Origin of the sequence: Microbacterium sp. PRC9 (assembly GCF_031844125.1) — a bacterium.
Lineage (GTDB): Bacteria > Actinomycetota > Actinomycetes > Actinomycetales > Microbacteriaceae > Microbacterium.
The window spans coordinates 57,672-173,014 of record NZ_JAUZUR010000004.1; the positions used below are offsets into that span (position 1 = coordinate 57,672).

Below are 115,343 nucleotides of genomic sequence, written 5' to 3' on the forward strand. Positions count from 1 at the left end.
CCGGCCTCGCCGCGGTGACCCTCGACCCGGGTGGGCCTGCGGAGGTCGTCGTGCAGCCGGGCCTCAAGATCGAGGTGACCGGCGCGAGCATCACGGTCGCGGGCCAGTCGCTCGGCGCCGCCCGCGTGCTCGTCAGCCGCACCCCGACCGGCGAGGTCGCCTTCGCGGTGACCGACCTCACGCTGCAGCTCGGGACGTTCGTGAACGTCACCGCGGCGCACCACTGGTCGGGTGCCCTGGTTGTGACGCCGGGCGGTGTCGCTGCCGGCTTCTCAGGCAGCGTGACCGGGATCTTCTCGCTCCCCGCAGGTCTCACGCTCGGCGGCGACATCGAGTTCGCGATCAACACGTCGACCGCGGCGGTGCGCCGCACCGACCTGGGCATCGACGTCCCCGCCGGACCCTTCCTGCACTTCGCCGTCACCGGCGGCGTGCTGGGCGTCGCAGGCGGCCCGTCGTTCTCGGGGAACTTCCTCCTCAGCCGTACCGCGACCGGAGTCACGACCATCGCGTTCAGCGACGTCTCGGTCGCCCTGACGCCTGAAGGTGGCGATGGGCTCGAGATCGTCGACGGTCGCGGTGCGTTCCTGCTGACGACCGGCGGCATCGTCGGCACGTTCTCCGGCGCCATCGCGGCCGCGGCGGGCGGGCTCGAGGCGGAGGCCACCGTCGCTGTCCGGTACAACGGCACGACGCAGCCGCTCAACCAGACGATCGCGGTGGGCGGAGTGGACGTGCCGCTCGTCTTCGCGGCCGATGAGATCGCCGACGCCGGAGGCGCCTTCATCGCCCTGGCGGTATCGGGCTCGATCAAGCTCGGCGACTTCGTCGAGATCATCGGCAGCGTCGACTTCAGCGGCGCCGAGCTCGCCGTGTCCGACCTCACGGTGTTCGTCGGGCAAGGTCCTGGATTCGTCGAGGACGACGCACGCAACCCCTTCGCCGTCGGCCTCTACCTCACCGGCGTCAACGGCTTCGTCAAGGGCACCACCGGGAGCCGCGTCGTCGCGATCTCGGGAACGGTCGAGCTCGTGGGCATCCCGGGCGTCACCATCGCGGGCACGGCGTGGATCTCCTACAACGAGACCACCACCGAGCAGGTGCTCGGCACGGGCGACGATGCCGTCACGGTGGCGGAGGGCGCGGCGGGAGCGCCGCATCTGCTCGTGGTCGGCGACCTCACCCTCGCAGTCGCCGGGCAGGAGCTCACCGGCACGTTCGCCTTCGAGACGCTCGCCGGAGGCGGGCTGCGCGTGCGTTTCGGGGCCGACGCCCGCGACGGCGGATCGCCCCTCACCCTCAGCCTCGGAGACGGCGTCGCCATCGCCACCGTCGCCGCCGGGACGCTCGAACTCACACCGCAGGGCCTCGCGACGGTCCTGGTCGCGAACCTGACGCTCAACGCGGGCGACGAGGTCGACTTGACGGGCGACATCGGCCTGCAGCTCAACACCTCGACGGCGGCCCGCACCGTCGGCGGAGTGGTGCTGCCCGCGAGTTCGCTGCGCGTTCAGGTGGGCACCCTCGCGACGCCGGCGGCCCTCACCATCGCGGGCCAGACACTCTCCGGTGTCTTCGTCTTCTCGCAGGTGCGCGGGCCGGTGCTGCCGAGCGCTCCCCCGGGAACCCCGGCACCCAGCACCACCGTGATCATCGCTTCGGCGCTGACGCTGTCGCTCGGCACCGCCACTGCGGGGGTCCGGCTCACCGACGGCTCAGCCGTGTTCCTCATGCGGGACTCGGGGCTCGCCGGACGCGTCACCGGCACGGTCCGATTCCTCGTCCCCGGGGACGCCGTGCAGTTCAGCGGCACGTTCACCGTCGCTGTCAACTCCGGGCCCGGGGTAAACGAGAGCTTCCAGCTCGACGGAACCACCGTCGCACTCGACCTGCTTGCCGGCCCCTTCCTCCGCGTCGAGGGCGCCGATGTGGCGATCGTCGTCGCCGGGCAGCGACTCTCGGGCGACTTCACCTTCACCCAGTCCGGGAGCGGTCCGTCGGCGACCACGGTGATCACCATCGCGGACGCGACCGCCGGGTTCGGCGACGGCACCACGGACTTCGTGTCGCTCACCGGGGGCGAGGGCGAGTTCGTCCTCAGCGCCACCGGCGTCGCCGGGAGGGTGAGCGGAACCCTCGCGGTGACGCTTCCGGGGATCCTCGTGAGCGGGGACTTCGCGGTCGTGCTCGACACGACCGATCCGGCGGCGAGCTCGATCTCCGTGGCCGGTGAGAACATCACCATCGACATCGGCGGATTCCTGCTCACCGAGGGTGAGGTCGCCTTCTCGCAGCGCACCGTCGGCGGCGTCCGGATCGTCGACGTCTCGATCGCCGCGGTCGCCGATTTCGGAGCGCCGATCGGAGAGCTCTCGCTGGCGGGGGCTCTGCAGATCGGCGCCACCGGGCTCGCCGGAATCCTCGCCATCGAAGGTGCGAGCATCTCGCTCGGCGGCGGCGTCACCGTCTCGGCGTCCGCGCTGCGGTTCGAGATCAACCGGTCGGGCCAGGCTGTCGTGCTCGCCGATCCCACGCACACGCGACTGGAGGCCGGGCCGTACCTGCGGATCGCCGGCGAAGGCATCGCGGTCGTGATCGGCGACGTGACCCTCACCGCGAACCTGCTGTTCCAGCAGGCGACGTCGAGCGGCGGGGCGGCGCGCACCGTCATCGCCGTGGCCGGAGGCGCCGTCCAGCTGGGATCCGATGCGCCGATCCTCACGGGTGTCGAGGGGATCATCGTCCTGACGCCGGCGGGCATGGCGATGCGTCTGGGGGGAACCCTCGACCTCGGCGCGCTGCTGCCGTCCGGGGTGACGATCGCCGGCTCCTTCGCGCTGGCGATGAATCAGTCGGCCACCCCGGTCACGGAGTCCGTGACCGTCGGCGGACGCACGGTCGCGCTCAACCTGCCCGGCAACCTCGCCGTCCGCGTGAGCGGCACGGGCGTCGTCCTCGCGATCGCCGGCCAGTCGCTCACCGGCGACTTCGCGTTCGAACGCTCCGGGACGACGACCACGATCGTGCTCGTGAACGTCGGTCTGCGGATCGGTGACGGCGGGACGGACATCCTGATGCTCGCGGGCGGCACGGGCACGCTCGAGCTCGGGGCGACGGGAATGTTCGGCTTCGTGTCGGGCACCGTCGCGCTCACCGTGCCCGGCGTGGCCGCCTCCGCCGCGATGACGCTCTCGATCGACACCCGACCGGCAACCAAGGCCTTCGCCCTCTCGGTGAACGACCTCGCCCTCGACCTCGCCGGTCAAACCCTCACCGGTGACTTCACCTTCGAGCAGGCGGGCGTCGGCGCCTCCCGCGTCGTCAAGGTCACCGCATCCGACGTCCGGCTCTTCCTGGGCGACCCGAAGGGCGCCGGCGACGCCGATGACGTCGGGCTGCGCCTGACCGGAGGGACCGGTGCGTTCCTGCTGACCTCCGCCGGCATGGCGGTCGACGTCTCGGCGAATATCGACCTCGTCGGCCTCGACACCATCCCGTTCTCGCTCGGCACCGGGCTCGCGATCCGGCTGCAGATCAACACCGCGCCCACCGCCGTGAAGACGACGCTCGGCGCGCTGAGCCTCGACCTTCCGGCCGGCCGATTCGTGCGCGTCGAGGTGACCGGTGGGGTCACGGTGTTCGGCCAGTCGCTGTCGGGGACCTTCCTGTTCGAGCAGGTGCGTGGCGGCGGAGCCGACGGGCGCGCGGGCACGTCCGACGACGTGAACATCCTGCGCATCGCGGCGACGAATGTGGCGTTGTTCGTGGGCGACGACGGCGGAACCCCCGGCGACTCCCCTGCCGACGTCGCGGACGACATCGGCATGCGGCTCACGGGCGGCACGGCTCTCGTGCTCGTGACGAGCGCCGGCATCGGCGCGTCGATCACCGCGACGGCGTCGATCCGCCTCGGCCCTGGCCTCCAGGCCACCGCGACGGTAGGCGTGCAGATCAGCGACATGCGCCGGACCGTCGGCACCAAGATCGTCCCCGTCGCGGTGGACGAGGAGTTCGTGGTCGGGGGCCAGACGCTCACCCTCGAGCTTCCGGCCGGTCCGTACTTCAGGGTCGGGGTCACCGCGCTCACACTGACGATCGCCGGTCAGCAGCTCACGGCCGACATCTCGTTCGAGAAGTCCACGGCGATCGGCCCGGATGGCAGCGTGGGCACGCCCGACGACGTGACCACCCAGAAGATCCGCTTCGCCAACGTGTCGCTGCGCCTCGGGACGCCGGATCGCGACGTCGTCGTCGTGCGCGACGGCTCCGGCGCCTTCGACATCGTCGGCAAGAGCGGGCCGGTCGCCGGCGGCATCGCGGGGCGCATCCAGGCGACCGTGGAGCTGTTCATCCCCGGGGTGTCGTTCTCCGGAACGCTCGAGGTCCAGATCAACACCCTCGTCAACCCGTACCCGGTCGACGGCGCGACGATCGCGTCAGGGCTCAAGGTCGCGGGGCTCGACATCTCCCTCGAGGTGATGGGGCAGCGCCTCACGGGCGACTTCGCGTTCGCGAAGGAGACCCCGAGCGGCCGGATCACCCTGGCGCTGTCGGACGTGGTGCTGGAGCTCGGCGACGGCACCCGCACCTACGTGACCGCCACCATCTCCGCGGGGATCATCGAGGTGACCCGCGGCGGCATCGCCGGAGCGCTCGTCGCCGGGATCACGCTGAACCCCGCAGTGCTGCCCGGCGTCTCCGTCGACGCCGACATCATCGTGCAGGTCAACAACACACTGATCGACGCGAACCCGTCGCTCGAGGTCGGCGGATCGACGGTCGCGTTCTCCATCCCGAAGAACACGCTCCGCGTGCAGGTCGGCCTCGTCGGCGACCCGGCCGCGATCGGGATCCTCGGCCAGACGCTCAAGGGCGTCGCGGTCTTCGAGCAGACCAAGACCGCCGCCGGCGCCAAGATCGTGCGAATGGCCTTCACCGACGTCGAGCTCTTCCTCGGCGACCCGGGGACGGACCTCGCGTCGACCGCTGACGACGTCGGGGTTCGGCTGACGAACGGGCGCGGCGCGTTCATCATCACGCCCACGGGCATGGCGGGCGAGATCGCCGGCAGCGTCACCACCCCGGGACTGCCCCTCACGATCACCGCCGACCTCACGCTGCAGCTGAACACGCTCGTCACGAACGGCCAGGGGGTCGTCGTGAACGAGGTGTTCCAGTTCGCCGGCGTCTCGGTGGCGACGGTGGCCGACGGCAAGGCCGGCTCGGCCGAGGTGCAGCGCATCACCGTGTCGGCGCCCAGCGGCAGCTTCACGCTCGCGATCGACGCCGACAAGGACGGCGTGCTCGAGGCGAGCGAGATCAGTGCTCCGATCGCGGTCGGGGCCGCAGCATCCGTCGTCGATGCCGCGATCGAGGCGCTCCTCGACTCGGATGCCGCCACCGATCGGGTGACGGTCGCCCTCGCCGGCAACCAGTACACCGTCACCTGGAACGCGAACGGCAACCAAGCGGCCCTGCAGGCCAATGTCCGCGTGCTGCGGCTGCCCAAGGGGCCGTTCCTGCGCGTGGCCGCCGAGAACATCGAGATCGGCATCCAGAACGGCGCCGAGACCCTCACGATCACCGCGGACTTCGCCTTCGAGCGGATCGGCTCGGGCGTCAACCAGGTCAGCAAGATCGCGCTCGCGAACGTGACGCTCGATGCCGGCGAGGACACCGGCGACGACAACCCCGGCATCGTGGAGGGCTCCGGCTTCTTCGTCGTCTTCTCCCCCGGCGCCACGACGTCGACCAGCCCGGTCAGGACGACGACCACCGGAGGCATCGCGGGCATCATCACGGGCAAGGCCGCGGTCGCGGTGCCGGGCTTCTCGGCGTCGGCCTCGCTGGGGTTCACCGTCAACACCACGGGCGCCGAGGTGACGCAGTCGATCGTCGTGGGCGGCGAGACCCTCACGCTCGACGTGCCCGCGGCGCCCGTCTTCCAGTTCATCGTGCAGGACCTCGACTTCAGCTTCGGCGACGTGCTCGAGATCCGCGCGGGTCAGTTCGCGATCAGCGGCGATGCGTTCTCGGGATCGGGCCTCGAGATCTTCATCGGGTCGGGGCCGTCGAAGCTCGCGGGCGGCGGGCTCAACCCCGCCGCGGTCGGCGTGCTGATCCGCAACGCCTCCGTCGACTTCAAGCGCGACGTCACCGGGTGGGCGCTGCGCGCAACCGGCGAGCTCGCGCTGCTCGGGCTCGACGGGCTCAACATCGTCGGCACGGTGCAGTTCCAGGTGAACACCTCCGACGCCACCACGTTCACCTTCTCGAGCGCCACCGGGTCGGGCGCGAACGCCATCGCCGCGGGCTCCGTCGCGGCGGGTGCCTTCAGCTTCGCCGCGACCGGCATGGAGATCCGCGCGGGCGACACGGTGAGCCTGCGCGGCTCGCTCCGCATCAACCGTCAGATCGACGGAACCCTGGCGCTCGCGCTGTCCAACGCCTCGATCTTCGTGGGCTTCAGCGCCACGAGCGTCGCGAGCATGAGCGGCCTGGCGAGCTTCACGATCTCGCCGGTCAACGGCTTCCAGCTGGTGAACTTCAAGCTCACCGCGTTCTCCATGCTCTCGGCGATGCCGGTCGCGCAGACCGCCTGCGTCGCGGCGGATCCGCGGCCGATCTGCTCCCAGCCCGCTCCGGTGGTGACGGCGGATCTCGTCAACCCGGTCCGCGGCTCGGTGTTCAACGGATCGAGCATCACGACGCTGCGGGTGCGCTTCACGCCCTCGAGCGGCACGATCCTCGCGACCTCGGTCACCGACGTCGACCCCGAGTTCTCCATCAGCGTCGCCGGCGCCTCCGGCACCTGGACGCCCGGCACAGCGGTGGCGGTCGCCGGGATGCCGAACACCTGGGACTACGCGATCACCGGCCCCGCCCTGCCCGGCGCCGCGATCGTCACGATCACCTTCATCGACGGCAGCGTGACCGCGGGCGGCGCGTCGCTGGTCGGCGAACAGGAGCAGTTCTTCCGGCTGGCGCCCGTCGCGCCGGGCGGCGTATCAGCCCCGGTCGCGTCGATCGCCACGCCGGCGATCAGCCTCGCCCAGCTGAACGCGCAGGGCTACATCGACATCACGTTCACGAACCTGCCGAAGCCCGATGGGGCGGGCGGCACGCTGCCGGCAGACCCGATCAGCAAGGGACCGATCGAGAACGCGACGGTTGCGCCGTTCACGATCAGCGGCCTCGTCGGAGACCTTGAGATGACGGGGTCGCGCCCCACGATCGTCGGAGCGCCGCTCCTGATCGCCGGCGCCGCCGCGAGCTCGACCAGCGTCACCTACCGGTACTTCCTCAAGGACAAGAACCCGAACAACACGCTGGGCCTGTTCACCGGCACCGGCACGATCTCGATCGTGCTCGACCGCGACGCGATCGTGCAGTCCGGCGGACCGACGCAGGGCACGCAGAGCCTGTCGGTCACGGTGTCGCCCGCGGCGGCCGGTGAGATCACCACCGGCGGTCCGCTCGCGCTCGGTCCGCTGACGCTGCAGGGCCCGACGATCGGCCTCGGCGGCTTCGGGTTCGCCGACGGCAAGGTGCTCGTCTCGGTGATCGTGGGCGTCCAGCGGGCATCGCTCGCCTTCGGCGGCAACCCGACCACGGGTCAGCAGTCGGCGGCGCAGACGAGCTCCGGCGTCACGGTCGACCTCATCGGCATCCAGGGCTCGTTCGAGCTCGCCGTCGACGTGTTCGGGCTCCTCGGCGGCGACGTCGACATCCGCCTCACCGGCAAGTGGGGTCTGCAGGTCGCCGCGCTCGATGCGCAGATCCCCGGGGTCGCACGCCTCCAGGCGACGGGCATCAAGATCGGCTACGACCCGAAGGGCGCCATCGACCAGGAGATCGTCAAGATCAACACCGCCACCATCACGCTCCCGTCCTTCGGGATCACCGGGTCGCTGCGGCCCTACAACCCGGCCGCGTCCTCCAACATCAACGCCAACAACGACGTCGCACTCGGGGCGGGGCTCATCCCCGGCCTGACCGTCTACGGCAACGGCTTCCGGCTCGGCACGGCCGAGCTGGCCTACGGCATCGCCCCGACGACCGGCGGCACGCCGGATCCGGGCAATACGCTGGCGCCGACGGCGGCGGACCGGAAGATCACACTCGGCGGGATCCTCGAGCTCGACGACATCCGTGTCGGCGTCTCCGGCCTCGAGGTCCGCTTCCCGCCGGCCGGCGCGCCGAGCTCCGAGACCGCCGGGTTCACCGGCCAGATCTACATCGCGACCGGTGGCGCCAGACTCTTCCCCGGCCGCGCCTACGGCGCCACCCTGACAGACCGTCTGACGGCAGACGACCGCCGGCCGGACGGCTCGCCCGACGACGAGGCGTTCCGCATCGCGCTCACCTTCAGCGGCGGCAAGGTCGACGCGTTCCAGCTCACCGTCGACACCCTCGAGATCCGCCTCGGCACGTACGTGACCCTCACGGCCCGCGACTTCCGCCTCGACACCGGCGCCGAGGGCGCCGAGTACATGGTCCAGCTGCAGGCCGTCGGGGCGAAGGTCACGATCGGCTCGCTCGTGATCGCCGGCGAGGGCCGCAACTTCGCGATCACCGGTGACGGTTCCTTCAAGGCGCTGCCGGGCTTCGGAGTGTTCCTCTCGGTCGGCTCCGCGACCGGGGACTCCTTCAAATGGCCGGCGTTCCTCCCGGTGCGCATCGACGCGATCGGCATCCAGTGGGACGACGTCGAGAACCGCCCGGGCGACTTCGTGCTGATCCTTTCGGCCAGCGTGACCGGCATTCAGGGGCTGCAGGGCCTGCAGATCACCGGCGCCATCCAGGGCATCCGCATCCAGCCGTCGCTGCTGCTCGAAGGCAAATTCCCGATCATCGGCATCGACTCGATCGGCGTCACCGTCAAGGGCAAGATGTTCGGCGGCGAGGTGTCGGCAGGGCTGGTCGGCGGCATCCTGAAACTCGATTCAAACTACTCGATCATCGGCGTCTTCGACACGACGACGGCGGTGCATCAGCGTGTGTTCTACCTCGGCCTCGAGGGGACGATCTCGATCGCCGGCCTCGCCGGGTTCGGCCTGCGACTGGGCCTTTCCGAGCTCGGTCCGCTGCAGGTCTACATCACGGCCAACATCCCGGGCGGCATCATGCTGGTGCCGCAGATCGGCCTGGTGCTCAACGACTTCGCCGCCGGCGTCGAGTTCTTCAAGACGCTGCCGTCGATCGAGGATCCGTTCGCCCTGCGCTCGTCGGCCTTCCAGCTGCCGACCGTGCTCTCGGCCGCCGAGTGGCTGCTGTCGCTGCAGAACCAGGTCGCCCTGCAGGCCCGGACGATCTCGACGAACCCGGGCCAGAGCGGCTTCGCCGCCGCGTTCACGTCGCCGATGGTGATCACCGGGTCTGCCCGCATCTATTCGATCTTCACGTCGCAAGCGGTCTTCAACGGTCAGGTGATCGTCAAGATCTCGACCGACGGCAAGATCCTGATCATCGGCAAGCTGAACTTCGCGCAGGACAACATCTCCATCAGCGGCCGCCTCTACGCCGATCTGTCGAAGGTCGCCAACGGCGACGCCACAGTGCTCTTCCTCGCGGACTTCCCCGACCAGGTGCGCCTGCTGACCATCTACGGGAAGCTCAAGATGGGCTTCCGGGACTCGTCCGGCAACGAGGTGGCCTTCGACGTGGTCGAGGGTGCGGACCCGATCGCCACCGGCACACCGCCGGTGATCGATCTCGGAGGTCCGACGAGCGACGGCGGCACGATCGACGTCGGCGTCGTCAACGGGGCAGCCGGTTCGACGAAGTACCTCGACATCTCGTACAGGCCGGCCCCCGGTGCGAGCCTCGACCTCGCGAGCGTCCTGACCGACCAGGTGAAGTTCACCCTGACCCGGGGGTCCGACCCGCCGCGGGTGTTCACCTTCACCCGCCCTGTGCCGATCCTGGCGGTGACGACCGCGGGTGGCATGACGCTGGCCGAACTGCAGGTCGACAGCACGGGTGCCTTCTACATGGCCGACGGGGCACGCGTCGACGTCCTGACACGCGCCTCGCTCGCCGAGACCGAGGGAGTCGAGGCCGACGCCATCACCGACTCCCAGCTGCTCGCCGCGGCAGTGCGGATCAGCGGCACGACGCGCTTCCGCTACGCGATCGGCACGGACGACCTCGGCATGGGGCGCTGGGTGATCGACTTCGCGCAGGGCGCGGTCAAGAACGCCGACCTCACGACGGCCGCGGGGACGACGGCCGGCGCCCCGAGTGCCGCCACGCAGCTGTCCTTCACCGTGACCGGTGCGACCGCGGTCATCACGAACCCGACCCCGGGCGCCTCCGTCGACATCAACGTCGTGAACGGCCGAGCGTGGATCACGGTCACGTTCACCAAGCCGACGCTCTTCACCATCGACCAGGCGTCGATCACCGATCTCGCCGCCGAGTTCCAGCTGTCGGGCCCAGGCCTCGGCACGATCCAGCTCGACGGCACGCAGGCGCCGCAGCTCGTCGACACGACCACGACCACCCTGACGTACCGCTACTGGCTCACCGGCCGCTTCGCGACCACCGGCGCGGTCAACCTCACGTTCCTGTCCGGCAGCTGGTCGTACCTGTTCACGCTCAGCGGTGCGCTCACCGTCACGGACGAACCCACCGAGACGGGCGCGGGCAGCGTCGGCATCCTGTTCCCGACCGGTGGACAGTTCGGGCTTCCCGCCGGCTTCACCGTCGACCCCGACTCCGTCATCAGCCGCCTCGCCGGCTTGACACTCGGCGGCACGGGCTGGGCGCTGACGCGCGACGCATCCGCGCCGATCACGGCGACGGGAACGCCCGGCGAGTTCCGCATCCCGGTCATCGTCACCACCGTCGGCAGCGGCGCGCTGACCGCCACGCTGGCCGCGAGCCCGCTCGGCTACCGGGGCACCGTCTCGGCGGGCGCCCAGCCGGGACAGACCCTCACCGTCACGCCCACGGCGTACGTCGACGTCGATTTCGACGCCGCGGTGAACGGCCGGAACCTCGACATCGCCTCGATCCTCGACCTCGCACCCGAGTTCGAGCTCTTCGGCGAGGGCCTGGGCACGATCGTGCTGGACGGCACCCGAGCGCCCGCGCAGATCACCGGCGCGCCGGCCGGCACGCACCGCTTCCGCTTCTGGCTCACGGGACAGTACGAAGCAGGCCTCTCGGTGCAGCTGACCCGGCTCGCGGGCGGCTGGTCGTACCTCGCGGCGGTCGCCCCGACGGCGTCCTCCGTCACGGCGCCGGCACCGGCACCGCAGCCGCCGCTCGCGTGGAGTGCGGAGATCACCGTGACGTTCCCGGATGCTGCGGGCGCAGGGCTTCCGTCCGGCTACGCGGTCGATGCAGCATCCGTGATCAGTCGTCTCGGCGCGCTCGTGTTCACCGCGTCGGCCGACGGCTGGACCGTGGTGCGCGACACGTCGCGCGCCATCCGCGCGGGCGCGGGCGCCTTCGAGTTCATCGTGCCGGTCGTGGTCGAGCGCGAGACGGCGGCCGCCTCGACGTCTTCCGTCACGATCGCCGCGGTGCAGGTCGGGTACTCCGACACCACGACGCCGGTTCCGGATGCCGCGTACACGGCGCCCGCGCGCGACTACATCGACGTGCCGTTCGCGGTTCCGACGGGACTGCTCATCGACACCGCCACCCTCATCGCGGGCCTCCCCGAGATCACGCTGGAGGTAAACGGCGCGATGGTGACGCTCGGAGCGCGCACCCTGCTGTCCATCGAGGACGGGGTCGTCTGGGTGCGGTACCAGCTGGCCGAACCGCTGGCGGCGGGCGACGACGTGGAGGTCACCTTCCTGGCCGGCGGCTGGTCGTACACGCTCCCTGACGGCACCACCGCCTACACCGGCGCGCAGCCGTCCGCGGGCACCCCGGCGGGGGTCCCGCAGGCGGTCACGATCGACGCGGCGGACCGCCAGGTCACCTACCTCGACGTGACATTCATTCCGCCCGTGTCGGTCGGCGGGATCACCTACGCGATCGTCCCGGGCTCGGTCGACGGCGACGAGTTCGTGCTCAGCGGCCCCGGGGCGAACGGGGTGCAGATCACGGGCGTGGTCCCCCTCGGCGGCAACACCTGGCGGTTCCTCCTGCGCGGCACCTTCCTCCCGGGCCGTGTGGATGTGGTGTTCGACCTCACGGCGTTCACCGTGAATCCGGACCGCGGGCCTCCGGCCGGGACGACCCTCACCCAGTCCTTCCAGGTCGTGGGCGCCACCGGCGATGTCGTGCAGACGGTGCCGGACAACCCGTCCACGCCGACCACGAACGAGGCGACGGTCCGCCAGATCGCCGGCGCCACCATCGGCCGAGACCTCGTCAACGGCCTCAAGTACTTCGAGATCCGCTTCCGCGGCGCCTCCGGCTCCGGGATCGACCACTCGACCATCAACGGCGATGAGCTCGAGTTCCGCGACGCCGCAGGCAACCTGATCACCCTCTCCGCACCGGTCCGCGTGGGCACGAGCGACACCTACCGCTACTCCTTCACAGCGAACCTGGCGGTCGGCTCCTACACGATGACGTTCCGGGCCGGCAGCTTCGCCGACATCGGCGGGGTGCTCAACTCGGCCGAGACCGAGGCCTTCACGGTCACCGCCCCCACTGCGGCGCTCATCGACCCGACGCCGGGATCCGTGCTCGACGTCGGCGAGCTCGCGCAGCGCGGCTGGGTGGACATCACGTTCCACACCCTGGGCGGCCTCCCGGTCGACGGCGCGACCATCGCCGACGCCGACTCCGAGATCGTCGTCAAGGTCGGCACGACCGAGCTCGACGTCATCGGCGCGGCGCTCCTGGTGACCGGCACCGCGTACCGCTACTTCTTCTCGGGCCACGTCGCGGGCGACATCACCGTGGCGTTCGTCGACGGGTCGTGGAAGAACACGCAGGGCGTCATCTACTCGGCGGCGAGCCACCCCGCGGCAGCGTCCGCCGAGGCGAACCTCACCGACGCCGTGATCCGGCCGCGCACATGGATCGGGGTGCGTCTCACCCCCGTCGCGGGCGCGGCCGTCGACACCACGAGCCTGGGCGCCGACGACCTGACGCTCACCGGCGGCGGGACGCAGGCGATGACGTACGCCGGGGTGCAGTTCGGCGACGGCATCGCCCGCTACTCGTACACGCTGGCATCCGACCTCTCCGCGGGCACCGTCACCGTGACGTTCGCGCCGGGGGCCTGGCGCGACACGGCGGGCAACCTCGCCGACGGCGGCGTGCAGACCTTCAAGCTCATCGTCCAGGGCACGTCGTTCTTCATCGAGCTCTCGGGCGGCATCATGCTGCAGGCGGGCGACTTCCTCGACGAGCCGCTCCTGCACATCCACGCGGAGGTCGTCCTCGAGATCGACACGACGCGCAACCTGTTCATGCTGACGTTCGTCGGTCAGATCGAGGTCTACAAGCTCGGGACCCTCGGCGCCACCGCCGGACGCTTCGTGCTGCTCGTCGGTGACGAGTCGACCAACCCGATGCACCCGATCCCGCAGTTCTGGGGCGTCGCGTCCGTCGAGATGAACTTCGAGTTCCTCGAGCAGTTCGGCATCCACCTCGACGGCTCGGCGCAGCTGCGCATCAACCTCACGAACGAGGTCAAGACCGAGGTCATCACGCTCCCCGGTGTCGGTCCCGGCGGCTCCGATCTGACCGAGACCTTCGTCCTGCAGCCGTTCAGCTTCGGGTTCCAGATCCTCGGTCAGCTCATCGTCGCCCCCGGCGGGACGGAGCTCATGCGGGTGCAGGGCGGGGTGTACCTGAACATCTCGCTGGATCCCCCCACGCCGAAGATGGACATGTTCCTGACCGGGCACCTCTCGTTCGGCTACGGCTCGGCCAGGCTCGAGTACGGCTCCGTCACGGGTCTGCTGATGATCCGCACGGACGGCCCGCTGCCCGGCGTCGCCGGCAGCATCCGCGTCGCCACCGGCGTCGGCATCGGACTGCCCAACGTCGGCTCGCTCTTCTCGGCCACCGGTTCGGTGAACGTCGTCTTCAACACGACGCTCGCCGATCAGACCTTCGTCGTGCCCAACGCGTTCCTGCCGCTGCTGCTGCCGGGGCAGGCGCCGGTGTTCTACATCCCGGCCGCTCCCCCGGGGATCGACGGCCAGCCCGATCCGTCGGCGACCGGGCCGAGCATCTACGTCGTGGCCGCGATCCAGGCCGAGCTGACCATCGGCGGAGCGTTCACCCTCACCGGCTTCATCGGCATCACGGCGGCGATCGACCCGACGGGCACCGCCTATCTCAAGGTCGACGGCATGGTCGGCACGACGATCCCCTACCTCGGATCCCTCACCGGCGCGCTGAACCTCGCCGTCTACGTCGGCGCGCAGACCGGCGTGGTGGGGCGCGTGCAGCTCACCCTCGGGGTCAATGCGATCCCCGGTCTGTCGCTCAACGGCCAGTTCCTCCTCGAGATCAACACCTTCTCGAACGCGCGTCAGATCCGCACCTTCGTGGTCGAGACCGAGACCGTCAACGGCAGCCCGGTGTTCGGCGGGTTCGCCCGCGACGCGCAGGACCGGCTCATCGTCGAGAACCAGACGATCAACGTCATCGCCGGCTTCCGCCTCGAGATGTACGGGTCGCTCAAGGTGCTGAACGTGCTCGAGATCACGGGACACGTCGTGCTCACGATCAGCGCGTCCGAGCTGTCGCTCCTGGTCAACGGCCGCGCTGCGCTGGATCCGTTCGGCGAGCTCACGATCGTCGACTCCGGCTTCTCCATCACGAGCCAGGGCGTCGTCGCCCGGTTCGCGATCGCCCTCGACGTGGGCTTCGGCGAGGACATCGGCATCGGCTTCTCGGCGAGCGCGGTCATCCAGCTCAACACGACCGGGTCGGCGAAGCTGATCGGCTCGACGAGCGTCGCGCCCGGATTCCTGCTCCGGCTCGACGGGGCGATCGACTTCCTCGGCTTCGCCCGGGGCTCCGGCTTCGCCGAGATCCGCATCGCGGCCGGCGCCTTCGAGATGTCGTTCGGCGTCGACTTCAACCTCGCCGGGCTCACGTTCCGGGCCACCGGCCGGGCGGGGGTGTACGACGACGGCTTCGTGATGGCTGTGGCCGTCAGCGCCTCGGCCGATGCGTTCATCTTCAGCCTGAGCGCGAGCGGCGAGCTGCGCATCAACACCGTCGGCGAGCGCCGCAACGGTGTCGATCCTGGATTCAAGCTCCAGCTCACCGGCTCGGTCACGCTCCTGCGGCTGTTCAGCTTCGACGCCGGCTTCACGATCGAGGTCGGCAAGACGAGTGCGACCGACACGACGTACTCCTCCGGCGACTGGTATCTCGATGCCTACGCGACGCTCAACTTCTTCATCGCCGACCTGTCCGGCTCGATCTTCCTGAACTCCGACGGCAACTTCAGCCTCAAGCTGTCGGGGCGCATGCAGCTCGGGGGCTCGTTCATGGGCATCCGCGGCGAGTTCCACCTCGAGGTGTCGTTCCTGAAGCACGAAGACGACGGCATCGTCTGGTACACGCTGTTCATCGGCGGCGGCGCCAGCGTCGAGGTGTACTTCGACTTCAAGATCTTCGAGATCAGCCTCGGCGTCGGGCTCGACCTCTCCGTCTCCGCAGATTCCCGCGACGGCGTCGACAGCGACGGAGACGGCTTCGGCGAAGTGCCCTTGCGCTTCAAGATCACGGTGCGGTTCAAGATCCTGGGCACCTGGTATTCGCGCAGCGACACCTTCACCATCGGGACAGTGTCGTTCCCGGTCGTGCCCTACCTCGCCAGCAACGGCACCACGGGCAACCCGGATCCGTACCACGACCTGCGCGCGTGGCGTTCGACCGATCGCGACCTCTACGTCAACGTGGGCGGCAGTCCGCAGCGCACCGCGAGGAACGTCGCCACCTCGGTGACGAACGAAACCGTGTTCATCGAGCAGATCGGCAGCCTGAACAACGGGCTCGCGACCATCCGGATCACGGCGTTCGGGTACTCCCGCACCTACGCGAACGTGCAGCGCATCCACGCGAACTTCGGCGACGGCGTCGACAACCTCGTCATCGACCCGAGCGTGGAGATCCCGGTCACCATCGACGGCGGGTCCGGCGACGACACGATCCTGCTGCAGGGCTCGAGCTCCGGCAGCGTGCTCAGCGGCGGTTCCGAGAACGACACGATCACGGTCACCGGCACGGCGAGCGCGACCGTCAACGGCGGCACGGGCAACGACATCCTGCGTCACACCGGCTCCGCCACGGTCACGCTCAACGGCGACGACGGCAACGACCAGCTGTTCGGCAGCAGCATCACCGACATCCTCAACGGTGGCGGCGACAACGACACGCTCTCGGGTCTGGCCCGCCGCTACGACGGCGGGTCCGGCGACGACTCCATCACAGCGACCGTCGCGGTGTTCACGTCCGGCGACACGCAGGTCGTGATCGGCGGGTCCGGCACCGACTCGCTCACACTCTCGCTGAGCGGCGGAGCGGACCTGCTGACGGTCGCCAACCCGGCCACGAGCACGCTGAGCCTCGACCTCGGAGGCGTCGTCAAGACGACCTCGGGGATCGAGCGTCTCATCGTGGACGCCGGCGCGGGAGCCGACCAGATCACCCTCGACGACATCACCGGCAACTCTTCGGGCCTGACGCGGGTCGACGTCGCCCTCGGTACCGGCAGCACGGATCTCGTGACCGTCCGTGGCTCGAACACGGCGGGTGACACCTTCGCGGTCACGACCGACAGCGGCCAGACCAAGGTCACACGCACGTCTGGCGCCGCGTATGCGGTCTGGATCTCGGGCGGCGTGCGCGGCCAGGGCGACGCGCTTGTCGTGGAGGGTCGTGGCGGCGCCGACTCGATCTCCGCGGCCGGCGTCACGGCGAACCAGCTCGCGCTGACACTGCGGGGCGGCACCGAGAACGACACCCTCGTCGGCTCGATGTTCGATGACGTCATCGACTCCGGACTCGGCGACGACACGGTGACCGGTGGGGCCGGTCAGGACCAGTTCTTCGACGAAGGGGGCAGCGACACGCTCGTCGAGGCCTTCGCCACCGGCGATTTCGGTCTCTACGGCAGCCTGTTCGTCGTGGGGCTGGCCGTCGGCACCGACTTCGGCGTGGGCTCGATCGCGGAGGATCTCAAGGGCATCTTCGAGACCGCGCGCCTGACGTCCACTGGTGGCGGGGCGACCACGATCATCGTCGGCGACGCCGACGGCACGGTCACGGTCGCCGGGTCCGCCCGCGCGGCCACGCCGTGGACCGGGACCGCGTACCTCGACGCCGGGCCGGGCGCCGACCTGGTGCGCATCGAGCTCACCCGCTCGACCGGCCTGGCCGTGCACGTCGTCGACACATCCGGCGCCGACCGGCTCGAAGTCTGGGGCTCTACCGCTCCGGACGATCTCATCGTCGACGTGGTGGCCGCGCCACCGGCGGGGACGCAGGCGAACCGCATCCGCCGTGTCGCGTTCGACGACGCCGGCGTGATGACGACGCTCGGAACGATCACGCACTCCGGCGTGGAGCTCGTCGAGCTCCGCACGCTCGCCGGCGGCGACCGCGTGGCCGTGCAGGCGATCCAGGTCGAGCACCGCATCTTCACGGGTGAGCACACCGACCGTGTCGCGGTGGGCTCGCGGGCCGCCGGCGCCGGCAGCACGAACACCACCTGGACGAACACGGGTGGAACCGTCAACGCGATCGCTGCGCTTCTGGTCGTCTCCGGCGGCTCCGGCCCGGGCGCGATCCTCGGTGCCGACCTCCTCGCCGTGGATGACACCGGCGACACCGCGCCCAACACCGGCGAGCTGACCGCCGATCGCATCACGGGTCTCGGCATGACCGCCGGCATCACCTACTCGGGCTTCGAGGCGCTGACGATCGACCTCGGCTCCGGCGGCGACACGTTCACGATCCACTCCACCCACACCGGGACGACGACCCTCACCACGTGGAACGGCGCCGACACCGTCATCGTGCGCGGCGTCGCGGGCGCCACCGCCATCAGCACCGGGGAGGGCAGCGACACCGTACGCGTGAGCTCGACCCTCACCGGCATCGGCGGTGTCCTGACCGGCATCACCGCGCCCCTCGCCATCTCGGGCGGCTCGGGCACCGACACGCTGTTCCTCGACGACGCCGCGACCGTGCTCGATCGCATCGGGGTCGTCAGCAGCACGTCGGTGGCGGGACTGGGGATGACCGGAGGGATGCCGCGGCCCAGCCTCGTGCAGGTGGTCACCGTCGCGGGTGCGGTCGACGGCCGGTTCGCCCTCGCCGTCACCGGCCTCGGCACGACCGGGCAGCTCGCCTTCGACGCGACCGCAGCGCAGGTGCAGGCGGCGATCGCCGCGCTGGTCGGCGCGGGCAACGTCGTCGTCACGAAGGCCGGCACCCGCTGGACCGTCGCCTGGACCGGCGCGCTCGCGGGAGCCGCGGGGTGGGCGCGTCTGCTCACGATCACCGCGGTCGCAGGACACCCCCTCGTGCCGGCGGGTGCTTCCGTCACCACCGGGACCCTCGCCATGACCGACGGCCGCGTCGACTATGCCGCGTTCGAGACGCTCGATCTCACGCTCGGTGCGGGCTCGGACGTGCTCAACGTCGACTCCACCCACGCGGCCGCGACGACGGTCCGGGCGGCAGACGGCGACGACCGGGTGTTCGTGGAGGCGCTCTCGGGTCCGACGACGGTCCTCGGCCAGAACGGGGCCGACTGGCTGGTGGTCAATGCCGCGCCTGGGCCTGTCGGCATCAACCCGATGGACGGACAAGTCCTCGACCTCGACGGCGGCGCGCACTCCGACCACTTCGTCATCGACCTGTTCGGCGTCGGCAACAGCCGGATCAACACGCGCGACGTGGCCGACGGCGGCACCAACGTCCTCATCGTCAACGGCTCGTCGCTCGACGACACGTTCCTGTTCCGCCGGAACGCGACCCGCGCCCTCGTCGCGGCGCTCTCGCAGCCCGCTGCGACCTCCGGGCAGTTCGGCTCGGCCGAGAAGGTGACCTACGGCACCGAGATGACGGGCGGCGTCCTCGTCAACGGCCTGACGGGCGACGACACGTTCGCGTTCGACGACACCGCCTCGGTGCTCACGGTCGACGGCGGGTCCGGCAACGACCGCTTCCGCTTCGGCCAGCTCTACACCGCGTACGTGCCCGACAGTGAGTTCCCGGCATCCGCCTTCTTCTCCTCCACACGCGGCCTGCTCACGCGCGGCGTGTCGTTCACCGCGAACGTCTACGGCGGGACGGGCGATGACACCTTCGAGGTGTTCCGCAACGTCGCGACGCTCAACCTGTACGGCGACGCGGGCGACGACACGTTCGTGATCCGCTCGTTCGTGGGCGAGTCGGAACTGACTTCCCTCAACGCCGGCGAGGGGCGCAACTTCATCCAGTACGCGTCGAACGCCCCCGTCAACATCGACGGCGGCGCAGGCTACGACCTCGTGGTGATCATCGGCACCGAGTTCGGCGACACCTTCGTGATCACGTCGGGCGGCGTCTACGGCGCCGGCCGCGTCATCCGGTTCGTCAACGTCGAGCGGGTCTCCATCTACGGGATGGAGGGTGACGACGTCTTCCACGTGCTGTCGACCAACCCGGCCGTCGAGCTGTCGATCTTCGGCGGGCTGGGCTCCGACCGCATCGAGGTCGGCAGCGCCGCTCCGGCCGTCCAGGCGAACGACCTGCTGGGCCACACCGGCCTCATCCGTCACGAGGTCGAGAGCACGGTGGCCAACAGCGCCTGGGCGCTGTTGCCCGTGGACGGCATCTCCACCGAGATCATGGACAACGATGAGCCGACCGTCGTGGTCGCGCCCGTCAGCGGTTCGCTGGTCCTCGCCGAGGGCGGAGCGACGGGTGCCGTGACCGTGCGTCTCACGCGCACTCCGAGCGTCGCGGTCTCGGTGACGCTCTCCGGCCCGGCCGTCGACCCGAGCTCGACGAGCCGTGCGCGGGCCATCGAGCTGTCGCTCGACGGCGTGTCGTGGAGCACGTCGGTGACCCTCACGATCGGCGACACCGCTCAGCGCACCGTGTTCGTGCGGGCGACGGCCGACCTGGCTGCCGAGGGTGAGCGGTTCGCTCCCATCGACGCGATCGTGGTGGGCGGCGAGTACAGCGGAGCGCTCGTCGCGACGACCTTCGTCCGCGTCATCGACGACGACGCACCCGAGGTTCCTGTCGTGCTGCCCGACGGCGGCATCCGTGTCGTCGAGCCGGTCGATGCCGCAGGCACGGGGGGCACCACCGCCACCTACGAGGTCCGCCTCACCGCGGCGCCTCAGGGCTCGGTGACCGTGCGCGTCTCGGCGCCCGTCGGCCTCCTGCTCTCGACGAACGGCATCACCTGGTTCTCGACGCTCGACCTCGTGTTCGTCGCCGCCGGCGCGCGCACCCTGTACGTGCGGGCAATCGACGACACCGCCGTGGAGGGCCAGCATGTGCAGGCCCTCACTGCAGCGATCCTGTCGAGCGACCGCCGCACCGGCACCGTGGCGGGGGCAGGCGGACTCGCGAACGAGTTCGCCTTCTCAGGCCTCGTCGCGGCTGCCGGCTCGCTGAAGGGCCACCTCATCACGATCACGAGCGGTCCCGCCGCGGGCCAGGTGCGCCGCATCTGGAACAACACCGCGACCACGATCGAGATCGAAGGCGAATGGGATGCCGCTCCCGGCGCGGGCGCTTCGTTCACGATCGTCGGGTACGCGGCACCGCTCACCGACAGCGAGCTCGTCGGCACGGTCGTCGCGATCTCGGCCGATCGGCGCACCGTGACGCTCTCGGGCGTCACGCTGCCCACCGCGGCAGGCGGTCTGAGCGGCTCGCTGCTGCGTCTCGTCGACGCCAACGGAACGGCGGCCTACCGCACGATCGCGGGCAACACCGCGACGACGATCACGGTCCTCGATCCGTGGGGTACCAGCCTCGCGGTGGGCGGACGGGTCTACGTGGCGGAGCTCGCGGGCACCGTCGTCGATCGCGTGAGCGTGCTCGTGCACGACGGCGACTCGGCGGGCGTCGTGATCACGCCTACGGGTGGCGACCTCCGCCTCGTCGAGGGCGCGACGACCGGGCAGTTCGGCGCGACCGCGTCGTACACCGTACGACTCACCAGGGCCCCCGCGCCCGGCGAGACCGTGCGCGTGACGCTCAACGCGATCGCCTCGTTCACGCTCGACATCGGCGGCTCCGACTGCGGGCTGCCGAACGGCTGCCACGAGCGCCAGCTCGAGATCTGGAACGGCAGCGCCTGGGTCTCGTCGCTCACCCTCGCCTTCACGGCCGCGAACTGGGCATCGGCCGTCATCGTCACGGTGCGCGCTCTCGACGATGCGCGGGTCGACGGCGACGATGTGCAGGAGTTCGCCGATGCCGCACGCCGCGTGCACCTCATCCAGGGTCCGCTGTACGTGTCCGGCGGCGACGACCCGAATCCGCCGGTGTCGCTCGAACTCGACGACTACCTGCCGATCGTGCTGCCCGGCGAGAGCTCGGGCCACCCGACTCCGATCACCGCGAGCACCGGGGAAGCGATCGAGTCGGCGCAGGTGGACGTCCTGGTCGTCCACAACGAGGACAGCCCGGCGAGCGACACCGGCACTCTCACCGGCGACCGCATCACCGGCCTGGGCATGGCGGGCGACTATTCCCTCGCCGGCCGCCCCGTACTCGGCGGCATCCGCTACGCCGATTTCGAGGACCTCACCATCCGCCTCGGATACGGTGACGACCGGTTCACCGTCGAGTCGACGCACGCCGGCACGACGACGATCGACGCGGGTCCCGGCGACGACCTCCTCACGATCCGCACGATCGACGGCCACACCCGCGTGATCGGAGGTCCGTCGAGTGCGGCCGCGCCGCTGTACGGCAACACCGACGACGACACGTTCGCGGTGGGCACAGCATCCGGTGTCCTGGATCTGCTGGCGGCCCTGCTGGTGCTCGACGGCGGCGTGGGGACGGATGTCGCGAACCTGAGTGACGCCGGCGACGCGAACGCCGACCTCGGCTGGCTCACGCAGGACACCCTCACCGGGCTCGACATGGCGCCGCGCACCGCCGTCGACGCGCTCGGTCGTCCGCTCGACCGCCTCTACTCGGTCACGCCACGCGGCGGCGCGTTCACCGTCATGCTGTCGCAGGTGCAGGGAGGCGTGGCCACCGGCATCGGCGCGATCACCTTCGCGGCCGGCACGTCGGCCGAAGCCGTCCGCTCGGCTCTGCAGTCCCTCCTGTACCCGCACACCGCCGGAGCAGATCCTGGCGTCTCGATGAGCTGCGGCGAGCAGGATCGCACCCGCTGCGCCGGGAGCGTCTACGTGTGGCTCGTGGGCGGCACGTACCTCATCGGCTTCCGCGGCGAGGTCAACGAGGACCCGGCCGACCCGATCACGATCCGGCTGGCGGCCCTCGGCGCAGCAGTGGCTGCGCCGGCGACGGATGCCTCGGCGCAGGCGGGCATCCGCTACATCGGGCTCGAGACGCTCAACCTGGCGCTCGGCTCGGGCAGCGACGTGCTCAACATCCGCGGCACGCTGCCGATCACCAACGTCTCGTTCGGCCTCGGCGACGACCGCGTGTACATCTCCTCGCGGGCCGACGTGGGCGTCGCCCAGAAGCCGCAGTTCCTCGCCGGCGACCTCGACCTCATCCAGGGCACGCTCAACCTCGACCTCGGCGCCGGCCGCCACACTCTGCTCCTCAGCGACGAGGGCGCGGGCGCCGGTGACACGAACGTTCTCATCACGGATGCTGCCGCCGCCGGCATCGCCCGGGACGCGGCGCTCGCCCCGAACGGCGAGATCTTCGTCACCGGGCTGGCGCCGGCCGGGATCTCGTGGCGCGCCGCGGCCGACGGCACCTTCGCCGACGGCATCCGCATCTGGTCGGGCGGCTTCGCCGACACGATCCTGATCGACGGCACCCACGTGCGCGCCGGCGTGCGGACGACGACGTGGCTGAACACCGGGCTCGGCAACGACACCGTCACCGTGAACCTGTCCGCGGCGGAGGACGACTTCTTCGTCCTGAACACGCAGGGCCCGAACGACAACGTGATCGGGCTCGGCACCGACGTCGACGACGGCGACGAGCCGCTGCGCGCCGACATCGTCGCCGGCATCACCGTCACCCGCGCGGGCGTCACGACGACGATCGACCCGAGGCTGTATGTGGTGTCGTCCCGCCTCGACACGGCGGGGCTGTTCGACTCCTTGCTGCCGGGCGACGTGGTGACCGTGCTGCTCCACCTGACGACGTGGGCGGTCCAGTCGACCGGCACCTACACGCTCGGCGCCATGGGCGACCTCGTCGGATACCGCGTGTGGGTGAACGGCCGCCTGCTCACGGCGTCCGAGCTCTCCGTGAGCGGCGGGATCCTGTCGTTCGCCACGGCGCCGCAGCGCGACGGCTCGGCGGCGCATGTCGTGATCGAGGTCACCCGGTCGTCGACCGTCGCCGCGGTGATGCCCGCGTCGGGCGCGATCCTTCCCGCCGGCACGACCGACGACGACGTCGTCAACGGGCACGCGTCGACGCTGCCGCTCGTCATCTTCGGCGGCATCGGCGCCGACACGCTCCACGGCGGCACAGGCGGCGACATCGTGTTCGGTGACCGCGGGGTGGTGCGGTGGGTCGACGCGGCCGGCAACGTCGTGGCGGAGTCCGGCCACGGCGGGGTCGGCGACGTCACCGACGGCGCCGTGCGCCCGCTCGGCTGGCTCGCCACGGTCGACCCGACGATCGGCGGCGCCGACGTCATCTCGACCGGCCTCGGCGCCGACATCGTCCTCGGCGGCGCGGGCGGCGACACGATCACGACGAACCGCGGCGAGACTCCCACCGCCTCCGACGGCACCGGCATCGTCATCGGCGATCACGCCTCGATCGACTGGGCGATCGACGGCGCTCCGGCCGACATCGACCGCGTGTGGTCGATCGCCCCCGCTCTCGGCGGCAACGACACGATCACCACGGGTCGAGGCGACGACCTCGTCATCGGCGGCACCGGCGGCGACACGATCGCGGTATCGGACGGGCGCAACATCGTCATCGGCGACAACGGACGCTTCACCGCCGACAGCGGACCCGCCACTTCGCTCTGGAGCGGCGTGCCGCTCCCGGCGGGCCGCATCGAGACCACCGACCCGGCGATCGGCGGGGCCGACACGATCACATCGGGCGCCGGCATCGACCTGGTGCTCGGCGGCGCCGCCGGCGATGTCGTGGCCGCCGGAGCGAGCGCCGACATCGTGCTCGGCGACCACGGCCTGCTGCAGCTGGCCGTCCGCGCGAGCGCGCTCCACGTGATCAGCCTGGGCATCACCGACAACGCGGTCGGCGCGGGCGACACGATCCGCGGCGAGGCGGGCGACGACATCCTCATCGGCGGCACCGGAGCCGATCGGATCGACGGCGGCGCGGATCGCGACCTGATCTTCGGCGACAACGTCTCGCTCGACCGCTCGCTCACGTTCGGCAACCACACGAGCCCGCGCTTCCGGGTGCTGAGCAACGGCCAGATCTACAGCACGGATGCCTCCACCGCCGGCACCGCGAACGTGACGGCAGACTGGCAGAACGACCCGGCAGGTCCGACCGCCTGGAGCGACTTCCGCATCACCCTGCTCGATCACGAGCTCGGCACCGCGGCGGACCGGTTCGATGCGGACGACATCGCCGGGGGCGCGCACGACGACACGATCTTCGGACAGCTCGGCAACGACATCATCCAGGGCGACGGATCCATCGACGAGGCCGTGAGCGCTTCGCGCAACGCCGCCGGTGATCTCGTCCTCGACCCCTCGGTCGAGGCGGCGAGCGACGGCGACGACTACATCGAGGGCGGCGGCGGCTCCGACGTGATCTTCGGAAACCTGGGCCGTGACGACATCGTCGGCGGCAGCTCCGACCTGTTCTCGCTCGCCACGCCCGACCGGCGGCCGGACACGGGCGACATGATCTTCGGCGGCGCGGGCACCGACGTCGGCCGCAACGACGACACGGCTCTGCACGGCCGCGACTCCGACAACATCGTGGGCGACAACGGCCGCATCCTCCGCCTCGTCGCGGCCGGCGCCGGCGGCGCGACCCAATACCGCACCTTCACCTATGACAACTACACCGGCGTCGGCGAGATGCGCCTGCTCCCGCGCGCCGTCGTGATGCTCGACTACACGCCGGGCGGACCGGACTTCGCCGCCGGGGCGCTCGCGAACGACATCGGCGGCGCCGACGAGATCCACGGCGAGTCGGGCGACGACACCGTCTACGGCGGCCGCGACGGCGACGTCATCTTCGGCGATGCGGGCGACGACGACCTCGTCGGCGGATGGGGCCACGACTGGATCTCGGGCGGCACCGGCGTCGACGGCATCCTCGGCGACGACGGTCGCATCTTCACGAGCCGCAACGGCACCACCGAGCCCCTCAACGGCGTGACCACCGCGAGCGTGCAGGTGGAGATCACCACGCCTGGCCGTGTCCAGGTGGCGACCCTGTTCCCGACCGGACAGCTCACCAAGCGCGTGGACCTCACCCCCTTCGCGGCCAACGGCGACGTGTTCGACGTGGACTTCACGCCGCTGTTCGCCAACGACGTCATCTTCGGCGGCTGGGACGCCGACTTCATCCACGGCGGCTCGGGCGACGACGCGATCTCCGGCGCGGAGGCGCTCACGCTCGGCTACGGCGTGGGTGGCAAGCGCAGCGACTTCGCCCGGCCGTTCAACGACGGCACACTCCTCGGCTTCGACCCCGTCACGGGCGAGTTCGACCGGTACGACGAGTACTTCCCGATGCGGAAGGTCCTCATCAACGGCGGAGAGTGGTTCCTCAACTTCGTCCACACCGAGGGCCGCCTGGTCACCGGCTGCTCCGCGTCGAACAACCAGGGGACGTGCACGGCGACCAGCACGGTGGCCTCCGACGGCGACGACATGCTGTTCGGCGACAACGGCAACGACTGGATGGTCGGCGGCACCGGCCGCGACACGCTGTGGGGCGGCTGGGGCAACGACCTGCTCAACGTCGACGACGTCCTGACGACCGCGGCCGGCGAGAACACCCAGCCCGACACGCACGGCACCTACGAGGATCGCGCCGTCGGCGGCGCGGGCCTCGACGTGCTCGTCGCCAACACCGGCGGCGACCGGCTGATCGACTGGGTCGGTGAGTTCAACAGCTACCTCGTCCCGTTCGCGCCGTTCGGCCTCGGAACCGTGAGCCGCCAGGTGCCGCCCGCACTGTTCGACTTCCTGTACGCGCTGTCCGCGGCGCAGGGCGCGGACTTCACGGTCGCGCAGCTGTCGGGGCCGACCTACATCCCGCGCAACGGCGAGCCGTACGGTGAGATCGGCCTCGTCACGCAGAAGGACCCGCAGTGGCAGGACCAGACCGGCGGCCCGCGCGATCCGCAGCCCGGAAACGTGCCGGGCGGCAAGCGCGACGTGCTGCGGTCCGCCGGGTTCACCGACGGCGCGGAGGACTTCTTCGCCGACTCCGGCGTGTTCCAGGTCCAGGGCGGCGCCCTCACGGTCACCGCGGCCTCGACCACCGGCGACGCCGTCGCGGTGTACTACATCGACCAGTACCTGCCGATCTACTTCGAGATCCACGCGCAGGTGTACCTCACCAAACCGACGGGCGGCTGGAAGGCGAATGCCTACGTCATCTTCGACTACTTCTCCCCCACCGACTTCAAGTTCGCCGGCGTCGACCAGTCCACGAACAAGCTGGTCATGGGTCGTCGCACGTCGGCAGGATGGATGGTCGACGTCCAATCGGTCGTCACCGGCGGGGTGAAGTCGAACAAGTGGTACACGATGATGGTGGCGGTCAACGGCACCACGGTGAGCGTCGTGCTCGACGGCACCACCGCGTTCACGCACACCTTCGCCCCGCGGATCATCGACGGCGAGGCGGTCGGCCTCAACAAGGGCTTCGTCGGCGTCGGCTCCAGCCAAGCGCGCGGGCAGTTCGACAGCGTCTCCGTCCAGGTACTGCCGCCCACCATCACGTACGACGTGACCGAGGACTTCACGACCGGCCCCGGAATCGTCGGCCAGGTGCCGAGCGGCGCACTCGTACCCGGAACCGGAACTGTGAACGGCGCCGTGGCCGACGGCAGGCCCGTGGTCGGACTCGCCGGCATCGGCGGCACGGTGTCGCCCAACGCCTACCTCGAGATCACCCAGGCGGTCACCCTGACGGCGGGCTCGCGCGCGGGCCTCGTGTACGACTACTACAGCATGTCGGACTACAAGTTCATCGTGCTGGATCTCGCGGCGCAGGCGGTCGTCTTCGGACACGTCGCCGGCGGACGCGTCGTCGTGGACCAGACGGTCAGCCGGGCCCTCACCGCCGGCACGAAGTACACCCTCTTCGTCACGATCAAGGGCGCCTCGGTGTCGCTGACACTCAACGGCGTCTTCATCGCGTCGCGCGCGTACAACGCCGCCCTGGCCGACGGGCGGTTCGGCCTCCTCGTCGCCGTGGGCTCCGCGCAGTTCGACTCGTTGCGAATACGCTCCGACGGGTATGCGCCGGGCGCGGGCATCACCGCAGCCGCGACGCCGGTCACCCCCACTGCCCCGATCCCGGAGACATCGTCTCCGCCTGCGGAGCAGACGGTCACCCCCGCCCCTACGCCCGCACCGGCGCCGGAGCCCGCACCCGCACCTGAGCCCACCCCCACCTCACCCGGCAAGGGCAAGAAGAAGTAGCGCTCGCAGTCGCCGAGCGAAGTGGCGGACATCCTTGATCATGTACCATGTTCACTATGTCCGGCACTCAGATTCTCGACACGCTTCTCGCGCTGTCCGGGGTGCTGAGCGCCGACCAGGAGCGCGAGCTCGACCGCCGAGGCCTCACGCCCGCCCGCACGCACATCCTCTGGCTCGTCTTCCACGAAGGCCCGCGCACCCAGGCGGAGCTCGCAACGGCGCTCGGTGTGACGCCCCGCAACATCACGACCCTCGTCGACGGGCTCGAGGCGACCGGTTTCGCACGCCGCGAGCCACACCCCCACGATCGCCGGGCCGTGCTCGTCACTTTGACGCCGCGCGGCGAACAGGCGATGCGCGCCATGGATGCCGAGCACACCGAGCTCGGCGCGCAGCTCATCGACGGCCTCGATCACGCGACGGCCGAGGCGACGCTGCGGGGGCTGACGCATGTCCTCGACCGGCTGAACCGGCTCATCGCGGAGCACGAGGCCCGGTCCACCGAGGAGGGTCCGTGATGAGCGCCGTCGACACTCCACGCGACAGCCCCGCTCGACCCGAACGATCGCCAGCCACCCCGGCACCGCGCGGATGGCGGACGAAGCTGGCAACCTTCGCGCGGCGCGCATGGAACATGGAGCTCGGGGTCTATCAGAGCGTCTACCGGTTCGTGTTCCGCAGGCCCCGCGTTCCCGTGGGCGCCAGCGCGTTCCGCTATCACTCCCCCGTGCTGACGCTTCTCGTCGTCTTCATCGTGCTGTCGGCCGTCGAGATCCCGATCGTCGATCTCATCGTCCACCGCTGGACCTGGGTGCGCATCCCGCTGCTCGTCCTCGGCATCTGGGGCGTGACATGGATGCTCGGCCTCCTGCTCGGCTACCTCACCCGACCGCATGCGGTCGGTCCTGCCGGAATCCGCGTGCGACAGGGTACGGAGCTCGACCTCGACCTGCCGTGGGAGGTCGTTCGGTCGGTCGAGCGCTCACCACATCGGGTCGACAAGGCGCCCGCCGTCGTGGACGAGCCGGAGGGCCGCACGTTCGCCGCGCGCATCGCCAACGAGACCAACGTGCTGATCCGTCTCGAGCATCCGCTCGACGTGCGGCTTCCGCAGGGCCGCGACCGCGTGGAGGCGGTGCGGCTGTGGACAGACGATCTCGACGGATTCCTGTCGGCGGTGCGCACCCACATCCCCTGATCCCCGTCGACAATGGAGGGGTGGACGAGCCGGTCTTCGTGATCCCCCTGTGGGCCGACCTCATCGCCGTGGGTCTCGGCGGCATCCAGGGCGCGCTGTTCGCCTCAGGCTTCCGCGGTGAACGCCGGCTCGACCTGCTGGGCGTCGCGATCATCGGGATCGTCATGGGCATGGGCGGCGGTCTCATCCGCGACCTGCTGCTCAACGTCACGCCCACCACGCTGCAGAGCAATTGGTACCTGCTCACCGCGGTCGGCGCGGCACTGTTCGGGATGCTGCTCGCCGGCCTCTTCCAGCGCCTCAACGCCGTCATCGTCGGCCTCGACGCCCTGGTCATCGGCCTGTTCGGCGCGTTCGGGACCAGCAAGGCCCTCGTCCTCGGACTCCCGCTCGTGCCCGCCGTCTTCGTCGGGGTCTGTGCGGCGGTCGGCGGCGGCATCCTCCGCGACGTGATCATGGGCCTGCCGGTCGCGATCATGCACGTCGGCTCGCTCTACGCGGTCGCCGCGGGCGTCGGATGCCTCGTCCTCGCCACCTCGGAAGAGCTCGGCGTGAACGTGGTCATCGCCGCCGTGATCGGCATCGTCGTGACGACGGTGATCCGTCTGCTCGCCGTGATCTTCGACATCTCGCTGCCCGAGCAGCGGGCGCTCTACCGCCGCAAGGTGGCCGTGGAGACCTCGACGATCCCGATCGTCAAGCCCTGAGGCATCCGCGTTCAGACCCTGCGTCTCGACTCTGCGTTTCGACTCGTAAGCTCGCTCAACGACCGTGCTCCGCTCTCGCTCAGCGACCGGAGCTGCGAACACCGACGGGCGCGCGCGGGGATCACCCGCGCACACCCGTCGACGGTTCGCGCTCAGACGCCCGCGAGGGCCCCGGAGCGCTGCCGCGTACGGATGGCGCGGTTCACGCCCGACACGATCGCCTTGAGCGATGCGGTCGAGATGTCCGAGTCGATGCCGACGCCCCAGAGGCGCTCGCCATCGACCTGGAGTTCGATGTAGGCGGCCGCCTGCGCGTCGCCGCCTGCGCTCAGGGCGTGCTCGACGTAGTCGTAGAGCGTCACGTCGAATCCCTGTGCGCGGATGATCTCGAGGAATGCGGCGACCGGGCCGTTGCCGCGACCGGATGCCTCGAACCGGTCGTCGCCGTCGCGCAGGGTGATGTCGAGCGCGACATCGCCCGACAGGTCGCTGCGGGTGCTGGTCGCCAGCAGCTCGAAGCGTCCCCAGCGCTCGTCGGCGACCTCCGACGGCAGGTACTCGTCGGTGAAGATCTTCCAGATCTGGTCGCTCGTGACCTCGCCACCCTCGGCATCGGTCTTGGCCTGCACGACGCCCGAGAAGTCGATCTGCAGCTTGCGGGGCAGATCCAGCGAGTGGTCGGTCTTCAGCAGGTACGCGACGCCGCCCTTGCCCGACTGCGAGTTGACGCGGATGACCGCCTCGTACGAGCGGCCGAGGTCCTTCGGATCGATGGGCAGATACGGCACGGCCCACTCGATCTCGTCGACGGTGACGCCGGACGCCGCGGCGCGGGCCTCCATCGCCTCGAAGCCCTTTTTGATCGCATCCTGGTGCGAGCCGCTGAAGGCGGTGAACACCAGGTCGCCGGCCCACGGGCTGCGCTCGTGCACGGGCAGCTGGTTGCAGTACTCGACGGTGCGCTTGACCTGGTCGATGTCGCTGAAGTCGATCTGCGGGTCGATGCCCTGCGTGAGCAGGTTGATGCCCAGCGCGACGAGGTCGACGTTGCCCGTGCGCTCACCGTTGCCGAACAGGCAGCCTTCGATGCGGTCGGCGCCGGCCATGTAGCCGAGCTCGGCGGCGGCGATCGCCGTGCCGCGGTCGTTGTGCGGGTGCAGCGACAGGATGACGTTCTCGCGGTGCGCGAGGCGACGGCTCATCCACTCGATCGAGTCGGCGTACACGTTCGGCGTGGCCATCTCGACGGTCGCCGGCAGGTTGATGATGACCTTGCGCTCGGGCGTCGGCTCGAAGATCTCGATGACCTGGTTGCACACGCTCAGCGCGAACTCGAGCTCGGTGCCGGTGTAGCTCTCGGGCGAGTACTCGTAGAAGACCTTGGTCTCGGGGATGCGCTTCTCGAACTCGCGGCACAGGCGCGCACCCTCGAGGGCGATGTCGATGATGCCCTGCTCGTCGGTGCGGAACACCACCTCGCGCTGCAGCACGCTGGTCGAGTTGTACAGGTGCACGATCGCCTGCTTGGCGCCGGCGATGGACTCGTAGGTGCGCTCGATGAGGTGCTCGCGGGCCTGCGTCAGCACCTGGATCGTGACGTCGTCCGGGATGAGGTCCTCTTCGATGAGCTGACGCACGAAGTCGAAATCGGTCTGGCTCGCCGAGGGGAACCCGACCTCGATCTCCTTGTAGCCCATCTTCACGAGGAGGTCGAACATGATCCGCTTGCGCTCGGGGCTCATCGGGTCGATGAGCGCCTGGTTGCCGTCGCGAAGATCGACGGCGCACCAGCGGGGTGCGGTCGTGATGCGCTGGTCGGGCCAGGTGCGGTCGGGCAGATTCACGGTGATCTGCTCGTGGAACGGCCGGTACTTGTGGGTCGGCAGGCCCGAGGGCTTCTGGGTGTTCTGCATGATGTCGTCGCTTCTCTCGTCTGTTCCGAGCTGCTGCCCGATCGGGGCGGCTCGATGCCTGATGATGCGGGCCAACGAAAAGCTCCGCGACGAGGAAGGCCCTAGAACGAGGTCTCGTCGCGGCGGCTAAGAAGGAGAAGCCGGCCGAAGCGCATGGATTCAGGCTACACCCCGTGACGAGCGGAGAGCGAACAGATGACGCACGGATGCCGCGGCATCCGTTTCTGAGACGATCGGCGTCGATGCGACACCATCCAGACATGAGAGGTCTTCGCCGCCCGCTCGGCATCGCCGCCACCGCCGCCGTCGTCCTGCTCGCCGCCTCCGCGTGCGCGAGCGGGAGTCCGGGCGGGACGCCCGCGCCGGCCTCGCTCGGGGCGGTGACGCCGATCCCGCCCGAGGGCGAGGTCGCCGCCACCGGCACCGTGCTCGACACCGGAGGGGCCGCGCAGCTGTGCCTCGGTGCGGTGGCGGAGTCGTATCCCCCGCAGTGCACCGGGATCCCGCTCGAGGGCTGGACGTGGGACGGGGTCGACGGCGCGGAGTCTTCGGGTGAGGTCACGTGGGGCGCCTACGCGGTGCGCGGCGCCTACGACGGCGAGACGTTCACCTCGACGCAGCCGCCGATCCTCCTCGCCCTGTACGACCCGATCCGGCCGGAGGACCCGACGGGTGGCAGGCCCGGCGCGGGCGACGAGGCGACCCTCACCGCCATCCAGGACGAGCTCCCCGACAAGCTCGGCGACGCCTACCTGGCCTCCTCTGCGCAGGACGGGTGGCTCTGGGTCGACGTCGTCTGGGACGACGGGAGCTGGCAGGAGGCCGCGGACGCGGAGTACGGTGCCGATACCGTCATCATCCGCTCGGCGATCACCGAGACCGGTGGGTGAGCGACGCCGTCAGAAGCCGAGGCGCCCCAGCTGCTTGGGGTCGCGCTGCCATTCCTTCGCGATGCGCACGTGAAGCTTCAGGAACACCTTGGTGCCGACGAGCGGTTCGATCTGCGCGCGGGCGCGGGCGCCGACGTCGCGCAGCCGAGAGCCCTTGTGGCCGATGATGATGCCCTTCTGGCTGTCGCGCTCGACGACGATGTCGGCGTAGATGTCGGTCAGGTCGGAATCCTCGCGGGGCTGCACCTCTTGCACGACGACCGCGATCGAGTGCGGCAGCTCGTCGCGCACGCCGTCGAGGGCGGCCTCGCGGATGATCTCGGCGATGCGGTCCTCGGTCGACTCGTCGGTCACGACACCCTCGGGGTACAGTGCGGGGCCCTCCGGCATGAGGGCGAGCAGCTCGTCGCTCAGGACCTCGAGCTGGTCGCGCGTGAAGGCGGACAGCGGGATGACGGCGGCCCAGTCCTCACGAAGCTGGTCGACCTCGATGAGCCGCTCGGTGATCTCGTCGCGGGTCGCGGCATCCGTCTTCGTCACGATCGCGACCTTCTTCGCGCGGCCGTACCCGCTGAGCGACTCCGCGATGCGGCGGTCGCCGGGGCCGACCTTCTCGGTCGCTGGCACGCAGAACCCGATGACGTCGACGTCGCCGAGCACCTGCTCGACGAGGTCGTTGAGCCGTTGCCCGAGCAGGGTGCGGGGCTTGTGGAGTCCGGGGGTGTCGACGATGACGAGCTGACCGCCGGGCCGATTCAGGATCCCGCGGATCGCCCGGCGCGTGGTCTGGGGCTTGTCGCTCGTGATCGCGACCTTCTCGCCGACCAGGGCGTTCGTCAGCGTCGACTTGCCGACGTTGGGGCGCCCGACGAACGTGACGAAGCCGGAACGGCCTTCATCGGACGCGCGGGTCGATTCCGCCTCGGATGCCGGCGTGGGGTCGTTCTCGGTCATGACGTCTCTTCCTTCCGAGGCAGCCGGATCTCGCCGGTGCGGGGGCTCACGATGCGGATCTCGCCCGTGCGCGGTGAGCGGCCGATGTCGAGAGCAGGATCGCCGCGCTCGACGAACACCGTCGAGATCCCGCGCCCGCGTCCGCGCGACGCACCCCCGGTGAGCACGAGGCCGGCGTACTCGGCCGTGGCGCCCGGCTGCGGCACGCGGCCCAGGGCCTTGCCCAGCAACCCGCCGATGGAGTCGACGTCCTCGTCCTCGAGCTCCAGACCGAACAGGTCGCCGACCTCGTCGAGCCCGAGGCGGGCGCTCACGCGGTAGTGACCGGGCTCGAGCTCGGTCACCTCCTCGGCGCGCGGGTCGTACTCGTCCGAGATGTCGCCGACGAGCTCCTCGATGAGGTCTTCGAGCGTGACGAGTCCGGACACGCCGCCGTACTCGTCGACGACGAGACACACGTGCACGGCATCGCGCTTCATCTGCTGCAGCAGCGTCTCGGCCTTCATCGACTCGGGGACGAACACCGCCGGCCGCGCGATCCGGCTGATCGGGGCATCCCGCCACCCGGTCTCGTCGCGGAAGCCGAACTGCACCAGGTCCTTGAGGTACAGCACTCCGACCACGTCATCCGCGTCGTCGTCGACGATCGGCATGCGCGAGACGCCCTTCTCGAGGAACAGAGTCATCGCCTCGCGCGTCGAGGTCGAGGCATCCACTGTCACCATGTCGGTGCGCGGCACCATCACGGCCCGCACGAACGTGTCGGTGAAGTCGAACACCGAGTGGATCAGCTCGCGGTCGTCCTGTTCGATGAGCTCGTTCTCGGCCGCCTCGTCGATGATGCTGAGCAGCTGCTCCTCCGACGCGAAGGACGATCCTCGCGACGCGCCCGGCGTGATGCGCGTGCCGAGCGCGACGAGCCCGTGCGCGAGCGGCCCCAGGATGATGCGCACCCCGCGGACCACCGGAGCCGCCCCGCGCAGCAGTCCGCGCGCGTGCAGCCGTCCCACCGACCGCGGACTGGCGCCGACGACGACGTACGAGACGCCGGTCATGAGCAGGGCCGCCGCCAGCATCGCCCACCAGATGCTGTCGAAGAGGTCGACGAAGGCGACGGTGACGAGCACGGCGGCCGTCGTCTCGGCCAGCACGCGGATGAAGATCACGGCGTTGGCGTGCGCGTCGGGGTCGTCCGCGATCTTCCGCAGCGACGCCGCGTTGCGGCCGCCTGCTCCGAGCTCGGCGAGGTCCGCGCGGGAGGTGACGCTGAGCGCCGCGTCGATCGCGACCATGAGGGCGCCGAACGCGAGCAGGAGCGCTGCGGCGACGAGAAGAAGGGCGGCGGTCATGCGCGAGGTCGTCGGCGTTCGGATGCCTGGAACGAGGTGATGAGCTCGCGCTGCAGTCCGAACATCTCCCGCTCCTCCTCCGGCTCGGCGTGGTCGAAGCCGAGGAGGTGGAGCAGGCCGTGCGTGGTCAGGAGGATGAGCTCGTCGAGCGTGGAGTGCTTCGCGGCCACCGCCTGGGTCTCGGCGACCTGCGGGCACAGCACGATGTCGCCCAGGAGGCCTGGAGGCGTGGGAGCGTCCTCCGTGCCGGGACGCAGCTCGTCCATCGGGAAGCTCAGCACGTCGGTCGGGCCCGGCTCGTCCATCCACTGGACGTGCAGCGCCTCCATCGCGCCCTCGTCGACCAGGAGGATCGCGACGTCGGCGTCGGGGCTGACGTGCAGTTCGGCGAGGTTGTGCTCCATGAGGCGCAGCAGGACCGTCTCATCGACGGCGATCCCCGATTCGTTGCCGATCTCGATGGTCATGGGCGTCCTCGCTTCGGAAGGTGGTCACGGGGTCCTCCGCCGCGCACGGTGGCGGTGCGGCGCTCGGCGCGGTTGGCGAACTCGGATGCCTCGTCCCGTTCGCGACGAGCGGCCATCCGGCGCTCGTCGTATTCGCTGTAGGCGTCGACGATGCGGCCCACCAGGGTGTGGCGCACGACGTCGTCGCTGGTCAGGTACGAGAAGTGGATGTCGTCGATGTCGCCGAGCACGCGGGTCACCAGCCGCAGGCCCGACGCGCCCTGCGGCAGGTCGATCTGCGTGATGTCACCGGTCACCACCATGCGCGTGCCGAAGCCGAGACGCGTGAGGAACATCTTCATCTGCTCGGGGGTGGTGTTCTGCGCCTCGTCGAGCACGACGAACGAGTCGTTGAGGGTACGGCCGCGCATGTAGGCCAGCGGCGCGACCTCGATCGTGCCGCTCGCCATGAGCTTGGGCACGAGCTCCGGGTCCATCATCTCGTTGAGTGCGTCGTACAGCGGGCGCAGGTACGGGTCGATCTTGTCGGTGAGCGTGCCGGGCAGGAAGCCGAGCCGCTCCCCCGCCTCGACGGCCGGCCGCGTCAGGATGATGCGGCTGACCTCCTTGCGCTGGAGCGCCTGGACGGCCTTCGCCATCGCGAGGTACGTCTTGCCCGTACCGGCCGGACCGATGCCGAACACGATGGTGTTCTCCTCGATCGCGTCGACGTACGCCTTCTGGCCGAGGGTCTTCGGGCGGATGACCTTGCCTCGCGACGACAGGATGGCCTCGCCCAGCACCTCGGACGGCCGCGGGCCGCCCTCGCTGCGGAGGATGCGGTTCGACGACGCGACGTCGTCCTCGCCGAGCGAGTGACCCGCTCGGGTCATCGCGACGAGCTCGTCGACCAGCGTCCGTGCCGCCGCGACGGCCGGCGCCTCGCCCGTGAGGGTGATCTCGTTGCCGCGCACATGCACGTCGACACCCGGGTGCTCCTTCTCGACGACCCGCAGCAGCCGGTCCTGCGGACCGAGAAGCTGCACCATCGCGACGCCGTCGACCTCGACGTGGTCGCTCACCGTCTCATGACCGGGGTGATCAGGCACCGACACTCTTCTCTTCGAGGCCTCCCGCGAGCACATGGGCGTGCACGTGGAAGATGGTCTGGCCCGCGTTCGGGCCGGTGTTGAAGACCAGGCGGAAGTCCCCGTCCGAATGATCGGCGGCGACCGTGTTCGCGAGTCCTACGAGCTCCGCCATGAGGTCCGGGTCGCCGGCGGCGAGCTCGACGACGTTGCGGTACTCGTCGGTCTTGGGGATCACCAGCAGGTGCACAGGCGCCTTCGGGGCGATGTCACGGATGGCGAATGCGTTCTCGGTCTCTGCGATGATCTCGGACGGGATCTGCCCGTCCAGGATGCGCGTGAAGATCGAAGGCTCACTCATGTCGCAAGTCTACCGACGGGGCCCTGCGACCGGCTCCGGGAGCGGTCGGTGACCCTGTCGGACCGTCACCACCGCCCGAGCGCGGTGCTGACGACGGCCAGCGCCGCGGGACCCGCGGTCGACGTGCGCAGCACCGTGTCGCCGAGACGCACGCCTCGCGCGCCCGCGGCCGCGAGGGCATCGAGTTCTTCGGGGGCGATGCCGCCTTCGGGCCCGACGACGAGCACGATGTCGCGCTCCTCACCAGGGTCGACCGCGAGTGCACTGAGCCGCTCGGTCGCCGTCGGCTCCAGGATCAGGACGACGGATGCTGCCGCCCGGCGCACGAGCGCCGCGGTCGTGGTGAGCTCCGCCACCTCCGGCACCCACGCGCGGTGGGCCTGCTTCGCGGCCTCCCGCACGATGGTCGCCCAGCGGGCGCGGCCCTTCGCGGCCTTCGCCGCGTCCCAGCGGGACACGCTGCGCGCGGCCTGCCACGGCACGATCTCGTCGACGCCGAGCTCGGTCGCCGCCTGCACGGCGAGCTCGTCCCGGTCCCCCTTGGCGAGGGCCTGCACGAGCACGATGCGCGGGCTCGGGGGCGCAGCATCCGTCCGTCTGTCGATGCGCACGACCACCTCGCGGGGCGCCACCGACTCGACCGAGCCCGTGAGCCACGCTCCGCGGCCGTCACCGACCGTGACCTCCTCGCCGACGCGCACCCGGCGCACCGTCGAGGCGTGGTGGGCCTCCGCGCCGGTGAGCGTCACCGCGTCGCCGGGAGCGGCGTCGACGGGCTCGTCGAGGAGGAAGTGCAGTGCCATGGGTCAGCTGTTCCGGAACCGATCGCGGAGCTTCGCGAAAAGGCCCTGGTGGAACTCTGCGAGCTTGGGGGCCGGCGCCTTGGTGCGCTTCGCGAAGTCCTCGATGAGGGCGCGCTCCTTGTGGTCGAGTCGCGTGGGCGTGACCACGTGCACGCCGACCTTAAGATCGCCGCGCTGCGAGCCGCGCAGCGGCGTGATGCCGCGGCCCTTGATCGTCAGGATGTCTCCCGCCTGCACGCCTGCCCGCACTTCGAGGTCGACCGGGCCGTCGAGGGACTGGATGGTCGTCGTCGTGCCGAGGATGGCGTCGGGCATCGACACCTCGAGCGTCGCCAGCAGGTCGTCGCCGTCACGGCTGAACACCTCGTGCGGCTGCACCGTGACCTCGATGTACAGGTCGCCGTTGGGGCCGCCGGCCGGGCCGACCTCGCCCGAACCCGGCAGCTGCAGGCGGAGTCCGGTCTCCACGCCGGCCGGGATGTCGAGCGACACGGTGCGGCGGGCGCGCACGCGGCCCTGGCCCTGGCAGGTGGCGCACGGGTAGGGGATGGTGGTGCCGTAGCCCTGGCAGACGTTGCACGGCTGCGTCGTGACCACGTTGCCGAGAAGGCTTCGCACCTGGCGCTGCACGTTGCCGGTGCCGTGGCAGATGTCGCACGTGACCGGGCTCGTCCCGGGCTGGCAGCACGAGCCCTGACAGGTCTCGCACACGACGGCCGTGTCGACCTCGATGTCGCGGTGGGTGCCGAACACCACATCGCCGAGCTCGAGGGTGACGCGGACCAGGGCGTCCTGCCCGCGCTCGCGGCGCGATCGCGGCCGGCCGCCGCGTGATCCGCCCGCCGCACCGAAGAAGGTCTCGAAGATGTCGTTGAACCCGCCGAAGCCGCCGGCCCCGCCGCCGAACGGCGAGTCACCGCCGCCCATGTCGTAGCGGGCGCGCTGCTCGGGGTCGCTGAGGACGTCGTACGCGTGCGTCACGAGCTTGAAGCGCTCGGATGCCTCCTCGCCCGGGTGCACATCCGGGTGCAGCTGACGGGCCAGCCGCCGGTAGGCCTTCTTGATCTCGTCGGTGGAGGCGTCGCGTGAGACGCCGAGGACCTCGTAGTGGTCAGCCACTTTCGCCTTCCTGCCGCGGCCGCGCCGCGGGATCGTGTGTGCGCGCGTGCGTCAGCGGGAGCTGTCGTCCTGCTCGAGCATGCGCGTGAGATAGCGCGCGACGGCGCGGACCGTCGCGAGGTTCGTGGGGTAGTCCATGCGCGTCGGGCCCAGCACGCCGACGCGGGCGAGGGAGCCCGTCGCGTCGTAGTCGCTGGCGACGACGGATGCCTCGGCCAGGCCGAACGCCTCGTTCTCGCGTCCGATGCTCGCCGCGAGGCCCTGCTCGTCGGCGACCATCTCGCCCATCAGCCGCAGCAGGGTCACCTGCTCCTCGATCGCCTCGAGGAGCGGATAGATGCTGCCGCGGAAGTCGGATTCTCGGCGTGCGAGGTTGGCGCTGCCGGCCATCACGAGCTTGTCCTGGCGGAACTCCTCGAGCTCCTCGGCGACGGCGCGGACGATCTCGTCGGTCGCGCGCTCGTGCGCCGGAGCCTGCGCATCCGGTCCCTCGAGGCGCTCGGCGATGCGCTGGAGCCCTTCGCGGACAGGCCGGCCGACCAGCAGGGTGCCGAGCCCGGCACGGATGTGTGCGAGGTCGACGTCGTCGAATTCCTCGCCGACGAACGTCAGGCGCTGCGACACGCGTCCCGTGTCGGTGACCACGATCACCAGCATCCGTCCGCCGCCGAGCTGGACCAGCTCGACGTGCGTGACGGTCGCGCGCGCGAACGACGGGTACTGCACGATCGCGACCTGGCCGGTCAGCTGCGTGAGCGCGCGCACGGTGCGCACGAGGACGTCGTCGAGGTCGCCGGAGCCGTCGAGGAACGCGGCGATGGCCGCCCGTTGGGCCGGCGAGAGCGGCCGGAGCTCCGCGAGATGGTCGACGAAGACGCGGTAGCCCTTGTCTGTGGGCACGCGGCCCGACGAGGTGTGCGGTGCGACGATGAGCTCTTCGTCTTCGAGCAGCGCCATGTCGTTGCGGATCGTCGCGGCCGACACTCCGAAGGCGTGCCGTTCGACGATCGCCTTGCTGCCGACCGGTTCGCGCGTGTCGACGTAGTCCTGGACGATCGCCCGCAGCACCTGCAGACCTCGTTCGCTGACCATCCCGCCTCCCCACGCCACAGCTGGCACTCGCATGACTGGAGTGCCAATTCTATCCGATGCCCCCGCCAGGATCGTCGAGCGACGCCGGGATGGATTGCGAAGCCGTCCGACGCACGATCGCGCCGGGGCTAATCGGTGAGCGCCCGCACGACCGCGTCGGCGAGCAGCCGGCCGCGCCGCGTGAGCACGACCCTCCCGCGCAGCGCGGCGGGACCCTCGATCAGCCCGTCCGCGATCAGCGCGGCGACCGCGTGACGGCCTTCGCCGAGGAGCTCCTCGACGGGGAGGCCCTCGCGGATGCGGGTGCGCAGCAGCACGCTCTCGAGGTTTCGGGCCGCGGCATCCGGGATCTCCCGCCCAGCGGCAGGCGACTCCCCCGCGGACAGCCGCTGCGCGTAGGCGGCAGGGTGCTTGACGTTCCAGAACCGCACGCCGGCGACGTGGCTGTGCGCGCCGGGGCCGAAGCCCCACCAGTCTGCGCCGACCCAGTACGCGAGGTTGTGGCGGGAGCGGTGTGCGTCACCACGCGCCCAGTTCGACACCTCGTACCAGTCGAATCCCGCGCCCGCGAGCAGGTCGTCGGCGAGCTCGTACATGTCGGCCTGCACGTCGTCGTCGGGTGCGACGACCTCACCACGGCGGATCTGGCGAGCGAGCTTGGTGCCGTCCTCGATGATGAGCGCGTACGCCGAGATGTGGTCGGGCTCGAGGGACACCGCCGCCTCCAGCGACGTGCGCCAGTCGTCGAGCGATTCACCCGGCGCGCCGTAGATGAGGTCGACGCTGACGTCGAGCCCGGCCACCCGCGCCGCGGCCACCGCGGTGCGGACGTTGTCGGGATCGTGCGTGCGATCCAGGGCCGCGAGCACGTGCGGGACGGCCGACTGCATGCCGATGGAGAGGCGCGTCACCCCGGATGCCGCGAGCTCGGCCGCGACCGCGGGCGTCACCGTGTCGGGGTTGGCCTCGACCGTGATCTCGGCCCCGTCCGCGACACCGAAGGTGTCGCGGACGCCGGCCAGCATGCGTGCGAGGTCGCCGGGCGGGAGCAGCGTCGGCGTGCCGCCGCCGAAGAACACCGTGGACGCGGGACGGTTCCCGCCGGCGCGCTCGAGCACGGGCGCCGCCAGCTCGATCTCTCGAAGGAGCGTGTCGGCGTACTCGTCCTGGCGGGCGCCGCGCAGCTCGGAGGACGTGTACGTGTTGAAGTCGCAGTACCCGCAGCGGACGCGGCAGAAGGGGACGTGCAGATACACGCTGAACTCTGCGGCCGGATCGATGCGCGTGCCGGCCGGCAGCGAGCCGTCCGAGGGAACGGGCTCGCCGAGGGGAAGAGCGGAGCCCATCAGCGCCTCACGCGGGAGTCGTGTACAGCGGCGAGATCGCGCGCAGGTACCGCGTGAACAGCTCGCGACGACGGCGCTTCGTGAGCCCCGGAAGCATCCGGTACAGCATGGCGCGGGGCGCGTCGAACGCGCGGACCGTGAACCAGACCTCGTCGTTGTCGTACCAGTCGAGCATGAACGACTCCTCGCCGCTCACAACGGAGTCGCTCACGGTCCCGAGCGCGAAGCCCACCCGCCGAGGCTCCTCGACGGCGAAGATGACGCGCAGCTCCGCGTCGGCGCGGAGCCCCCTGACGCGGCCGTCGACGCGGATCGTCGTGCCGGCGCCGACGAACGGGGTGCCGTCCGCGTCGAAGCGCTGCTCGGCCTCGGAGCGGCTGGGCCCCACGGGGTTGCCCTCGGCGTCGAAGCTCACCCCCGAGTACATGGGACCGGAGGCGGGCCGCACATCGGTGACGTCGAGCCCGGCACCGCGCTGCGCGGTCCACGACATCAGCGCCTCGCTCGCGGCGCGAAAGCGCGCTTCTCCGCTGCCGATCCGCCACGACTGCTCTGCCGGGATGCTGCGCTCCGGCGGATACTGCATCAGATCCGGCGCTTGGGTCGCCCCGACAGCGGCATAGTCGACGGTGTCGTCACGGAAGGTTCCTCGACGCATGGATTCCAGCCTACTTCGCGAGTCGCATCACTTCTTGGCAGGACCCTCGACGTCGCCTGAGAGCGCGGCGATGAACGCCTCCTGGGGGACCTCGACGCGACCGACCATCTTCATGCGCTTCTTGCCCTCCTTCTGCTTCTCGAGGAGCTTGCGCTTGCGGGAGATGTCGCCGCCGTAGCACTTGGCGAGGACGTCCTTGCGCATCGCGCGGATGTTCTCGCGGGCGATGATGCGGGCGCCGATGGCGGCCTGGATCGGCACCTCGAACTGCTGGCGAGGGATGAGCTTGCGCAGGCGCTCGGTCATCATCGTGCCGTAGGCGTACGCCTTCTCGCGGTGCACGATCGAGCTGAACGCGTCGACCTTGTCGCCCTGCAGCAGGATGTCGACCTTCACGAGGTCGGCGGTCTGCGAGCCGGCGGGCTCGTAGTCGAGGCTCGCGTAGCCCTGCGTCTTGGACTTCAGCTGGTCGAAGAAGTCGAAGACGATCTCGCCGAGGGGCATGTGGTAGCGCAGCTCGACGCGGTCCTCGCTGAGGTACTCCATGCCCAGGAGCGATCCGCGGCGCGACTGGCACAGCTCCATGACGGTGCCGACGTAGTCCTTGGGGAGCAGGATGCCGACCTTCACGACGGGCTCGGACACCTCGGCGACGCGCCCGTCCGGGTACTCGCTCGGGTTGGTCACGACGACGGTGTCGCCGGTGTCGGTCGTGACCTCGTACGTCACCGAGGGCGCCGTCGTGATGAGGTCGAGGTCGAACTCGCGCGAGAGGCGCTCGGTGATGATCTCGAGGTGCAGCAGGCCCAGGAAGCCGCAGCGGAAGCCGAAGCCGAGCGCCACCGACGTCTCGGGCTCGTACTGGAGGGACGCGTCCGACAGCTTGAGCTTGTCGAGGGCCTCACGCAGGTCGGCGTAGTCGCTCTGGTCGATGGGGTAGATCCCCGAGAAGACCATCGGCTTCGGGTCGGTGTAGCCGGCGAGGGCGTCGGTCGCGGGCTTGCGATGGTTAGTGACGGTGTCGCCGACCTTGGACTGGCGGACGTCCTTCACGCCGGTGATCAGATAGCCGACCTCGCCGACGCCAAGCCCCTTCGTGGGGACGGGCTCCGGGCTCGACACGCCGATCTCGAGGAGGTCGTGCGTCGCCTTCGTCGACATCATCTGGATGCGCTCGCGCGGCTCCAGCTTGCCGTCGACCATGCGGACGTAGGTCACGACGCCGCGGTAGGAGTCGTACACCGAGTCGAAGATCATCGCGCGGGCAGGGGCATCCGCGTTCCCCTTCGGAGCGGGGATCTGCTCCACGATGCGGTCGAGCAGCGTCTCGACGCCCATCCCGGTCTTGCCGCTTACCCGCAGCACGTCATCGGGCGAGCCGCCGATGAGGCCGGCCAGCTCTGCGGCGTACTTCTCGGGGTCGGCGGCCGGCAGGTCGATCTTGTTGAGCACCGGGATGATGTGCAGGTCGTTCTCGAGCGCGAGGTACAGGTTCGCGAGGGTCTGCGCCTCGATGCCCTGCGCGGCGTCGACCAGGAGGATCGCGCCCTCGCAGGCGGCCAGCGAACGCGAGACCTCGTACGTGAAGTCCACGTGGCCGGGGGTGTCGATCATGTTGAGCGCGAAGGTCTGGTCGGCGGTGGCCCAGGGCATGCGCACGGCCTGCGACTTGATCGTGATGCCGCGCTCGCGCTCGATGTCCATGCGGTCGAGGTACTGCGCGCGCATGTCGCGGTCGGAGACGACGCCGGTGATCTGCAGCATGCGGTCCGCCAACGTCGACTTGCCGTGGTCGATGTGGGCGATGATGCAGAAGTTGCGGATCAGCTCGGGCGGCGTGGCAGAGGGCTCGAGGGGCTTCAGGGCGCGCGGTGACATGTCCAGACGATTGTACGGGTGCGCGCTGCTCGGCGAACCCCGGCGACGGCGTCCGGGTCAGGCAGGAGCGGGGATGCGGCTCAGCCCGTCGAGCAGCTCGTCGCGGTCGCTGGCCACGCACACGCGGATCCAGCCCTCGCCCGAGGCGCCGAACGCGCTTCCCGGGGCGACGGCGACACCCTGCTCATCGAGGAACCGCTCGCACCAGGCGACGACATCGCCGCCGGAGACGTGCGCGACGTCGATCCAGAGATAGAACGCCCCTGTGGGGTCGAGGTAGCGCAGTCCCCGGGCGTCGAGGAGCGCCGTCGCGGCGGCGAGGTTGTCGCGGTAGTGCGCCGCACTGCGGGCGACGGCCACCCGGTCGCCGGTGAGGGCCTCGGCGGCCGCCCTCTGCGACGGCTCGTCGACGCAGCTGACCACGGACTCCTGCACACGCAGCATGGTCTGCCGCCATCCCGGGGGCGTGACCAGCCACCCGACCCGCGCGCCGGTCATCGCGTAGGTCTTCGACATCGAGAACACCGACAGCACGCGGCCGTCGTCATCGAGCGTCGCAGGGCTCACGTGCGGCTCGCCCCATGTGAAGCGCTCGTACACCTCGTCGCTGATGAGCCACAGGTCGTGGCGGCGCGCCAGGGCGATGAGCGCCTCCAGCGTCGGGCGGTCGAACGTCGACCCGAGCGGGTTGGAGGGGGTGTTCACGATGATCGCGCGCGCCCGCGGGGTGACCAGCGACTCGAGCTCGGCGAGATCGGGCTGGAACGCGCGTCCGGGGCGCAGCGGATACGGCACCGGCGTCGCCTGCAGGAGATGGGCGTTCATCGTGAACGTCGTGTACCCGGGGTCGGGCACGAGGACTTCGTCGCCGTGCGAGAGGGTGAGCGCCATCGCCAGGTGCAGCGCCTGGGTCGCGCCGACCGTCACCCAGATCTGCTCCAGGTCGACGTCCAGGGCGTTCTCGCGGGCGAGCTTGTCCCGGATCGCTTCCCGCAGCGCCGGGATCCCGCCGTTCGGGGTGTAGCGGATCGCCCCCTCGCGCCACGCCTCGGAGGCGGCATCCCTGATCCGCTCCCCCGCGACCTCTGCGGGCTCGCCCACCGCGAGGATGATCGTGCCGGGGCGGCGCAGGGCGCGCTCGAGGATGTGACGCACACCGGAGCCCGGCATGCGCGCGATGTGCGGGGCGATCTCGGGCATGCCGCCATGCTAAGCGGGCGTGCACGGCTACCCTGGCGTCATGGTCGTCCAGGTCGTGCTCGTGCACGGCATCCGGACGTCCGCCACGATGTGGCGCGCGCAGGTCGAGTACCTGGCGGCCCGCGGGAACCCCGTCACCGCTGTCGACCTGCCCGGCCACGGCTCGCGGATGACCGAGGCGTTCACCCTCGAGGCGGCGCTCGAGACGATCGATTCCGCGGTGCGTGCCGCCGCGGAGCGCGGCCCCGTGCTGTTGTCGGGGCACTCGATGGGCGGCCTGCTGTGCATCGAGTACGTCGGTGCCGAGGACCCGCCGCCCGTCGCGGGATTCGTCGCGGCGTCCTGCACAGCGATCCCTCGCGGCGTGGGGCTCGCGACGTACCGCGTGCTCGCCCGCGGCTTCGATTCCCTGCCTGATCGCGGGATGTGGCTGACCGACCGCATGCTCGATCGCATCCTCCCCGACGAGACCCGCGCAGACTTCGGCGCCGGCGGCTACGCGCTGGATGCGCAGGACATCGCGCTGCGCAGCCTCTCGGTGCTCGATCTGCTCGCGGCCCTCCATCGCATCGACGTGCCGCTGTGGTTCGTCAACGGGCAGTGGGACCAGCTGCGCGTGAACGAGAAGCTGTTCATGAGGGTCGCGCAGCACGCAGAGCTCATCGTCGTGCCGCGGACGACCCATCACGTGACGGTGATGCGTCCGCGCGTGTTCGACGCGGTGCTCGAGGTTGCGCTGACGACCCTGGAGGCGTCACACGGCTGACGGCTGCCGCTCGCGGCTGCCGATCGCGTACGTCATGAAGCCGCCCGCGATCGACAGGACGCCCCCCACGAGGAACAGCAGCCAGAAGCCGCCCACGAGGGCGACGAGACCGGCGCCGAGGAGCGGGCCGATGAGCTGGCCGAGGCTCGCCGAGACGTTCACGAAGCCGAGGTCGCGGGCGTGGTCCTCGGGGAAAGGGAGCAGGTCCGTGCCCAGGGCGAGTCCCACCGACATGTACGCGCCGTAGCCGACGCCGAGGAGAGCCGCCGCGATCATCGCGGTGGTGAGCGACGGCGCCACCACCAGGATGATCGACGCGAGACCCTGGACGACGGCCGACCACACCACGAACGGGATCCGTCGCCCGGTGCGGTCCGAGATCCACCCCGACGCGATCGAGGAGCCCACCACGAACACGGTGTAGACGAGGATCAGGAGCAGCAGCTCGTCCTCGGCCGTCGCGGGGTCGCGGTGCAGGCCGTACAGCAGGAAGAACAGCAGCAGGCCGGTTCCGAGCGCATTGCCGATGTTCACGGTGAGGCGCCCGGCGAGCAACCACGCGAAGTCGCGATCGCGCAGCGCCGCGAGCCGTTCGCCGAGCGTGCGCACCTGGCGGGCGACGGCGACGTCCGAACGCGCGGGCGGATCGGGCAGCAGGAGCGCCGCCGCCGTGCCCACCACCGCGAGGAAGCCGGCGAGAACGAGGTACCCGACCACCACGCCGAGCTCGAGCAGCACGATCACGCCGACACCCACGACGATGCCGAGGGCCTGCGATGAGGAGACGGCGGCGGATGCTGCTCCCCGCTGCGTCGTCAGTTGATCGGCGATGAGGGCGGTGAAGGCCGCCGACGCGACCGCGACGCCGACGGAGACGCCGACCCACGCGAGGCCCACGCCCCACGGACCGGACGCGAACGCGATTGCGGCGAGCGACGCGGTGCCGAGCCACACTCCGCCGAGCGCCCAGGGGCGTCGGCGCCCCATCCTGCCACGGGTGCGGTCGGACAGACCGCCGGCGACGGGGGCGGCGATCACGCCGGCGACGCCGCCCATCGCCAGCACGAGGCCGGACGACACCACGCCCGACACCCACCCGTCGGCATCGTCCGGCGTGTTGAGCTGCAGCGGGATGAGCAGCTGCAACGGCGTGAGCTGCACCGTCCACAGCGCGAGCCACGCGAGCGTGAAGAGCGCGAACCAGCCCGCGCCGACCCTGGCGCCCGGCCGGGCGCTCACGCGCGTGCCTCCGCGATGAGGGCGCGGTACCAGTCGAACGACGCCTTCGGCGTTCGTGCCGAGGTGTCGAAGTCGACGTGGACGAGGCCGAACCGCTGGGACCAGCCGTCCGCCCACTCGAAGTTGTCCAGGAGCGACCACACCGTGTACTCGCGCACATCGACGCCCGCAGCGGCGGCCGCGCCGACGGCATCGATGTGCCCCGCGAGGTACGAGATGCGCTCCGCGTCGGGGACGGGTCCGTCGACGTGGTCCGGCTCGGGGAACGACGCCCCGTTCTCGCCGATGACGAGCGATGGCAGGCGGTCGCCGTAACGCTCGCGGAGATCGAGCAGGAGGCCTGTGAGGGCCGCGGGCACGATCGGCCACTCGGAGCCGAAGCCCGTGACCGGCGCGCCGGGCGTGGGCACGATCTCGAACGGGACGGGGCTGCCCTCAGGCGCGGCGGCGACCGTGGTCGGGTTGTAGAAGTTGATCCCGTAGAAGTCCCCCGGCGCTGAGATCAACTCCAGATCGCCCTCCTCGACGGGCATCGGCGGGATGCCGAACGCTTCGAGGTCGGGGTAGGCGCCGGTCAGTACGGGGTCGGCGAAGACGCGGTTGTGGAGCAGGTCGTACACGGCCGCGGCCGCGAGGTCGGGATCCGTCTGCCTCGCCGGGAGCACGAGGGTGTGATTGTTGACGATCCCGACCTCCTCGGCGCCCGCCGCGCGCAGCGTGCGGAGGGCGAGGCCGTGCGCGAGCAGCTGGTGGTGCACGGTCGGCAGCGCGCCGAACAGCAGCTGCCTGCCCGGCGCGAGAGTGCCGACGGCATAGCCCTGCAGCGACGTCGAGACCGGCTCGTTGAGCGTGTACCAGTGACGGATGGTGTCGCCCAGCGACTGCGCGACGATCTCGGCGTACTCGCCGAACCGCAGAGCCGTGTCGCGGTCGAGCCACCCGCCGCGCTCTTCGAGGACGCTCGGAAGATCCCAGTGGTACAGGGTCGCGAAGGGCGTCACGCCGGCCTCGAGCAGATCGTCGGCGAGTCGTCGGTAGTAGTCGAGTCCGGCCCGGCTGACAGGGCCGCCGGGCTCAGGCTGGATCCGCACCCACGAGATGGAGAAGCGGTAGCGATCGACGCCGAGCGCGGTCAGCAGCGCGACGTCCTCGCGATGACGCCGGTAGCTGTCGGGACCCGGGTCCGCCGTCGCCCCGTCGCGCACCGCGCCAGGCGTCGCGACGAAGTCGTCCCAGATCGACCGCCCGCGTCCGTCAGCGGCACGCGAGCCCTCGATCTGGAACGCGGCGGTGGCCGCCGACCACCGGAAGCCCGGCGGGAACGGCGAGAGATCGACAGACGGATGCTGCGGCACGGCGGACTCCTTCGTCACGGAGCGCGCATCCCCAGCGGTGCGCGCACCCACGCGTAGATCATGCATCATCGAAGGGGTCTGCCGTGCAGGCCTGTGGACGTCCATGAGTGATCGGTTCACCTGGTAGAATCCTTGTTTGGCTTGCGTGTGGGTTCGCCCTCACGACCGCCGCGAAGCGCCCCTCTCTCGCTGACCGGCACATAAATCCGATTCACCTTCGAACGAAAGAACGTCGACACGTGGCGAACATCAAGTCGCAGATCAAGCGCAACAAGACCAACGAGAAGGCGCGCGAGCGCAACAAGGCCGTCAAGAGCGAGCTGAAGACGCACGTGCGTCGCACCCGCGAGGCCGTCGCGGCCGGCGACAAGGCCGCGGCCGAGAAGGCGCTGGGCACGGCGACCAAGAAGCTCGACAAGGCGGTCAGCAAGGGCGTCATCCACAAGAACCAGGCGGCGAACCGCAAGTCGGCCATCGCCAAGCAGGTCTCCGCTCTCTGAGCCTCTGACAAGCTCCGCGACCCTCGAGTCGCGTGAAGGCCCGTCCCGCGAGGGGCGGGCCTTTCGCTTGCGTTCGCGGGCGCCGCGTCAGGCGCCGTACGGTGCACGCGTGGCGATCACCGTGATCATGCGCTCGAGGGCGAACACCGCGTCGCGCGAGCCGCCTTTGACCTCAGCATCCGCCCGTGCCGTCGCCTGGATCGCGCGGCCGAGGCTCTCTTCGTTCCAGCCGACCAGGTCGCGGCGCGCGCGATCGATCTGCCAGTCCTTCATGCCCAGTCGCGAAGCGAGGGCCTTCGCCGGCTCGCGGTTGCCCGCGACCCGCGCCATCGTGCGCAGCTTCATGGCGACGGCCGCGACGAGCGGCACCGGGTCGGCGCCCGAGGCCAGGGCGTGCCGGAGCGCGATGAGCGCCTCGCCGTAGCGCCCCGCGATCGCGGTGTCGGCGACCGCGAAGGCCGACGTCTCGACGCGGCCACCGTAGTAGCGCTCGACCACCTGGTCGGTGATGTCGCCGGGGACGTCCGCGATGAGCTGCTGGCACGCCGCCGCGAGCTCGGTGAGGTCGTCGGCGAACGCGGAGACGAGCGTGCGCAGCGCGGTCGGCGCGATGCGCTTCTTCGCAGCCTGGAACTCGCCCGCGGCGAAGTCGAAGCGGTCCGAGTCGCGCTTGACGGCCGGGCATGCGATCTCGACGCCCGAGCCCTCCCCCGCACGGATCGCGTCGAGCAGCTTCTTGCCGCGCACACTCGCACCGGTGTGCCTGAGCACGACCGTCGCGCCGTCCTGCGGCGCGGCGAGGTAGGCGACGGCCTCGGCGAGGAACGTGTCGGAGCACTTCTCGACGCCGCTCACCCGGACCAGCCGAGGCTCGCCGAACAGCGACGGCGACGTGACGCCGAGGAGCGTTCCGGCGGCGTAGTCGTCCGCGCGGACGTCGGACACCTCGAGCGTCGGGTCTTCGGCGCGCAGGTAGTCGCGCACGCCCGCGATCGCCCGTTCGGCGCAGACCTCCTCGGGCCCGGAGACGAGCACGATCGGCGCCGGCTGCGGAGCCCGCCAGGACAGCTGGGGAATGGCGCTGCGCGCGGCCTTCGCGGGTGCTCGGCGTGCGGGGGAAGCCATTGCCCCAGCCTACCGACGCCCACCGACGGCGGCCGCCCTCCCCTCATCCGCCGCGGTCGCGCCAGATCGCCACGGAACCGGCCTCGGCGCTCCACAGCGCGATCGCGCCGTCGCGGTCGGTGCGTGCGATCGTCGCGTCGACGTCGGCGAGGATCTTGAGCGCCTCGTCGCGCGGATGCCCGTAGTCGTTACCGGCGCCCACTGTGACGAGCGCGATCGACGGCCGTGCGGCGGCGTAGAGCCCTGCGTCCTGATCGGCGCTGCCGTGATGAGCCGTCTTGACGATCGCGTAGGGCGGATCCAGCACCCCCGACGCCGTCAGGAGCCGCTGCGGCGAGGCCGAGAGGTCGCCGAGCAGGAGTGTCGGAGGGATGCCGCCGCCTCGGACGTCGAGCACGACGCTGGCGTCGTTGCCCGACGGGAAGGCGCGGCTGCCGGCCTTGGGCCAGAGCACCCGCCACCGTGCACCTCCCAGCGACCCGCTGAGGCCGGCCGACGCCTCGGTCGCCCGGGCTCCCCGCGCCGTCAGCGATGCGATCGCTGATTGCCCCTTCGCATCGCCTGGTCCGTGGAGCACCGTGCCGATACGACCGCGCACCGCGTCGAGCCCGCCGACGTGGTCGAGGTCGGAGTGGGTGAGGACGAGCAGGTCGATGCGATCGATGCCGGCTCGCGAGAGACAGGCGGCGAGCGCTTCAGGGTCGGGCCCGGTGTCGATCAGCGCGACGGCGCCCTCCGACCGGAGCAGGACCGCATCTCCTTGGCCGACGTCGCACGCGAGCAGCGCCCAACTGCCGGGGAGGGTCCATCGGCCGGCGAGCGTGGTCAGGGCTGCGGCGCCGAGCCCGCCACCGGTGAGCACCGCGACGACCACGATCGCGATCCCGCGTGTGGCCCGTCGAGCCCTCGAGCCGCCACGCTCGAGCGCGATCGCGAGCCCGATCGACAGGCCGACCCCGGCGAGGGCCACCGCGCCCGGGATGCCCTCCAGCCAGGCCAGCGCGTCGGCCGGAAGCGTCGACGCGGTCGTCGCCGTCGCGGCGATCCACGATGCCGGCAGCCAGGCGAGCGCCGCGAGACCCGACTGCAGCCACGGCAGCGGTCCGCTGAGACACGCCGCGAGCCCCAGCACGGTCGCGGCCGGTGCGGCGGGTCCGGCGAGAAGGTTCGCGAGCACGCCGTAGACGGGCACCGTCGGCTCGATGAGGATCAGCAGCGGGCCGCACGCGAGCTGGGCGGCGAGGGGCACCGCGAGGGCGAGTGCCAGCGGCCGCGGGACTGCTCTGGCGAGGCCGGTGGCCAGCGGGCGCGCCCACAGCAGCAGCGACCCCGTCGCCACGACCGAGAGCGCGAATCCGAGCGAGGCTGCAAGCCATGGATCCAGCACGAGGAGCAGGGCGACGGCGACCGACAGCAGGGCCATACCCGCACCGGCGCGGCCGAGCAGCACGGCGAGCATCGCGATCGCGGCCATCGCGGCCGCGCGCACGACGCTCGGCTCCGGCGTGACCAGCATCACGAAGCCGGCGAGGACCGCGACCCCGCAGGCGACGCGGAACCGCCGCGATGCGCCGAGCGCGGCGGCGAGGGCGAACGCGATGCCCACGACCAGCGCGCAGTTGGCGCCCGACACGGCCGTGAGATGCGACAGCGAGGACTCCTTCATCGCCGCGTCCAGGGACGGCGACACGGCCGACGTGTCGCCCACCGCGAGCCCCGGGATGAGCCCTGCGCCCTCGCCGGGCAGACCGTGCACCGCCGCGACGAGCCCTCGGCGCAGCCCGCCGGCGACGGCTGCGGCGCCGCTCGGGGCCTTCACCACCTCCAGCCCGCGCGAGGCCCACACCTCGAGCACCGCCCGCTCCCCCGGGCGCCCCGGCTTCGCCGTGCCGCGGGCGTCGACGGTCGAGCCGACGTCGAGCTGCCAGGGGCGGTCGACGTCCTCCGCCGAGACGCGCACCGTGATCTCGACCGGCGTCGCATGCGTCACGTCGCCGATCCGCACATGCGACGCCCGGGCATCGAAGGCGAGCGATCCGTCGGCGCGTCGCTCGATCTTGCCGATGACGTCCGCGCGGATGTCGACGGCCCGGCCGCCGGTGAGGGCGAGATCCTCGACGGCGGTCCGGGCGGGCTGCGCCAGGGCGACGTGGGACGCGGCTGCCGCCGAGGCCGCCCCTGCGAGCACGACGACCACGAGCGCACGGCGCACGGCGGCTCGAGGCATCCGGATTCGCGTCGGTGCGCCGCCGTGGCGAGACGGAACGCCCTCGCGTGTGCTGAGGCCCAGCACAGCCGTCGTCAGGCCGAAAACGAGCACCCACAGGGTCAGAGCCATCCAGGGCGCTGCCGCAGGAGCCAGGATCGCGGCGGCGGCGACCGCCCAGCATGCAGCTGCGACCGGTACCAGCCGCAACCCGAGTCGGCGGCGCACGTCACACCGTCACGAGGTCGCGCAGCGACTCGAGCATCTTGTCGCCGATGCCGGGGACGGCGAGGAGATCCTCGACGCTCGTGAACCCGCCGCTGTCGTCGCGCCACGCGATGATGCGCTCGGCCAGCGCCGGCCCGATGCGTGGCAGCGTTTCGAGGACAGTCGCGTCCGCGGTATTGAGATCGACCCGTGTGTCGGCCGGTGCTGCGGGTCCGGGTGGTCCCGCGGTCGGCGGTGCCTCTCCTTCGCGCGGCACCGGCAGCTGTTCGCCGTCGTCGAGCGTGCGCGCCAGGTTGACCGCGTCGCGGTCCGCGTCATCGGCGAACCCGCCGGCGGCCGCGATCGCATCGACGACGCGGGAGCCCGCCGGGAGCATGTAGAGGCCGGGGGTGCGCACCGCTCCCGAGACGTGCACGTAGAGCCGGGATGCGGGCGTCGCCGCGGCCGCGGGCGTCTGGTCGATGACGACCTCGTCGACAGGGGCGATCGCGGCCCGAAGGATGCCGATCCCGACGGTGATCGCCAGCGCGGCGATCACGAGCACGACGACGGCGCCGACCCCGAGGCGGCGGCGTGCGGCGAGGCGTTCGGACGACGCGCCCTCGGAACGGTCGCCGGCTGTCACGGACCCACGGTAGGAGGCGGGAGGGGACGCAGACGCAGCGGGTCCCGGGGATGTGCATATCCCCGGGACCCGGTCCTCCTGTGGAGGAGGCTCAGTGCGTGCTGAAGCTCACGACCTTCGGCGGGCGGACGACCACCCGGGTGATCTCCCGTCCTGCGAGCGAGCGCACGACCTTCTCATCGGCCCGGGCGAGTCGCTCGAGCTCTGCGGCGTCGATGCGGGCGGGCACCCGGAGGGTGCCGCGCACCTTGCCGTCGACCTGCACGACCGCGGTGACGCTCTCCTCGACGAGGAGGGTCGGGTCGGCGGTGCGCCACGGCACCAGGCCGACGAACCGGTCGTACCCGAGGATCTCCCACATCTCCTCCGCCAGGTGCGGAGCGAACAGGTCGAGGATCATCGCCGTGGCCTCAGCGGCCTCGCGGACGGCGGGGTCGGCGGGCCCGGCGCCGGTGTCGATGGTCTTGCGCGTCGTGTTCACCAGCTCCATGAGGCGCGCCACGACGACGTTGAACTTGGTCTGCTCGACGAGCCCCGGAGCGTCCGCGAGGAGGCGGTGGGTCACACGCCGCAGCGAGACGTCGCCCTCGGCCCACACCACGTCGGGATCGCTCGTGACGTCCGAGGCGACTCGCCAGGCGCGGGCGAGGAACTTCTGGGCACCCGTGGTCGACACGTCCTCCCAGTTGATGTCGTCCTCGACAGGTCCGGCGAACGCGATCGCGGTGCGCACCGCGTCGGCGCCGGGATCGACCATGCTCGACGCGAACTCGACCAGGTTGCCCTTCGACTTCGACATCTTCGAGCCGTCGAGGAGCACCATGCCCTGGTTGATGAGGCTCGAGAAGGGCTCGGTGAAATCGATGAGCCCCATGTCGAAGAGGACCTTGGTGATGAACCGCGCGTAGAGCAGGTGCAGGATCGCGTGCTCGACGCCGCCGATGTACGAGTCGACGGGGGCCCAGCGGTCCGCCTCGCGCGACGGGAACGCCTCGTTCGGGTCCTTCGGCGCCAGGAAGCGGAGGAAGTACCACGAGCTGTCCACGAACGTGTCCATCGTGTCGGGGTCGCGCAGCGCCGGCTTGCCCGTCTCGGGGTCCGTCGCTCTCATCCACTCCGTCGCGCCGCCGAGAGGCGACGTGCCCTTGGGGGCGAGGTCGAGTCCGTGCGCTTCGGGCAGGCGCAGCGGCAGCTGGTCCTCGGGGACGGGCACGATACGGCCGTCCTCGGTGTGGATCATCGGGATCGGCGTGCCCCAGAACCGCTGGCGCGAGATGAGCCAGTCGCGCAGGCGGTACGACTTCGCGGCGCGCCCGGTACCGCCGGCCTCGAGCTGCTCGATGATGCGCGCGATGGCGTTGCGCTTGGAGAGTCCGTCCAGCGAGCCCGAGTTGATGAGGCGTCCCTCGCCGGTCAGCGCGATGCCGGTCGTCGCGGGGTCGAGCTCGGACAGCGTCTCGAGGGGGCCCGGATCGATCGGCACACCCTCCTCGTCCAGCTCGATGACCGGGATCGCGCCCGTGATCGGCGCCGTGGTGTCGACGACGACCTTGACGGGCAGATCGAACGCCCGCGCGAAGTCGAGGTCGCGCTGGTCGTGTGCGGGCACGGCCATGACGGCGCCGTGGCCGTAGTCGGCCAGCACGTAGTCCGCGGCCCAGATGGGCAGGCGCTCCCCGTTGACGGGGTTGACGGCGAAGCGGTCCAGGAACACGCCGGTCTTCGGGCGATCGGTGCTCTGGCGCTCGATCTCGGTCTCGCGCTGCACGCTCTCGAGGTAGTCCTGGAAGCGCATGCGCACGTCGGCCGACGAGCCGGCGGCGAGCTCGGCTGCCAGGTCGCTGTCGGGGGCGACGACCATGAAGGTCGCGCCGTGGAGAGTATCGGGTCGGGTCGAGAAGACGGTGACCTTCTCGGCGCGGCCTTCGATCTCGAAGTCGATGTCGGCACCCACCGAGCGGCCGATCCAGTTCCGCTGCATGCGGATGACCTTCTGCGGCCAGAAGCCCTCGAGCTGGTTGAGGTCGTCGAGCAGCCGGTCGGCGTACTCGGTGATCTTGAAGTACCACTGTGTGAGCTTCTTCTTGATCACCTCGGCGCCGCAGCGCTCGCAGTGGCCGTCGACGACCTGCTCGTTGGCGAGCACGGTCTGGTCGTTGGGGCACCAGTTGACCGGGCTCTCCTTGCGGTAGGCCAGGCCGCGCTCGTAGAGGCGCTGGAACAGCCACTGGTTCCAGTGGTAGTACTCGGGGTCGCTCGTGTGGAGGATGCGGCTCCAGTCGTACGACGAGCCGTACTCGCGGAAGCTCTTCTTGTGCTGCTCGATGTTCGCGTAGGTCCACTCGCGCGGGTCGGCCCCGCGCTGGATCGCCGCATTCTCGGCGGGCAGGCCGAACGAGTCCCACCCGATCGGGTTGAGGACGTTGTAGCCGCGGTGACGCCAGAACCGCGCGACGATGTCGACGTAGGCGTAGCTCTCGGCGTGGCCCATGTGGAGGTCGCCGGAGGGGTACGGGAACATGCCGAGCACGTACTTGCGGGGGCGCGTGTCGTCGGCGCCGCCGGCGCGGAACGGGTCGGCCTCGGCCCAGCGCGCCTGCCACTTCTGCTGGATCGAGTAGGCGTCATAGCCCTCTGTGGGCGCAGAGGTGTCGGGGGTTTCGGTCTGACTCACGTGGAAAGTGCCAATCATGGAAGCCGGAAAGCGCGCGCAGCGCGCGAAGCGCGTCTTCCAGGTTAGCGGAACGGGCGGTTCACCAGCCCGGCGGCAATGCGGCGCCCAGCGCGGCAAGCGGCCCGCGCGCCTTGATCCCGACCTCGGCGACCTCGGCCGCGGCATCCGATCGCCACGTGATGCCGCCGCCGGCACCCACGTACGCGCGGTCGGGCCTGACGACGATCGAGCGGATCACCATCGCGAGATCGAGCGCGCCGTCGTCGCCGATCCAGCCGAAGCAGCCCGAGAACACACCGCGCGGGGCACCCTCCAGGCCGTGCAGGATGGTCATCGCAGACAGCTTCGGCGCCCCCGTCATCGAGCCCGCCGGGAATGTCGCCGCCAGCAGATCGTCGAGGGTCGCGCCGGTCGCGAGCGTGCCCGACACGGTGCTCACGAGCTGGTGCACCGCGGGGTACGACTCGACCTCGAGAAGCGCGTCGACGCCCACGGTGCCGTCAACGCAGACGCGCGAGAGGTCGTTGCGCATGAGGTCGACGATCATGACGTTCTCGGCGCACTCCTTCTCGCTCGCGCGCAGTTCCGCGGCCAGCGCGGCGTCCTCCCCGGCGTCCGCGCCGCGCGGCCGGGTGCCCTTGATCGGCCGCGTGTGCACGACCGCACTGCCGTCGGGTGCACCCTCGACGTGGAGGAACTGCTCCGGGCTCGCGCTGAGCAGAGCGGTGTCGCCCGAGCGGATGAATCCCCCGTGGTGCGCGGGCGTGGCCGCCCGGAGGCGGGCGTAGACCGCGACGGGATCGACGGATGCCTCGACCTCGAAGCGCGTCGTCAGGCACAGCTGGTACGCGTCGCCCTCGCGGATCGCGTCGCGACAGCGTTCGATGAGGGCGGCGTACTCGTCGGGGCGGTGGCGGGCGCGGGCGACGGTGTCGCGGCCGGCGGGTGAGGGCAGGACGGGCTCGCCGGTCACCGCGGTGACTGCAGTGGCGAGCTCATCGACGTCTGTCGCGGAGCCGTACACGCGGACGCTCTGACGCGCGTGGTCGAATGCGACGAGACGTTCCACCCGCAGCCACAGGTCCTGCGGGACTCCGTCCGCCTCGCGGGACGCAGGCGCGCCCGCGCGCGCCGCTGCGTCGTCGTAGCCGGTCCAGCCCACCCAGCCGCCGCGCAACGGGCTCTCGTCATGGGCAGCAGTGACGGCCGTGCAGGTCGTCGCCTTCACCTGCGCCGGGTCGTCCGGAGACCCCGCGCCCATCCAGCTCCATCCCTCACGCGCGTCGGGTCCGGCATCGAGCCAGAAGGAGTGCGGCTCGTCCGCGAAGACGGCGCTGAAGACGGATGCCGGATCCACCCAGTGCTCGACGTCCGCGGCGGCGAGGGGCTCCGTCATCTTCCCAGGTTAGAGGGATGCGCAGAGCTCTAGGCTCGTGGCGTGAACGAGTTCCTGACGTGGCTGCTCGACGCCGTGCAGAGCGTCGACCCGATCGTCAGGACGCTCCTCGCCGGATTCGCGATCATGCTCGAGACCAGCGTGCTGATCGGGCTCGTGGTTCCCGGCGACACTGTGGTGATCGTCGCCGGAACCGCCGTCTCGTCCGTGCTGGAGGGCGTGATCCTCGGGATCGCGGTGGTCATCGGCGCCCTCATCGGCGAGAGCATCGGCTTCTGGCTCGGACGCTACCTCGGCCCGCGCATCCAGCACTCGAAGCTCGGACGCCGCATCGGCGAGGAGAACTGGGCGCGCTCGGAGAGATACCTGCGACGTCGCGGCGGGCCCGCGATCTTCATCTCGCGCTTCCTGCCGGTGCTGCACTCGCTCGTGCCGCTCACCGTAGGGATGAGCGGCTACCCGTATCGGCGGTTCCTCGCATGGACGATCCCGGCGTGCGTGATCTGGTCGACGCTCTACATCTCGGTCGCGGCCGTCGCCGCGGGCACGTACCGTGAGCTCGCGGACCAGCTCCACTACGCGGGCTATATCTTCGTGGGCGTCATCGTGCTGTTCCTGGTGCTCGTCTTCGTCAGCAAGAAGGTCATCGAGCGGGCTGAGCGCAAGCACCTCGAGCACGACGGCACGGACGAGTCCCCCGTGGCGGACGTGAAAGACTGAAGGGGTGCCCCACACCGATCCTCAGCATGTGCGCGCGAAGGTCCTGTGGCTCGCACGCCTGGAGTACCGGTTCCACTCATGGCGCGAGCGGCGCGCGCGCCGTCGGGGCCAGACGCCCACCGTCACGCCCTTCCCCGGCTACGGAGGCCCCGGTTGGGTGCGCGTCCTCGGCCGCGTGATGATCGTCCCGCCGGCGAAGCAGACGACCACCGGCGAGTACGCCGGAGTGCGCGGCTGGCGCAGCTTCGCGGCCGTCCCCATCGGGTACGCGCAGGTCACGGTGACGATCGCGGGCGTCGACCACGATGTCGTCGCCGATCGGGGCGGTGTGATCGACACCAGGCTCCCGGCGGACCTCGAGCCCGGCTGGCAGACCTTCACGGTGTCGGTGGAAGGCGGAACGCCGGTCGAGACACGGGCGTACATCGTCGCGCCGGATGTGAAGTTCGGCATCGTGTCGGACGTCGACGACACCGTCATGGTCACGGCCATCCCCCGCCCGCTCCTCGCGGCGTGGAACTCGTTCGTGGTGAACGAGCACGCCCGCCAGCCGGTCCCCGGCATGGCGGTGCTGATGGAGCGTGTCGTGCGAGAGAACCCCGGCGCCCCGCTCATCTACCTCTCGACCGGTGCGTGGAACATCGCGCCCACCCTCATACGGTTCCTCAGCCGCCACGTCTTCCCGCCGGGTGCACTGCTGCTCACCGACTGGGGTCCCACCCACGACCGCTGGTTCCGCAGCGGCAAGGCGCACAAGCTCTCCAACCTCCGCCGCCTCGCCGAGGAGTTCCCCCACATGCGGTGGCTCCTCATCGGCGACGACGGCCAGCACGACGACGCGATCTACACGACCTTCACCGACGAGCACCCGTCACGGGTCGTGGCCGTCGCCATCCGCCGCCTCTCCCCCGCGGAGGCGGTCCTCGCCGGCGGCCGCACCGCCGTCAACGACCACGCGGCCGCCGAGGTGCCGTGGGTGAGCGACAGCGACGGCGCCGGCCTGCTCGAGCGGCTGGAGGATGTCGGCGTGCTCGGTGCCGCCGGCGCGCTCGAGGGCTGACCGGTCCCCACTGCACCGATGTCGGTGGCCCCGCGTAGGCTGGCGCCATGTGCGGACGCTTCGTAGTGGCCAGCGCCGGCTCCGATCTCGTCGGGGTGCTGCGCGTCGACGTCGAGGGTGACGATCTCCCGGCTCCGTCCTTCAACGTGGCCCCCACCGCCAGCGCCGCGATCGTGCTCGACTCGGCGAAGACCGAGCCGCCGACCCGCCGGCTCGAGGCCGCCCGCTGGGGACTGATCCCTTCGTGGGCGAAAGACACCAAGATCGGTGCGCGGGCGTTCAACGCCCGGGCGGAGGAACTCGAAGACAAGCCCATGTTCCGCAGCGCTCTCGAGAAGCGCCGCGCGGTGGTGCCCGTGTCGGGCTACTACGAGTGGAAGAACGTCGACGGCACCAAGATCCCCCACTACATCCATCCCGCCGACGGCGAGCCGCTGTTCCTCGCCGGGCTGTACGAGTGGTGGCGCGACAAGACCAAGGGCGACGACGACCCCGAGCGCTGGCTCCTGAGCTTCACGATCCTCACCCGCGACGCGATCGGCCACCTCGGCTCGATCCACGACCGCATGCCGCTCTTCCTCGACCCCGACCATGCCGATGCCTGGCTCGACCCGACCACCGACAACGTGCGCGATGTGCTCGACGCGGCGATCGACGCGGCTCCCGCCCTCGCCGACACCCTCGACGACCACGAGGTGTCGAAGGACGTCGGCAACGTCCGCAACAATTCCCCTGAACTCATCGAGCCCGTCGAGGCCTGACCCGCGCCCAGCGCTCACCGGGGCGCGCCCGCGTATCCTCGAACGGTGACGATCGCGCCCCCTGAAACCCCGGTGCTCGCCGGCGGCGTGTGGCGCGAGCGCGAGGCGGCGCACGACGAGCGCGCGCGAGCACTCACGGCCGCGCACCGCGTCCGGGCCGCGCGCGGTGAGAAGCACCCTGTCGAGGACTTCCTCTTCACCTACTACTCGTACAAGCCCGCCGTCCTGCACCGCTGGCATCCCGGTGAGGGCATCGAGTTGGCGGATGCCGCCTCCGACGCCCGCGCCGAATGGCGCTGGTACCGGCCCGGCACCGTGCCCGGCGCTCTCGCCGTCGACGGTGAAGGTTTCCGCGCCGAGCGGGGCGCGCTCGTGGCGAACGTGGGGCGGATCCTCCGGGCCACGGCCGGCCGCACTCCCGGCTTCGGGTGCTTCGGTCTGCACGAGTGGGCCATGGTGTACCGGCAGCCGGAGCACCGGCATCCCGTTCCGCTCCGACTGGGGCAGGACGCGACCGACGCGGTGGTCGAGGCTCACGATCTCCGGTGCACGCACTTCGACGCATTCCGGTTCTTCACGCCCGCCGCCGTTCCGCGCAACCGCAACGTACCCACGCGCGAGACCCAGTCCGCGCTCGAGCAACCCGGCTGCCTCCATGCCGGCATGGACCTGTACAAGTGGGCGGTCAAGCTCGGTCCTCTCGTGCCAGGCGAGGTGATGCTCGACGCGTTCGAGCTCGCCCGCGACATCCGCGTCCTCGACATGCGGGCGTCGCCGTACGATCTCGCGGACTGGGGCTACGCCCCCGTCCCGATCGAGACCGCGGAGGGCAAGGCGGCTTATGTCCGCGCGCAGCGCGGCTTCGCCGAGCGCGGACAGCTCCTCCGGGCCCGACTCATCGAGATCGCGGGCGCCTGACTCACTCGACCGGATCCGTGCACGTGGTGCACGGCAGTTCTCCGCCTGCGGCCTCGGCGACGGCGAGCCGAAGCTCCATCACGCGCGTCGCCGCCTCCTCCAGACGCTCGGCCGGGACCGCGCCCGACTCCACCGCGGCGACGATGCCGTCGACGATCTGCGGAGCCGTCTCGGGCGTCGACGAGACCACCGTCAGCAGCATGTCGTTGCCGGCCGCGAGGGCGTTGACGGCATTCGCCACGGGGTCGGCGTACTCGGGGAGGCCGGAGCTCTGCAGCATGCCCAGGTCGTCGGTGATCGTCACGCCCTCGAAGCCCAGTTCATCGCGCGCGATCCGGTGCCATTCGGGCGACAGGCTCGCGGGCGCCGGATCGACGGCGGTGTACGCGAGATGGCCGAACATGAGAAGCTCGGCGCCGGCGTCGACTCCCGCCTGGAACGGGAGGGCGTCGGTGGCGCGCCACTGATCGAGCGGCATCGCGGTCGACGGGATCGAAGAGTGGGAGTCGCCGGGTGCCGCGCCGTGGCCGGGGAAATGCTTGAGCGTGGAGAAGACCTTCCCCTTCTCGCCGTTCACCGCGGCGGCCACGTGGGCGGCCGCGATGTCGGGTGTCGTGCCGAGGATGCGACGATGGATGAAGGAGTCGGGGTCGGCCGTGACGTCCGCCACGATGCCGAAGTTGACCGGGATGCCCGCCTGGCGCACCAGCGCCGAGCGCCCCGCGTACGCGGCCTCCACCGTGGCGGGATCGGCCTGCTGCAGCTCCAGCGGTGACGGAAGATCGTCCCACGGCAGCCGTGACACGTCGCCGCCCTCCTGGTCGATGGCGATGAGCGGCGGGTGCGCGGGGTCGACAGTGAGCGATGCGGTGATCGCCTCGAGCGCCGCCCCGTCCGCGGGGATGTTCGCGCCCATGAGCAGGAAGCCACCGGCATCGGTGGATTCCATGTACGAGCGCAGGGCTGCGGCATCCGTCGTCGGAATGTGCCCCATCACGACGCTCGCCGCGCGCTCCCGCAGCGACATCGACGAGACGGCCTGCTCGGCCGGCGAGAGACCTGTCGCATCGGGCGTCGGGGTCATCGTGACCGAGGGCGACGAGGTCGGCGACGGCTTCGCGGTGGGGGTCGCGGCACACGACGCGAAGACGATCGCCGCGGCTGCGACGACCGCGGCGAGCAGGAGGGAACGTCGCGCCGCAGTCACCCGAACAGCCTAAGCTCGGACGGCGATCAGTGGCGCGCGACGATGGCCGCGGCATCCGTCCCCGAAGGCAGCACACCATACTGCGCGCCGCGTTCCTCGCCCAGCCGGGCGGCGATGAACGTATCGGCGTCCTGCCCCGGTGCATGGCGCAGCATGAGGGACGCCTGGAAGGCGAGCGCGAGGTCCTCGCTGAGCCGGCGGGCCTGTGACGGCGCCTCATCCGGATCGGCCGCGAGACGCCGCAGCAGGGCGAGGGTGCGTTCCACGTGCCGATCGAGGACCGCCGAAGCGCCCGCTGTGGCGGCGAGCTCGTCGGCGAAGGCCTCGCCCGACTCGCGGTCGCGCGTGAGCGCCCGCAGCACGTCGAGGGCGATGACGTTGCCCGATCCCTCCCAGATCGCCATGACGGGCTGTTCGCGGTACCGACGGGCGAGCGGGAAGCTCTCGGTGTAGCCGTTGCCGCCGAGGCACTCGAGCGCTTCGTAGGCATGGTGAGGGCCGCGCTTGCACACCCAGTACTTCGACACCGGCGTGGCGAGACGGCGCAGCGCGATATCGCGATCGGATGCCTCGGCCTCGAAGAGCTGCGCGAGGCGCAGGCCGGTGAGCATCGCGGCTTCGTACTCGAGGGCGAGGTCCGCGAGCACGCCGGTCATGGCGGGCTGATCGACCAGGAGAGCGCCGAAGGCCTCGCGTCCGCGCGCGTGCCAGAGGGCCTCGGCGACCGACTGCCGCATGCCCGCGGCGGTGCCCAGCACGCAGTCGAGGCGCGTGCGCTGGACCATCTCGATGATCGCCCGGATTCCACGGCCGGGCTCGCCGATCAAGAACCCGACGGTCCCGTCGAACTCGACTTCCGCCGACGCGTTCGAGCGGTTGCCGAGCTTGTCTTTGAGCCGCTGGATGCGGAACGCGTTGCGCATCCCATGCGGCAGGATGCGGGGCACGAAGACGCACGTGAGGCCCTCTTCGACTCCTCCGCTGCGCGTGTGGGCGAGCACCAGGAAGCCGTCCGACATCGGGGCGGAGCAGAACCACTTGTGCCCTGTGAGCTGGTAGGCGTGTCCGCCCATCGACTCGCCGACAGTGGTGCCGGCGCGGACGTCGGAGCCGCCTTGCTTCTCGGTCATCGCCATCCCGATGAGGGCGCTCGCCTTGCCCCCGTCGACGATGAGCCGGGGGTCGTACTCGCGCGAGTACAGTCGCGGGAGCCACTCGTCGGCGACCCACGGTGATCCCTCGATCGAGGCGACAGCGGCGTGGGTCATCGACACCGGGCACGCGTGACCCGGCTCGACCTGCGCGAACAGCATGAACATCGCCGCGCGGGCGACGTGCGCCCCCGGCCGCGGTTGCGCCCATGCCGAGGTGTGCGCGCCACGCGCGACCGCCTCGGCGATCACGCGGTGGTACGACGGGTCGTACTCGACCTCGTCGAGGCGGAAGCCCCACCGGTCGTGGGCGTGGGCGGCCGGGGTGTGGACGTTCGCGAGATGCGCGTCGCGCTGGAAGGGTCCCGAGCCGACGAGCGCGCCGGCTTCGCGGAGGCCGTCCTCCGCCCACTCGGCACCGAACGCGCGCACCGCCGCGCCGAGGGGCGCGTTCAGTGCGTATTCGTCCACGTCGACGCGCCAGGGCGGCTGGTTCTCCACGTAGTGCGTCGCCGCACCGATCACCCGCTGCCCCCGCGCGAACGAGGTCATGACGTCTCCGTCTCCCCCGCCCCGGCGCCCGCCATCGCGAGCGTGTACTGCTCCCCCGGGCTGAGCGGCGCGCGCGTCACGATGTCGTGGACGAAGGCGAGCTTGTGCCGCACCGGCGTCACGATCGTGAACGGATACAGGTCGCCGAAGCCCATCGACCGGTTGATGCGGTTGAACGCCTGCGACAGCCACTCCCAGTCGGTGAGCAGCCTCTGGATCGGCTCGTTCTCGTACGACTCGAGCGGGACGACATCCGTGTCGCGGAGGTTCGTCACGGACGCATCGAGATGGATGCCGATGACCGCGGCCGTCTGCAGGGTGCCGGTGATGTGGAGGTAGTGGGCGAATGTCTCGGCGAAATCCTCCCACGGGTGCATCGTCGCGTACTCGGAGATGAAGGCCTCGTGCCAGTCGGAGGGCGCCCCGAACGAGTAGTGGCGCTTCAGGGCGTCGCGGTAGCTCGTGCGCTCGTCGCCGAAGAGCTCGCGACACCGCGCCCAGAGCTCGTCGTCGGTGAGGAGGACGTTCTGGTAGTAGTGACCGACCTCGTGCCGCAGATGGCCGAGGATCGTGCGGTACGGCTCGCCGAGCCGCACGCGCAGCGCCTCGCGGCGATCGTCGAGGCTCTCGGCCAGGTCGATCGTGATGATGCCGTTGGCGTGTCCGATCGTGACCGGCTTGCCGTCGGAGAGGCTGGAGATCAGGTCGAACCCGAGCCCGCCCTTCTCGACGTCCCACCCGACGATCGGCAGGCCGAGATCGGCGAGCTGCAGGAGGAGCCGGCGCTTCGCCTCCTCGGTCTTCGCGAGCTTCTCGAGCGCGACGGTGTCGTCCGCCGCCGGACGGCGGCGCGTGAGCCGGCAGGAGAAGCAGCGGCCGGCGGGCGCGTTCTCCCACACCAGCCAGTTGCACGCCCATTCGCGGTTCGAGCAGGTGTACCAGGTCTCGCCGTCGATGACGGCCTGGCCGTGACGGAGCCCGAAGAACTCGCGTGTCGGGATGTGGTAGCCGATCTCGGCTTCGCAGTTCGGACACTGCAGGGTGTCCAGGTAGACGAAGTGGCGACAATGCGGACAGCGGGGCTGCGAGGTCACGCTCTCACCGTAGCGTGCCGGGGTGCGCGCGGACGCACGCGTCACGGCGCCTCGACGAGCTCCACCCGCAGGAGCAGATCGTCGCCGGGTCGCGGCGAGCCACGACCATCGGTGTTGTTGGTCAGGAGCCACAGCGACCCGTCTGTCGGCGCGACCACGTCGCGCAGTCGCCCGTACTCGCCCACCAGGGCGCCGACGGGCTCGCCGCGCATCTTGCCGGCATCCGTGTCGATCTGCCAGAGTCGCTCGCCGCGGAGCCCCGCCATGAAGACCGTGTCGCCGCGGGCGGCGATCCCGCTGGGACTCGCATCGCTCGTCGGCCATTGCGCCACCGGATCGGTGAAGCCCTCCCGGTCGGAGATGCCCTCGACGGCCGGCCAGCCGTAATTCGCGCCGGGTTCGATGCGATTGAGCTCGTCCCAGGTGTTCTGACCGAACTCGCTGGCCCACATCGTGCCGTCCGCCGTCCAGGCGATCCCCTGGACGTTGCGATGTCGGAAGGACGTTTTACGGCACGTCCGCTCCTCCGTATACATAGGAAGTGGAAGCGATGAGCGTAGTAGATGTGTACCTCCGACTCTCAGAGGACAAGGACGGACTGGGTGTGGCCCTGGACCGCCAGGAGCATGAGTGCCACCAGTACGCGGCATCCCACGGCCTCACCATCCGGACAGTGCACGCTGACAACGACATCAGCGCCACGAAGGGTAAGACCCGTCCAGGCTTTGAGGCGCTCCTGAAGGCCAAGCCTGAGGCCATCCTGGTCTGGCATCAAGACAGGCTTATCCGAGTCACTAAGGACCTGGAGCGAGTCATTGAGCTTGGCGTCAACGTCTACAGCGTGACTGGCGGCACCCTGGACCTGTCCACTTCTGATGGCCGCGCTATGGCACGTGTGGTGGTTGCCTTCTCCACCAAGGAAGGTGAGGACAAGGCCAGCAGGATTGAGGCCAAGAACCGCCAGAGCTTCCGTAACGGTCTTCCTGTGGCCGGTAAGCCTAGGTGGGGCTACCTGGCTGGCAACCTCGCTCTGGACCCTGTGGAGGCTCCGAAGGTCAAGGAAGCCTTCTTGCGCATCGCCGCTGGTGAGTCTGTCCTTCGGGTAGCTGAGGACTACAACCAGAGCCGTATCAACCTCCGTCGTGCTCTCATGAATCGCTCTTACTGTGGCTGGGTCAACTACAAGGGTGAGTGGACGGAAGCGGCACCTGAGGTTGAACGCCTGGTGTCTCAAGAACTCTTTGACCAGGTACAGGCCATCCTGGGAGACGAGACCCGGAAGCCTAAGAAGGGCAACCAGGTTGCCAACCTCGCTAGTGGGCTGGCCTACTGCCACTGTGGAGCCAAGCTCCGTGCCAAGAACGGGTACTACATCTGCACTTTTGCGCGTGGCTGTGCCTCCATCCAGAAGAACAAGTTGGACCAGGCCATTGAGACGGCTCTGGTTCAGAAGGTCATGGCACCTGATTTTCAAGAAAAGGCTGACCCATCGGTAGAGAACCTGGCCAAGCTGAACCAGGAGCTTGAAGGCATCCAGGCTGACATCAGTGACCTGATGAGCGGCATTGCTGACGGTGCGAGGATGGCAGACCTGAAGCCATTCCTGGAGCCTCTGTACGCCCGTAGGAGGGACGTAGAAGCCAGGAAGGCACAAGTACTGGCTGAGAGCATTCAGGCGCGTCTGGTGGCGTCTATCGTCCGTGCCACGGACATGAGTACTGCCTTCGGTATCGCTGTGGCTCTGGTGGAGTTCCAGGCCCTTCCGCTGGAGCAGAAGCGCGAACTGGTCAGAGGACTTCTCACCATCACCCTGTATCCGGTCTCATCTGACCAGAGATTCACCATCGGGTGATAGAAGATGCCCGCCTAGGGAGGAAGAACAACTCAACCTAGGCGGGCATCTGATGGGCTTGTCAGTATCCCGTACTTCTATTCTGACAGATTCGTGGCCAGTTACAGCCGTAAGGTTCGGATTATCTGTCAGTCTTGATGTAGAGGGATTGTCAGCCCTCAGAAGGACTTGTCATGATTGCAACAACTAACACTATCCATAGAGATAGCTATAGCTCTGAAGCTGTGCAACAACTAACACATAACCATAGAGAGAGTGAAGAAGAAGCATGGCTGAAACTCTACGAAGAGGTAAGCCAGAGCAAGAAGCGTACTGACTTCACTAAGGAACCTCTCAAGGTAGATGACAAGCTGAGCTTTGCTCAGAACTACTACAGAATCTTGTTCTCACTTCTCATCAAGGCTGGGATGAGGGAGCTTGGCCAGAAGTCCCTTGAAGGGATGGCTCTGGCTGATTACCTCTGGCTCTTCGTCTACCAGGATGCAGAACGTCAGGCATTGGCCATGTTGGGTGTTACTGAGTATGGAGGAGCAGACCTGAAGGAAGCTGTCTTCCAATGCACCAGGGCCGCAGAGAAGGCTATTGCTCAGTTCGATGAGGATAAGTACCGGAAGCTTCAGGAGAAGGGCCGTAAGGCTGGTCAGGCCTATAGCACCTACACCCTGGATGATTATCTCGAAACCGCACACATGACAGCCAAGGAAGCTTCAGCCCATCTGGGCATCAAGCTTCGCACCGTCTACAACATGAGGAACAAGTTCAAGAACATCAATCTTGAGACAGGAGAAGTGGATGAGTAACACCTGGCCATGCACCCAGAAGCAAAGAAGCTACGGCCTGTCTCTTGAGAACCAGCTTGGACTGGATGAGAGCGAATGGCACAAGATGACTGTGAGTGAGGCATCTAGTCGTATCTCGATGTTGGTTGCACTGAAGGAGTACGGCTTCAACCCTGAGGCCGCGCTTGATGGATTGATTCAAGAGACGTAAGGATATGACTATGAAGAAGATTCTTGCCGCTATCGGCATCGTGGCCGCTCTTGGCCTCACGGCCTGTGCGGCACCCAGCCTGTATGACCAGGCGTGGGAGAACTGCACCACGTTCTACGCAAGTGCCTTCCCTGAGGAGTGGACGAAGAACCATCCTCCTGAGAGTGAGTGCAAGTACGAACGTGAAGACAAGGGTGAGAGCTTCAGTGAGTTCTGGACGGACCCTGACCAGTACAAGGCCTATCAGGATGAACTGGTTGAAATGGTTGAAGGCTTCACAGACTGAGGTTCGGGACGCCTCATAGGGCCATGGGATTCATATCCTGTGGCCCTTCTTCTTTGCCCATGGAGACATTCTCACTTTGAACGATAGTAAAACTGAGGCCCTCAGATAGAGGGTCCAGAAGTGAGAAGAACTAATGTCCAAGATGGGACGACCACGAAGCGAGAACCCAGGCTATAAGGCAGTACACGGACGCCTAAGGACTGACAGAGGTCCAGCACGTGAGTACTACTGCCAGTGTGAAGGTGGATGCCCGAACATGGCTACACAGTGGGCCTACGACCATTCAGACCCACACCCGATGTGGACAATGGAGAACGGGTACCGCGTGCCATACACAACAGACCTCACGCGCTACAAGGCTCTCTGCCACTCCTGCCACAAGGCCATGGACTACCAGAGGTCTCTAGAGAGGAAGTACGCCTGATGGGCCTTGTAGAGGCTCTTGAGGCCACTTCTGAACTTATCCGTAACCAGATGGCTGAAGGACTCACCTTCGAAGAGGCCATCACCCAGCTACTAGAGAAGAACTAGAAAATGACTACTGAACTCATCGCCGCTATGAACGTATCCCTCATCATCCATGCATTGGATGTACCTGAGGATAAGAAGCAAGAAGCACGTGACCGACTCATGCAGGAAGTCACCAGTTGGGGCCGTGCCATGGAGAATGACGACTAAACTTAGACCGTGGCCACAACCGTGGTCATAAACGAATCTGGGTAATACCTACTACTATCGCTCGATTCCGCTAGGACGCCAGCAATGGCAACTGGACCAGGCATCCAGAACTAAGAGAGGCCCAACTACGGAGAAGGTAGTTGGGTCTTTCGCTGTCTATAAAGAAGAAATTGCAAGAGCCGTCCCACCTTGAATTTCTGGGACAATTGATATATGGCAAGAGAAGCATTCATCTACGTAGATTCGTCCGACTGGACGCACGTAGTTGTATGCACTATCTGTAACGAGAACTTCGGGCCATTCACCAGCGATACGAGGATTCACGGAAGAGCCAGAGCATCCAAGTTCGCAAAGGCACACAGGAACTCCATGCACGCCAATAAGGCTCTAGGAGGTTCTGATGACGAGTAGGCACCAAGACCCGACATGGAGAAGGACAGTCACCCTCATCCGTGCACAGACAAGGGTGAAGTGGGCAAGAGGAGAAGAAGTCTTCTGTTGGCGTTGTGGCCGTCTAATCCCAGAGCAATCAAAGTATGACGTTGGCCACATTGACCGGCTGTCAGATGACAACACACCAAGCAATGCACATCCAGAACATGTGCGTTGCAACAGGTCACACGGAGGCAAGGTAGGTGCCGCCATCACCAATAGGGCAAAGGGCACACCCAACACATTCAAGGCTCCTAAGTGGGCTTGAGGAGAAGAACAAGAAAATGAGTAATGACAACGCAATCCGTGTACTAACGGATGCCATCAACGTAAGCCAGAACATCCTAGGTGCACTCGATAAGACGAAGGCTGACTACCTAGCCAAGAAGGCAACAGCTGAGTCAGAGCTAGTGGGACTAGATGAGAAGCGCATGGAGCATGTAGCCGCTATCGCTGAGTACCAGAAGGTACTGGACACACTGACACCACAGGATGTGACACCTGATGTGTGAGTGTGGCGCTCCTGTCTTCATCAAGAAGAGTCAGGAATGTAGGCGTTGCTACTTGGCACGTTGGCGCGAGGAGCACCCAGGGAAACAGAAGGAGTACGACAAGAACCGTGCGCCTTACACGCCTAGGCCTATCAACCTGGGTAAGTACCCGGCCATGCCACCTACTACACCTGTGAGCTACGCCGGGGCACACCAGCGAGTCAGGGCATACAGAGGTAGGGTAAGTGACTACACCTGTCCATGTGGTGCACCCGCTCAAGAGTGGGCTTACGTGAATGCCAGTAGCCATGAACAGTCAGGCCTAGTCGCAGATGGCAAGAAGCTGAAGCACATGGCATGGTCACCCATGGTTATGGACTATGACGCGCTATGTCAGACCTGCCATCAGATTAGAGATGGCAGATTCGAAAACCGAATGGCCGACGTTTTTTAAGTCGGATCGCTGGAACCCCCGCCTTCGGCTCCAACTCCGCTCTCTCCCTCCGAGTTAGTGAGTTGTAACTGAAACCAAGAAGTAGAAAATGACAGACCTACCAGTAGAAGTGACAGAACATCCCCTGAGGGAGGAATCCGCATGGATCGCCCTCAGGGACTCTGGCATTTCACCAAGAGACTCATCCGAGATGCTGACCACCCAGCGTGCCCGTGATGAGTTCCTTACTGGTGCCTGGCTTCTGAATGCCACCACGCGCAATGGTCTTCTGAACTCCATCACTCCTCAGATGCTCCAGGCCGTGGATGTCCTGACAGCCGCTCAGGAGTCACAGATTCTCATCAGCGCTCTACTCATGCCTAGGCGCTCTGGAAAGACCACAGTGGCCTTCTGTGTGCTTCTGGGTAGGTGCTACCTCAACCCTGTGCACTATGCAGGCTTCGCGCTCCTCACCACGCAGAAGAAGACCTCTGAGCGCTACAGGCTGGATGTGTATGGACCCATCGTCCGTCAGTGGCCGGATGAGGAGACCAGGCCGGTAAAGGTCATCCGCTCCAACGGTAATGAGCGCGTGGAATTCAAGAACGGCTCTAACCTCGCTGTGCTGTCTCCTGAAGGCGATGCCATCCGCTCTGGTGCCTATGACACTCTCCTACTAGACGAGGGTGGAGAGGCCAGCCCTGAGCGCTGGGAAGATGTCATCTCCGCTGTCATCCCCTCCTTCGACACCAGGCCTGAGGGTCAGCTAATCCTGGCCGGTACCGCTGGTGACTACCGGGAGGGTTCCACCTTCTGGGACACCCTCAACGATGAGAATGCAGGACGGCTCAACTTCTCGATTCCGGATGACACGGACCCAGAGCTACTGGAGACCTGGGATACAGCAGAAGCTCTCATCCTCTCCATGCATCCTGGTATCGGCACCCTGACGACACTGGAGCGCATCAAGAACAACTTCAATCTCCTTGGAGTGAAGAAGTTCACGCGTGAGTACTTCAACCTCTTCGGTGCTGAGGGTTCCAACGTGGCTCTCATCCCTCAGCCAAAGTGGCTGGAATCCATCTCTGAGACAGCCCTAGATGATGTGGAGCTACCAGAGGTCTTCGCGCTGTCCACATTCGTACACCCAGACGCGTTGTACGCCTCTGTAGCGGCCTCATGGCTAGACGAAGAGGGTAAGACACACGTGGCTCTCCTGTGGCACCAGGAAGGCGTACAGGGCTTCTCCAAGAAGCTCCTCCTACTCGCCAGGAAGCACAAGCGCGCCATCATCTTTGACACGGCATCGAACTCCACACAGGTGGAAATGGGACAGATTCGGGAGTCCACTCCTCGCCCATCCGAGAAGCCACAGCTTGCCAAAGACATCAGCCGTGCCGCAGTGCACTTTATGAACACCCTGAATCAGGGAAAGCTTGTGCACTACAACCAGGAAGAATTGAATGGCGCGGTAGAGATTGCCGTAAAGCGCACATGGGGAGACTCTGGCTCATGGGCCTTCGGTATGCCGAAGAAGGCCAACCGTATCCAACGTGAGTCAGACATCACTGGCCTTGAAGCTGTAGCTCTTGCCGCTTATGTAGTGAAGGACGAGAAGCCAACTTCTACTGGTATCTCTATTGACTTCTTCTAAGCCAAAAGAAGTCTTCAGTTAGGGCCGTCACAAACTGTATATACCCTAAACTTGAATGAGGGACATAATCCCTTTGACGAAGTAGGGCATTTATGGGTGTATGGCAGTTTCTGACAGGTGGAGTTAAGTACACTCCCGAGTCATTGCCAGCCAACCTTGTCTCTCCATTTTCTACTAATTCGCTCCAAGAAGCCATCACAGTTGACTTCTGGCAGGAAATTCCGGCTACGGTCATCACGCCTGAGCTAGCTCTCAGGGTTCCGGAAGTGAAGCGCGCTCTTCAGGCCCACACTTCTCTTGTCGCTCCTCTCAAGTTCGAAGTCTTCAAGGATGGCGAGAAGCTGACCACTCAGCCTTATTGGGTAAGCAACTCTTCTGTCTTTGGTGTCTCTCCGTACGTCCGTCAGGTGGGAATGGTCAAGGACCTATTCCTATTCGGTCAGTGCCTCCTAGGTGCCACGGTCAACGAGGATGACACGGTTAACGACTTCCTCCACATTCCACGCTCTCTGTGGGACCACAACGGAGAAGGTGGCTTTGAGGTCAACGAGTCCATCCCGCTCAAGTTCCGTCAGCGCCTCATCTGGGTGCCACTGGGTTCTAACGGTCTCCTAGTAGACGGCATCGATTCTGTGCGCCAGGCACGCAAGCTGGAGCTTGCACGCCAGGCCCGCCTGGACGCTCCTCCAGCCGCTACTGAACTCCACATCACGGACCCTCAGAAGGACGAGATGACGCGTGAGGAGAAGGCCGCGCTGGTCAAGTCCTACGTGGAGAACCGCGCTAAGCACTCTGTCTCTGTCACTCCATCCTCCATTGAGGTCATCGAGCGTGGCACTACCGGCCAGCTTGACCTCTTTGAGGCAGGCATGAACAGCCTTCGCCTCCAGCTTGCCAACCACTCTGGTGTTCCAGCCTCCTTCATCGAAGGTGCCAAGGAGGGTGGCAACGGTGGCCAGATGAGCTACACCAACGAGAACAACAAGGCCTCTGAACTGTGGGTCTTCGGTTCCTCTGCATATGCGCTAGCTATCGCTTCTCGCCTGTCTATGGATGACGTGGTTGGAGAAGGTGCAGAAGTTCGCGCTGACCTTTCCCTACTGGGTCCGGCTCCTGTAGCCGTTCTGGACCCTGAGCCTTCCGAAATCACGGAGTAACTCATGACTGATTCAACCGAGAACACTTCTGACCGACTGATTGAGGAATCCCAACCAGTCGTCATTGACGCAGGAACGCTGGAGTTCTCTGCCGAAGACCTCACGGCCACTGGCCTCCTCATCCCATTCGGCGTGAAGAGCCGTTCCAACCTGGGTGAATTCACGTTCGCCTCAGGTGATGTGGTCCTTCCTTCTGACCTCACTGGCATGTCGCTCAACGTCGAGCACAAGAGGGAAGACGTAGTTGGCGCGTTCTCCAAGGTCTGGGAACAGCCCGAAGGCGTAATGGCCACCTTCAAGTACGCGGATACAGACGCAGGCCGTAAGGCCTTTGAAGAGGGCAAGTCCGGTAAGCGCAAGAACCTTAGCGCTGAGGTTGCCAAGGTCCGTATCCGTGACGGTAAGGCCCTTCCTGGTGCCGCTCTCTTCGCCGCCGCACAGGTTGAGAAGCCCGCCTTTGAGGGTGCCACTCTCCTTGCCGCTGAGGACACACCAGACACGGTGTCTGCCACTGAGACCTCCATCACCTGGAGCACTCGTGAAGTCTCCGAAGCCATCAAGACGGCAGTGCAGGAAGCACTTGCCGCATTCCAGAACTCCCCTGCCGAAGAGGCAGAGGTAACCGAACCTCCAGCTAACCCGGCTGAGGAATCCATCAACACAGATGAGGAGCCAGTTATGGCTACTGAAAACGAGGCCGGGGCAGTTCCGGCAACCCTTCTGGCTGGTGCCGCACCAGTGAAGAAGGCACAGGACGTGGACCTAGGTACGGTCTTCGCCGCAATGTCCGCAGTCAAGAACAGCGGAAGCCAGGAGGCTGAGACTCTTCTGGCCGCACTGGCTGACATCAAGGTTGAGGCCTCTGGTGGTCTCACCACGGCTGGCTCTGGTGTAATCCCAGCTACCTTCACGGGCAAGCTGTGGCAGGGCAAGCGCTACCAGCAGAAGTACATCTCGCTTCTGAACCACCAGTTCGGTGGAATCAACATCGCTGGCCGTAAGGGCTTCAAGATCGCTCAGGGTACTGCCCTGGTATCTGAGGTTGCCAACGCCGGTCAGAAGGTAGAACTCCCTACCGGTACGGCTACCACTTCGCTGGTTAGCTCCACCCTTCGTAAGTTCGGTTTCGCCGCTGACTACGCACTTGAGTTCCAGTACCTCGACGGTGGAGAAGCTGTCCTTCAGGCCTTCTTTGAGGGTGTTGTTGACTCTGGCGCAAAGGTCATCGATGAGGCCGCACTGAGCACCATCTTCACGGTTGCATCCAAGACCACCACGGCTCTTGACCGTCTGGTAGCTCCAGGCACCTACCCAACGCAGTACACCGCCGCAATGGGTCAGCTTATCCAGGGAATCGACCTGGTATCTGACAACGGTGATGACGCTACTTTCGCCATCGTCAACCCATTCGCATGGAACCAGCTTCTCTACACGCCTAAGGACCTTGTTCCTGAGTTCGTTGAGTTCGGTGTTGGTATCGGCACTGGTGAGGCTACGGCTGGCAAGGTTCGCGTTGTCAAGGCTCCTGCCTCCTTCTTCACGGGTCTGGGTGCTGGAAAGCCTCAGGTCATCGTAGGTGCCAAGAACGCCATTGAGTTCCGTGAACAGCACGTAGAGATTGACGCCCTTGAGGTTGCAAAGTTCGGTGTTGACCGCGCAATGGTCGCCTTCCTGGAGACCTTCATTGTCCGTCCGGAGTCCGTCTCCATCATCGGCGCTGTCTAAGCACTAGGGAACGCGTAGGACAAGACCAATGACCACTTCAACATGGTTCGCCTCAGATACACCTGACGCCCAGGAACGCCTGGTTCAGGTGTGGTCTGACGCGCCCATCGAGAACGAAGAGCTATGCGGCATGTTGCTTGACGTAGCTCAGACACAGGTCTTGTCCTACGCGCCACCAGTCGAGACGGAAGAGGAAGCGGAAGACCTCTACGAGAATCCGCCAGTCCGTTACGTCTATGCCCAGCTAGAGCAGGCTAAGCGCCTCTGGAATGCGGGACGTGCTGACGAGAACGGCAACGTAGGAACCGAAGGCTTTAGCTTCGTTCCTCGCCCTCTGGATAAGACCGTCAAGGCCATTATCCGTCCACAGAGCGGAGCGGCTGATGTCTTCTAGTTTCGAATCCGTCACGGCAGACCTAGAGGCCTACCTGAAGGCAGAGCTTCCCACTACGTGGAAGGTTCTTGACGGCTCAGTAGGCCTGGGTAACACCACTGGTCTGGTCCTCACTTACGGCCTCACAGGATTCTCCAACAAGTCCTTTGGTGGCCAACTCCCTCTAACTCAGTTCGCCGCTGAGTTTGACCTAGTTCTTTCAACACCTGAGAGGGATTTGGTGAAGGCACAAGCCCGCCTTCTCCCGGCCCTCCCGCTCCTTCTCAAGGCCCTGGATGAAGCCATTGGCATCTCCTGGGAGAACGTCGAGAAGGCCATCACGGACGCAGGCGAAACCTGGTTCCGTATCCCAATTCAAGTACTCGTTTCTACTGCCAACTCTGAGGAGTAATCATGGCAATCATCAATGCACAGCCTTACCTCTTCAAGGCCACCTTCAAGGTTGGCGCTGACGAGTACACGGCACACGTCAACAAGGCAGAGTGGGCACCTACTCAGCCAACAGCATCCGTTACTGACATCTCTGGCAAGGTAACCAGCTTCGGTGGTTCTTCCGCCTGGGTTCTCAACCTTGACGGTTTCCAGGATTGGGCCACGGCTAACAGCCTGACCTCTTTCCTGACAACCAACGAGGGTGTCCAGGCATCGGTTAACCTCACGGTTCCTGGAGGCTCCTGGACCGGCACTGTAGTACTGGCGGCTACCACTATCGGTGGAACCATCAACACTCCTGCCGTCTTCTCTGTGGCTCTCCAGACGGTGGGTAAGCCGATCTTCTCTGGAAGCGTTGTCAACAAGGACAACCAGTGGGCTATTGCCATCACTGGTACTCCTACGGGTGGCACGTACGCGCTGGAGTTCAACGGCTACAAGACCGCTCCACTGGCCTACAACGCGGCTACTTCCGCAGTTACAGCCGCCATCAACGCTCTGGCTGGTGTCACTGGCTACGGTGCCGCAACCATCACAGGTGGTACGGCATCCGCGTACACCATCGTCTTTGACCGTGAAGTAACCATGGTGCCTACTCACGCTCTCACTGGTGGTACCGCTCCTAACGTCACAGCCACGGGAGTCTGACATGGCTAAGGGAGTGGGTTCTATCTCGCTCCTGATTGACAGCCCTCTTCGTGATCTTGCCATCGCTCTCAGGGCCGTTGGTCCGGAGACGCGTAAGCAAATCAACGCGGCTACTAAGGCAGAAGCACAGCCCATCTGGTTCCAAGAGACCAGAGGCCGTGGAATGACCAAGCTTCAGCAGACTGTCTTGGTTTCGTCGGCACGAGTAGGTGTGACCTCCCGGAACGTTCTCCTACGTTCCGGAGGTCTCACCCTCAAGGGTGGCAAGTCCTCTGACCGCATCACTGGAGCTACTGAGTTCGGTGGTGGTGCACAGAAGATCATCACATCCCGCACCAAGAAGGGCACGACGTACAAGCGTCGCCTAGGTGATGTCTTCGGACCTCGCTACAGGAACGGTGCCGTGGTCTACCCAGCCGCTTCTGACTCCATCCCACGCTTCGCCTCCCTCTGGGTACAGACGGCAAGGCGCACCATCCATGAGGCCATTGAGGAGGCTTAGCCATGGCACGCGGTCCAATTGAGATTCCCGTAGGTATCGATACGGGACCCTTTGAGAAGGGTGTCAAGAATGGCCTCATCGAGCCTGTAGAAGACGCTCAGGAGGCCCTTGAGAAGCTGGGTGATACCAACTTCGGTAAGGACATCGATAAGGAGCTAGACAAGGCTCAGGACGCAACCAAGGACCTGGATAAGGAACTTGACGAGACGCGTAAGTCCCTGGACAAGCTGAGTTATGCATCCAAGGACGTTGGCGACGGTGCCAAGAAGGGCTTTGGCAACGCCAAGGATGCTTCCAACGAATTCAAGGAAGAAGCTCTTTCCAACCTGTCTGAGGTCACTTCTTCTTTCGATGGCTCCATGGAGTCCGTGGGTGAACTCGTTCAGGGCACCCTGGGTGGTGTTACTGCCGCAATCCCTGGAATCGGTATTGCCGCCGCAGGTGCCGCCGCCGCAGTAGGTGTAATCACTGACACTTGGTCAAAGGTGGAAGAAGCCACTAATGAGGCCAAGGAATCCGCGTATGACTACGCGTTCTCCGTCATTGAGTCTGGTGAGATTATCGCCCAGTCGGAAGCCATTAAGGACTACACATCCGACATTGACAAGATGAAGCAAGCTCAGGATATTGCCGCTGTATCCGGCTGGGACCTGAAGGACGTAGTTTCCGCTCTTGCCACAGGCGATGGCCTCCCGGCCCTGAATGCCGCATTCAACGAAGGTGCCAACAACACAATGACTTCGGTGGCCCGAGTCAATGAGCTTCAGGGTGCATTGACCGGTACCGCACAAGGTCTAGAGGCAGGTGCAGTAGGTGCTGACATCTACACATCGAAGCTGTATGAGATGGCGATTCAGTCAGGTACGGCAACGGGTGAAGTAGACGACCTAGGTAACGCCATCTATGAGCTTCCTGGCGGTAAGGAAGTCGTGGTTAATGCCAAGACCCAGACCGCTTACGAAGACCTTGACGCACTGGAGCGTAAGAACCTCACGCCTAAGACACAAACAGTGAAGTTCGCTATTGACACTTCCGCTTATGACAACTGGCGTCCGAACCCGAAGAGCGCCATTATCCGTGGTGTTCCGCAGGCCTGGTGATAGATCATGACCTACACAATCACAGCAACCAATGGAGCAGGTTCTACCGCTCCAATCTCAGTTGAGGGCTACACACCTTCCCGCCAGTCCAGGAACATCATTCATGACCTTCTGGACGGCTCTATTGGTGTGTCTTACATCGCTCCACGTCCACGTTCTGGAAGCCTCCGACTTCTTTACACGTCGGAAGCACTGGCTTTCACAGCGCTCAACCTCTTCGCCGCTGAAACCAGCTTCATCTTCACCAGCACAGATAACCCAGCCGTGGGCATGACGTTCGCCCTGGATGGCTCCATCGACATGGAGCGCACAGCAGATGTCAACCTCTGGTGGGTCAACGTCGGATACCAGGAGGTTTCATAATAATGGCCTTCGATAACCACCCAAACGCAACTGCCACCTTCGGTTCTGACTCCCTTCCAATCTCGGAAGGTGACATCACTCTTGATGAGGGCACGGCTCCATTCGGTCTGGGTCTAGTCACGGTCCCCCTCATGGATGAGGAGCTTCTAGAAGACCTGGACCCTAACGCCTACCCACCACAGCGCGTAACCATCAACGCTGAGGTCTCGGGTACCAACACCCGAACCTTCAACCTGGCGATGATGAATCGCAAGGTTGACCACAAGAACCGCACTGTAGCTATTGACCTTGCCACTGATGAGTACCTTCTTCAGTCCTACGCGGATGTTGTGGACGTTGACACCAGGAGCTATGAGGCCAACCTCAGGAACCTAGTCAACTTCGTTCTCAACAAGGCTATCCCTGGTGCCGCTCTCCAGAGTGGAACTACCAACGCCAACCTGACTGCCTACTGGGATGCCCGCAACATCATTACCGACCCAGGTACAGCGGCAACTGGTCAGCCAGCGGTAACTGGCTACCTCGTGAACCAGGCCTCATTGGACATCAATGACACTACGTGGTCTATCTCGGGTGACGGCGACAGTTACAACATTTATAACCCGACCGGTACTGACAGCTACCTGCAAGTTGGCGCGGGCACGGGAAGTATCTACCCCGGCTTGCAGGGTGGAAAGACCTACGTACTGAGCGCCACCGCAAACGTAAAGACTCTCTGCTCAGGTAGCGAGCATGCCCGCTCACGACGGGTGTATGTGGCATGGTGGCTCCCTTCCGGTACTTACCAGTCGGTTCAATCTGTGCAAGTACCCAACGTCCTCAACACGCCGACCCGCCTGTCTGTTGAGTTCACCCTGCCTAAGGAACTCACGGGAATTGAACTGAGGTTCTACCTTGGTCACACCGTTGGTCAGATTCGCTGGGACGGAATCACCCTGGTTGAGCGCGGTCCTGGCACTGCGGCTGAGGATGCCGTCTACTTCGACGGTGACACGGCTGACACGGCCAATTACGTCTACGACTGGGAAGGGTTGCAAGACCTCAGCGCGTCGAAGCGCACAGCCGTTCTAGAGCGCCTTCCAGAGCTTTTCAACTGGAAGGCAGGAGTGAGCGCGTGGGACTTCCTACAGCCGCTCCTAGGTGCCGCCAAGCTCCGCTTGTTCTGTGATGAACAGCGCCGTTGGTTCCTGATTGATCCAGCGGATTACAACGTCCCTGGTCGCGTCACGGCACGTACCAACAACACCACTGATGGCACCGACGATATGGGAGGCCTTTCCGGTCTCTACGCCACAGGCGTTGTTGTCCGCTTCTCGTGGGTGGACGAAGACGGCAATAACCAAGTGAAGGTTGACACCGCTGGTGTAGCTGGCCGCGTACATCTTCGTGAGGAGAACAGGCCTTATCCGGGTCCCGGTATGGCTCAGGCCATCTTGAACAAGATGAAGGGTCAGGGTCGCACTCAGACCGTTTCGGTTGCCACTGAATACACGGCAACACCAGGAATGGAAATTGGTATCTCCCTACCTGGAACGGCTGACCAGATTGGCCGCTTGACCTCTGTCAACTTCCAACTCAACACAGGCCTTATGGAACTCGAATCCGCAGGCCTCCGCACCACACCAGCGGGCGCTATTGACCTTCTGGTACCAATCATCGACTCCCTTCCGGGAACCATCGACAGTCTTTCTTAGGAGTTCTCATGGCAATTGGAGACACAGCCGCCGCCGCTGGTCTGGACCTCGTATCTGGTGCATCCCTGGCTAACACCCTGGACACCGAAGAGAACAAGACCCGTGACTACATCGGTGCTATCAAGCTCAACAACCCTGCCCGCATTCGTACAGGCACGGTGCTTCCAGGTACGTCTGGCAACACCGTAGGTGAGATTTTCGTGAGGTACGCATAATGCCAGCAGGAACAGGTGAACTAAACGGACCCGGTAACCAGCAAGTCTGGATTAACGTCTATCGCGAGTCGCAGAACTACGGTGGCAACTATTCGACGTTCCGTGTCCAGGTGGTCTACAAGGGCAACGGATATGGCTCTTTCGCCAACTCTGTTGACCAAGGTTGGAGTGCCAGCGCTCCTGGTGCTAGCTGGGGAGGAACCTTCCGCATCCTGTCCCCCGGTACCGGAGACATCTGGCTACTGGATACGACGTTCAATGTGGGCCATGACGGTAACGGCTACCTAGGTGCCTTCAACGTTTCGGCGTGGATTGACACCAGCCATGGCTCTATCGGTGACGGTGGAGTAACAGTCACGGAGGGTGAGTCTCCACGCATCCCGAAGGCTCCTGTTACCAACGGTCAGCCAACGGTCTCTGGCCTCCTGCCGACACAGGCAACTCTGACCTGGCCAGCCAACACCAACAACAACGGTGCCGGTATTGACCAGTACCTACTCAGGGTCAGGACCTCCAGTCCGGCTGACGGTGCTGGCTATGTGGACTACCCAGTTGACGGCTCAACGCTCTCTAAGACGATTACAGGCCTCACGCCTGGTCAGAACTACTACGCCGTTGTCTATGCCCACAACAGCCAGGGATACGCGCCCAAGAGCGCTGAGACCACCTTTAGGACTCCCTCAGGCTTCTACGTGTGGAACGGCTCTGAGTGGAAGCCAACAGAAATTTTCGTATGGAACGGAACCGCATGGAGGACTGGTGAAGTCTTCGTGTGGGACGGCACGGCATGGAAGGCCGCGACATGACTACAGCATCAGAACCAATCCGCTGGGACCGCACTATCTACCGTGGCACTGACCATGAGTGGACTCTTCGACGCCTGGACAGTTCAGGTAACCCCATCATTCCTGCCAGTGCTCAGGCACAGCTTCGCAAGTCGTATGGAGGCGCTATCTGGGTTGAGATGGACTCCGAGAACACCGTTGGCGCACACATCGAAATTGATGAAGTGACCGGCTGGGTAACCATCGTCATTCCGCGTAGCAACACATCCGGAAGTGACTGGGATTCCAGGAAGGAAGGCATCTGGGATTTGAAGGTCTTCGATGCTGACGGCAAGGCCACACGTTGGGCAGAGGGCCGTGTATCGGTAAGTCAGGACGTGACCCGATGACTACTCAGGTGAAGACCACTGACAGCGTTCAGGTTCAGGTGGTTTCTGAAGAGCGCGCTGAGGTCACTGTTCCTGGTCCACGTGGCCCTCAGGGACCAGCAGGAGCGACAGGCCCTAAGGGTGATCCTGGAGACCCAGGAGGCCCTGTAGGACCACAGGGACCAGCAGGACCAGCAGGACCTACAGGCCCCGCAGGAGCGACTGGAGCAACAGGCGCTACTGGTCCTAAGGGTGACAAGGGAGACACAGGCTCACAAGGTCTCCAGGGTATCCAGGGCCTTACTGGTGCAACTGGTCCTACAGGTCCAACAGGAGCTACTGGAGCCACAGGCCCAAAGGGCGATACCGGAGACACAGGCCCACAAGGTCCTACCGGCCCAACTGGTGCTACTGGTGCCGCTTCCACCGTCCCAGGACCGAAGGGCGATAAGGGAGACACTGGCGACACAGGCCCAGCAGGACCTACCGGCCCAACAGGTCCCACAGGTGCTACTGGTCCAGCAGGAGCGGATGGCATTGACGGTGCTGGTGGTCTGCCACCAATGATGATTGTTGGCTCTGACCCTGGCTTCATGGATACCACCCTCTTTGAGGATGACCCAGACGGCCATCTCAGCCGCTCCAGTGGTGCCATCTACGTATCTACGAGTGGCCGCGCACAGGTGACAGCCTCTATCTCCTTCGAGAACAGCATCAGCATTGGCTTGTCTCCCTACGCGCAGATTATGTACTACGACGCCAGCGCGGGAACTACTACAGGACTGGTCTACGCCTATGGCTACATCGCCACTTCCGGCAAGAGGGACACGGTTACCCTTCAGGCCTTCCAGTCTGTTGATGCTGGTGATTGCTTCTACGTGACCACAGGTGAGCACTCGGGAACGTCTGGTGTTCTTCCAACCACTGGTGGTGGAGGTTGGTCAGCAACCATGACAGTCCAGTTCTACGCTGGCTAATTCTTCTTTGGACTAAACATGAATTTCAAGAACATCCTCACTCCTACTGTTCGCCGCTGGATGTACGGCGTAGCTATCGCCTTCGTGCCCTTCGCTGTCCTCATGGGATGGCTGAAGCCTGAAGCCGTGCCCGTCATCATCCCTCTGATTACCGCAATCTTCTTCGTGCAGTCGGACGAGAAGCCCGATGCCGACACGGATACAGGTGATGGGCTATGACCGCAGTACCCGAGAACCCAACACAGCCTGTGCCTGTAGACCCACACGTAAAGGTGACCATGCACGACATCTATGGTCTCCTCCTAGGCCTCCAGAACGACGTAACAGAACTCAAGGGCAGGACCCCAACTGTGACAGACCATGAAGCACGCATCCGAGCACTAGAGAAGTGGGTGTGGGGAGCGGCAGGCATCGCCGGTATCGGCGCTGTAGTCCTCTCACAGGTGGTCAACGGTCTTCTCAACAAGTAGCTTCTCAAAGCCTTCTTCAGTTAAGGTGTTGGGCATGGCAAAGCGCATCATCTCCCAGACCCTCATCACTGATGACCTGACTGGTGAAGAACTTCCCGAGACCGACGCTGAGAACATCACCTTCACGTACGGTGGTGTCTCCTACGAAATCGACCTGAGCAAGAAGAATGCCAAAAAGCTGGATGACTTCATCGCTCCCTACGTCGATGCCGCACGGAAGGTAGGCAAGGCACCTGCCGCCAAGTCCAAGGCTGGTGGTCCTGCCTACGCACTGGAGGAAGTACGCCAGTGGGCCAAGGAGAACGGCTATGAGGTCAACGACCGTGGCCGTATCCCCAACAAGGTTCTGGAGGCGTGGCAGACCCGCTGAACAACACCCTCAAGAGGGCACTGGCTACGGCTGGTGCCCTCTTCTAATTCTTAGCTTGACCCCTGACTCAAAGAGACATTACGGTGTCCCATGGACCAGACGCGCGTGTTCCACGGGTTGCCGGGAGCGGGGTCGCCGTCGACGGTGACGCGCAGGATCTTGCCGCCGAGGTCGTCCGGGTCCTGCGCGGCGTCGCGCCGCTGCGCATCCCCTGTCGTGACGTACAGGTAGCCGTCCGGCCCGAACGCGAGGCGCCCGCCGTCGTGGGTGCTCGCCCGCGCGATGCCGTCGACGATGACCTCAGGCTCGCCCAGCTCGAAGGATCCCGGGTCGCCGAGCAGCGGCATCCGTGCCACGCGATTGTCGTCGCTCGCGCCGAAGTAGGCGAAGAGCGTGCGCGCGCCGTCGGCCTCGTGCAGGGCCAGGCCGTGAAGGCCGGATTCGCCGCCCGACACCACAGCGGGGATGACGCCGACCGTGCGGACCCCACCGTCCGCGGTGAGCTCGAGCACCGTGCCGTCGCCGCGTTCGGAGATGAGCGCGCCGCCTCCGTCGAGGGGCACGACCGACCACGGCGCCACCAGCTCCGACGCGAGGGTTCCCGTGACCGACCCGGCACGCCACCACGTCTCGGCTGCCGGAGCCGTGCTCGGGCCGATCGTGGGCGCCTGCGACGAGGGCGCCGGCGAAGGCGCCGGGGCGGTGCACCCGGCTGACGCGGTCAGCGCCAGGACGAGGCATCCGACCGCCGCCCACCGGGCGTCGCGTCTCATCCGGCTGCCACGGCAGCCTCGAGGGCCGCGAGATCGATGCGGCGCATGCGGAGCATCGCCTGCACCGCGCGGTGGGCGATGTCAGGGTCGGGGTGGCGGATCAGCTCGACCAGCCGGTCGGGGATGATCTGCCACGACAGGCCCCACCGGTCCTTGAGCCATCCGCAGGGCTGCTCCTGGCCGCCCTGCGCGGTGAGGGCGTCCCAGTAGCGGTCGACCTCGGCCTGGTCGCGGCAGGCGACGTACAGCGAGACAGCCTCGGTGAAGGGGAACTGCGGGCCGGCGTCCATGCCGAAGTAGTCGCGGCCGCCGAGCCGGAAGTGCACGTGCATGACCTTGCCGCCCATGCCCGGCACCTCGTCCGGGTACCGGTCGATCGTGACGAGCTCGGAGTCCGGGATCAGGGCGGTGTAGAAGGTGACCGCCTCCTCCGCGGCATCGTCGAACCAGAGGAACGGGGTCACAGCGCTCATGCGCTCCACCCTTGTCGACGCGCCGCACCCGCGCAATGGGCGGACTACGGATGCAGCGTGCCGAGCCGCACCGTGACGCGCAGGCCGCCTTCCGGCCGGGCCATGAGCGCGAGCGTCCCGCCGTGGGCCTCCGCGATGCTCCGGACGATGGCGAGGCCCAGCCCGACTCCGGCATGATCGCCGGTGCGGGCACGCTCGCTGCCACGCTGGAACGGCTCGACCAGGGTGGCTGCCCGCGCCGGGCTGAGCACCTCGCCGGTGTTCTCGACGACGAGCTCCACCGTGTCGCCGCGTGCGGAGGTGATCACGTCGACCGTGCCGTGCTCGGGGAGGTTGTGGACGATGGCGTTGTGCAGCAGGTTCGACACGAGCTGGAGCAGCAGCGCGTCAGAGCCGCCGGTCCAGGCGGCGACGCCGCTCACGTGGACGGTCACGCCTCGGGCCTCGGCGAGCGGCAACAGCGTCTCCACGGCCTCCTCGGCGAGGAGTGACAGATCGACCGCGTCACGGGCGAATGAGCCCTGCTCCGCCCGGCTGAGCACCAGCAGCGCCTCGGTGAGGTCGATCGCGCGCGTGTTGACCGCGCGGAGCCGCTCGATGAGCGCGTCGACGTCCCGGTCGGGGTCGGTTCGGGCGACGTCGAGCAGGGTCTGGGTGATCGCCAGCGGCGTGCGCAGCTCATGCGAGGCGTTCGCTGCGAACCGCCGCTGTTCGGCGACGTGCGCCTCCAGGCGCGACAGCATCGCGTCGAAGCTGTCGGCCAGCTCGCGGAACTCGTCGTGGCGACCGGGGAGAGCGATCCGATGCGACAGCGAACCGCTCGCGGCGAGGCGCATCGCCGCTGTGATCCGCGCCAGCGGCGCCAGCATCCGTCCGGCGAGGATCCAGCCGCCGAGCAGTCCGAACACGAGGAGGAAGATGAGCGCCCAGGAGGCCGCCGGCGTGAAGGCGCGGACGAGGTCGCCGCGATTCGGGACGAAGGGCCCCGGGCCCGTGATCTGCCCGTCCGGAACGTATCTCAGCAGGAAGACCCCCACCACGGCGAGGAGCAGCCCGCCGGCCACCATCAGGAATCCGGCGTAGCTCAGGGTGAGCTTGAGCCGCACGCTCATGCCGGGCGCCCTAGTCATGCCGCGCGCTGTCGTCGACGTCGATCCGGTAGCCGACTCCGGGGACGGTGGCGATGGCCCAGGGCTCCCCCAGTCGTTTGCGCAGGGCCGAGACCGTGATGCGCACCGCGTTCGTAAAGGGGTCGGCGTTCTCGTCCCACGCGCGTTCGAGCAGCTCCTCGGCGCTCACGACGCCGCCTTCGGCGCTCATCAGGACCTCCAGCACGGCGAACTGCTTGCGCGTCACGGCGATGTAGCGCTCGTCGCGGTAGACCTCGCGCCGGAAAGCATCCAATCGGAGCCCCGCGAGCTCCCGGACCGGCGGCCGGATGTGGCCACGGCGACGATCCAGCGCCCGCAGCCGCAGCACGAGCTCCTGCAGGTCGAACGGCTTCGTGAGGTAGTCGTCGGCGCCCAGCTCGAATCCGGTCGCCTTGTCGTCGATACGGTCCGCCGCCGTGAGCATCAGGATCGGGATGCCGCTGCCGGATCGCACGATGTGCGCGGCCACTTCGTCGCCCGACAAGCCGGGAATGTCGCGATCGAGCACGACGATGTCGTAGCTGTTGATGCTCAGCAGCTCCAGCGCGGTGTCGCCGTCGCCGGCGATGTCGGCCGCGATCGCCTCGAGGCGCAGCCCGTCACGGATCGCTTCCGCCATCAGGGGCTCGTCCTCCACCACCAGCACGCGCATGCCCTCGATGCTACGAGCCGGTGCATATCGTCCGCGTATCCGAAACTGCATACCCTCTCGCAACACGCGCGCACGTCAGCTGGGAGCATGAACCCCACAGCAACCGCCCCTGCGAGATCACGGCGCGCGCTCCGCGCCGTGCTCGTGTCGCTGCTCATCGGCGCCCTCGCGATCGCCGGTGCCGCGGTATATCGGTCGGCGTCGGCCACCGTGCCGACGGGCAGCATCGCCGATGGCGCGTCGCTCGCCGACGTGCCGCCGCCTCCCGACGGGGCGGTCACCGAGGAAGACGGGCTGCTTCCCTCCGGTGCGACGGCGTTCGACGAGGCCTACCCGGGCATCGCGGGTCTGTCGCAGGGTCTGCGAGATGCGCTCCAGCGCGCGTCGCACGATGCGGCCGCCGCCGACATCATCGTCCTTGTCAACAGCGGCTGGCGTTCCGCGGAGTACCAGGACCAGCTGCTGGAGGAGGCCGTGTCTCAGTACGGCTCGGCAGAGGAGGCCGCTCGCTGGGTGGCGTCGTCCGCAACCTCGGCCCATGTGGCGGGCGACGCGGTCGATGTCGGTTCGTACGACGCCGTGGACTGGCTGACGGCGAATGGCGCCGCCTACGGGCTCTGCCAGACGTACGGGAACGAGTCCTGGCATTTCGAGCTGCGTCCCGAAGCGATCGATCACGGCTGTCCGGCGCCCTACGCCGACCCGGCCCACGACCCGCGCATGCACGGGTGACGGCAAGCGCCGAGATGCCCGCGAAAAGCGAAAGGCCGCCCTGATCGGGCGGCCTTCTCGGTGGACCTGAGGGGACTCGAACCCCTGACCCCCTGCATGCCATGCAGGTGCGCTACCAGCTGCGCCACAGGCCCGGATGCTGTCCCCACTCTCGCGGGGCAACTCGTCTAGCTTACAACATTCTGAGGGGTGCTCCGTACCAGCGTCACTCCTCGACGGTGGCCCGAGCCGGCAGGGTGATGGGCACGACGGGGCAGTCCTTCCACAGCCGCTCGAGGCCGTAGTAGACGCGCTCCTGCTCGTGGAACACGTGCACCACCAGGTCGCCGAAGTCGATGAGGATCCACCGCGACTCGTCGCGGCCCTCGCGGCGCAGCCGCTTGTGGCCGGCTTCGAGCAGCTTGTCCTCGATCTCGTCGGCGATCGCCGCGACATTGCGTTCGCTGCGCCCGGTGACGAGCAGGAAGATGTCGACGAGCGGAAGGGGCTCGGACACGTCGAGCGCGACGAGATCCTCGCCGCCCTTGGCGTCGGCCGCGGCCGCGGCGATCTGGAGCATGTCGTGCGACTGCACGTTCGCCACCATCAGAACACTCCTGTCACGAAGGCGAGGATCAGAACGCCGACGAGGGCGAGGGCCAGCACGCCCGCGGTGATCGCGAGCGACATCATGAGCTTGCCGCCCTTCTCGGGCACCGGGGGCTTGATGACGTCGCCGGGCGCCTTCGCGGTGCTCACGGCGGCGCTTGCGGCGATCGGCGTCGGCGACGAGTGCGACGGCAGCTCGCCGTCGACCAGCGTGGCGTCGATCTCCTTGCCGTCGGCGGTGCCCTTCGCGTGCCCGGTCGAGCCGAGTCCCTCGGGCAGGTTGAAGGTGCCGGTGACGATGACCTCGCCGGTGGCGGTGACGGGCGCCACGAGGGGCCCCACCTCCGGCGCCTGCGACACGATCAGCGCGTTGGGGATCGCGATGGCACCGGTCGTGCGCGTGAGCAGCTGGTCGAACGACGGCGGGAACTCGACGGCCGCGGGCTGCCCGGCGGCGGGCGCATCGTCGAGCAGGCTGGCGCCGAGGAGCGGGCTGACGGCCTTCGGCGCGGCAGGGGCCGCTTCGGCCTCGGCCTCGGCCTCGTCATCGTCGGAGGCGCCGAACACGCTGTCGAACGGGCGGTCCTCGACCTCGGGCGCCGGGGACTGTTCGGCGAAGCCGGGAACCGGAACGGGGGCGACGGGCGCGGCCCGCTGCCAGACCGGTGCGGGGGCCGGCGCGGAGTCCGCCTCGCGAGGGATGCCGAACAGCGTGTGCATGCCGCTGTCGGTCGATACCGAGGACGCGTCGGTGGCAGGGGTGAACATCGACGGCGCGGGCTCGTCGAAGGGGGCCACGGGCGGCGGGGCGACGGGGAACGCGAATGTCGGGGCGGCGCCGCCGCTGGCGGCCGCGTGGGCGGCGACGACCTCCGGCGTGATCACGGGCACCGAAGCGGTGCGGATGCGCTCCTGCTGTCGCGCCTGGCGGCGGGTGAGCGGAGACACGCCCAGGTCCACGGCGGAGTCCGGAACGGGCGCCGGCGCCACGGCGGCCGGCTCGGACGGGCGCGGGAACGGCGCGACGGCGACGGTCGCGGGAGGCGGGGTCGACAGCGCGGCGTCGACGGGGGGCGCCACGACGGGCGCGGCCTGGGTCTCGATGGCCTCGTCGTCGGCGGGGATCGCCGTGATCACGGGGGTGGACCCCGTGTTGCGCAGTTCGCGGATCTGCTTACGCGTGAGGGCTGGCGTCGCCGGGTGCTCGGGTGTACTCATTCCTTGCTCCGGTAGAGATGGTGCTTCGCAATGTATTGGACGACCCCGTCGGGTACGAGGTACCACACCGGGTGTCCTCGCTGAACTCGATCGCGGCAGTCCGTCGATGAGATCGCGAGGGCGGGGATCTCGAGCTGGCTGACGTCGTCGCTGGGCAGGCCATCCGTGTTCAGTACGTGTCCAGGCCTGGACACCGCGACGAAGTGGGCGAGGTCCCACAACTCATCATGGTCCCTCCAACTGAGAATTTGCGCTATGGCGTCGGCCCCGGTGATGAAGAACAGCTCCGCGTCCGGCCGCTGGGCCTTGAGATCGCGGAGCGTGTCGATGGTGTAGGTGGGGCCGTCGCGGTCGATGTCGACGCGGCTGACCGTGAATCGGGGGTTGGATGCCGTGGCGATGACGGTCATCAGATAGCGATGCTCGCTCGGCGAGACGTCAGCCTTCTGCCAGGGTTCGCCTGTCGGCACGAAGACGACCTCGTCGAGGTCGAACCACTGCGCCACTTCACTGGCGGCGACCAGGTGCCCATGATGGATGGGGTCGAAGGTGCCGCCCATGACCCCGATCCGCGGGGCTGTCGCCAAGGACATACAGCAGCCTCAGTGGCCGTGCCCCGCTCGCTGGACGTCGTTCGCGTGGGCCTTGGCGTACGCCTCGGCCTTGTGCGCGTGGCGGTTCGCCACGTTGCGGTACGACAGCGTCACGATCGCCAGCGCGGCGAAGACCACGATCGCGGTGATGCCGTACCCGACGGTCTCGAGGGCGACGTTGCCGTGGTGCTCCGACTCTTCGGCGGCAAAGGCGATGATCGTGGCGAGTGTCATTCGGGCTCCGTTCGGATTCGCCTCTGGGGCGCGGGACGGGACAAGTCTATTCCGTTATGCGCGGACCTGCCCGGCACCCCGCGCGAGCCACTTCGAGCTCGTGAGTTCGGCGAGGCCCATGGGGCCGCGCGCGTGCAGTTTCTGCGTCGAGATGCCGACCTCGGCGCCGAAGCCGAACTCGCCGCCGTCGGTGAACCGGGTCGAGGTGTTGGCCATCACCACGGCTGAGTCGACCTCGGCGAGGAAGCGCGCCTCGTTGGCGGCATCCTGCGTCACGATCGACTCCGTGTGGTGGGTCGAGTACCGGCGGATGTGCGCCAGCGCGTCGTCGAGGTCGTCCACGACACGCATCGCCAGATCGAGGCTCAGGTACTCGGTCGCCCAGTCCTCGTCGGTCGCGGGTGTGACGCCCGCAGCCAGGCGCTCGACGGTCTCGTCGCCGTGGACGGTGACGCCGCTCTGCTGCAGGGCCTCGACGACGGGGCCGACGAGGCGGTCGGCGGCGCCGCGATGCACGAGCACGGTCTCGACCGCGTTGCACACGCTCGGCCGCTGCGTCTTGGCGTTCACCACGATGTCCCGCGCCCAGTCGAGCGGCGCCGTCTCGTCGAGGACGATGTGCACGACGCCCGCGCCGGTCTCGATGACCGGGACCGACGACTCGGTCACGACCGTCTCGATCAGCTGCGCGCTGCCGCGCGGCACGAGGACGTCGACGACGCCACGGGCGTGCATCAGCTCGCGCGCTCCCTCGCGGCCGAACTCGTCCACCGTCTGGATGGCCTCGGGGTCGATCCCTCGATCTGCCAGTGCGCCGCGCATCGCGCGCACCAGCGCCGCGTTCGTGTGCTCGGCCGCCGTGCCGCCCCGGAGCACGACCGCGTTGCCGGACCGCAGGGCGAGGGCCGCGATGTCGACAGTGACGTTGGGTCGCGCCTCGTAGATCGAGCCCACCACGCCGAAGGGGACGGCGATCTTGGTGAGCGAGACGCCGTTCGCCAGGGTGCGCTCGTCGAGGACCCTGCCCACCGGGTCGGGAAGCGCGGCGATCTCGCGCACCGCCGCGGCGAGGGACGCGACGCGCGGCTCATCGAGCCGCAGTCGATCCTGCAGGGCCGTCGACAGCCCGGTCTCAGCTCCACGCCGGAGGTCATCCGCATTCGCCGCCACGATCTCCGCCGCCGCAGCCTCGATCGCGTCGGCGATCGCGAGGAGCGCATCGCGCTTCGCTTCGTCGCCGAGGAGGCCGATGCTGCGTGCGGCGTCCTTGGCGAGCAGCATCCGTTCGCGTGCCGTCGTGGCGGTGGTGGTCATCCGCCCAGTGTATCGACCGCCGTGCGCACAGGACCGGTCGCGGCGGGCGCTGTGGGCTCGGGGTTGGGCTGGAACCACGTGCCGATCTCGTTGCCCGACAGCGCCTCGCCGACGAGGTCCGCGCTCGTGACGAGGACGCCGATCCCGGATGCTGCGGCCAGCCGTGCTGCGGACACCTTGGTCGCTGCTCCCCCGGTGCCGACGCTGTTGACGACGACCGAGCCGAACTCGAAGCCGTGCAGGTCGTCGCCGTACGTGACGCGCGGGATCGGCCGCGCTCCGGGCTCGTCGGGCGGACGCGTGTAGAGGCATTCGATGTCGCTCAACAGCACCAGGGCGTCGGCGCCGATCAGCTGGGCGACCATAGCGGCGAGCCGGTCGTTGTCGCCGAAGCGGATCTCGTGCGTGGCGACGGTGTCGTTCTCGTTGACGATCGGGAGGATGCGCAGGCCCAGGAGCCGTTCCATGGCGCGGCGCGCGTTGGAGCGGTGAGTCGCGTTCTCGAGGTCGCCCGCGGTGAGCAGCACCTGACCGGCGACGATGCGGAAGGGCCGGAGCGACTCCTGGTACCGGTAGATGAGCACGTTCTGGCCCACCGCGGCCGCCGCCTGCTGGGTGGCGAGGTCGCTCGGACGCTCGTCGAGGAGCAGATACGGCATCCCTGTCGCGATGGCGCCCGATGAGACGAGCACGACCTCGGTGCCGCGCCCGTGGGCGGCTGCGAGGGCGTCGACGATCGGCTTGATCTTGTGGGCGTTGTCGCCGCTGATCGACGAGGATCCGACCTTGACGACGACCCGTCGGGCGAGCGGGAGGTCGCTGCGCTCCCGCGTGCTCACTCCTCGTCCTCCCGGTCGCGGTAGCGCTCGGCGATCCGCTCGGCCTCGAGCTCGGCGCGCGCGTCGGCCTTGGCGTCCATCATGTCGTGGTAGCGCTCGCGGCGCTCCGAGGTGGTGCGACGGGTGTCGCGCAGCAGACGCGGGTCGGTGCCGCGCGGGGCGGTCATCAGCTCCGCGTTCGACGAGATCGAGGGCTCCCAATCGAAGACGATGCCATCGCCCTCGCCGATCACGACGGTGGCGCCCGGGGTCGCGCCGGCGCGGAACAGCTCGACTTCGACGCCCAGCTTCTCGAGGCGGTCTCCCAGGTAGCCGACGGCCTCCTCGTTCTGGAAGTCGGTCTGCTGCACCCACTTGAGCGGCTTGTCGCCGAGGATGCGGTAGATGTTCCCGTACGTGCCGCCTTCGACGCGGACCGAGAACTCCTTCTCCGAGCCCTTCGGCCGGATGACGATGCGCTCGGGCGCAGGAGCCGCCGCCTGCTCGGCGCGGTGCTTCGCGACGATGTCGCCGAGTGCGAAGGTGAGCTGACGCAGTCCTTCGTGGCTCACGGTCGAGATCTCGAACACGCGGAACCCGCGGGCCTCCAGGTCGGGGCGGACGAGGTCGGCGAGATCCTTCGCCTCGGGGACGTCGACCTTGTTGAGCGCCACCAGCTGCGGGCGCTCGAGCAGCGGCAGCTGCCCGTCGGGAACAGGGTAGGCGGCGAGCTCGGCGAGGATGACGTCGAGGTCACTGAGCGGGTCACGGCCGGGCTCGAGCGTCGCGCAGTCGAGGACGTGGACGAGCGCCGTGCACCGCTCGACGTGGCGGAGGAACTCCAGCCCCAGGCCCTTGCCCTCACTCGCGCCCTCGATGAGCCCCGGCACGTCGGCGACGGTGAAGCGCTGCTCCCCCGCCTGAACGACCCCGAGGTTCGGGTGGAGCGTGGTGAACGGGTACTCGGCGATCTTGGGCCGTGCGGCGGAGATCGCGGCGATGAGGCTCGACTTGCCCGCCGAGGGGAAGCCGACGAGCGCCACGTCGGCGACGGTCTTCAGTTCGAGGAGGACATCGCCCTCCCAGCCGGGGGTGCCGAGCAGTGCGAAGCCCGGCGCCTTGCGCTTGGGGTTGGCGAGCGCGGCGTTGCCGAGCCCGCCGAGACCACCGGGGGCGGCGACGAAGCGCATGCCCGGCTCGATCATGTCGACGATCACGTCGCCGGAGGTGTCCTTCACGACGGTGCCGACGGGCACGGGCAGCTCGAGCGGCTCGCCCGCGGCACCTGATCGGTGGTCGCCCATGCCGAAGCCGCCGTTGCCGCTGGAGCGGTGCGGCGAGTGGTGGTAGGACAGCAGCGTCGTGACCTGCGGGTCGGCGACGAGGACGACGTCGCCGCCGTGGCCGCCGTTGCCGCCATCGGGTCCGGCGAGCGGCTTGAACTTCTCACGCTTGACCGACACGCAGCCGTTGCCGCCCTTGCCGGCACGCAGGTGAAGCGTCACCCGATCGACGAACGTGACCATGCGGTCCCCCTGAGGTCTTGATGCTTCCCGGTGGTCCGGGAAAGGGATAAAGGGAAGGGGCGAGCCGAAGCCCGCCCCTTCCGGAAGTCTGTGAGACTCGCTGGATTACTCCGCGACCGCCACGATGTTGACGACCTTGCGGCCGCCCTTCTGGCCGAACTCGACCGAGCCCGCGGCCAGTGCGAACAGCGTGTCGTCGCCACCGCGGCCGACGTTGGCGCCGGGGTGGAAGTGCGTGCCGCGCTGGCGAACGAGGATCTCGCCGGCGTTCACGGCCTGGCCACCGAAGCGCTTCACGCCGAGGCGCTGAGCGTTGGAGTCACGACCGTTACGGGTGGAGCTTGCGCCCTTTTTGTGTGCCATCTCTGCGTCTCCTGTGGCTTTACTTGATGCCGGTGACCTTGACGCGCGTGAGGTCCTGACGGTGCCCCTGGCGCTTCTTGTAGCCGGTCTTGTTCTTGAACTTCTGGATCACGATCTTGGGGCCGCGCTCCTCGCCGAGCACCTCGGCGGTCACGGTGACCTTCGCGAGCTTGTCGGCGTCGGTCGTGACCGTGTCACCGTCGACGAAGAGCACCGCGGGGAGCTCGATCTTGTCGCCGATCTTCGCGGCCTGACGGTCGAGAACGACGATCGTGCCGACCTCGACCTTCTCCTGCCGGCCGCCGGCGCGCACAACTGCGTAAACCACTTCACACCTGTTTCTTCTGGGAGCGCGCGCACGCACTCGGGGACGTCAACGAAGACTTGGTGCGGATATCTCGACGCACCAAGGGTCTACTTTATCAGATGCCGGAACACTCCGCGAAAGCGCGCCGGGCCGTGTCGCGGGATCAGGTGCGTAGGATCTGGACGTGGCGATCCTCATCGACGATCCTCTGTGGCCGGCGCACGGTCGTCTGTGGGCGCATCTGGTGACCGACACCGACCTCGCGGAGCTTCACGCGTTCGCCGCCGCGAACGGCATCCCTGCGCGCGGCTTCGACCTCGACCACTACGACGTGCCCGAAGAGGCGCACGCGCGTCTGGTGGCGGCCGGCGCGCTGCACGTCAGCGGTCACGAGCTGGTGCGGCGCCTCATCGCATCCGGTCTTCGTGTGCGGGGGCGCGACCGCCGCTGACTCACCGGGCCGCCGCCGCCGACAGCTCCAGGACGTCTGCCGCGCGGCCGGGGCCGTCCATGGCACGGATCGCGTCGCCCAGCCGCTGCGCGCGCACGCGGGTGGGACCATCGGCCAGCGTCCGCCGGATCGCGCGCCGGATCGTGGCGGGCTCCGTCCGCCGCGACATCGTCGCTCCCACACCCGCGCGGGCCACGGCACGGCCGATACGCGGCTGGTCGGAGGTCGGCTCCAGGGGCAGCGTGAGCACCGGCAGGCCATGGGCCAACGCGGCCAGAGTGGTGCCGTGTCCGCCGTGACCCACCACGAGGGAGGCCTCCGGGAAGAGCTCGTCGTGCGGCATCCATTCGTGCACTTCGATGCCGCGGGGCACCCGCACCTCCCCTAACGTGACCGCCGGGCCGAGGGTGGCGATCACCCGCAGGTCGAGGCCGTCGACGGCGTCGAGCAGCCGCTGCCAGGTCGCGACGAGCTCGGAGAACCGGAAGGTGCTGAGGCTCAGCACGACCGTCGGCGCGGCGGGCTGTGCGGCGACGGCGCGCGTCATCGCTCCCGCGTACACGACCGCGCCCGGCGTCGCAGCGAGCTCGCGCTGGGAGGGGAACGGGATGTCGAGACCCGGGACGGATGCCACGACGATGGGCATCGCGTGCCGGCGGGGTGTCGCCACGCGGACCCCGCATGGCCAGACCATGGCGCCGAGCACCCGCGATCCCGACGCAAGGAAGTCGTGCATCGTGTGCTCGAGCACGGCGAAGCGCTGGTCCATCCGGTCCAGGACGTCGAGGACGGCGAGCAGCATGCAGTCGACGACCACGACATCGGCCGGGAAGGCGGCCAGCTGCGCGACCGTGTCATCGGCGAGGCCGTGGTCGGTGAACAGCCGGAGCATGCCCGCGGGGCGTGGATCGAGCACGAAGCCGGGTGCGCTCGCGAACGCCGTGAAGGGCAGACCGGCGGCGCGGTAGGCGCTCGCCTGGGAGTCGTGGCCGAGGACGCGGACATCGTGCCCACGCCTCACGAGCGCACGCGCGATGGTGATGGTGGGCATGCGGTTGCCGCCGCCGTCCCACGTCACGAACACGTAGCGCGCCATCGCGCCCCCGATCCCCAGTTCCCGGGACTCACCCTATCGAGGGGGCGTGAGGGCCGACAGAGGGGCGCCGTCCCGGCCTGGGGCCGGGACGGCGCGAGATGCTCAGTCCTCTGACGGCGTGTGGGGAACCGGGGTGCCCGTGAGTGCCGCGGTCGTCACGCGACGACGCGCGCGTCCCTGCCCCGGAGCCTTGGGCTCGGGAAGGGCGTTCAGCACCGAGTCGAGGAGGAGGTCCTTCTCGGTGCGGTTCTCCTTCTTCGCGCCGGAATCCTGACGCTTCTTGCGCGGCTTCTTCGGGCGCTCGGCCGGAGCCTGCTCGACGACGGGGGCCGCCTCGACGTGCGGAGCCTCCTCGCTGTGGTGGATCGTGGATGCCGCGATCTGTGCGAGCGCCGACTTCACGCCCTCCGTGATCACGTGCGTGCCGTTCGAGCCGCCGCCGGTCGTGGGCGCCGGCGCGCCGCCCCGCGGGCGACGGCCGGACGACGGCGCACCGCTCGCGGCGGGCACGCGATGCTTGACGACGGGGTCGTGGTGCACGATCAGGCCGCGCCCGGCGCAGACCTCGCACGCCTCGCTGAACGTCTCCAGGAGACCCAGTCCGAGCTTCTTGCGCGTCATCTGCACGAGACCGAGCGAGGTGACCTCGGCGACCTGGTGCTTCGTCCGGTCGCGGCTCAGGCACTCGACGAGACGGCGCAGCACGAGATCACGGTTGGACTCGAGCACCATGTCGATGAAGTCGACGACGATGATCCCGCCGATGTCGCGCAGGCGCAGCTGGCGGACGATCTCCTCCGCGGCCTCGAGGTTGTTCTTCGTGACCGTCTCTTCGAGGTTTCCGCCCGAGCCGACGAACTTGCCGGTGTTGACGTCGACGACGGTCATCGCCTCGGTGCGGTCGATGACCAGCGAGCCGCCGGAGGGCAGCCACACCTTGCGGTCGAGCGCCTTCTCGATCTGCTCGGTGACGCGGAACACGTCGAACGGGTCGTGCTCGCCCTCGTACCGCTCGACGCGCTCGAGGAGGTCGGGCGCCACGGACTCGAGGTACTTCGAGATGGTGTGGTGCGCGTCCTCGCCCTGGATGAGCATCTTCGAGAAGTCCTCGTTGAAGACGTCGCGGACGATCTTGACGAGGAGGTCGGGCTCCGAGTGCAGCAGCGCCGGCGCCTGGATCGTCTCGATCTGCTTCGAGATGTGCTCCCACTGGTTGGTGAGGCGCTGCACATCGCGCGTCAGCTGGTCCTCCGTGGCGCCCTCCGCGGCGGTGCGCACGATCACGCCCGACGACTCGGGGAGCACCTCCTTGAGGATCTTCTTGAGGCGCGCGCGCTCGGTGTCGGGCAGCTTGCGCGAGATGCCGTTCATGTTGCCGCCCGGCACGTACACGAGGTAGCGGCCCGGAAGCGAGATCTGGCTGGTCAGACGCGCGCCCTTGTGCCCGACGGGGTCTTTCGTGACCTGCACCAGCACACGGTCGCCGGTCTTGAGCGCGAGTTCGATGCGGCGCGGCTGGTTGCCGGTCTCGACGGCATCCCAGTCGACTTCGCCCGAGTACAGCACGGCGTTGCGGCCGCGCCCGATGTCGACGAACGCCGCTTCCATGCTGGGCAGGACGTTCTGCACGCGGCCGAGGTACACGTTGCCGATCAGCGACGCGTCCTGGTTGCGCGCGACGTAGTGCTCGACCAGCACGTTGTCTTCAAGCACGGCGATCTGGATGCGACCGTTGCGCGAGCGCACGATCATGTCGCGGTCGACGGCCTCACGACGGGCGAGGAACTCCGCCTCGGTCACGACCGCACGACGGCGACCTGCCTCGCGGCCGTCACGGCGGCGCTGCTTCTTGGCCTCGAGACGCGTCGAGCCCTTGATGCGCTGCGGCTCGGTGATGAGCTCGACGGCGCGCTGACGCGGCTGCGACGGCTCGGCGGGCGCGGATGCCTCGTCCCGGCCCTCCCCGCGACGACGGCTGCGGCGGCGCGAGGTGCTCGACGACGCTGCGGCCTCGGGCTCCGGCTCGGGCTGCTGACGGCCCGGACGCGCCGGAAGCGGCGCGATCTCGGGCGCATAGAACATGAGCTGCGTCGACACGGCGGACACGAAGACCTCGGGGAGAAGCCCCAGGGTCACCGCGGTCACGGCTTCGGGCTCGGCGGGCGCCTCCGGCTCGGCAGGAACGTCGGCCTCGGCGGACGCCTCGGGGGCGGACGCGGCTTCGGGATCGCCGTCGGCCGGTGCCTCGGCGTCGGCCTCAGCCTCGGCCGCGGGCTCGCCCTCGTGCTCAGGCGCCGCCTCGGCCGCGGGCTCAGCCGCGGGCTCGGCGTCGACCGCGGGCTCGGGCGCCACCTCGGTCGCCTCCGCCGGGCTCTCCTCGGACTCCGCGGAGACCTCGACGGTCTCCTGCGGCTCCTCGACCGGCGAGTCCGCGTCTGCCGCGGGTGTCGCCTCGTCGCCCGCTGTGGTCAGCGGCGCGTCCGGTTCGGTCTGAGAGGTGAATTCTGCATCTGTTCCATCGGCCATCACTGGCGTACTCCTAGCGGGGCGACACCGCGCGTCGCCCGGCGAAATCTCGTGCAGCGCCGCCCATGCCCCTCTGGACGGGGCGGTGCCGCGAACTCACTCGGTCTGCAGCGGTCGTCCGGCGCTAAGCGGATGCTCGCGCTGCCAAGGGCATTCGTCGCCCTGAAGTCTTCTGGTGATGATCGTCACGGCGCGGCCGTGAGTCATCGCCCCCCATTATCGCACTTACACCGCCAGAATGCCCATTCGCCCGACGACCGCGCCTTCCCCACGCCGCAGATCGGCGTTTTGCCACGGCGCGGGGGTGCGGCATCCGTGCAGAACTCGATGCCATAATCCGAGGCATGCCCGAGCAGCAGACCCACACCCGTCCGACCGGACTCGCCGTATGGCTCGTCATCGCGGGTGTGATCGGCTGGTGGGCGGCGTTCTCGCTGACGTTGGAGAAGTTCGAGAAGCTCGCGAACCCCGACGCGATCGCGTCGTGCGACCTGAGTGTGCTGGTGCAGTGCAGCGCCAACCTCGAGTCGTGGCAGGGCAGCGCGTTCGGGTTCCCGAATCCGGTCCTCGGACTCACCGGCTGGGTGGCCCCGATCGTCGTCGGCATGGCGATCCTCGCGCGGGCCCGCTTCGCGCGGTGGTTCTGGTGGTGCTTCTGGGGCGGGATCGCCTTCGCGTTCGGGTTCGTGATCTGGCTCATCAGCCAGAGCATCTACGCGCCCAATCTGCACACGCTGTGCCCGTGGTGCATGGTGACCTGGGCCGTCACGATCCCGACGTTCTACGCGGTGACGCTCCACATGCTCCGCGCCGGCCTCGTTCCGGCATCCGACCGGGTCCGCGACGTCGCCGACCGGCTGATGGTGTGGGTCCCGCTGGCGGCGATCGTGAGCTACGCGATCATCCTGCTGCTGGCGCAGCTCGAAATGAACGCCGTCGTCAACATCTGGCAGACGCTGTTCGGCTGACCCCGCAGGCGCGTCCGGGGCCAGCCGACTGAGCGATCAGCCGAACCAGATCTCGAGCTCGCGCGCGGCGGACTCAGGGCTGTCGGAACCGTGCACGAGGTTCTGCTGCACCTTCAGGCCCCAGTCGCGGCCGAAGTCGCCGCGGACGGTGCCGGGCGCGGCCGTCGTGGGATCGGTCGTGCCTGCGAGCGAGCGGAATCCCTCGATCACGCGGTTGCCGGCGAGCCGGATCGCGACCGACGGGCCCGACATCATGAACTCGAGCAGCGGCTCGTAGAACGGCTTGCCCTCGTGCTCGGCGTAGTGGCGCTCGAGCCTCTCACGGTCGGGCTCGACGAGGCGGATGTCGACGAGGGCGTACCCCTTCGCCTCGATGCGGGCGAGGATCGCGCCGGTGAGGCCGCGAGCGACGCCGTCGGGCTTGACGAGGACGAGGGTCTCTTCGATGGGCATGCGGGACCTTTCGTTGCTGATCAGGCGTGGGGAGGAGGATCCGCCGCGAGGCGCGCGTTGCGCCGGTCGAGAGCGGCCCCCTTGATCGTCGCATACCCGTACATGCCGCCGAAAATGAGCGCGACGATGGCGAGCGCCGGCACGAGGAAGGCGCCGAGCAGCACGACGACCTGCAGCACCCACCCGAGCACGATGCCCCACCGGTAGCGCACGACCCTCGTCGTGAGGATCATCAGCACGGCCAGTCCGGCCCCGGCGACGATGCCCCACCACGGCTCGATCGACGCGGGGAACGCCTTCAGACCGTAAACGGCCAGACCTCCGAGGAAGACGACGATCGACTCGAAGCCGAGCACGATCGTCGCGAGCGACTCCGCCGCACCGCGGGGGCGACGGGCCTTCGGCTGCCTCTCGCCGGTCACGCGTTCCACCCGGCCTTCCAGTCCTCGTCGGCAGCGAGCGCGAGGGCCTCCCCCGCGAGCACGACCGACCCCGCGATCACGACGCCACGTCGATCGGATGCCGCGGCCCACGCCCGCGCCGCCTCCGCGGCATCGGCGAGGTCGCTGTGAACCGAGACGCGCAGATCGTGCGCCTCCGCGAGGTCGGCGATGGCATCCGCGTCCTCCGCCCGCTCCGAGTCAGGGGCGGTGGCGAACACCTGGGCGGCGACGGGTGCGATCTCGGACACGATGCCGGCGGCATCCTTGTCGGAGAGCACACCGAGCACCACACCCCACTCGTCGAAGTCGAACGCCTCGCGCAGCGCGGTGACGAGAGCACGCGCACCGTGCGGATTGTGTGCCGCGTCGACCAGCACGGTCGGTGCGGCACCGACGAGCTGGAGGCGTCCGGGCGAGGTCACTGCGCCGAGGCCTTCCGCCAGCACGTCCCCGGCGATCGGCTGCGACGCACCGCCGACGAGCGACTCCACCGCCGCGATCGCGAGCGCCGCGTTGAAGCCCTGGTGGGCGCCGTAGAGCGGCAGGTACTCGTCCTCGTAGGTGCCGGCGAGGCCGCGCACGCTGATCTGCTGCCCGCCGACCGCGAGGCGCTGCTGGGCGAGTGCGAACTCGGAGCCCTCGAAGGCGATCGAAGCGCCGTGGGCGGCCGCAGCTTCGCGCAGCACCGCCTCGGCGGCGGGATCCTGCCGAGCCGACACCACGGCTGCGCCGTCCTTGATGATGCCTGCCTTGACGCTCGCGATCTCGGCGATCGTGTCGCCGAGCCGGTCCGCGTGGTCGAGGTCGATGGGCGCGAACACCGCGACGTCACCGTCGGCGGTGTTGGTGGAATCCCACGACCCGCCCATGCCGACCTCGAGCACGAGCACGTCGATCGGCGCGTCGGCGAACGCGACGAACGCGAGCACCGTCAGGAGTTCGAAGAACGTGAGGGGTGCATCGTCGCTCGCGGCGAGCTCCGCATCCACCAGCTCCACGAACGGTGCGATCTCGTCCCACGCGTCGGCGATCGCCGCGTCGTCGACCGGCTCGCCGTCGACCATGATGCGCTCGGTGAACCGCTCGAGGTGCGGACTGGTGAACAGGCCCGTGCGCAGGCCGTGTGCGCGCACGAGAGTCTCGATCATGCGGCTGGTCGACGTCTTGCCGTTGGTTCCGGTGACATGGACGACGCGGTACGTCTTCTGGGGGTCGTCGAGCAGCTCGAGCACGCGCCGCGTGCGCTCCACGCGCGGCTGCACCCACCGCTCTCCCTGGCGCTGCAGCAGCGCCTCGTAGACGGCGTCGGCGCGCTTGCGGTCGCGATCGCTCATGCTGTGGCCTCCGTCCGGCCGACCGAGACGGTGAAGGCGCCGCGGTTGGCATACGTTCCCGCGTCGACCACCGCCTCGAACTCGATGGGTGTCCCGGAGTCACCGGCTGCTGCGAGCTCGGCTGTCCGCGTGCGCACGCTGTGGGCGAGCGCGAGCGTCTCGCCTGCCACGTCGGCGATGTCGAAGGCCGCGGAAACCGCCTCGCCGTCGGCCTCGTCGTCGAACACGAGGCCGAGGCGGATGCGGTCGCTCACATCGAAACCTGCCGCCTTGCGGGTGTCCTGGACGGCGCGGATCACGTCGCGGGCCAGACCTTCCGCCTCGAGCTCGGGCGTCGTCGTCGTGTCGAGCAGGACGAAGCCCTCGCCCGCCAGAAGGGCGATCGCCGTGCCGTCGGCGACGCCGCCGGCCTCGAGCGTGAGGTCGTACTCCCCTGGCTCCAGCGCGATGCCGTCGACGACCACGACACCGTCGCGCTCCTCCCACACGCCCGCCTTCGCGCCCGAGATCACGTGCTGGACCTGCTTGCCCAGGCGTGGACCCGCGGCGCGCGCGTTCACGCTGAGTCGCTTGCTGATGCCGTAGCGCTCCGCGACGTCGTCGCCGAGCTCGATGAGCTCGACCGACTTCACGTTGAGCTCGTCGCGCAGGATGCCGTCGAACTGCGCGAGGGACGCAGCATCCGCAACCGCCACCGTCAGGGTGGGAAGCGGCAGGCGCACGCGACGGCCCTCCTTCTTGCGCAGCGCGTTCGCGACGCTGGATGCCTCGCGGACGGCGTCCATCGCGGCGCGGATGTCGTCGGCCGCGGGGAAGGCGTCGGCGTCGGGCCAGTCCTGCAGGTGGACGCTGCGTCCGCCGGTGAGGCCCTGCCAGATCTTCTCGGAGACCAGCGGGATGAGCGGCGCCGCGACGCGCGTGAGCGTCTCGAGCACGGTGTAGAGCGTGTCGAACGCCTCGCGGCTCTTGGCGTGATCGGGGCTGCCGTCGGCGGAGACGCCCACCCAGAACCGGTCGCGCGAGCGGCGGATGTACCAGTTCGTCAACGCCTCGGCGAAGTCGCGGACCTTCGCCGCGGCGAGCGTCGAATCGAGCACCTCGAGGTCGGCGGCGACATCGCGCACCAGGTCGCCGGTGAGCGCCAGGATGTAGCGGTCGAGCACATCCGTCGAGTCGGTGCGCCACGACGCCTGGTAGCCCTCGCCACCCGCGCCGCCGGCCGCATTGGCGTACGTCGCGAAGAAATACCACGCGTTCCAGAGCGGCAGCAGGAACTCCCGCACGCCGGCGCGGATGCCCTCCTCGGTCACGACGAGGTTGCCGCCGCGCAGCACGGAGCTCGACATCAGGAACCAGCGCATCGCGTCGGATCCGTCGCGGTCGAACACCTCACTGACGTCGGGGTAGTTGCGCAGCGACTTCGACATCTTGAGCCCGTCGCTGCCCAGGACGATGCCGTGGCACGACACGCCCGTGAACGCCGGGCGGTCGAACAGCGCCGTCGAGAGCACGTGCATCACGTAGAACCAGCCGCGCGTCTGCCCGATGTACTCGACGATGAAGTCGGCCGGCGAGTGCTCGTCGAACCACTGCTGGTTCTCGAACGGGTAGTGCACCTGCGCGTACGGCATCGACCCCGAGTCGAACCATACGTCGAACACGTCCTCGATCCGGCGCATCGTGCTCTTGCCGGTCGGGTCGTCCGGGTTCGGGCGCGTCAGGTCGTCGATGTACGGGCGGTGCAGATCGACCTCGCCGTCCGCGTTCGTCGGGAGACGCCCGAAGTCCCGCTCGAGCTCCTCCAGCGACCCGTAGACGTCGACGCGCGGGTGCTCCGGGTCGTCGCTCTTCCACACCGGGATCGGCGAGCCCCAGTACCGGTTGCGGCTGATCGACCAGTCCCGCGCGCCGTCGAGCCACTTGCCGAACTGGCCGTGCTTGACGTTCTCGGGCACCCACGTGATCTGCTCGTTGCCCGCGAGCATGCGGTCCTTGATGTCGGTGACGCGCACGAACCAGCTCGACACCGCCCGGTAGATGAGGGGGTTCCGGCAGCGCCAGCAGTGCGGGTACGAATGCTCGTAGCTCGCCTCGCGCAGCAGGCGCCCCTCCTGCTTGAGCAGGCGGATGAGCGGACGGTTCGCGTCCATCCACAGCTCGCCGGCGACATCCGTCACCTGCGGCAGGAAGCGCCCGCCGTCGTCCAGGCTCATGATGAGGGGGATGCCGGCGGCCTCGGTCACGCGCTGGTCGTCCTCACCGAACGCCGGCGCCTGGTGGACGATGCCGGTGCCGTCGCCCGTCGTGACGTAGTCGTCGACGAGCAGGCGCCACGCGCTCTGCGTGCCCCAGATCGAGGCATCCGCGTAGTAGTCGAAGAGGCGGTCGTACGTGACGTTCTCGAGGTCGGCGCCCAGCACCGTCTGCTCCACGGCTTCGCGCGCGGCCTCGACGGAGTCGTACCCGAGGTCCTTCGCGTAGCCCGCGAGCAGATCCTCGGCGAGGAGGTATCGGTGCGCGGTGGCGCCCTCGGGATCGTCCCCCGCCGGGACGTCGGCCGCCCCGTGGGGACCGCCGGGAACGACGGCGTAGCGGATGTCGGGACCCACCGCGAGGGCGAGGTTCGTGGGCAGGGTCCACGGGGTCGTCGTCCACGCGAGCGCACGCACGCCGGTGAGCCCGAGCGCCTCCGCCTTCACACCGGTGAGCGGGAACGTGATGGTGACCGACGGGTCCTGGCGCATCTTGTAGACGTCGTCGTCCATGCGCAGCTCGTGGGCCGAGAGCGGCGTCTCATCGCGCCAGCAGTACGGCAGCACGCGGTGCCCCTCGTAGGCGAGGCCCTTGTCGTAGATCGTCTTGAACGCCCACAGCACGGATTCCATGTACGTGAGGTCGAGCGTCTTGTACCCGCGCTCGAAGTCGACCCAGCGCGCCTGGCGGGTGACGTAGTCCTCCCACTCCCGGGTGTACGCCAACACCGACTCGCGCGACTTGGCGTTGAACGTGGCGATTCCCATCGCCTCGATCTCGCTCTTCTCCGTGATGCCGAGCTGCTTCATCGCCTCGAGCTCCGCCGGGAGGCCGTGCGTGTCCCAGCCGAAGACGCGATCGACCTTCTTGCCGCGCATCGTCTGGAAGCGCGGGAAGACGTCCTTCGCGTAGCCGGTCAGCAGGTGGCCATAGTGCGGCAGCCCGTTGGCGAAGGGCGGGCCGTCGTAGAAGACCCACTCCTCGGCGCCATCGCGCTGGTCGATGGACGCGCGGAAGGTGTGGTCGGCCTCCCAGAACGCGAGCGTCTGCTGCTCGATCTCGGGGAACCGGGGGCTCGGAACGACGGCGGCCGGCGCGGCGTCGGCCGCGGGCCCGAAGGCGGAGGGGCGGGGGTAGGTCATCTTCTCTCGCAGGTGCTCGCTCGTGTGCTTCCTGCGGGGACGACACTGCCTGGATCCCTGACCAGACGCACCGCGGTACCACCCTGCATTGACGCTCGGGCCCTTCGACAGGCTCAGGGACCGAGACGCCCTCTCTCACAGCGGCTATGACGGGCCTGACCCGCTCGGTTCTACTGGGGGCGCCACGTGCGTGGGGTCCTGTTCTTCCGAGAGCTCCCCGGTGATGGCCGGATCCGCGCTGGTCCGACGAGTCTACCGTGGCTGTGCAAGAGGGAATGCGGCACCCGCCGTCGGGGTTTCTGGACTCGTGCCAAGATTGACGCCCGTGACCGCAGCAGCACCCGAACCCGCGCTCGCCCTCGAGACCGCCCCGACGCGTCGCGTCGCGTGGGCGTCGATGGTGGGCACCTCCCTCGAGTCCTTCGATTTCTACCTCTTCGCCTACTTCTCGGCGTTCTTCGTCGGCCCTCTGTTCTTCAACCCGCTGGGTGATTTCGGCGCGACCAGCGCGGCCTTCCTCACCATCGCCCTCGCGTTCGTCGTGCGCCCGATCGGTGCGGTGATCTTCGGCTACATGGGCGACCGGCTCGGCCGCCGCGCGACCCTGCTGTGGACCGTCGCCATCATGGGTGTCGCGACCGGCGGCATCGGCCTTCTCCCCACCTATGCGCAGGCGGGCTGGCTGGGCGCCGTCCTTCTGATCCTCCTCCGCATCGTGCAGGGCCTGTCGCTGGGCGGGGAGTGGGGCGGCTCGATCCTCATCGCCACCGAGAACTCCGGACCCGTCAAGCGCGCCTTCTACGCCGCGGTCCCCCAGCTCGGATCGCCCGTCGGCTCGATCCTGTCCGCGACGGTGTTCCTCGTGCTGACGGCAGTCCTCCCGGCGGAGCAGATCGCGCAGTGGGGCTGGCGCATCCCGTTCCTCCTCGCCATCCCGCTGCTGCTGGTGTCGCTGTACCTGCGGTGGTCGATCACCGAGACACCGGTGTTCGAGCGCGTCGTCGCCGAGGGGCGCCGCGACCGCGTCCCCTTCCTCACGATGTTCGCGAAGCGCCCCGGCGCCATGGCCATCGCCATCGGCGCCGCCCTCCTCGGCATCGGGTCGTACTCGCTGATGAACACGTACACCGTCAACTACGGCGTGGACCAGCTGGGCTTCAGCTTCCAGGACCTGCTCATCGCGACCACGATCGGCGGCCTGCTGCAGCTCGTCACCATCCCGCTGTTCGGCGCGTGGGCCAGCCGTGTCGGCTCCGCGAACGTCGTCGCGTGGGGCGCCCTGGGCACACTCCTCATCACGTTCCCGATGTACTTCCTCCTCCAGTTCGCGACCTTCCCGATCCTCATCGCGACGATGCTCGTCGGCGGCATCCTGCCGACGATGGCCTGGGCCGCGCTCGGGGGTCTCATGAACGACCTCTTTCCCGATCGCTTCCGCTACTCGGCGCTGTCGTTCGCGTACGCCCTGGCGGCGACGATCAGCGGCTTCGTGCCCTACCTCACGTTCGAGCTCGGCGTGGCCACGGGCTTCGCGTGGTGGCATCCCGGGGTGATCCTCGCCATCATGTCGGTCATCACCCTCGTATCCGCGTGGCTGGCCTCCCGCCGCAGCGTCGAGCCCGAACTCGCGAGCGACCCGGCGACCGCGACGACTGGCGCCTGAGCGAAGACGAATGAAAGCGAGCGGATGCCGGAACCTCCGGCGTCCGCTCGCTTCTGCCGGTGCACGGGCACCCGGGTAGAATCGAGCGACATCCCACACTCAGGCACGCTCACACAGTGCCGCACATATCGCCTCGAGGAGACGCCATGACCGACGCCCGCCCCGCACAGGGTCAGATTCCGGACAAGCCCGCGCTGGAGGGCCTCGAGGAGAAGTGGGATGCTGCCTGGTCCGGGCAGGGCACGTACCTGTTCGACCGCGCTCGTGCCGCACAGGTCGGTCGCGCAGGCGTGTACTCGGTCGACACTCCCCCGCCCACGGCGTCCGGGAGCCTGCACATCGGGCACGTGTTCTCGTTCACGCACACCGACCTCAAGGTGCGCTACGAGCGCATGCGCGGGAAGACGGTGTTCTACCCGATGGGCTGGGACGACAACGGGCTCCCCACCGAGCGCCGCGTGCAGAACTACTACGGCGTTCGCTGCGACCCGTCGCTGCCGTACGACGCCGACTTCACGCCGCCGTTCGAGGGCGGCGACAACAAGTCGAGCCGCGCCGCCGACCAGGTGCCCATCAGCCGCCGCAACTTCATCGAGTTGTGTGAGAAGCTCACCGTCGAGGACGAGAAGCAGTTCGAGGCGCTCTTCCGCCAGTTGGGCCTCAGTGTCGACTGGACGCAGACCTACCGCACCATCTCCGACGACACGATCCGCACGAGCCAGCGCGCGTTCCTGCGCAACCTCGAGCGCGGCGAGGCGTACCAGGACCTCGCGCCGACGATGTGGGACATCGACTTCCGCACCGCCGTGGCCCAGGCAGAGCTCGAGGACCGCGAACAGCAGGCGTCGTTCCACACCATCGACTTCCCGTTCGCGGACGGCTCCGGTGCGATCACGATCGAGACCACTCGTCCCGAGCTGCTTCCCGCGTGCGTCGCGATCGTCACCCATCCCGAGGGTCCCCACAAGCACCTCATCGGCACGAAGGTGCGCAGCCCCTTCTTCGGCGCCGACATCGAGATCCACGGCCACCACCTCGCGCAGCCCGACAAGGGCACGGGCGCGGCGATGGTCTGCACCTTCGGCGACGTGACCGACATCGTGTGGTGGCGGGAGCTGCGCACCACCGACGGCCGCCACCTGCCGAACATGACCACGATCGGACTCGACGGGCGCTTCCTGCCCCAGGCGCCTTCGATCGTCGCGAACGCGGAGGCGAGCGCGTGGTATGAGGCGGAGATGGCGGGCAAGACGGTCTTCTCCGCCCGCAAGGCCCTGGTCGAGAAGCTGCAGGAGACCGGCGACATCTCCGCCGTCGGCAAGCCGTTCAGCCACGCGGTGAAGTTCTTCGAGAAGGGCGACCGTCCGCTGGAGATCGTCTCGACGCGCCAGTGGTACATCCGCAACGGCGCGCGCGACGCCGAGCTGCGCGACAAGCTCATCGCGCTCGGACAGCAGATGTCGTGGCATCCCGATTTCATGCGGGTCCGCTACGAGAACTGGACCAACGGTCTCACCGGCGACTGGCTCGTGTCGCGCCAGCGCTTCTTCGGCGTTCCGATCCCGCTGTGGTACGGGCTCGACGAGAACGGCCAGCGCGACTACGACCGCGTGCTCACCCCTGACCTGGCGTCCCTTCCCGTCGATCCGTCGACCGACGTCCCTCCCGGCTACAGCGCCGACCAGCGCGGCGTCGCGGGTGGCTTCGACGGCGAGAACGACATCTTCGACACGTGGGCGACGTCGTCGCTCACGCCGCAGCTCGCGGGCGGCTGGGATCGCGATCCGGAGCTCTGGAGCCTCGTGGCACCGTTCGACGTGCGCCCGCAGGGCCAGGACATCATCCGCACGTGGCTGTTCTCGACCATGCTGCGCAGCGCCCTCGAGGACGACCGTGCGCCCTGGTCGGATGCCGCCATCTCCGGCTTCATCGTCGACCCCGACCGCAAGAAGATGTCGAAGTCGAAGGGCAATGTCGTCACGCCCGCCGACATCCTGGCGCAGCACGGCTCGGACGCTGTGCGGTACTGGGCGGCCTCGAGCCGTCTGGGCACCGACGCGGCCTTCGACCCGCAGAACCCGACGCAGATCAAGATCGGCCGCCGCCTCGCGATCAAGGTTCTCAACGCCGCGAAGTTCGTGCTGTCGTTCCCGGTGCCCGAGGGCGCCGAGGTGACCCACGCCCTCGACGCATCGATGCTCGCGACGCTCCACGGCGTCGTGCGCGACGCCACGAAGGCGCTCGAGAACTACGACCACGCGCGTGCGCTCGAGGTGACCGAGTCGTTCTTCTGGACGTTCTGCGACGACTACCTCGAGCTCGTCAAGGAGCGCGCGTACAACCAGACCGACGCCGGGCAGGCCTCCGCCGCACTCGCGCTGCGCCTGGCGATGTCGGCGCTGCTGCGGCTCCTCGCCCCTGTGCTGGCGTTCGCGGCCGAAGAGGCCTGGTCATGGTTCAACGACGGTTCGGTGCACACCGCAGACTGGCCCGTGGCGCCTGAGGAGGAGTGGGGCGACCCCGCCGTGCTGACCGCCGCGAGCGCGGCGCTCATCGGCATCCGCCGCGCGAAGACCGAGGCGAAGGCCTCGCAGAAGACCGCGGTCGCCCGCGCCGTCCTCGCCGGACCGGCCGCCGCGCTCGATGCGCTGCGTCTCGCGGAGGGCGACCTCAAGGCGGTCGGCCGGATCGCCGAGATCGAGTACGCCGACGCCGATGCCGTCTCCGTCACGGAGATCGAGCTCGCCCCTCAGGAGGTCTGACATGCAGCTCGGAACACGCTGGACCTCGGGCGACGAACCGCCGAAGGCCGTCCCGGCCGCGCTGGTGCGCGGCATCCGTTCCGTCGATGAGACGATCCCCGCCGACCAGCTGGGTCAGCCGCGTCCGCGCTGGACGCTCACGTGGCTGGAGGGCAAGCCGATCGCAGAGCTCGACACCGGCGTGATCGTGTCGCTGGACGCCGACGGCGAAGCCGTCGTCCGGCATGATCCGGACGACGGCTTCGCGTAAGCCTCAGCGGCTCATTCCTCCGGTGCGTCGTGATGCGACGCCGAGAGGAGCAGCCGGACGGCGAACAGGGTCGCGACGAGAGTCACTCCCGCGGCGATGAGGAACGGCAGCCGCAGATCGATGCGGGCGACCCAACCGCCCAGAAGCGTCGCGAACGGGAAGATGCCCCACGTGAAGGTGCGGGTGATCCCCAGCACGCGTCCGAAGATGTGACCCGGCACGATCGTCTGGCGCAGCGCCCCCCACGGCACGTTCCACACGGAGACGGCCGCGGCCATGAGGCCGTACGCGATGGTTCCCGTGATCGCCTCGGGCGCCGCCCACACCGCCGCGAGGCTGATGGCCGCGACGACGTTGGCGCCGAGCATCACCGGGCCGCGGCCGAACTTCGCGACGAGCGACGAAGCCACCAGCGACCCCGCGAGTCCCCCGAGCCCGATCCCGGCGGTGACGACGCCGATCGCGGCCGCAGGCACGTGCTGCACGTCGAGGAAGTACAGGTACACGGGTGCCTGGGCGAACGCGAAGGCCGAACCGACGATCGAGGTGAAGATCACCATCGAGCGCAGGAACCGGTGGTTCCAGAGGTACACGAAGGCGTCGCGAGCCGAGACGTTCGAAGAAGCAGGGGCAGCAGCATCCGTCTCCGCAGCCTCTTCGGAGGCCGCCAGCGGGTCGCCGGCTGCGACCGCCGCCTCAGCCCGCACGGACGTGGCGCGAGCATCGCGCAGCGGACGAGCGGCTGAGAGCGGGAGCATCACCGCGAGCACGATCGGGATGAGGTAGCCCGCAGCGCCCACCCACAGCGGCAGCGCGAGGGAGATCGCGAACAGCACGCCGCCGATCGGCGATGAGATGAAGCTGTCGATCGTGATCTGCGCGGCCTGCATCCAGCCGTTCGCGCGATCCAGTGCCGGCCGCTTGACGACCGCCGGCATGATCGCGTTCGTCGCGTTGTCGAACAGCGTCTCGCCGAGACCGAAGACGAGCACGCCGGCGAACAGCCACCAGATGTCGAGCGCCCCCGAGACGGTGAGCACAGCGAGCCCGACCGCAGCGAGTCCACGGATGCCGTTGGCGATGGCCATGATCCAGCGGCGGTCGAACCGGTCGACGAGCATGCCGGCGGGCAGGCCGAAGACGAGCCACGGGAGGAACGCGAGCGCGGTGATCGCCGAGATGGCGAGCGGGTCTCGGGTCAGGGTGGTGGCGATGAGCGGGACCGCCACGCGACCGAGGCCGTCCGCGAGGTTGCTGAACGCGGCCGCGGTCCACAGCTTTCCGAAATCGCGGCCGAGCGGGACCCTGCGTGCCCGCCCGGCCGACGATCCGGTCCGCTCTGCCGTGTCGACGCTGTCGCTCATCGCGGCAGCAGCCCCATCGCGGCGCGGGCCTCGGCTTCACGTCGAGCCCCGATCGCGGCGGCCTGTGCGGTCAGTGCGCGACGCTCTTCGGCGTCGTCTCGCTTCTCGACGCGTGCGACGACGTACGCGTCGAGAGCGGATGCTGCGCGCAGCAGCGCGCGGTCGAATCGGGTGGCGGATGCCCGGAACCCACGTGCCGCGAGTTCGTCTGCCGTGATGGCGGTCATGACTGTCCTCCTATTTGCGGGAGCGGGAACAGGTCGGCCCGGATGGTGACGGGGCGGACGTTCTCGCCTGTCTGATTGCGGTAGTTGTCGACGGTCTCGTCGATGAGCGCCATGATCTTGAGCGCCAGGTCTTTGCTCTGCTCGGGGGTGAGGCGCGCGGTCGCGGTGGAGATCAGCGTGCCGTCCTGCCACATCTGGTCCTCGCCGCCGATCCCGCGGTTGACGAAGTCGAGCAGCTGGTCGTTGCGGTTGCGCAGGAACTCGTTCATCACGACCTGCGTCGCCGCACGACCGGCGGGCGTCGCCATCGCATCCGGGTTGGCGAACGACACGCCGCCGACGGGACGCTCCCACCACCGCTCGCGGCCGGTGCCGCGGTCTTCGGCCTCCCGGATGAGGTCTTGCTTGGCGAGCGCGCGGAGGTGATAGCTCGTCGACCCGCTGGACTCCCCCAGCCGCTCCGCCAGAGAGCTCGCCGTCTGCGGGCCGTACTGGCTGAGGATGTCGTAGATCTTCACGCGCAACGGGTGCGCCAGAGCGCGGAGCGCCCCGGAGTCGAGGACGCGATCCTGGTTGTGTCGCTCCTCGGTGCGGGCGGCGGCATCCGCAGTCTCGGGTGTGTCGTTCTCTGCCATGACCTCAGATTAGCGATGCAAAGAGTTCTTTGCAAGTACTTCTTTGCAATCAATTGTTTGCAAGTGGATCTTTGCAAAAGAGTCGCGGCATAGCCGATCCGCGTGACTAGGCTGGACGCCATGCCGAACGAGAACCCGCTCCTGTCTCCCAGCACGCTGCCGTATGGACTGCCCCGGTACGCGGTCATCCGCCCTGAGCACTACCTGCCGGCGTTCGAGCAGGCGTTCGCGGATCACACCCGCGAGGTGGCGGCGATCACGCGCGTGCGCTCGATGCCGACGTTCGAGAACACACTGGTGCCGCTGGAAGAGAGCGGACGTCTTCTGGGTGACGTCGCCCGCACGTTCTACACCGTGTCTTCGGCCGACGCGACGCCCGAGATCCAGGAGATCGAGGAACAGCTCGCGCCCCTCATGTCGGCGCACCAGGACTCGATCCAGCTCGACTCGGACCTGTTCTGGCGCATCAGGACGATCCACGAACAGCTCGATGAGCTCGATCTGTCGCCCGAGCAGCGGTACCTCGTGGAGCGCCACCACACCGAGATGGCGCACGCCGGCGCGGGACTGGACAACACGGCGAAGCAGCGTCTCACGGAGCTGAATCAGCGGCTTTCGACCCTGACGACACAGTTCGAGAAGAACCTCCTTGCCGACACCAACGACCTCGCGATCGTGTTCGACGACGCGTCCGAACTCGACGGGCTCTCGGAGGGCGAGCTGTCGGCAGCGGCGCAGGCCGCCGCGGACCGCGGACTCGATGGGAAGTGGGTCGTGACCCTGACGCTCTTCACGGGGCATCCTTACCTGTCGAGCCTGACGGACCGCGGATCCCGTGCGCGCCTGCTCGCGGCATCACGCTCCCGGGGCTCGCGCGGCAACGAGCACGACAACCGTGCCACCCTGCTCGAGATCGTCCGCCTCCGCGCCGAGCGGGCGGCCCTGCTCGGCTACGACTCTCACGCGTCGTACATCACGTCGGACGAGACCGCCGGCTCCCCCGCGGCGGTCCACGACCTCCTGCGCCAGCTCGCCGCACCTGCCGCACGCAACGCCCGGCGCGAGCAGGCCAAGCTGCAGGCCATCGTCGACGCCGAGCCGGAGCCGTTCTCGCTGGAGGCGCAGGACTGGGCGTTCTACACCGAGAAGGTGCGCGCGGCCGAGTACGACCTCGACCGCGCCGCGCTGCGGCCGTGGTTCGAGGCGGAGCGGGTGCTCCAGGACGGCGTCTTCCGGGCCGCCACCGATCTGTACGGCATCACGTTCGCCGAGCGCCCAGACCTCGCCGGCTATCACCCCGACACCCGCGTGTTCGAGATCCACAACGCCGACGGATCGACGCTCGGGCTGTACATCCTCGATCTGTACACGCGTGACACCAAGCGCGGCGGCGCATGGATGAACTCGATCGTGCTGCAGTCGCGGCTGCGCGGCACGCAGCCGATCGTGGTCAACAACCTGAACGTGCCGAAGCCCGCCGAAGGGCGGCCCACGCTGCTCAGCCTCGACGAGGTGACCACGCTGTTCCACGAGTTCGGACACGCCCTGCACGGACTGTTCGCGACCGTGACGTACCCGCACTTCGCCGGCACCAACGTCTACCGCGACTTCGTCGAGTTCCCGAGCCAGGTCAACGAGATGTGGATCTACTGGCCCGAGATCCTCGCCTCGTATGCCCGCCACATCGACACCGACGAGCCGCTGCCCGCCGAGATCGTCGAGAAGCTGCATGCGTCGGAGGCGTTCAACCAGGGCTTCGCGACGAGCGAGTACCTCGCGGCGGCATGGCTCGACCAGGCGTGGCACTCGCTGTCGGTCGACGGCGCCGCGGCGGACATCGACGTCGCGGACTTCGAGGCGGCCGCACTCGCCGACATCGGCCTCGACAACGCGGTCGTGCCGACCCGCTACTCGTCGACCTACTTCGCCCACGTCTTCTCGGGCGGTTACAGCGCCGGCTACTACTCGTACATCTGGAGCGAGGTGCTCGACGCCGACACAGTGGAATGGTTCCGCGAGAACGGCGGCCTCCGTCGCGAGAACGGCGATCGCTTCCGCGGCCGGCTGCTGGGGGTGGGCGGTTCGAAGGACCCGCTCGAGGCCTACCGCGACTTCCGAGGCCGCGACGCCGAGATCCAGCCGCTGCTCGAACGCCGCGGACTGGCAGGGTAGCCGACGCTCACAGCAGGTCGAGTCCGCGGGCGAAGGCGCGCACCCGCTCGGCCATCACGGCGGGCACCTCGGCGATCGCGAAGTGGCCGCCCTCGTCGAGCCGCTCGAACGTGCGCAGGTCGCGGTAGAAGCGTCGCGCCAGCGATTCGGGATAGTCGCCTTCGTGGCGCTGGATGTGTACGGATGCCGGAACCGCGACGGGCGGCATCTCGTCGGGCTGGTCGGCGCCCTCGTAATACGGCCGGAACGATGTGCCGATGCTCTGGGTCGTCCAGTAGATCATCGCCTCGGTCAGGATGCGGTCGCGAGAGATGCGTCGCTCGACCGCGCGCGGGTCCGCTTGTGGAGTGTCGCTCCACTCCACGAGCTTCTCGGTCAGCCAGGCGAGCAGACCCGCCGGTGAGTCGTTGAGGGCGGCCGCGAGCGTATCGGGCCGGGTCGCCTGCACGTGCCCGTAGGCGCCGTTGGTGCCACCCCATTGCTCGAGGCGCGTGAAGAAGGCGACCTCGTCAGGGGCGGTGAGCAGCTCGCGCTCGGCCATGGCGGGGAAATGCGAGTGGGTGACGACGACACCCGACACCGCCTCCGGGTACGATCCCGCGATCAGGTCGTTGACGTTCGCCGACACGTCCTCGCCGTAGGTCAGGTAGGTCCGATAGCCGAGCACGTCGGTCATGAGGACATGCATCGTCGCGGCGAGCCGGGTCTCGGTCATCGGGCCTTCGGCGTAGGCGGACGAGTACGCGAAGCCGGGGAAGCTCGGCACCACGACGTGGAAGTCCGGCAGCAGATCCGCGAAGTCGAGCTGCAGCGCGAACGTGTGCGGCCAGCCGTGCATCACCAGGAGCGCGGGCGCGTCGTCACGGGCGGAGCGCAGATGCGCGAAATGGATCGTCGTGTCGCCGACGTCGGCGAGGAACTGCGCATGCGCGTTCAGCCACGCCTCGCGCGCCCGCCAGTCCCAGTCGCGCCACGCCGCGACGAGGGTGGCGAGATAGCCGGCGTTCATGCCCGAGGGCGGTCGCCGCGGAGATTCAGGAAGAGGCCGGAAGCGCTCGAGGCGGTCCTGCAGATCGGCGAGTGCGGCGTCGGGCACGTGGATCGAGAAGGGGCGAACGGTCGGCATGGGCCGAAAGCTACCCGGCCCTTCCGACACCGCTTGCCCGGATCGCGCCCATCAGCTCGCGGACGCGCACGAAGGTCGGCACCTCGACGTTCGCGAGGCCGGTGACGGTGGTCGCCGTCGGCGGATGGTGCCGGCTCACCGCCACTACGCCGTGGTCACCGCCTGAGATGACGAGATCCTCGCCATCGAGCCACACGCCGCGGCCGTAGCCGAGGTCGTCGCCCGCGTCGGCGGTCACCCGCTCGGTGAGCAGCGCCACAAGCGAGGGAGCGATGATGCGCCCTGCGAGGAGCGCCGGCCAGAACCGGTGGAGATCGCCCACAGTGGAGTGCGCTCCCCCGTCGCCGGACCCGACGACCGGCAGTTCGAACACGTTGGTGCGGCCGTCATCCTTATAGCCGGTCGCGGTGCCCGGCGGGAGCAGATCGGAGCGGGGAAAGCCTGTTGATGTCATGCCGGCGGGCTCGAACACACGTGCCCGCACGAGGTCGGCGAACGGGGTGCCCGAGACGCGCTCGGCGATGATCGCGAGCACGACATAGCCGCCGTTGCAGTATGAGAACCGTTCGCCCGCGCGGAACTTCGTCGGAAAGCCCTCGAGCATCGGCAGATAGGCCGGTGTGGAGTCCAGGCTCTGCACCGGCACGCTGAGGGGCGCCAGCGCATCCACCTCCTCGTCGAGATAGTCCCCGATTCCCGACGTATGGCTCAGCAGGTGGTCGATCGTGACGTCGTCGGCGATGAGCGGCAGGTCGTCCTGGAGGATCTCACGCGCGGGGCTGTCCTGCCGCAGCAGACCGTCGCCGATGAGCGAGAGCGTGGCGACCGCGGTGAAGGTCTTCGTTCCGCTCGCGAGCCCGAATCGCGTCGCGGGGGTGTTCGGCGCACCCGCCGTGCGGTCGGCGAGCCCGACAGCCCACTCCCCCAGCACGTCGTCACCACGACGCGCGCTGATGACGCCGCAGAAGCCCTCGAGGTCCGGTACGACATCGCCCATGCGTGGGACTCCCGCGGTCGTGGAATCCGGTCAGGCGCTCTTGCGCTTCTCCCGCAGCACGAGAGTCGGCGGAGCGCCCTCGTCGACGGAGGCACGGGTCACGATGACCTTGTCGACGTCGTCGGTCGACGGGATCTCGAACATGATCGGGCCGAGGACGTCCTCGAGGATCGCACGCAGGCCGCGCGCACCGGTCTTGCGCGCCACCGCGAGGTCGGCGATCGCCTCGAGTGCCTCGCGATCGAACTCGAGGGTCACCCCGTCGAGTTCGAACATGCGGTGGTACTGCTTCACGAGCGCGTTCTTCGGCTCGGTGAGGATCTCCATGAGCGCGTCGCGGTCCAGCGGCGAGACCGAGGCGATGACGGGGAGCCGCCCGATGAACTCGGGGATCAAGCCGAACTTGTGCAGGTCTTCCG

87 protein-coding genes, 1 tRNA gene and 1 pseudogene (2 of these 89 cut by a window edge) are annotated in these 115,343 nt (G+C 68.2%); 39 read left to right on the forward strand and 50 right to left on the reverse strand.

The window, feature by feature from the left end:
• From Q9R33_RS09650 to Q9R33_RS09665, 4 genes are all read left to right on the forward strand, one after another.
• On the forward strand, positions 1–27,725 hold the 3' portion of the coding sequence (locus Q9R33_RS09650; RefSeq protein WP_311293607.1) for a hypothetical protein. It extends 9,730 nt beyond the left edge of the window; only the last 27,725 of its 37,455 coding nucleotides appear in the window; its start codon lies off the left edge, out of view; it ends in the stop codon at positions 27,723–27,725.
• A 56-nt stretch (positions 27,726–27,781) separates the two neighbouring features.
• Positions 27,782–28,243: a MarR family transcriptional regulator gene (locus Q9R33_RS09655; RefSeq protein ID WP_310246775.1), complete on the forward strand. Its 462-nt coding sequence runs from the start codon at positions 27,782–27,784 to the stop codon at positions 28,241–28,243.
• Between the two features lie 116 nt (positions 28,244–28,359).
• Positions 28,360–28,923: a hypothetical protein gene (locus Q9R33_RS09660; RefSeq protein WP_311293609.1), complete on the forward strand. Its 564-nt coding sequence runs from the start codon at positions 28,360–28,362 to the stop codon at positions 28,921–28,923.
• Between the two features lie 20 nt (positions 28,924–28,943).
• On the forward strand, positions 28,944–29,630 hold the full coding sequence (locus tag Q9R33_RS09665) for a trimeric intracellular cation channel family protein (RefSeq protein WP_056367377.1): 687 nt from the start codon (positions 28,944–28,946) through the stop codon (positions 29,628–29,630).
• A 152-nt stretch (positions 29,631–29,782) separates the two neighbouring features.
• Here Q9R33_RS09665 and leuA read toward each other — a convergent pair whose 3' ends face one another.
• Complete coding sequence (leuA, locus tag Q9R33_RS09670; protein ID WP_310246781.1) at positions 29,783–31,543, reverse strand: 2-isopropylmalate synthase; 1,761 nt, start codon at positions 31,541–31,543, stop codon at positions 29,783–29,785.
• Between the two features lie 260 nt (positions 31,544–31,803).
• On the opposite strand from leuA, the gene Q9R33_RS09675 reads away from it, so the two are divergent.
• Entirely contained in the window at positions 31,804–32,433 is a 630-nt protein-coding gene (locus tag Q9R33_RS09675; protein WP_311293610.1) for a hypothetical protein, read from the forward strand.
• 9 nt (positions 32,434–32,442) lie between these two features.
• Here the strand turns inward: Q9R33_RS09675 and era are convergent, their stop codons facing one another.
• The 12 genes from era to Q9R33_RS09735 form a co-directional block, all read right to left on the reverse strand.
• Entirely contained in the window at positions 32,443–33,387 is a 945-nt protein-coding gene (era, locus tag Q9R33_RS09680) for a GTPase Era (RefSeq protein ID WP_056367379.1), read from the reverse strand.
• Positions 33,384–34,736 carry a hemolysin family protein gene (locus Q9R33_RS09685; RefSeq protein ID WP_056367380.1) on the reverse strand — a complete coding sequence of 451 codons (1,353 nt, stop codon included), beginning with the start codon at positions 34,734–34,736 and terminating at the stop codon, positions 33,384–33,386. Before Q9R33_RS09685 ends, era begins: the two co-directional genes overlap by 4 nt.
• Positions 34,733–35,203, reverse strand: a complete 471-nt coding sequence (ybeY, locus tag Q9R33_RS09690; RefSeq protein ID WP_310246792.1) for an rRNA maturation RNase YbeY — start codon at positions 35,201–35,203, stop codon at positions 34,733–34,735. The genes Q9R33_RS09685 and ybeY overlap by 4 nt, the downstream gene beginning before the upstream one ends.
• Positions 35,200–36,231, reverse strand: a complete 1,032-nt coding sequence (locus Q9R33_RS09695; protein WP_311293830.1) for a PhoH family protein — start codon at positions 36,229–36,231, stop codon at positions 35,200–35,202. Before Q9R33_RS09695 ends, ybeY begins: the two co-directional genes overlap by 4 nt.
• Positions 36,232–36,283: 52 nt before the next feature.
• Positions 36,284–36,631 (reverse strand): HIT domain-containing protein, encoded by a 348-nt coding sequence (locus tag Q9R33_RS09700; RefSeq protein WP_056367383.1) that lies wholly within the window; start codon positions 36,629–36,631, stop codon positions 36,284–36,286.
• Positions 36,632–36,696: 65 nt separating this feature from the next.
• Positions 36,697–37,434, reverse strand: a complete 738-nt coding sequence (locus tag Q9R33_RS09705) for a 16S rRNA (uracil(1498)-N(3))-methyltransferase (protein ID WP_311293611.1) — start codon at positions 37,432–37,434, stop codon at positions 36,697–36,699.
• Positions 37,435–37,437: 3 nt separating this feature from the next.
• Entirely contained in the window at positions 37,438–38,553 is a 1,116-nt protein-coding gene (gene dnaJ / locus Q9R33_RS09710; RefSeq protein WP_311293612.1) for a molecular chaperone DnaJ, read from the reverse strand.
• 51 nt (positions 38,554–38,604) lie between these two features.
• Positions 38,605–39,645, reverse strand: a complete 1,041-nt coding sequence (hrcA, locus tag Q9R33_RS09715) for a heat-inducible transcriptional repressor HrcA (protein ID WP_056367386.1) — start codon at positions 39,643–39,645, stop codon at positions 38,605–38,607.
• Positions 39,646–39,773: 128 nt separating this feature from the next.
• Positions 39,774–40,991, reverse strand: coding sequence for a radical SAM family heme chaperone HemW (gene hemW / locus Q9R33_RS09720; protein ID WP_311293613.1), 1,218 nt, complete (start codon positions 40,989–40,991; stop codon positions 39,774–39,776).
• Between the two features lie 7 nt (positions 40,992–40,998).
• Positions 40,999–41,649 carry a DUF1990 family protein gene (locus Q9R33_RS09725; protein WP_311293614.1) on the reverse strand — a complete coding sequence of 217 codons (651 nt, stop codon included), beginning with the start codon at positions 41,647–41,649 and terminating at the stop codon, positions 40,999–41,001.
• A 27-nt stretch (positions 41,650–41,676) separates the two neighbouring features.
• The gene (gene lepA, locus Q9R33_RS09730) at positions 41,677–43,527 is read right to left on the reverse strand and encodes a translation elongation factor 4 (RefSeq protein WP_056367389.1); all 1,851 of its coding nucleotides are present in this window, start codon (positions 43,525–43,527) and stop codon (positions 41,677–41,679) included.
• A gap of 57 nt (positions 43,528–43,584) precedes the next feature.
• Entirely contained in the window at positions 43,585–44,727 is a 1,143-nt protein-coding gene (locus tag Q9R33_RS09735; RefSeq protein ID WP_311293615.1) for an aminotransferase class I/II-fold pyridoxal phosphate-dependent enzyme, read from the reverse strand.
• Positions 44,728–44,767: 40 nt separating this feature from the next.
• On the opposite strand from Q9R33_RS09735, the gene Q9R33_RS09740 reads away from it, so the two are divergent.
• Positions 44,768–45,493, forward strand: a complete 726-nt coding sequence (locus Q9R33_RS09740) for an alpha/beta fold hydrolase (RefSeq protein ID WP_056367391.1) — start codon at positions 44,768–44,770, stop codon at positions 45,491–45,493.
• Here Q9R33_RS09740 and Q9R33_RS09745 read toward each other — a convergent pair.
• Positions 45,482–46,732: an MFS transporter gene (locus tag Q9R33_RS09745; RefSeq protein WP_311293616.1), complete on the reverse strand. Its 1,251-nt coding sequence runs from the start codon at positions 46,730–46,732 to the stop codon at positions 45,482–45,484. The two genes, Q9R33_RS09740 and Q9R33_RS09745, sit on opposite strands and share 12 nt — an antisense overlap.
• Positions 46,729–48,105: a GH1 family beta-glucosidase gene (locus Q9R33_RS09750; protein ID WP_311293617.1), complete on the reverse strand. Its 1,377-nt coding sequence runs from the start codon at positions 48,103–48,105 to the stop codon at positions 46,729–46,731. Before Q9R33_RS09750 ends, Q9R33_RS09745 begins: the two co-directional genes overlap by 4 nt.
• 221 nt (positions 48,106–48,326) lie before the next feature.
• On the opposite strand from Q9R33_RS09750, the gene rpsT reads away from it, so the two are divergent.
• Positions 48,327–48,587 (forward strand): 30S ribosomal protein S20, encoded by a 261-nt coding sequence (rpsT, locus tag Q9R33_RS09755; protein ID WP_056367392.1) that lies wholly within the window; start codon positions 48,327–48,329, stop codon positions 48,585–48,587.
• Positions 48,588–48,674: 87 nt separating this feature from the next.
• Here rpsT and holA read toward each other — a convergent pair whose 3' ends face one another.
• From holA to Q9R33_RS09780, 5 genes are all read right to left on the reverse strand, one after another.
• The gene (gene holA / locus Q9R33_RS09760; RefSeq protein ID WP_310246811.1) at positions 48,675–49,712 is read right to left on the reverse strand and encodes a DNA polymerase III subunit delta; all 1,038 of its coding nucleotides are present in this window, start codon (positions 49,710–49,712) and stop codon (positions 48,675–48,677) included.
• Positions 49,713–49,755: 43 nt separating this feature from the next.
• Positions 49,756–51,939, reverse strand: coding sequence for a ComEC/Rec2 family competence protein (locus Q9R33_RS09765; RefSeq protein WP_310246813.1), 2,184 nt, complete (start codon positions 51,937–51,939; stop codon positions 49,756–49,758).
• A gap of 208 nt (positions 51,940–52,147) precedes the next feature.
• A complete protein-coding gene (locus Q9R33_RS09770) occupies positions 52,148–52,771 on the reverse strand; it encodes a ComEA family DNA-binding protein (RefSeq protein WP_311293618.1) in 624 nt (207 codons plus the stop codon).
• Between the two features lie 91 nt (positions 52,772–52,862).
• Positions 52,863–55,463: a leucine--tRNA ligase gene (leuS, locus tag Q9R33_RS09775; RefSeq protein ID WP_396654085.1), complete on the reverse strand. Its 2,601-nt coding sequence runs from the start codon at positions 55,461–55,463 to the stop codon at positions 52,863–52,865.
• A gap of 61 nt (positions 55,464–55,524) precedes the next feature.
• A complete protein-coding gene (locus Q9R33_RS09780; RefSeq protein ID WP_311293620.1) occupies positions 55,525–56,841 on the reverse strand; it encodes an anthranilate synthase component I family protein in 1,317 nt (438 codons plus the stop codon).
• A gap of 42 nt (positions 56,842–56,883) precedes the next feature.
• Here Q9R33_RS09780 and Q9R33_RS09785 point away from each other — a divergent pair, with 42 nt between their 5' ends.
• From Q9R33_RS09785 to Q9R33_RS09800, 4 genes are read left to right on the forward strand one after another with little or no spacing between them, the layout of a single operon-like run.
• On the forward strand, positions 56,884–57,561 hold the full coding sequence (locus Q9R33_RS09785) for a DedA family protein (protein WP_311293621.1): 678 nt from the start codon (positions 56,884–56,886) through the stop codon (positions 57,559–57,561).
• 4 nt (positions 57,562–57,565) lie between these two features.
• Positions 57,566–58,621, forward strand: a complete 1,056-nt coding sequence (locus Q9R33_RS09790; RefSeq protein WP_311293622.1) for a phosphatase domain-containing protein — start codon at positions 57,566–57,568, stop codon at positions 58,619–58,621.
• A gap of 47 nt (positions 58,622–58,668) precedes the next feature.
• Complete coding sequence (locus Q9R33_RS09795) at positions 58,669–59,382, forward strand: SOS response-associated peptidase (RefSeq protein WP_311293623.1); 714 nt, start codon at positions 58,669–58,671, stop codon at positions 59,380–59,382.
• A 45-nt stretch (positions 59,383–59,427) separates the two neighbouring features.
• Positions 59,428–60,300 (forward strand): 3-methyladenine DNA glycosylase, encoded by an 873-nt coding sequence (locus tag Q9R33_RS09800; RefSeq protein WP_311293624.1) that lies wholly within the window; start codon positions 59,428–59,430, stop codon positions 60,298–60,300.
• Position 60,301: 1 nt separating this feature from the next.
• On the opposite strand, the gene Q9R33_RS09805 is transcribed toward Q9R33_RS09800, so the two are convergent.
• The 4 genes and pseudogenes from Q9R33_RS09805 to Q9R33_RS09820 all read right to left on the reverse strand — a co-directional run.
• Positions 60,302–61,507, reverse strand: a complete 1,206-nt coding sequence (locus Q9R33_RS09805; protein WP_311293625.1) for a glycoside hydrolase family 3 N-terminal domain-containing protein — start codon at positions 61,505–61,507, stop codon at positions 60,302–60,304.
• 26 nt (positions 61,508–61,533) lie between these two features.
• Positions 61,534–63,210, reverse strand: a complete 1,677-nt coding sequence (locus tag Q9R33_RS09810; protein ID WP_311293626.1) for an acyl-CoA dehydrogenase family protein — start codon at positions 63,208–63,210, stop codon at positions 61,534–61,536.
• Positions 63,207–64,304, reverse strand: coding sequence for a putative zinc-binding metallopeptidase (locus Q9R33_RS09815; RefSeq protein ID WP_082496957.1), 1,098 nt, complete (start codon positions 64,302–64,304; stop codon positions 63,207–63,209). The genes Q9R33_RS09810 and Q9R33_RS09815 overlap by 4 nt, the downstream gene beginning before the upstream one ends.
• Positions 64,305–64,345: 41 nt before the next feature.
• Positions 64,346–64,807: pseudogene (locus tag Q9R33_RS09820) on the reverse strand (PQQ-dependent sugar dehydrogenase); the annotation flags it as partial.
• A gap of 47 nt (positions 64,808–64,854) precedes the next feature.
• On the opposite strand from Q9R33_RS09820, the gene Q9R33_RS09825 reads away from it, so the two are divergent.
• The 21 genes from Q9R33_RS09825 (at position 64,855) to Q9R33_RS09925 (ending at position 82,320) form a co-directional block, all read left to right on the forward strand.
• Positions 64,855–66,156, forward strand: coding sequence for a recombinase family protein (locus Q9R33_RS09825; protein ID WP_311293831.1), 1,302 nt, complete (start codon positions 64,855–64,857; stop codon positions 66,154–66,156).
• A 173-nt stretch (positions 66,157–66,329) separates the two neighbouring features.
• Positions 66,330–66,956 (forward strand): hypothetical protein, encoded by a 627-nt coding sequence (locus tag Q9R33_RS09830; RefSeq protein WP_311293627.1) that lies wholly within the window; start codon positions 66,330–66,332, stop codon positions 66,954–66,956.
• Positions 66,949–67,146, forward strand: coding sequence for a hypothetical protein (locus tag Q9R33_RS09835; RefSeq protein ID WP_311293628.1), 198 nt, complete (start codon positions 66,949–66,951; stop codon positions 67,144–67,146). The genes Q9R33_RS09830 and Q9R33_RS09835 overlap by 8 nt, the downstream gene beginning before the upstream one ends.
• 10 nt (positions 67,147–67,156) lie before the next feature.
• Positions 67,157–67,432, forward strand: coding sequence for a hypothetical protein (locus Q9R33_RS09840; RefSeq protein ID WP_311293629.1), 276 nt, complete (start codon positions 67,157–67,159; stop codon positions 67,430–67,432).
• 534 nt (positions 67,433–67,966) lie between these two features.
• The gene (locus Q9R33_RS09845; protein WP_311293630.1) at positions 67,967–68,110 is read left to right on the forward strand and encodes a hypothetical protein; all 144 of its coding nucleotides are present in this window, start codon (positions 67,967–67,969) and stop codon (positions 68,108–68,110) included.
• 716 nt (positions 68,111–68,826) lie between these two features.
• Complete coding sequence (locus Q9R33_RS09850) at positions 68,827–69,054, forward strand: hypothetical protein (RefSeq protein WP_311293631.1); 228 nt, start codon at positions 68,827–68,829, stop codon at positions 69,052–69,054.
• 521 nt (positions 69,055–69,575) lie between these two features.
• The gene (locus Q9R33_RS09855) at positions 69,576–71,120 is read left to right on the forward strand and encodes a hypothetical protein (protein WP_311293632.1); all 1,545 of its coding nucleotides are present in this window, start codon (positions 69,576–69,578) and stop codon (positions 71,118–71,120) included.
• A gap of 92 nt (positions 71,121–71,212) precedes the next feature.
• A complete protein-coding gene (locus Q9R33_RS09860) occupies positions 71,213–72,277 on the forward strand; it encodes a hypothetical protein (RefSeq protein ID WP_311293633.1) in 1,065 nt (354 codons plus the stop codon).
• Positions 72,278–72,280: 3 nt separating this feature from the next.
• Entirely contained in the window at positions 72,281–74,002 is a 1,722-nt protein-coding gene (locus Q9R33_RS09865; protein WP_311293634.1) for a hypothetical protein, read from the forward strand.
• Between the two features lie 28 nt (positions 74,003–74,030).
• Positions 74,031–74,396, forward strand: coding sequence for a hypothetical protein (locus Q9R33_RS09870; RefSeq protein WP_311293635.1), 366 nt, complete (start codon positions 74,031–74,033; stop codon positions 74,394–74,396).
• Positions 74,386–74,787, forward strand: coding sequence for a hypothetical protein (locus Q9R33_RS09875; RefSeq protein ID WP_311293636.1), 402 nt, complete (start codon positions 74,386–74,388; stop codon positions 74,785–74,787). Before Q9R33_RS09870 ends, Q9R33_RS09875 begins: the two co-directional genes overlap by 11 nt.
• Before the next feature lie 2 nt (positions 74,788–74,789).
• Positions 74,790–75,476, forward strand: a complete 687-nt coding sequence (locus tag Q9R33_RS09880) for a hypothetical protein (protein ID WP_311293637.1) — start codon at positions 74,790–74,792, stop codon at positions 75,474–75,476.
• 504 nt (positions 75,477–75,980) lie between these two features.
• Positions 75,981–77,078 (forward strand): hypothetical protein, encoded by a 1,098-nt coding sequence (locus tag Q9R33_RS09885; protein WP_311293638.1) that lies wholly within the window; start codon positions 75,981–75,983, stop codon positions 77,076–77,078.
• Between the two features lie 6 nt (positions 77,079–77,084).
• The gene (locus tag Q9R33_RS09890) at positions 77,085–77,441 is read left to right on the forward strand and encodes a hypothetical protein (RefSeq protein ID WP_311293639.1); all 357 of its coding nucleotides are present in this window, start codon (positions 77,085–77,087) and stop codon (positions 77,439–77,441) included.
• Positions 77,442–77,572: 131 nt separating this feature from the next.
• Positions 77,573–79,135 carry a hypothetical protein gene (locus tag Q9R33_RS09895; RefSeq protein WP_311293640.1) on the forward strand — a complete coding sequence of 521 codons (1,563 nt, stop codon included), beginning with the start codon at positions 77,573–77,575 and terminating at the stop codon, positions 79,133–79,135.
• A gap of 214 nt (positions 79,136–79,349) precedes the next feature.
• Entirely contained in the window at positions 79,350–80,156 is an 807-nt protein-coding gene (locus Q9R33_RS09900) for a fibronectin type III domain-containing protein (RefSeq protein WP_311293641.1), read from the forward strand.
• Positions 80,153–80,524 (forward strand): hypothetical protein, encoded by a 372-nt coding sequence (locus Q9R33_RS09905; protein WP_311293642.1) that lies wholly within the window; start codon positions 80,153–80,155, stop codon positions 80,522–80,524. Before Q9R33_RS09900 ends, Q9R33_RS09905 begins: the two co-directional genes overlap by 4 nt.
• Positions 80,525–81,096: 572 nt before the next feature.
• Positions 81,097–81,480, forward strand: a complete 384-nt coding sequence (locus Q9R33_RS09910) for a hypothetical protein (RefSeq protein ID WP_311293643.1) — start codon at positions 81,097–81,099, stop codon at positions 81,478–81,480.
• An 18-nt stretch (positions 81,481–81,498) separates the two neighbouring features.
• Positions 81,499–81,699, forward strand: a complete 201-nt coding sequence (locus Q9R33_RS09915) for a hypothetical protein (protein ID WP_311293644.1) — start codon at positions 81,499–81,501, stop codon at positions 81,697–81,699.
• The gene (locus Q9R33_RS09920) at positions 81,696–81,950 is read left to right on the forward strand and encodes a hypothetical protein (RefSeq protein ID WP_311293645.1); all 255 of its coding nucleotides are present in this window, start codon (positions 81,696–81,698) and stop codon (positions 81,948–81,950) included. The genes Q9R33_RS09915 and Q9R33_RS09920 overlap by 4 nt, the downstream gene beginning before the upstream one ends.
• Positions 81,951–81,984: 34 nt before the next feature.
• Positions 81,985–82,320 carry an Lsr2 family protein gene (locus Q9R33_RS09925; protein ID WP_311293646.1) on the forward strand — a complete coding sequence of 112 codons (336 nt, stop codon included), beginning with the start codon at positions 81,985–81,987 and terminating at the stop codon, positions 82,318–82,320.
• Between the two features lie 50 nt (positions 82,321–82,370).
• On the opposite strand, the gene Q9R33_RS09930 is transcribed toward Q9R33_RS09925, so the two are convergent.
• The 4 genes from Q9R33_RS09930 to Q9R33_RS09945 are packed head-to-tail and all read right to left on the reverse strand — an operon-like array spanning position 82,371 to position 85,369.
• On the reverse strand, positions 82,371–83,093 hold the full coding sequence (locus Q9R33_RS09930) for a PQQ-dependent sugar dehydrogenase (RefSeq protein ID WP_311293647.1): 723 nt from the start codon (positions 83,091–83,093) through the stop codon (positions 82,371–82,373).
• Entirely contained in the window at positions 83,090–83,566 is a 477-nt protein-coding gene (locus Q9R33_RS09935; RefSeq protein ID WP_310246839.1) for a VOC family protein, read from the reverse strand. The genes Q9R33_RS09930 and Q9R33_RS09935 overlap by 4 nt, the downstream gene beginning before the upstream one ends.
• Positions 83,567–83,610: 44 nt before the next feature.
• Complete coding sequence (locus Q9R33_RS09940) at positions 83,611–84,678, reverse strand: HAMP domain-containing sensor histidine kinase (RefSeq protein WP_311293648.1); 1,068 nt, start codon at positions 84,676–84,678, stop codon at positions 83,611–83,613.
• Positions 84,679–84,688: 10 nt separating this feature from the next.
• Positions 84,689–85,369: a response regulator transcription factor gene (locus Q9R33_RS09945; protein WP_056367406.1), complete on the reverse strand. Its 681-nt coding sequence runs from the start codon at positions 85,367–85,369 to the stop codon at positions 84,689–84,691.
• Between the two features lie 87 nt (positions 85,370–85,456).
• Between Q9R33_RS09945 and Q9R33_RS09950 the strand changes: the two genes are divergently transcribed.
• A complete protein-coding gene (locus Q9R33_RS09950) occupies positions 85,457–86,101 on the forward strand; it encodes a M15 family metallopeptidase (RefSeq protein WP_311293649.1) in 645 nt (214 codons plus the stop codon).
• A gap of 61 nt (positions 86,102–86,162) precedes the next feature.
• Here Q9R33_RS09950 and Q9R33_RS09955 read toward each other — a convergent pair.
• The 10 genes from Q9R33_RS09955 to rplU form a co-directional block, all read right to left on the reverse strand.
• Positions 86,163–86,235: transfer RNA gene (locus Q9R33_RS09955), tRNA-Ala, on the reverse strand.
• 71 nt (positions 86,236–86,306) lie between these two features.
• Positions 86,307–86,687, reverse strand: coding sequence for a ribosome silencing factor (gene rsfS, locus Q9R33_RS09960; RefSeq protein WP_310246850.1), 381 nt, complete (start codon positions 86,685–86,687; stop codon positions 86,307–86,309).
• Positions 86,687–87,907: a hypothetical protein gene (locus tag Q9R33_RS09965; RefSeq protein ID WP_311293651.1), complete on the reverse strand. Its 1,221-nt coding sequence runs from the start codon at positions 87,905–87,907 to the stop codon at positions 86,687–86,689. The genes rsfS and Q9R33_RS09965 overlap by 1 nt, the downstream gene beginning before the upstream one ends.
• Positions 87,904–88,500 (reverse strand): nicotinate-nucleotide adenylyltransferase, encoded by a 597-nt coding sequence (nadD, locus tag Q9R33_RS09970; RefSeq protein WP_045302733.1) that lies wholly within the window; start codon positions 88,498–88,500, stop codon positions 87,904–87,906. The genes Q9R33_RS09965 and nadD overlap by 4 nt, the downstream gene beginning before the upstream one ends.
• Before the next feature lie 9 nt (positions 88,501–88,509).
• On the reverse strand, positions 88,510–88,734 hold the full coding sequence (locus tag Q9R33_RS09975) for a hypothetical protein (protein ID WP_056367436.1): 225 nt from the start codon (positions 88,732–88,734) through the stop codon (positions 88,510–88,512).
• Between the two features lie 54 nt (positions 88,735–88,788).
• Positions 88,789–90,048 (reverse strand): glutamate-5-semialdehyde dehydrogenase, encoded by a 1,260-nt coding sequence (locus Q9R33_RS09980; protein WP_311293652.1) that lies wholly within the window; start codon positions 90,046–90,048, stop codon positions 88,789–88,791.
• The gene (gene proB / locus Q9R33_RS09985; protein ID WP_056367438.1) at positions 90,045–90,887 is read right to left on the reverse strand and encodes a glutamate 5-kinase; all 843 of its coding nucleotides are present in this window, start codon (positions 90,885–90,887) and stop codon (positions 90,045–90,047) included. Before proB ends, Q9R33_RS09980 begins: the two co-directional genes overlap by 4 nt.
• Entirely contained in the window at positions 90,884–92,392 is a 1,509-nt protein-coding gene (gene obgE / locus Q9R33_RS09990) for a GTPase ObgE (protein WP_310246856.1), read from the reverse strand. Before obgE ends, proB begins: the two co-directional genes overlap by 4 nt.
• A 105-nt stretch (positions 92,393–92,497) precedes the next feature.
• Positions 92,498–92,755, reverse strand: coding sequence for a 50S ribosomal protein L27 (gene rpmA / locus Q9R33_RS09995; RefSeq protein ID WP_045302739.1), 258 nt, complete (start codon positions 92,753–92,755; stop codon positions 92,498–92,500).
• Positions 92,756–92,774: 19 nt separating this feature from the next.
• The gene (gene rplU / locus Q9R33_RS10000; RefSeq protein ID WP_026059456.1) at positions 92,775–93,083 is read right to left on the reverse strand and encodes a 50S ribosomal protein L21; all 309 of its coding nucleotides are present in this window, start codon (positions 93,081–93,083) and stop codon (positions 92,775–92,777) included.
• A 163-nt stretch (positions 93,084–93,246) separates the two neighbouring features.
• On the opposite strand from rplU, the gene Q9R33_RS10005 reads away from it, so the two are divergent.
• On the forward strand, positions 93,247–93,513 hold the full coding sequence (locus Q9R33_RS10005; protein WP_310291060.1) for a DUF4031 domain-containing protein: 267 nt from the start codon (positions 93,247–93,249) through the stop codon (positions 93,511–93,513).
• Position 93,514: 1 nt separating this feature from the next.
• On the opposite strand, the gene Q9R33_RS10010 is transcribed toward Q9R33_RS10005, so the two are convergent.
• Both Q9R33_RS10010 and Q9R33_RS10015 read right to left on the reverse strand, forming a co-directional pair.
• On the reverse strand, positions 93,515–94,609 hold the full coding sequence (locus Q9R33_RS10010; protein WP_311293653.1) for a glycosyltransferase: 1,095 nt from the start codon (positions 94,607–94,609) through the stop codon (positions 93,515–93,517).
• Positions 94,610–94,711: 102 nt separating this feature from the next.
• Positions 94,712–97,135, reverse strand: coding sequence for an Rne/Rng family ribonuclease (locus Q9R33_RS10015; protein WP_311293654.1), 2,424 nt, complete (start codon positions 97,133–97,135; stop codon positions 94,712–94,714).
• A gap of 344 nt (positions 97,136–97,479) precedes the next feature.
• Here Q9R33_RS10015 and Q9R33_RS10020 point away from each other — a divergent pair, with 344 nt between their 5' ends.
• Positions 97,480–98,103 (forward strand): vitamin K epoxide reductase family protein, encoded by a 624-nt coding sequence (locus tag Q9R33_RS10020; protein ID WP_311293655.1) that lies wholly within the window; start codon positions 97,480–97,482, stop codon positions 98,101–98,103.
• A 36-nt stretch (positions 98,104–98,139) separates the two neighbouring features.
• On the opposite strand, the gene ndk is transcribed toward Q9R33_RS10020, so the two are convergent.
• From ndk to ileS, 4 genes are read right to left on the reverse strand one after another with little or no spacing between them, the layout of a single operon-like run.
• Complete coding sequence (ndk, locus tag Q9R33_RS10025) at positions 98,140–98,556, reverse strand: nucleoside-diphosphate kinase (protein WP_311293657.1); 417 nt, start codon at positions 98,554–98,556, stop codon at positions 98,140–98,142.
• A gap of 20 nt (positions 98,557–98,576) precedes the next feature.
• Positions 98,577–98,987: a DUF4233 domain-containing protein gene (locus tag Q9R33_RS10030; protein ID WP_056367445.1), complete on the reverse strand. Its 411-nt coding sequence runs from the start codon at positions 98,985–98,987 to the stop codon at positions 98,577–98,579.
• Positions 98,975–100,333: a folylpolyglutamate synthase/dihydrofolate synthase family protein gene (locus tag Q9R33_RS10035; protein WP_311293658.1), complete on the reverse strand. Its 1,359-nt coding sequence runs from the start codon at positions 100,331–100,333 to the stop codon at positions 98,975–98,977. The genes Q9R33_RS10030 and Q9R33_RS10035 overlap by 13 nt, the downstream gene beginning before the upstream one ends.
• Entirely contained in the window at positions 100,330–103,728 is a 3,399-nt protein-coding gene (gene ileS, locus Q9R33_RS10040; RefSeq protein WP_311293659.1) for an isoleucine--tRNA ligase, read from the reverse strand. Before ileS ends, Q9R33_RS10035 begins: the two co-directional genes overlap by 4 nt.
• A gap of 325 nt (positions 103,729–104,053) precedes the next feature.
• Here ileS and Q9R33_RS10045 point away from each other — a divergent pair, with 325 nt between their 5' ends.
• From Q9R33_RS10045 to Q9R33_RS10055, 3 genes are all read left to right on the forward strand, one after another.
• The gene (locus tag Q9R33_RS10045) at positions 104,054–105,391 is read left to right on the forward strand and encodes an MFS transporter (RefSeq protein WP_311293660.1); all 1,338 of its coding nucleotides are present in this window, start codon (positions 104,054–104,056) and stop codon (positions 105,389–105,391) included.
• A 146-nt stretch (positions 105,392–105,537) separates the two neighbouring features.
• Complete coding sequence (gene valS, locus Q9R33_RS10050) at positions 105,538–108,153, forward strand: valine--tRNA ligase (RefSeq protein ID WP_311293661.1); 2,616 nt, start codon at positions 105,538–105,540, stop codon at positions 108,151–108,153.
• A 1-nt stretch (position 108,154) separates the two neighbouring features.
• Positions 108,155–108,403, forward strand: coding sequence for a hypothetical protein (locus tag Q9R33_RS10055; RefSeq protein ID WP_056367450.1), 249 nt, complete (start codon positions 108,155–108,157; stop codon positions 108,401–108,403).
• An 11-nt stretch (positions 108,404–108,414) separates the two neighbouring features.
• Here Q9R33_RS10055 and Q9R33_RS10060 read toward each other — a convergent pair whose 3' ends face one another.
• From Q9R33_RS10060 to Q9R33_RS10070, 3 genes are read right to left on the reverse strand one after another with little or no spacing between them, the layout of a single operon-like run.
• Positions 108,415–109,767 (reverse strand): MFS transporter, encoded by a 1,353-nt coding sequence (locus tag Q9R33_RS10060; protein ID WP_311293662.1) that lies wholly within the window; start codon positions 109,765–109,767, stop codon positions 108,415–108,417.
• Entirely contained in the window at positions 109,764–109,994 is a 231-nt protein-coding gene (locus Q9R33_RS10065) for a hypothetical protein (protein ID WP_311293663.1), read from the reverse strand. The genes Q9R33_RS10060 and Q9R33_RS10065 overlap by 4 nt, the downstream gene beginning before the upstream one ends.
• Positions 109,991–110,629: a helix-turn-helix domain-containing protein gene (locus tag Q9R33_RS10070; RefSeq protein WP_311293664.1), complete on the reverse strand. Its 639-nt coding sequence runs from the start codon at positions 110,627–110,629 to the stop codon at positions 109,991–109,993. Before Q9R33_RS10070 ends, Q9R33_RS10065 begins: the two co-directional genes overlap by 4 nt.
• A gap of 120 nt (positions 110,630–110,749) precedes the next feature.
• Here Q9R33_RS10070 and Q9R33_RS10075 point away from each other — a divergent pair, with 120 nt between their 5' ends.
• The gene (locus Q9R33_RS10075) at positions 110,750–112,801 is read left to right on the forward strand and encodes a M3 family metallopeptidase (protein WP_311293665.1); all 2,052 of its coding nucleotides are present in this window, start codon (positions 110,750–110,752) and stop codon (positions 112,799–112,801) included.
• 7 nt (positions 112,802–112,808) lie between these two features.
• On the opposite strand, the gene Q9R33_RS10080 is transcribed toward Q9R33_RS10075, so the two are convergent.
• The 3 genes in view from Q9R33_RS10080 to clpX are tightly spaced (at most 30 nt apart) and all read right to left on the reverse strand, a layout consistent with a single transcriptional unit that may run on beyond the window.
• Positions 112,809–113,927, reverse strand: coding sequence for an epoxide hydrolase (locus tag Q9R33_RS10080; RefSeq protein WP_310246887.1), 1,119 nt, complete (start codon positions 113,925–113,927; stop codon positions 112,809–112,811).
• 10 nt (positions 113,928–113,937) lie between these two features.
• On the reverse strand, positions 113,938–114,924 hold the full coding sequence (locus tag Q9R33_RS10085; protein ID WP_310246889.1) for a serine hydrolase domain-containing protein: 987 nt from the start codon (positions 114,922–114,924) through the stop codon (positions 113,938–113,940).
• Positions 114,925–114,954: 30 nt separating this feature from the next.
• Positions 114,955–115,343, reverse strand: partial view of an ATP-dependent Clp protease ATP-binding subunit ClpX gene (gene clpX / locus Q9R33_RS10090; protein ID WP_056367456.1) — the end only. The gene runs 880 nt beyond the window's last position; only the last 389 of its 1,269 coding nucleotides appear in the window; its start codon lies beyond the right edge, outside the window; it ends in the stop codon at positions 114,955–114,957.

Coding starts and splice junctions, on each gene's coding strand:
- Q9R33_RS09965 (WP_311293651.1), bottom strand. CDS start 87,907: ATGAGTACACCCGAGCACCCGGCGACGCCAGCCCTCACGCGTAAGCAG.
- Q9R33_RS09890 (WP_311293639.1), top strand. CDS start 77,085: ATGACCTACACAATCACAGCAACCAATGGAGCAGGTTCTACCGCTCCA.
- Q9R33_RS09950 (WP_311293649.1), top strand. CDS start 85,457: ATGAACCCCACAGCAACCGCCCCTGCGAGATCACGGCGCGCGCTCCGC.
- holA (WP_310246811.1), bottom strand. CDS start 49,712: ATGGCTTCCCCCGCACGCCGAGCACCCGCGAAGGCCGCGCGCAGCGCC.
- Q9R33_RS09980 (WP_311293652.1), bottom strand. CDS start 90,048: ATGACCACCACCGCCACGACGGCACGCGAACGGATGCTGCTCGCCAAG.
- Q9R33_RS10075 (WP_311293665.1), top strand. CDS start 110,750: ATGCCGAACGAGAACCCGCTCCTGTCTCCCAGCACGCTGCCGTATGGA.
- Q9R33_RS09930 (WP_311293647.1), bottom strand. CDS start 83,093: ATGAGACGCGACGCCCGGTGGGCGGCGGTCGGATGCCTCGTCCTGGCG.
- Q9R33_RS09920 (WP_311293645.1), top strand. CDS start 81,696: ATGACCGCAGTACCCGAGAACCCAACACAGCCTGTGCCTGTAGACCCA.
- Q9R33_RS09915 (WP_311293644.1), top strand. CDS start 81,499: ATGAATTTCAAGAACATCCTCACTCCTACTGTTCGCCGCTGGATGTAC.
- rpmA (WP_045302739.1), bottom strand. CDS start 92,755: ATGGCACACAAAAAGGGCGCAAGCTCCACCCGTAACGGTCGTGACTCC.
- Q9R33_RS10060 (WP_311293662.1), bottom strand. CDS start 109,767: ATGAGCGACAGCGTCGACACGGCAGAGCGGACCGGATCGTCGGCCGGG.
- Q9R33_RS10015 (WP_311293654.1), bottom strand. CDS start 97,135: ATGGCCGATGGAACAGATGCAGAATTCACCTCTCAGACCGAACCGGAC.
- Q9R33_RS09895 (WP_311293640.1), top strand. CDS start 77,573: ATGGATGAGGAGCTTCTAGAAGACCTGGACCCTAACGCCTACCCACCA.
- Q9R33_RS09700 (WP_056367383.1), bottom strand. CDS start 36,631: ATGAGTGAGCCTTCGATCTTCACGCGCATCCTGGACGGGCAGATCCCG.
- Q9R33_RS10010 (WP_311293653.1), bottom strand. CDS start 94,609: ATGGCGCGCTACGTGTTCGTGACGTGGGACGGCGGCGGCAACCGCATG.
- Q9R33_RS09925 (WP_311293646.1), top strand. CDS start 81,985: ATGGCAAAGCGCATCATCTCCCAGACCCTCATCACTGATGACCTGACT.
- Q9R33_RS09935 (WP_310246839.1), bottom strand. CDS start 83,566: ATGAGCGCTGTGACCCCGTTCCTCTGGTTCGACGATGCCGCGGAGGAG.
- Q9R33_RS09885 (WP_311293638.1), top strand. CDS start 75,981: ATGGCACGCGGTCCAATTGAGATTCCCGTAGGTATCGATACGGGACCC.
- Q9R33_RS09945 (WP_056367406.1), bottom strand. CDS start 85,369: ATGCGCGTGCTGGTGGTGGAGGACGAGCCCCTGATGGCGGAAGCGATC.
- Q9R33_RS09810 (WP_311293626.1), bottom strand. CDS start 63,210: ATGACCTCGTTCGCGCGGGGGCAGCGGGTGATCGGTGCGGCGACGCAC.
- Q9R33_RS09695 (WP_311293830.1), bottom strand. CDS start 36,231: ATGGTGCAGCTTCTCGGTCCGCAGGACCGGCTGCTGCGGGTCGTCGAG.
- Q9R33_RS09910 (WP_311293643.1), top strand. CDS start 81,097: ATGGATACCACCCTCTTTGAGGATGACCCAGACGGCCATCTCAGCCGC.
- ileS (WP_311293659.1), bottom strand. CDS start 103,728: ATGACCTACCCCCGCCCCTCCGCCTTCGGGCCCGCGGCCGACGCCGCG.
- Q9R33_RS09660 (WP_311293609.1), top strand. CDS start 28,360: ATGGAGCTCGGGGTCTATCAGAGCGTCTACCGGTTCGTGTTCCGCAGG.
- leuS (WP_396654085.1), bottom strand. CDS start 55,463: ATGATTGGCACTTTCCACGTGAGTCAGACCGAAACCCCCGACACCTCT.
- obgE (WP_310246856.1), bottom strand. CDS start 92,392: ATGGTCACGTTCGTCGATCGGGTGACGCTTCACCTGCGTGCCGGCAAG.
- ndk (WP_311293657.1), bottom strand. CDS start 98,556: ATGCCCATCGAAGAGACCCTCGTCCTCGTCAAGCCCGACGGCGTCGCT.
- ybeY (WP_310246792.1), bottom strand. CDS start 35,203: ATGACCATCGAGATCGGCAACGAATCGGGGATCGCCGTCGATGAGACG.
- Q9R33_RS09865 (WP_311293634.1), top strand. CDS start 72,281: ATGACTGATTCAACCGAGAACACTTCTGACCGACTGATTGAGGAATCC.
- Q9R33_RS09855 (WP_311293632.1), top strand. CDS start 69,576: ATGACAGACCTACCAGTAGAAGTGACAGAACATCCCCTGAGGGAGGAA.
- lepA (WP_056367389.1), bottom strand. CDS start 43,527: ATGTCACCGCGCGCCCTGAAGCCCCTCGAGCCCTCTGCCACGCCGCCC.
- Q9R33_RS10065 (WP_311293663.1), bottom strand. CDS start 109,994: ATGACCGCCATCACGGCAGACGAACTCGCGGCACGTGGGTTCCGGGCA.
- Q9R33_RS09795 (WP_311293623.1), top strand. CDS start 58,669: ATGTGCGGACGCTTCGTAGTGGCCAGCGCCGGCTCCGATCTCGTCGGG.
- Q9R33_RS09780 (WP_311293620.1), bottom strand. CDS start 56,841: ATGACGGAGCCCCTCGCCGCCGCGGACGTCGAGCACTGGGTGGATCCG.
- Q9R33_RS09740 (WP_056367391.1), top strand. CDS start 44,768: ATGGTCGTCCAGGTCGTGCTCGTGCACGGCATCCGGACGTCCGCCACG.
- rsfS (WP_310246850.1), bottom strand. CDS start 86,687: ATGGTGGCGAACGTGCAGTCGCACGACATGCTCCAGATCGCCGCGGCC.
- Q9R33_RS09840 (WP_311293629.1), top strand. CDS start 67,157: ATGAAGAAGATTCTTGCCGCTATCGGCATCGTGGCCGCTCTTGGCCTC.
- Q9R33_RS09685 (WP_056367380.1), bottom strand. CDS start 34,736: ATGACCGCCGCCCTTCTTCTCGTCGCCGCAGCGCTCCTGCTCGCGTTC.
- Q9R33_RS09655 (WP_310246775.1), top strand. CDS start 27,782: ATGTCCGGCACTCAGATTCTCGACACGCTTCTCGCGCTGTCCGGGGTG.
- Q9R33_RS09675 (WP_311293610.1), top strand. CDS start 31,804: ATGAGAGGTCTTCGCCGCCCGCTCGGCATCGCCGCCACCGCCGCCGTC.
- Q9R33_RS09830 (WP_311293627.1), top strand. CDS start 66,330: ATGATTGCAACAACTAACACTATCCATAGAGATAGCTATAGCTCTGAA.
- Q9R33_RS09875 (WP_311293636.1), top strand. CDS start 74,386: ATGTCTTCTAGTTTCGAATCCGTCACGGCAGACCTAGAGGCCTACCTG.
- Q9R33_RS10080 (WP_310246887.1), bottom strand. CDS start 113,927: ATGCCGACCGTTCGCCCCTTCTCGATCCACGTGCCCGACGCCGCACTC.
- Q9R33_RS09940 (WP_311293648.1), bottom strand. CDS start 84,678: ATGAGCGTGCGGCTCAAGCTCACCCTGAGCTACGCCGGATTCCTGATG.
- Q9R33_RS09825 (WP_311293831.1), top strand. CDS start 64,855: ATGAGCGTAGTAGATGTGTACCTCCGACTCTCAGAGGACAAGGACGGA.
- Q9R33_RS09735 (WP_311293615.1), bottom strand. CDS start 44,727: ATGCCCGAGATCGCCCCGCACATCGCGCGCATGCCGGGCTCCGGTGTG.
- Q9R33_RS09870 (WP_311293635.1), top strand. CDS start 74,031: ATGACCACTTCAACATGGTTCGCCTCAGATACACCTGACGCCCAGGAA.
- hemW (WP_311293613.1), bottom strand. CDS start 40,991: ATGGGCTCCGCTCTTCCCCTCGGCGAGCCCGTTCCCTCGGACGGCTCG.
- Q9R33_RS09880 (WP_311293637.1), top strand. CDS start 74,790: ATGGCAATCATCAATGCACAGCCTTACCTCTTCAAGGCCACCTTCAAG.
- leuA (WP_310246781.1), bottom strand. CDS start 31,543: ATGCAGAACACCCAGAAGCCCTCGGGCCTGCCGACCCACAAGTACCGG.
- Q9R33_RS09725 (WP_311293614.1), bottom strand. CDS start 41,649: ATGCGTCGAGGAACCTTCCGTGACGACACCGTCGACTATGCCGCTGTC.
- Q9R33_RS09905 (WP_311293642.1), top strand. CDS start 80,153: ATGACTACAGCATCAGAACCAATCCGCTGGGACCGCACTATCTACCGT.
- nadD (WP_045302733.1), bottom strand. CDS start 88,500: ATGTCCTTGGCGACAGCCCCGCGGATCGGGGTCATGGGCGGCACCTTC.
- Q9R33_RS09850 (WP_311293631.1), top strand. CDS start 68,827: ATGAGTAATGACAACGCAATCCGTGTACTAACGGATGCCATCAACGTA.
- Q9R33_RS09835 (WP_311293628.1), top strand. CDS start 66,949: ATGAGTAACACCTGGCCATGCACCCAGAAGCAAAGAAGCTACGGCCTG.
- Q9R33_RS10035 (WP_311293658.1), bottom strand. CDS start 100,333: ATGAGCGATCGCGACCGCAAGCGCGCCGACGCCGTCTACGAGGCGCTG.
- Q9R33_RS10055 (WP_056367450.1), top strand. CDS start 108,155: ATGCAGCTCGGAACACGCTGGACCTCGGGCGACGAACCGCCGAAGGCC.
- Q9R33_RS09765 (WP_310246813.1), bottom strand. CDS start 51,939: ATGCCTCGAGCCGCCGTGCGCCGTGCGCTCGTGGTCGTCGTGCTCGCA.
- Q9R33_RS09845 (WP_311293630.1), top strand. CDS start 67,967: ATGACTACTGAACTCATCGCCGCTATGAACGTATCCCTCATCATCCAT.
- Q9R33_RS09860 (WP_311293633.1), top strand. CDS start 71,213: ATGGGTGTATGGCAGTTTCTGACAGGTGGAGTTAAGTACACTCCCGAG.
- Q9R33_RS09705 (WP_311293611.1), bottom strand. CDS start 37,434: ATGGCACTGCACTTCCTCCTCGACGAGCCCGTCGACGCCGCTCCCGGC.
- era (WP_056367379.1), bottom strand. CDS start 33,387: ATGACCGAGAACGACCCCACGCCGGCATCCGAGGCGGAATCGACCCGC.
- Q9R33_RS10020 (WP_311293655.1), top strand. CDS start 97,480: ATGCCCGAGCAGCAGACCCACACCCGTCCGACCGGACTCGCCGTATGG.
- hrcA (WP_056367386.1), bottom strand. CDS start 39,645: ATGGTCAGCGAACGAGGTCTGCAGGTGCTGCGGGCGATCGTCCAGGAC.
- valS (WP_311293661.1), top strand. CDS start 105,538: ATGACCGACGCCCGCCCCGCACAGGGTCAGATTCCGGACAAGCCCGCG.
- Q9R33_RS10070 (WP_311293664.1), bottom strand. CDS start 110,629: ATGGCAGAGAACGACACACCCGAGACTGCGGATGCCGCCGCCCGCACC.
- Q9R33_RS09900 (WP_311293641.1), top strand. CDS start 79,350: ATGCCAGCAGGAACAGGTGAACTAAACGGACCCGGTAACCAGCAAGTC.
- Q9R33_RS09975 (WP_056367436.1), bottom strand. CDS start 88,734: ATGACACTCGCCACGATCATCGCCTTTGCCGCCGAAGAGTCGGAGCAC.
- Q9R33_RS10085 (WP_310246889.1), bottom strand. CDS start 114,924: ATGGGCGATGTCGTACCGGACCTCGAGGGCTTCTGCGGCGTCATCAGC.